The organism is Emticicia sp. TH156, assembly GCF_002855535.1.
GTDB lineage: Bacteria > Bacteroidota > Bacteroidia > Cytophagales > Spirosomataceae > Emticicia > Emticicia fluvialis.
In genome coordinates, this window is sequence record NZ_PKRS01000014.1 from 1 (window position 1) to 90,379 (window position 90,379).

The following is a 90,379-nucleotide window of genomic DNA, read 5'->3' on the forward strand; positions in this document are numbered from 1 at the left end:
CCCCGAAATTCCAAGAAATTGGCAGTTTTCGGGGTTGTTTTTTTATGTAATACGCTGATATTTAATTACTTATCTCTCATAAGGTTTCCCTAAATACAAACAAATCGGCGAAAGTCCAGTTTCCGTTTTCCTGTTTGCCTCGCTGAATCACCAATTGGTTAGGGCCACGTTTTTCATAGATAATTCTGATCGACCCATCTTGTTTTTCAAATAAGGCCCAGTCTTTTTTTGACTCAATGAACCGGTACCTGTCTGATACCTCTTTTTCTTCTATTGCTATCAGGCCGGGTTTAAAGTGCTTTACCAATACAACGGGACCGTTTTCGGTCTGTTCAAAAATGAGCATTTCATACATGGTCACTTTTTCATCTTTCATCATCCTGATAAAGCCAGTCAGATTGTCGCCCGCAGGCTTAGCCCAGAACGCTTCAATAGGGCCGCCGTTGAATACGCCCTGCCAATGCCCATGAATAAAGGCTACATCGTTCAGCGTGGCTTTGCTGGCTTGCGCTGTAGCAGCTTGATTCATAAACAGACCAAAGGCAAATAGTGTAAACACAAAAAATGCGTGCGTTGAGGTTTTCATAGGTTTGTTGGTAAACAGGTTGAATTTATCGATGCAAAAAAATAGGGCTTACACCTTGATAAGCCCTAACTGAAAGGGTTTGTATTATCTGAGGCTTTGGTTCAATGCCTCCAGTGCATCAGCACCGGGGCAGAGTACGTCTTCTTTCAGTTCGTTCAGTGGTTTTGTTGTAGTGCCTAATACTTCATGCAGGTTTTTGGTGTTGGGTTCAATATAAATCAGGCCTGTTAATATTTCGCCACTGGCTTTGGCATTTTGCAGGGCGGTCATGGCTGATAGTTTATCTTCCGGATTCCAGCCCTGGTGCAGCTTTTGCAGGTTTAGCACCGAGCCATCGTGCAGGGTTACTTCCTGGTTATCGCCTTCGTCATAAGTTGTGGTAATTTCTTCCATTGTTGGTACAAAGTCAATAGTAGAGGTGGCCTCAATATGCTCACGAACATAATCATAAGATTTAGTGGAACCGCTATTATTGTTAAAAGTAACACATGGAGAAATGACATCAATTAAAGCAAAGCCCGGGTGAGACATAGCCGCCTTTATTAAAGGTATCAGCTGCGTTTTATCTCCCGAAAAACTGCGGGCCACAAACGTTGCGCCCAGCTCAAGTCCTAAGCCCACCAGATCAATGGCATTGAACTGATTGGTAGAGCCTGCCTTGCTGATTGAGCCGGCATCTGCAGTGGCAGAGTCTTGCCCTTTAGTAAGGCCATAGCAACCGTTATTCATTACCACATATACCATATTCAGGTTACGGCGGATAGCATGCACAAATTGCCCCATGCCGATAGAGGCAGAGTCACCATCGCCAGATACACCAAAATAAACCAGGTCACGGTTAGCCAGGTATGCTCCGGTTGCTACAGAAGGCATACGGCCGTGTACCGAGTTAAAGCCATGAGAATTACCCAGAAAATAAGCAGGTGTTTTGGATGAACAACCAATACCCGATAGCTTGGCAATGCGATGCGGCTCAATGGCCAGCTCAAAGCAGGCCTGAATGATGGCACCGCTGATAGAGTCATGCCCGCAGCCTGCACAAAGGGTTGATAATGCTCCCTCGTAATCTTTTTTGGTATAATTTATTTTGTTTTTCGGCAGTTTTGGGTGCCGGAAGGCAGGTCTTACGTAGGTCATGAGTGTACAAGCGTTTGATTGATTTCATTAACAATTTTAGCGGCCGTAATAGGCATTCCATCATAATTAAGCACGCGAATCAGTTTTTTTGGATTTATTTCCAGTTCATTAATCAGTAGCGAACGTAACTGGGCATCGCGGTTCTGTTCAATTACATAAACTGTTTCGTGGTCTTCTATAAATCTTTCTACTTCTTCACTAAACGGAAATGCTTTGATGCGCATGGCATCGAGCACAACTTCCTGCTCGCGCAGCAGGTCTATGGCTTCTTCTGATGAGTAGGTTGATGTGCCAAAGAAAATAACACCCAGCGGGCTCATGTTTTTATCCTGATAGAAGTACGGAGCGGGAACCAGACTTTTGGCAGTTTCCCATTTTTTCTCCAGGCGTTCCATGTTTCGTACGTAGACGGCTCCGTCTTCTGTATAAACCGCGTATTCGTCGCGAGAGGTACCGCGGGTAAAGTAAGAACCTTTAGTAGGATGCGTTCCCGGATAAGTTCTGTAAGGGATACCGTCTCCGTCAACATCCAGATATCGGCCAAAGCGGCCCATATTCTCCAGGTCTTGGGCCTTCAGTACTTTTCCCCGATCATATTTTCGTTCATTGTTCCACTCAAAAGGTTCGGTCAGGTGGTCATTCATTCCCAGGTCAAGGTCTGTCAGTACCATTATAGGCGTTTGCAGGCGTTCGGCCAGGTCAAAGGCAGCCGCTGTCAGTTCAAAGCATTCCTTCGGATTACTCGGAAACAGCAATACGTGCTTAGTATCGCCGTGCGAGGCATAGGCCGCAATGGTAATGTCTGACTGTTGCGTGCGGGTAGGCATACCGGTTGAGGGGCCTGTGCGTTGCACGTCAATCAAAACGGCTGGTATTTCGGCAAAATAGCCTAAACCTAAGAACTCGTTCATTAAAGAAACGCCCGGCCCGCTGGTGGCTGTAAAAGACCTGGCGCCGTTCCAGTTAGCGCCTATCACCATGCCTATGGCTGCAAGCTCGTCTTCGGCTTGCACAATGGCATAATTTTTTTCGCCGGTTTCTTTATTGATTCTGAATTTTTTGGCGTATTTCTCAAATTTTTCAACAACAGAGGTAGAAGGCGTAATAGGATACCACGCCGCCACGGTTGCTCCGGCAAATACAGCGCCTAATCCGCAGGCACCATTGCCATCAACCATAATGCGGTTACCTACCTTATCGCGGCGTTCTACTCTTATGTCAAGCGGGTAACTGAAGTTTTCTTGCACATATTGCACGCCAAGCTGTAAGGCCTGAATGTTGGCAGGTATCAGTTTTTCTTTGCCTTTAAATTGCTCGGCCAGTAATTGCTCAAGCACACTAAATTCAATGTCAAGCAGGGCAGAAAGCGCGCCAACATAGATAATGTTCTTGAATAATTGCCTCTGACGAGGGTCTGTATATTGTTTCAGGCAGATATCCATTAATGGAATACCCAGATACGTAATGTCTTCTCTGATATATTCGCTATGAAGTGGCTTGGTGCTGTCATACATGAAGTAGCCGCCGGGGCGCACACTCTGCACGTCTTTCAACATGCTTTGCGGGTTTACGCATACCATCAGGTCTATGCCTTCACGGCGGCCCAGATATCCTTTTTCATTAATCCTGACTTCATACCAGGTGGGTAGCCCCTGAATATTAGATGGAAAAATATTCTTGGGTGTAACGGGGATTCCCATTCTAAAAATAGCCTTGGCAAACATACCGTTAGCACTGGCAGAGCCTGTGCCGTTTACGTTGGCAAAGCGTACTACAAAATCATTTATGAGCGCTGACATTTTGCTGGCCTGAGAAGAGTTTTGTCGTTAATAAATAATTGTCCGGGTTGGTGAGCTATCAAACAGCTGCCGTCTGGCAACCATGATGTGCTTTAGTGACGTTATAAAAGTACTTTTGCATATCCCAGGCTGAGGTGGGGCATCTCTCTGCACATAAACCACAATGCAGGCATACATCTTCGTCTTTTACCATTACCCTTCCGGTTGGCAGATTGCCCGAAACCAGTAGTTCCTGTTCCAGATTCAGTGCCGGAGCCATCAACCTTGTACGCAGGTCTTCTTCTTCACCGTTTACCGTAAAGGTAATGCAAGAGGTAGGGCAAATATCCATGCAGGCATCGCATTCTATGCATCGCGTTTCGGTAAATACTGTCTGCACATCGCAGTTCAGGCAGCGTTGTGCTTCTTTAAAACCTTCAATCGGGTTAAAGCCCAGTTCAACTTCTTTTTTACGGTCTTTCAGGGTTACAGATTTATCAGCCTGTGCTACCACAAAGCGGTGGTCTGTTACTACCAGGCTATCGTAACTCCATTCGTGGATTCCCATTTTTTGAGAAACCAGATTGGTATATGGGGCAGGGCGGTTGGTCAAGGCCTGTCCCTGACAGAACAAATCGATAGAGATAGCTCCCTGATGCCCTTGCGCCACGGCAGTAATTACGTTTTTAGGCCCCAGCGCGGCATCGCCGCCAAAGAAGACCTTCGGATTGGTTGATTGAAATGTATCCGGGTTTACCTTTGGCATTTCCCATTTGTCAAACTCAATGCCTAAATCCCGCTCTATCCAGGGGAAACTGTTTTCCTGCCCAATGGCTATCAGTACATCATCTGCCTCAATAAAAACATCAGGTTCGCCGGTTGATACCAGAGAGCGTTTGCCTTTGTCATCATAAACGGCGTGTACTTTTTCAAAGGTCATGCCTTTCAGGCGGCCATCTTCCACCACAAAAGATTTGGGTACATGGTTATCCAGAATCGGAATGTCTTCATGCATGGCATCTTCTTTCTCCCAGGGCGAAGCCTTCATTTCAGCAAAAGGGCTGCGCACAACTACCTTAACGTTTTCGCCGCCTAATCGGCGCGAAGTGCGGCAGCAGTCCATAGCTGTGTTACCACCGCCCAGTACAATTACATTTTTGCCTATTTTACTGGTATGCTCAAATGCAACACTGGCCAGCCATTGAATACCTATATGGATATTGGCTGCTCCTTCCTGCCGACCGGGCAAATCGAGGTCGCGGCCTTTTGGTGCGCCGGTACCAATAAAAACTGCATCATAACCCTTGTCTAGGACCTCTTTCAGGCTTGAAACATAGGTTTTGAAATGGGTATGGATCCCCATTTCCAGTATATTGTTTACTTCTTCGTCTAAAACAGCTTCCGGAAGCCGGAATGATGGAATCTGGCTGCGCATCATGCCCCCGCCTTTGATTTGCTCGTCAAAAACGTGGATTTCATAACCGATAGGGGCCAGGTCGCGGGCTACGGTGAGTGAAGCCGGCCCAGCACCGATGAGGGCCACTTTCTTGCCATTACCAACGGCGGGCGCTTTCGGTATCAGGTTTTTGATGTCTCCTTTATTATCTGCAGCTACTCTTTTCAAACGGCAGATAGCTACCGGTTCTTCTTCAACGCGGCCACGTCGGCAGGCAGGTTCGCAGGGCCTGTCGCAGGTTCGGCCCAGCACTCCCGGAAATACGTTCGATTCCCAGTTAACCATATAGGCTTCGGTATAACGCCCGGCGGCAATTAATCTGATGTACTCAGGAACAGGGGTATGTGCAGGACATGCGTACTGACAATCTACTACCTTATGGTAGTACTCGGGGTCATTTACGTTTGTAGGTTCCAACTGTTGAATATTTTATAATTAAATCGTAGGTAAATCTATTCAATTTAAAAAATCAATGCCAAATATTATTCTGAAATTTTGTAAAAGTGGCAATTATTATATGAATTTTTGTCAAGAAAATACAAATTTTACATCTGTTTCAGTTCACTTACCAGTTTGGTTAAAACCCCCTTGGCATCACCAAAAAGCATACTTGTTTTGGGTTGATAAAACAGCAGGTTGTCAATACCGGCGTAGCCGGCATTCATGCTGCGTTTGTTTACAATTACATTACGGGCGTTTTCTACATCCAGTATGGGCATGCCGAAAATTGGAGAGGACGGGTCCGTTTTAGCGGCCGGATTCACCACGTCATTGGCACCTACTACCAGCACTACGTCAGTTTTAGTAAATTCGGGGTTAATTTCTTCCATTTCTACCAGTTTATCATAAGATACGTTGCTTTCGGCCAGCAGCACGTTCATGTGGCCGGGCATACGGCCAGCCACCGGATGAATAGCGTATTTTACCTCAACGCCCCTCTCTTCCAGCAGGGTTTCCAACTCATGTATCACGTGCTGGGCTTGTGCCACTGCCAGCCCGTACCCCGGCACAATAACCACTTTCTGGGCGTAGTTCATCAGAATGGCAGTGTCTGAAATCGAAATATCTTTTATACTGCCCGTTACCTCAGCACCTGTTCCGGCTGTGCTTGGGCCAAAGGCGCCAAAAATTACATTGCTCAGGGGTCTGTTCATGGCTTTACACATGGCCAGTGTAAGAATGGTACCTGCCGAACCTACCAGGATACCCCCGGTGAGCATTACCTGATTCTGATACAAAAAGCCGCCAAATGCTGCAGCCAGACCCGTAAACGAATTAAGCAACGAAATTACCACAGGCATATCTGCACCACCGATAGGAATCACAAACAGCACACCGTAAATCAGCGCGGCTGCAAAAAGTAATACTGGGAGCAGCATGTGTTCGGGCCGGGCATAGACAATGTATGCGCCAAAGGCAACCAGTGCCACCATAACTACCGTATTAAGAATATTGTAAGAGGGTAGCCTTATTGGTTTCTTCATGGTTTCGTTCAGTTTCAGAAAAGCAATAATGCTGCCGCTGAACGAAACTGAGCCGATAACCAAACCAGCGATAATGGTAGCCATTGCCCCGGGATTCCCCAGATTATGCTCGTATTCCATAATACCTATCAAGGCCGCACAGGCGCCACCCATACCATTGAAGAGCGATACAAGCTCAGGCATTTTGGTCATTTGTACCTTGTTGGCTGTTAACCAACCTGCAATGGTACCTATACCAAAGGCCACCAGAATGAGCGTAATCTTAATTGGTTCTCTGGTTGTGTAGCCATCAGGATGCTGATAGAGTAGTATGGTGCCTGCAATTGCCAGGGTCATTCCAAAGGCTGCGTAAAGGTTTCCTTTTCGGGCGGTGTCGGGGTGGCTTAGCATCTTAAGCCCCATCACAAAGGTTATTGAGGCTATTAAATAGACAATATCAAGAATATATTTTGTTTCCATTAGGCAGGGTTGTCAGTATAAAGTATCACCTTATTTTTTCTTAAACATTTCCAGCATTCTGTCTGTTACTGCAAAACCACCAACCACGTTTAGCGTACCCAGCACTACAGCTATAAAGCCCAGCGCCAGCGCGGCAATGTTATCTGCCGGGGTATTCAGCATTACAATAATGGCCCCAACTATTACAACCCCGTGTATGGCATTTGCGCCGCTCATAAGTGGTGTATGTAAAACGGCCGGTACTTTACCAATTACCTCAACGCCTACGAATACAGACAAGATGATGATGTATATCATCTCTATATGCTGGCCAATGAAACTCAAAATATCGTTTATCATATCTTAAAAAAAGTTTTTGTTGATGTCTGATTGGGCAACTACACAAAGTCTACATAACTGAGGCATGCACCGCTTTGCCTTCGTGTACTATTAATGAGCCCTTGGTTATTTCTTCAGCCATTTCCCATTTGAAGCCGTCTTTGGTAGCCAGATGAAGCAGAAAAGTAGCCATGTTTTTGGCATATAGCTCACTGGCATTTAAAGGCAGTAGCGATGGTATATTGGGTTCGCCTACAATGGTTACACCATGTTTTACAACTGTCTGGCCATATTCACTACAGGCGCAGTTACCGCCTTGCTCAACTGCCATATCTACAATCACCGAGCCCAGTTTCATGCTTTTTACAACTTCTTCGGGTACAAGTAAAGGCGCTTTTTTACCGGGTATCAGCGCAGTTGTTATCACCAGGTCGGCTTCGCTTATGTGGCGGGCAATTACTTCCTGTTGCTTTTTCAGAAAATCTTCCGATACCCCCTTTACATACCCACCCTCTATTTTTATCGATTCATCACCTTTTACCTCAATGAATTTTCCTCCTAATGATTCCACTTGTTCTTTGGTTTCGGGGCGGATATCGCTTACCTCAACCACCGCTCCCAGTCTTTTGGCTGTGGCAATGGCTTGAAGCCCTGCCACACCTGCGCCCATAATTACTACCTTGGCCGGTTTAATGGTGCCGGCGGCTGTCATAAGTAAAGGAAATATTTTGCCCAGGTGATAAGCTCCGATGATGACTGATTTGTAACCTGCCAGATTGGCTTGAGAGCTGAGGGCGTCCATTTTCTGAGCTCTTGAAATGCGGGGGATGGCATCTACTGAAAAGGCTGAAATACCTTGTTTTACACTGGCGGCAATCAGTTCAGGATTTGCAGCTGCATACATGAAAGATAGAGAAACGGCTCCTTTTTTCATGAAAGATACTTCTTCGGTTGTGAGCGGATTTACCTTTACAACTGTGTCGGCGTCTGATAGCAAGACCGATTTATCTAAGGCAACCTGCGCGCCAACGGCCTCGTAAGAGGCATCTTCAAAAAAGGAGCTTATTCCGGCATTTTTCTCAATAGCACAGGTAAATCCGGCTTGAATCAGTTGCTTGCAAACTTCTGGACTTAGGGCTACGCGTCTTTCAAAGGGCTTGGTTTCTTTTAATATCGCTATTTTCACAGGGTCGTTACTTTTTTTGATTACAATATAGAAATAATTCAAATAATTGCAGATATAATGATAAAATAAATTTTATGTTCCTCAAAAAGCCAGGCCTGTACAAATTGTAGGTTGTTGATTTTGGGTTATAGTAAAACAGAAAAGGCAGATACTTCCGGTTTTTTTTTAACGTGAAGCATCTGCCTTTTTTTGGCGATTCTGTATAGGTTAATCTGATGTCTTAAGGTAATTCCGGCACATAATCAAGTGGTAATAGCTCTCCGATTTTTTCATTTCCCCAACGGCCTTCAAAAATAATGGAAAGCGGGTTAATTAAATGGCCGTTTTTTTCAACGAGTGCGGGGGGCTCAAGCATAGATAAAATAGATACCTGAGGTATGTTTTTTTGTCCGGCTGAAAGAAACTGTGGTTCTTCATACTCTTTGCTATAAACAACATAAATATGGTTACTGAAATCTATTTTATATATGTCTTCTGACGGGCTGATTACCTCTGATTCGTTCAGTGGTGTTTTTACCAGATACTGCACATGGCGGGCAAAACTGCTGGTGGGTAGTTTACTAAGCGCATGGTCGGCGCGAAGTTTAACATCGGCAGAGTCTACGATAATTTTTTCTTTTGATGCCTCTGTAACTATATTACCCAGGCTGTCTCTTTTTTCCGGAAACATCGGTACAAGAAATGTCTTCTTCTGCTCTCTAATCAGCTTGTGCATAGTATAGCCTTCTTCAACCAGGCGTTTATCAACCAGCGCTTTAAAAAAGTGTTGCGTAGAGCCATAATAGGCGCGGTTACGGTTTTCAATCCACTCTTTCTTCTTTTTATTGCTTTTGGTTTGCATTTCTTCAAAGAAAGGGTATCCATAAAATGAAACATATTGTTGCCTGAAATGATAGCTGAAGTCTTCCAGCTGGTATTTAATTACATACCCCAGTTCTTTGTTTTCTATAATCAGGGGTTCATCTGCTTTAATAATCAATTCAGAATCGTCATTGCTTAACCTGAACGACAACGCCTTTGGGTTTTTGAGTTTGCAGGCAGCCGAGAAAAGGGTTTTGCCCATAAAACCATCCTGAAACAAATGTATATACTTCTTGTAGCCGTCCTTAACTGTTTTTATGGTTACACCCTGTAACTCAATGGCATCTGGTTGTAACAGTATCAGTAAGGGTCTTTTCAGCGTATCGGCTTTAATTTGTAATGAAAATGTTCTAAAACCTACAAAACTGATTACGAGGTCAATAGTACCACCCGGCACATTGTATAACTTAAACCGGCCTTTGTCGTCTGTTTGCTGGCCTTTGGTAGTATTGCTGATAAACACATTGGCAAAGGGCAATGGCTTTTTGTCTGACTCATCAATAACCCGCCCTTCAATATTGAGCTGCCCCAGGCTTAACACAGGGACACTCATAATCAAAAAGAAAAAGGCCGCTATCCGGTTCTTCATTTGTACTTCGGTAAGATTAATTTGTAATAATACTGCAAAGGTAAAAACTAATTTCTTAGTTTCAGGTTAATTAAGGTTAAAATAGATTCAGGTAGATTTATGATAGGGCTTTATAGTTATACGTAAGATTTGAAATTTACCTGAGTTTTCTTAATATTGAGTTTAAATTTATGAACTCATGGAAGAACAAAAGAAAATAACCAAGCACTATTCCAATGAAGAATTAACGGTTGTCTGGCAGCCGCACATGTGTATTCATTCAGCGATATGTTTTAAAGGCTTGCCTCATGTGTTTGACCCCCGCAAGCGTCCATGGGTTACACCTGAGAAAGAAACCGGCCAGATAATTATGGAGCAGATAGACAAATGCCCTTCTGGCGCTTTGTCTTATTTTTTAAACGAGGTGGGAGAGAAAGAAAAACAGATTGACAGCGAAACCATTATTGAAACCACCAAAGATGGCCCCCTGCTGGTGTATGGTAATATATTGATTAAAGATACAGAAGGAAACCTGACCAAAAAGCATAAAGTAACGGCGTTGTGCCGCTGCGGGGCTTCGGAAAACAAACCTTTTTGCGATGGCACCCATACCAAGATAGGTTTTACAGCATAAACCTTTTAGGCATTTTTAAAAACCAAAAGCCACTTGTACAAACAGGCGGCTTTTGGTTTTTATAGCAGATATTTATCAATTATCGCTTTCTTTTTCAAGATCGGCTAAACGTCTTTTTTCTTCTCTGGCCGATATAATAATACTTACTTCATACAATATATATAAAGGGAATGCTACCAGTAACTGGCTGGTGATATCGGGCGATGGAGTAATAACCGCTGCCACAATCAGGATAACTACCACTGCATGGCGGCGATACGTTCTCATAAACTGAGGCCCTATGATACCAATCTTGGTCAAAACAAAAATGGCAATTGGTAGCTGGAAAGCCACACCGCAGGCCAGCGTAAGCGTAGCCAGCAATGAAATGTAAGAACTGATATCAAACTGGTTCTCAATGCTTTTGCTTATCTGAAAATTAACCAGAAAGTTAATAGCCAAAGGAGAAACAATAAAATACCCGAACATTACACCCGAAAAGAAAAGGAAGGTTACATAGAAAACCGCACCTCTCGCCGATTTCCGCTCGGTCATTTTCAGGCCGGGCTTAATGAAACGCCAGATTTCCCAGAAAACATAAGGAAACGCAAACACCAGACCAATAATAGCAGCCGAGGTAAAAGCCATTATAAACTGGCCGGATACCTCGCGGCTCATTAAACTAAACTGGAGTTTTTCTACACACAGGCCCGGGGCTCCTACAGCCTGCCCTAATTTACACATCATCCGGTAGGTCCAGAAATCAACTTTAGAAGGGCCCAGAATAACGGTATCGTAGATTTCCTCAATATAAACAAAAGCGAAAATCATAAAGAAAACAATAGCTGCAGCAGCGCGAATCAGGTGCCAGCGAAGTTCTTCGAGGTGGTCAAGAAACGACATCTCTTTCCCTTCTTCTTTCCCTTCGCTTTCGCTATCATTATCGTAATCGTAATAAGGGGTTTGATCTAACGGCATCTTATTCAATAATTTTCTTTGTGTACTTTTATAGAGCTGTTATTTTTTGGCGGTTGTGTCTTTTTCAACACTTATTTTGCCACTTTTTTTATCGTCAGCATATTTTTTATTCAGGCCTTCCAAAACCTGTTTGGTTATGTCAAGGTCTTCTTTGGCGTAAAGTACTCCGCCACCTTTCGAATAACCAATTACCATATCATATTTATCGCCGGCGTTAAATTCTTTCAGATATTCATGAATTTTGTTCAATATATCTTCGGTCTTTTTTCCTTCTTCCTGCGCCAGTTGTTGTGCATTTTTGTCACGGTAGGCCATCAGGTTTTGTTCTTCCTGTTGCAATTGCATTTGTGTTGTTTGCGCCTGCTCTTGTGTCATGTGGCCTTGTTGGGCTCTTTGCTGGAAAAACTGAACTTTGTTCTGGAACGACCGGGCCTTATTAGCTAAATCGTTTTCTAACTGGAATCTTTTATTTTCAGAAGCCTTCAAAATGTCTTTGTAATAATCATATTTGGTTAGCAGGGTGTCTGTATTTACATAAACAATACGGCCAGATGGCTGCTTGCCGCCAGATGTTGTTGAAGTAGAAGCAGACTTGTCGCATCCCCAGGCAATAACAGAAACTAAAAGAACGAAAACTGAAAGTTTTTTCATGAGAAAATTAATTTGATGCACCACCGCTTGAGGCGCCATTAAAAAAGGTATTTAGATAAATTTTATGCAAATAAAGGTTGCAAAGATAGAAAAACCAAACTATTTAAGACTGACTATAAAGGCTTTTATTTGATTAGCTGCCTGAGCTGATAACCTGCCAGAGCCGAGAAGCCGCCAACGAGACCGCCGATAAGCGCCATAATCAGAAAAAACGATACCGAAAATGGAATACTATTAAGGAATTTGAGGTTGTCGGCAAATAGATTGCCTATTCTGTCGAGCATAAGCCCCTCATGTGTAATGTTCAGATAGGCCGCATAGGCTATCCATAATGTGGCAATAGCCGCAGCGCCTGCCAGCCAGGCTCCTTTGCCAGAAGAGGTTTTGAACATACCCACTATAAATGCAATAGGGGCAATAACCCACCAGGGCAGAAACATCTGTGCTATTGCACTGATTACTAGAATTAGAATATATGCCATGTTTAATTTCGTTTAATAATAAGAATCAACGCTAAACGCGATATGGATTATTTTCCGGTTATTTTGGTGCTTGATACAATTCTGCTGCTCTTTTCAGTTTTGTTTTTCATAAAGAGCAGTTCGTTCAACTCGCCTTTAGCCCATTTGTCAATCATATTGTCATAATAAGGGCTACCGGGGTCACCAGATTGGCCACCGGGGTATAGCCCATAAGCTTTAGGCCATTCTTTATCTAGTTGCACCACCATTCTCCACGACGGCCCGTGGGTTTCTGATGTGGCATTTACAATACCCGGGCCTCCGCCATTTGGTATGTCTTGTCTGCCAAAGCCGGCTATTCTGCCCAGATGGTTAATGTCAGTACTTTTTACTTTGGTCCATGCCCAGGTTTGGGTATTAAACGGGCCTAGTTTAGCAGTTAAAGAGTCAATTGTTGCTTTAAAGCTACCTCTTACAATATCCTGCATGGTTTCTACTTTACCGGTAGTAGTTATGTTATCAAACCATTTGGCGTTGGGCTGGTTCTTTATCATGTCCCAGGTGCGGTCTCTGGTTGGTTGAGCCATAATTGCATCAGTATTTTTGGTCGGAAACTCATCTTCCCAAACCCAGGCTCTCAGTTCTTTTACCCATCTTTCAAAAATGGTCGGGCCAATTTCGTTAGCATCGTTTCTCATGTTCCATCTGGCAAGGGTTTCATAAGCTACATTGTTTTTGTTGGCGGGGTCCTCAGCCAGTATTTTTAGTATATCTGGCAATACCCGGCGTGCCTCCACATTGAAATTGTCGTTCTGTACCGAACGCAGACTATCTACTGTTGCCTGTTGCATGGCAGTAAGGCGTTCATTAATGCGCAGGCCTCTTTCTGCCGGAGCGAATTTCCAGCCTAAATAATATGGATAGGTAGGGTCGGTTGAAAACTGATTAGCCGAACTCACAAAACCCCGCGGCGGATTCTTAACCGTAGGGTTCTGCTCAGCCGGTATCCATCCCTGCCAGTCATGCGCCGGGTTAGAGCCGTCTAGTATAAACTTGCCCTGTTCTTTCCATTTTAAAGGAAGTTTCCCATTGGGAGTTATGGCAATATCATTGTGGTTGTCGGCAAAAATAAAGTTTTGTGCAGGCGCTTTATAGTAGGTTAGCGCTTTCCGGTAGTCGTCGTAGTTTTTGGCTTTATTCAGGTAATAGAACCCGAGCAGGTCGGTATTGTCTTCAATATGGCCAACCCATTTCATGGCGTGGCCTATGGGTACGTTTTTACTGAAACTGTTGTCTTCGGCATGGTTGTAGAGTATCGGGCCGTGATGCGTATAAACAAGGGTATCTTTTAAAGGCTCAGCCTTGCCTTTTATTTTAAACTCTTCAATAACTGTTTTTGTAGGCTTCCAGGCGCCGTTATACCAGTATTCTTTCATGGTTTTATCCCTGAATTTTATCTGGTAAAAATCCATAACATCAGAGCCCACATTGGTTACACCCCAGGCTATGTCTTTATTGAACCCGATAGTAACGCCGGGTGCGCCCGGCAAACAGGCACCGTAGACATTCATGGTTGGGGTTGAGAGTTGTATCTGGTACCAAATAGAAGGCAAAGTTAATTGCAAATGTGGGTCGTTGGCCAAAATGGGTAGCCCGCTGGCTGATTTACTGCCACCAACTGCCCAGTTGTTACTGCCTATTTCTGGTGCTGGTGACGCAATGTTGTAGGCTATCTTGCCTTCTTCTTCCGGTTTGGCAGCAATATCGGCAGGTACAGGCGGTACCGGAACGGGTGTAAACTCCCACTTGGTGCCTACCGGTATAATGGGCGATTCTATTACGGGGTAATTGGGAAACAGCTCTTTCACGACATCGGCACCATATTTGGCCAGCACATGGCTCATCCTGAAATCATCGCTTCCGCCGTTCAGTACATTGCGCATGTTCATCAACATCAGAACTGTTTTGTACGGAGCCCATTCTTCAGGCTTATACCCGATAATTTTGTATTCTACAGGCAAATCTTTGTAAGATAATTGCTTGATATATGCGTTTACCCCGGCGGCGTATGCTTCCAGAATTTTAAGTGCGGTATCGCCTTTCTTGTAGCTTGCGGTAATTTTCTTTGCGGTTTCTGCCATGCCCAGGCGTCTGTTGTAGCGGTCAAGTTGCAAGGCCCTGTCACCAACTACTTCGGTCAGTCTACCGGCAGCGGCCAACGTATAAAACTCCATTTGCCAGAGGCGGTCTTGTGCCACCATATAGCCTTGCGCAAAGTAGAGGTCATCTTCGTTCTGTGCAAATAGGTGAGGCACGCGGTTGTCGTCAAAAACAACGGTTACTTCGTCTTTAATACCTTCCAGTTTTAATTCGTCAGCCGTAGGTTTTGTGCCGCCATTTTGCCAGAATCCCTCAAAGGGGTTGAATAGTTTCCCCAGCGCCGGTAAAGCGCCTAAAGGATTGTTAAAGACGTAAGCCAAGCCAGCAGCCAGCAAAAGACTTACAATAAACCTGATGAATTTCATAGATGAATTAGTAATTGTATCGGTAGGAATATGGTTAATGGTTTGTTAAAGCCGGTTAGCTCATTTGAAAGCCTTTAGAAACTTATCTTTTTAAAGCTTAGGAGCTGGTTTTTTACGTTGCGAATGTAAAAAAAAGAATTGATGATTTTATTATTTGTTTAATTTTTAGGATTTTTTTAATAATGCCCAAGCCTCCTGATGCAAACAAAACAGGCTCAACCGATTATTATACCGATTGAGCCTGTAAAAAGGGCTATAGTACCTATTAGTTTTGCATTAGTTTCTCAAGAATCGTTTTCCAACCCTGATATACATCCTGATAAGCGGCAACATCTTGCGCTGTTGGCTCAATTACTTTCAGTTTTATCAGTTTACTCATGGCTTCTTTAGGGGTGCTGTAATACTGCACGCCATAACCGGCACCCAGTGCCGCGCCTTTGGCACCATCAGTATCATACAGCTCTATTGGTGTATTGGTTACATTTACCAATGCATTACTGAAAACATCACTTAAAAACATATTAGCCTTGCCAGCTCTGATAACCTTTGGCTCTACACCATTGGCCTGCATTATACCAAAGCCATAGTTTAATGAAAAGGCAATTCCTTCTTGCGATGCACGGAAAATGTGTGCCTGCGAATGTGTGTTAAAATCAAGATTATGGAATGAGGCACCCAGCATACGGTTGTTCAGCATGCGTTCGGCGCCGTTACCAAATGGCATTACCAGGAGCCCGTTACTGCCAATTGCTACCTGTGCCGCCTGGTTATTCATTTCGGGGTAGCTCAGGTTTTTGCCAAAATTGTCTTTTACCCAGCGGTTTAAAATACCTGTGCCATTTATACAAAGCAGAATACCCACTCTGTTTTCGCCGCCTATCTGGTGGTTTACGTGGGCAAACGAATTGATTCTCGACTGGCTGTCGAATGAAATCTGGTCGCTTACGGCATACACCACCCCTGAGGTGCCAGCGGTTGCTGCAATTTCGCCCGGATTCAAAACATCCAGTGAAAGCGCGTTATTCGGTTGGTCGCCTGCTTTGTAGGTTACCGGTACTCCGGCTTTAATGCCTAACAAATCGGCTATGTTGTTGGTTACTTTGCCATGCTCGCTGAAAACCGGTTTAATTTCTGGTATAATACTTTCGTCAAAACCATAGTAATTCAGTAAATCTTTTGAAACTGCATTGGTACGGAAATCCCAGAAGATACCTTCCGACAAGCCTGAGTTAGAAGATGTAATTTCATCAGTCAGTTTCATGGCTATGTAATCGCCCGGCAGCATAATTTTATCGCATTGCTCAAAAATGTGCGGTTCATTGGCTTTTACCCATGCCAGTTTTGATGCCGTAAAATTGCCCGGAGAATTCAGCAGTTGGTTCAGGCACTTTTCTTCGCCTATGTCACTAAATGCCTTTTCTCCAATCTGAACGGCACGGCTGTCGCACCAGATGATAGACGGTCTTAAAACATTTTTATTTTTATCAACCATTACCAGCCCGTGCATCTGGTAAGCAATTCCTATGGCGCCGATATCCTGCGGATTAAAACTACCTGACGCACTTACTCTTTTGATAGCCTCAACGGTGTTGTTCCACCACATTTCAGGGTCTTGCTCGGCCCATCCGGCTTGGGGCGACGATATTGGCGCCTCAATATCAGGGTACTGAGCAGATGCAATTACTTGTTGGGTGTCGGCGTCAACGACTGATGCCTTAATGGAAGAAGTACCGATGTCAATTCCGAGGAGTAGCATGTTAAATTTTAGATTGAATTTTAATTGTCAAAGTTACACTTTTAATGGTCTAAAACAAAAGGCAAAATTTATAGAAAGGCTATGCGCCAATACCAATATAGGTGCAGAAATGCATATATCGGTATTTTAAGCTACCTTTGCCTACTAAATACTGATTAATTGTGCAAAATAATTATTATTTCTTAAGGCAGCTTACCAGGCAGATTGAAACGAAAATCAGTGGATTGAAATTGATGGAGTGTTTCAGTCAGGAGAAAGACGAACTGGTTTTGGGCTTTGCTGCTGCCCGCGGAAAAAAGAAGAATTATAAAGAGTTTTATATAAAAGCAGTTGTCTTTCCCGATTTCTCTTGCCTTTATTTTACCGACCAGTTTGAGAGGGCCAGAAAAAACAGCATTGATTTGTTTAGCCAGCTTCTTGATTTAGAAGTACGGGGCGTGCGGCAGTTTTTGAACGAACGCTGCTTAGCTATTGATTTTGATCAGGGGTTTTCGTTGGTTTTCAAGATGTATGGTAACCGTTCAAATATAATTCTGTGCAGTAACGGCGAGGTAATAGACCTTTTTCATAGCCGTATTGTAGCCGACAAAAACCTGGACATTCATTCACTTGACCGTCCAATCGACCAGTCGTATGAGGCTTTCATAGCAAATAATCAGGATCACAGAAAGCTGTTTCCAACTTTTGGGAAACTGGTAAACGCCTATCTTGAACAGGAACCACTGACCTGGGAGAGCATACAAAAGATGGTGCATCAACTGGAGTATCCGAGTTTTTATCTCATACGCTGGCAGCATGAAATCCACCTCTCACTTTTACCAATGGGAGAGGTACTGCAGGAGTTTCAGGAACCCATGGAAGCCATCAATGCTTTTTATGTTCAATACAACAAAGTAAGTACGCTTGATAAAGAAAAGACTGATATACTCCGGAAACTGAATAAAGAGAAAAAGCAAACAGAGCTATATCTGAAAGATGCTTACCAGAGATTGGAGGCAATTGATTCGGAGATTAAGAATGAGGAAATAGGACATATATTAATGGCCAATCTGCATCAGATACCTGAACGGGCTGAGAAAGTGGAGCTGTTTGATTTCTACCGGAATCAGGATATTGCCATTAAACTGCGAGCCGACCTGACTCCGCAGAAAAACGCAGAGAACTTTTACCGCAAGGCCAAAAATGAGAAGATTGAGATTGAGAAAATAATGGAGAACATTGAAAACCGCGAGGAACTCCTGAAAAGTATCAACCTGCACATTGAAAAAATTGAAGAGGCCGAGCATCTGAAAGTCCTGCGTAATTATCTGAAAACCCATAAGCTCAGCCGTAATACTACAAAGGCTATATCTTACAAAGATTTATTCAAGCGGTTTGAGGTAGAAGGTTTTGAAATACTGGTGGGCCGCAACGCTAAAAACAACGATGTGCTTACCCAACAGTATGCCTATAAAGAAGACCTTTGGCTGCATGCACGAGATGCCCAGGGCTCACATGTGTTGGTGAAATACAAAGCAGGTAAGAAGATTCCAAATTCGGTGAAGGAAGCAGCGGCCTCTTTGGCTGCCTATTTTTCTAAAAGACGGAATGAAACACTGGCACCGGTGATACTTACCCAAAAGAAATTTGTACGCAAAACCAAAGATTTAGCCGAAGGGCAGGTGATTGTTGAAAAAGAAGAAGTAGTTATGGTAGAACCGAAATTGCCTGATAACTCATGACTTTCAGAAACAGGCTTCAATATCTGTTGGTTAAAAAATTACAGGTTTCTAACCGGCAGGCCTTGCAAATAATTCTTTCCGGCCATGTTTTGATAAATGGAAATGCCGTTAAAACCAATGTAGAGTTAAGCCGGACTGATGAGGTGATTTATAATAATGAAGTGCTGAGAAGAGGAAAAAGACTCGTTCACGTGGCTTTTTACAAACCCAGAGGTATAGAAACAACATTGAATGCCGCTATACCTCACAATCTGAAAAACATTCTGCCATTTGAAGAAGAGCTTTTCCCTGTTGGGAGGCTCGACAAAGAATCAGAAGGGTTATTACTACTCACCAACGACGGCACACTTTATGACAAAGTGTTGCGGAACGAAAACAAAACTGAAAAAGAATATATTGTAACAGTAGATAAAGAAATTGACGGTTATTTTCTGAAAACTATGGCAGGCGGGATTAAGATTATGGGAAAAACAACCTTGCCATGTACTATAGAAAAACTGGATGCTTTTACTTTCAGAATCACGTTAGTACAAGGCCTTAACCGACAAATACGGCGTATGTGTTATAAACTGCACTATGAAGTGTTGAAACTCATGCGGGTAAGAATTGGCACTCTGGAATTAGGAGATTTGCAACCAGGGGAGTATAAGGTGCTGGAAGGGTTTCAGCCATAATTCTTATTGCTTAACAATAAAAGAAGACCACCCTAAAGGGCGGTCTTCTTGGAAAATATAGTAATAGAAAAATACTATTCGTCGCTATCAACTATACCATCCTGATCACCCGGCTTAGTATCCATCAAGGCATCCGCATCACTGGCTACAGTAGCTTTGATTTTCTCTTCCAGTTCAGCTAATAGCTCAGGGTTATCTTTCAGCATATCTCTAACGCCATCACGACCTTGTCCGAGCTTGCTGCCATTATAAGAGAACCATGAACCTGCTTTTTTCACAATTTCAAGGTCTACTGCTAAATCAAGTATTTCACCGGCTTTAGAAACACCTTGCCCGTAAAGGATATCAAACTCAACTACTTTAAACGGTGGCGCCACTTTGTTTTTCACAACCTTCACTCTGGTGCGGTTACCTAACACTTCGTCACCGTCTTTAATAGCCCCGATACGACGAATATCAATTCTGACCGACGCATAGAATTTAAGGGCGTTACCACCTGTGGTTGTTTCAGGGTTACCGAACATGACACCGATTTTGTCACGCAACTGGTTGATGAATATACAACAACAGCCCGTTTTGTTGATAGTACCTGTCAGTTTACGCATGGCTTGAGACATCATACGTGCCTGCAGACCCATCTTGCTGTCGCCCATTTCTCCTTCCAACTCCGCTTTAGGCACCAAAGCTGCTACTGAGTCAATCACGCAAATATCAATTGCGCCTGAGCTAATCAGGTGTTCGGCAATTTCCAATGCCTGCTCGCCGTAATCTGGCTGAGAGATAAGCAGGTTTTTGGTATCAATGCCCAGTTTCTGAGCATAAACCCGGTCGAACGCATGCTCTGCATCAATAAAGGCTGCTATGCCACCGCTTTTTTGCGCTTCTGCAATTGCCTGCATGGCAAGAGTTGTTTTACCTGATGATTCAGGCCCATAAATTTCAATGATACGTCCTTTCGGAAAACCATTCACGCCCAAAGCAAGGTCAAGGCCGAGAGATCCTGTAGAAATAGATGGAATCTCTAAAACTTTAGTATCGCTCAGGCGCATAATCGTACCTTTACCAAAGGTTTTATCTATTTTCTCCATGGTAGTCTGGAGAATCTTCAATTTGTCGCTGTTGTTTTCTTTTTCTGCTGCCATTATTTATTGTTATTGAAAATTATAAACTAAGTTGTCAGATTGATAAATTATTTCATGGGTGCATTGAGGGTAGGAGGTATGCATTTTTCCTCAATTAACCGCTGAAAATTTGCTAATAAATCCGACACTATCAACACATCTTTGATTTTTTTGTCGGCATCCTGCTGACTAGCCATTTTCAGCAGGTCGAAACAGTAGAAACGGTTTTGTTTTTTGCTCAATGCAGTTTTCATAATTTTATTCACAAATTTGGGTTTTGCTATTAATATTCAGCTTGAACTTATTTCTCCAGTATGCCTTTCAGATTATTTAGTCCGGTTTCAAAATCTTTGCCAATCATCTGGTCCATACTCATAAAAACAAGCATCAGATTGGTTGGATACTCCATTTTTCCTGAGAAACCCCATTTTACTTTGGTATGGGTTGAATCTACGCTTTCGGTAGCCATATAGGCATTGGCGCTTGATTCAAACGGCTCAATAAAACGGAGCATATAATCTATTCTTTGGCCCTCTACTACATTTATAATGGTTTGTTCGCCAGTACCTACATCTTCGTTTTTACTTTGCCAGGCCGACACAAAACCTGTGGTTCCGTCTGTTCCCTTAAAGGTCTTCTTCATTTGTGGGTCCATACTTGCCCAGACACTGAAATTGTTCTGGTTTTTCAAATACTTTACATAGTCAAAGACCACAGCTTTGGGTTTGTTTATAATCACTTCTTTTTCTACTGCGTAGTCTTCTTTAACAAACATAGCCGCAACAAGTGCAAGAGCAATAATGCCGATTACAGCAAAAAGGATGATTTTAAGCGTTTTCATTTCAGGAATAATTTTAAGGTTAATATTTATCTGTAAACAATAGGTGCTAATGAATATTTTCCAACCTTTTCCCGCTTTACACAATCTATGCTCTTGTGTCTTGTTAAAAATTTAAAAACTAACCCGCTATGCCTGTTTTCCGTTTTTTTTCTTTACTTTCCTACCGTTAAGAAAGTAAATCTATAAGACTGATTAGTTTTTTAAAGGAACTTTATAAAAAAAATACAATCAGTATTTTTGCTGTTTTTTGCTTGTTTTAAAACTTTCTGTCATGCCGGATTTATTGATTTGTTATGCTTGATTACAATACAAAGATATAAAAAATATGAATATTATACACTTAAAAAATGATAAACGGTTTTTTTTAATGATGAACGGATTTTATAATTGGAAAATTTTTTGTATGACAATTTTGCTTGCCACCTCCTTGAAATTGCAGGCTCAGACCAATACAACATCGCTGGAGGATTCCTATTCTTATAATAGGTCTAAACTTGGAAAAGTTCAATTCAGGTTTTCGGCGTTAAGTTATGTGCGAAACAACGAATATTTTAATTATATAGCAGACGGCTACACGCTTTTTGGTACTTATATTAACCCCAGAATAAGCTATCAGCCACATGAAAAAGTACAGTTAGAATTGGGCGGATTTGCCCGTAAAGACTTTGGCGCGAAAGGACTTAAAGACCTTGAACCTACTTTTACTGTGCGTATTAAACAGAATAACTGGCAGTTTCTGATTGGTAATCTCGATGCCAACATTAACCACCGGATGATAGAACCCATGTTGAGTTTCGAGCGCCTGGTTACTAATCCGCTCGAACGTGGAATACAGGTTAAATACAATAAGACAGGTACCATTGGCAAAACAGACATAAAAGATGAAACATTTTTTGATTCCTGGATTGATATGCAACAAAGCACCAGCCCCGGACAAACCCGTCAGGAATATATCTGGGGAGGCACGTCTTTTATAAGCCCTGGCGTGATGGTAAAGAGCTTTAAACTGAAAGGCCTGGTTCAGGGGAGTATCTATCATATGGGCGGGCAGAATATTCAGTCAACTCAGCCGGTACGCACGCTTTTCAATAGTGCAGTAGGGGTTAGGGTACAGAAAGAACTAACCAAGACACAAACACTGACAGCCGACAATTATTATGTAAGCTATTATGAGTCGCCTTTTCAGGGAAGCGCCTATTATCTGAACAGCTATTGGCAGAATCCTAAATATCAGGTAGGGGTAAGTTATTGGTTCGGGCATTTTTTCAATTCGCCAATGGGTAATGATTTGTTCCAGTCGTACTCGCGTAAATTTGGGTATTCAGACTGGTACGAAGCCTACCGTAGCATTCTGGTTCTGAGATTGGTAAGAGACTGGAAAGTGATAGACGGGTTAAATGTTTCGTTGCGCGTTGAGCCTCATTACGATGTACAGAATGGCAAGTTTGAGCATTCTGAAGGCCTTTATGTTAAATATCAGTTGCCATGATAGCTTTTAAAGCCGGGAGTTAATTTTCCCGGCTTTATTGTACTAAAAACCTATTTTGAAGTTTCCTTACTACCCTTTGAATATACCGAAACACCATTTTTTACTACCATTTGTACGTTGAACAGGGCATTGGCAAAATCATTTTCAAGATCTCCGTTGAAGAAGACAATATCGGCTTTCATGCCTTTTTTTATCTTTCCGATGCTTTCAGATGCGCCGAGGGCTTTAGCGGCATTAACAGTGGCATATTGTAATACTTCAGTAACCGGAATACCCGCCTCATGATATGATAATATTACACCTACGGCGCCTTTGCCACGGGGTAAGGCATCAATGTTGAGGTAATAATCCGAGCCTGCTACAATGGTAACGCCCTTGCTCACCGCACGATTCAGCCTGTCATGTACGCTTTTCAGAAAACTATTAGCATAATTTTCGGCCTCTTTGCCTTTCATACCCACGCCATCTACCAGAATCATGGCCTGTTCTTTGGTTACATCTGTCGGTACCAGATAGGTGCCGCGTTTCGCCATCAATTCAAGCGTGCTGTCAGATAAGACATAGCCATGCTCAATGCCGTTGACACCCGCCAGAACGGCATCACGCGCCGATTCGTCATAAGTAGCATGTGCAGTTACAGGAATACCGTTTTCATGTGCAGTTTTTACAATAATTGCAATTTCGTCAGGAGATAAAACACGGTTATCGGTATTCATACAAACTTTTATCACATCTACACCCATTTTTATGTGTTCAAGCACAGCTGTCTTTGCATCAGCGGCACCTTTTACAACTCTGTATTCCTGTTTAATAACAAAACTGTCGGCAGGGGTCAGGTTACCAAACTGACCACCCGGAGGGCTAATAATAGGCCCCGATACATACAAAGTTGGAGCGGGTGTTCCGGTTAGTTGTTTTTTAAGTGCAAGGTCCAGATATTGCCCTGAATTACCCAGATCCCTTAGCGTTGTCAAGCCTGCCTCCAGATTTTGTCTCGCAAATTCTTGTCCCTGCTTCAGGCGTTCTGCCGCTGCCAGTTTTGAGCCTTCCACCATGCCATCAGCCGTTTGTTTCTGGTGTAGTAACAAATGGCTGTGCATATCAATTAGCCCCGGAGTGGCTGTGCAGTTACTTAAATTAATGATTTTTGTTCGTTTTTTTTGAGCCACCTGGGCGCCTACATCTTTAATAATGCCGTTTTCAATAAGTATTTTCTGATTGGTAACGAACTTCTTTTGTTCGGCATCATAGAGTTTCCCTACCTGAATGAGGTAATTGCCGGGCTTTTGTGCCGAGGAGACCAACGATATAAAAACGAGAATGAAGGATAGATACCGGCGCATTTTATTGTGGTTATGTTGATTGATAGATGTTCAAAATAAATAAATAGTTGCATTGGCAATCTGTACTGTAAACGAAAAAACGTTTTCCAGACCGGAAAGATATCCCTTCCCGTGGTCTTGAAAAACGTTTTTTTATTTTATTTAGTATTTTCCGGCTTGCCAGGTGGCAGCCGTTTTACAGTTTATTTCTTCAAAATAGCTTGAATAGGCTTACCTACACAACCGCTTGGCTCCTGGATTTTAAGCAAGGCGGCAAGCGTAGCGGCAATGTCTGATACATAGGTTTGTTCGGTAGTTTCTCCTGCCGGTATATTCCAGCCATACCATAGAAGTGGTACGTGGCGGTCATATTGCCACATAGTGCCATGGGTGGTGCCCTTTTTGCTTCCGCTATGGAACCAGCCCGGCTCAAGCAGAATCATAAAATCGCCACTGCGCTTAGGGTTATATACGTTTTCAACCAGTGTTTTATAAAACGGCGGGATAACCGTATTGGCCATATCATGAAAGTTAACCACCTGATAAACCGGCGAACCCAATGAAATCAGTTCTTCTTTTACCAGTTTGAACATATCGTTCATGCTCACATTATTTTTCTTCATCAGTTCACGGTTCATGGTCAACTGATAATTATCTGTAGACAATATCCATTTGCCTGGGCCGTATTTTTCTGTAATGCGGCCATTCAGATAGTTTACTTCTTTTGAGCCTTCCCAAACACCACCGGGCAATTTATTTTTACGTAAAAAAGCCGGTATATCAGCCGCAGCGTGGTCGGCGGTCAGAAAAACCGTGTAGGTACCTTTGCCTAATGTGGCATCCAGATAATTAAGAATTTCTTCAATGTCTTTATCAAGGCGCAGATAGGTATCTTCGGTTTCAATAGAATGAGTTCCGGTGGCATGGCCAACGTAGTCTGGTGAAGAGAAACTCACACAAAGGAAGTCGGTATATTGGCCCTGGCCCATTTTCTCGTTTTTCAATGCAGCCAAAGCTATTTCTTTGGTCATGTTATTGCCGAACGGAGAGGTAAGAATGGCATTATTATTATTGATAGCATGCGGAAAAACCGGCAGTTTCTCACCGCTCATTACGTTTTCATATTCCTGATTGTCTTCATCACTTTCAGTGTACTGCTCAATCGGGAATAACGTGTTCCATTTCTGGCTTTTGTAATAGTCTGGCAATTTTCTGGCGTTAAAGCTTTTTACCCATTCCGGTAGTTCTTTCATGTAGTAGGTGCTTGTAATCCAATTGCCCGATTTGCCATCAAACCAGTAAGCTGCATTGGCCGAATGCCCTGCCGGAAGAATACCTCCACGGTCTTTGGCGGCAATACCAATTACTTTAGATTTAAACTGCGTAGCCAGACGCAACTGGTCTGTAATGGTTGTGGTTTTCATATTCACCGGCGACCGCTTGCCTTCTGTGCCAGCTATGTCGGTTCCTACAGCTGTTACTGTTGTGTCTTCAGCCACATAAACTACTTTATTTAGAAAAGGGTCATACCAGTCATTGCCAATAATGCCATTCACGGCCGGCACTGAGCCCGTATATACTGCAGCGTGGCCCGGGCCTGTTATAGTGCTGGCATAATGGTAATGGTTATTGCGGCAGTTAAAGCCCTGGTTCATCAGTCGCTTAAAGCCACCGTTGCCATATTTGCTGTAATAACGCTCCAGGTAGTCATAGCGCATCTGGTCAACCATAATACCCAGCACCAGTTTAGGTTTGGCAGGTGTGGCTGCCTTCTGTGGTTTTTGTGCTAAGACAGGCAGGCTTAACAACAGTAGTAGATAGATAAGACGTTTCATTGTTTAAAATTTATTTATAGAATATTATTGGTGTTACGGATTGAACAGGGTTCAAAATTATAAATCTTCTGGATGCTTTTTCAAACAATCGACGCTAATTTTGTGTTAAGAAGACGATAACGAAAATTTTATAGATTTAAACCTAAAATAACCGCACTAAAATGTTTTTAATAAAAGTGGCAATTGTAGCAGGCACTTTCTGCTTTATGGAATTTATGGCCTGGTTCTCGCACAAATACATTATGCACGGCTTCGGCTGGAACTGGCACAAAGACCACCATAATCACCACAAGGGTTTTTTTGAAAAAAACGATTATTACGCTATTGTTTTTAGTATTGTGGCTGCTTCAACCATTATTTATGGCGATTTGAATCCTGACTTCTGGTACCTTACCTGGATAGGCGCAGGCGTTACCTGCTATGGCGTAGCTTATTTTGTTTTTCATGACATCATCGTGCACAGAAGAGTAAAAATAAAGTTTGTGGCCAAAAACAAGTATCTCAAAAGAATTATAAATGCGCATTATGTGCACCACAGGGTACATACCAAAGAGGGCGCCGAGGCATTCGGGTTTTTGTATGCTCCACCCAAATATGAACCCAAAAAACGTGATTAAGCTCTTTATTTCAGGCTTTCCCAGCATATCAGGGCTAAGTCACCTATAATTTTTTCTGCCTGGCTCATTTCATCAAAGCCTTCAACAAATACAGATAATATAAACGGGTTGCCGGTATAAACAATACCGGCATCTCCACGTACGTAGCTCAATTCTCCTGTCTTATGGGCTATGGCCACCTGCCTGGGCAGGTATCTTGGTATGGTGGTGGTATCGGCACAGTTTTTCAGTATTTCCAGCATTTCCTTACACAAAGCCGGTGTTGCTATATTGTTGTTGTAGATTTTACGAAGCAAATCGTTAATTTCTACTGCATTTACATAGTTTTCCCGGCCTTGTCTGGCAGCCAGTGTATCCATCATTATACGGTTCAGGCGAGTATGCGTACTACCCAGCCTTATTAAATTATCATTAATTGCTTTCATGCCTACTTCTCGTATCAGCACATTGGTAGCTGTGTTATCGCTTGAATGTATCATCTCCTGAGCCAGTTCTCTGAGTGTAAATTCCTTGCCATCAGGCATACCGGCTATAATGCCTGAACCTCCGGTTTTATCGGCCGCGGTTAGTTTATAAATTTTAGTCAGTTCTATTTTCTGCTTCCCTGCCTGGTCCATCAGTTCTATTAGAACAGGTATCTTAATCACACTTGCAGCCGGTACTATTGCTTCAGGTCTATAAGCAAAGTACCTGTGCCCTGTAACGCTCTCTGCTACCATAGATACTTTTATTGTTGCCGGAAGCTGCCGCAGGTAGTCATTCAGTTTATTTACGTCAATACTCTTTTGCATGGTTTGTTGCCCGTATGCAATGGCTGAAATAACGAACAGAAGCGGGAATAATAAATATATTTTCATTTTATTTTGAAAATAAAAAACATTCTGAAAATAACATATTGATTGAATGTGTTGAATTAATTGTAAAAATTAATTTTACGGTAAATTTAATCAATTTTGTTTTTATTGAAGATTTATGCCTTTTGATTGGAAAAGTTTACTTGGTACGTTCAATGGTAAACTGTATCAGGTCGTGTAATGACTGGCGGTAGACAGACTCAGGGAAAGTAAACAGTATTTCTTTGGCTTCTGCCACATAGCGTTTCATGACGTCGGTAGTGTAATGAATACCACCAGACTGCTTCACAAACGTAATTACCTCGTCTACCTTTTTGGGGTTTTCAGAATGGTTTTTTACCAGATTAATGATTCTGCGTTTTTCAGACCAACCGGCATTGTTCAGGGCATAAATGAGCGGAAGTGTCATCTTTTTCTCCTTGATATCTATACCGGTAGGTTTACCGATTTCGGCATCTCCGTAGTCAAACAAATCGTCTTTTATCTGAAACGCCATGCCAATTTTTTCTCCCAATAGTTTGGCCCTGGCAATTGTGGTTTCATCTGCACCCACAGAAGCAGCCCCAACAGCACAACAGGAAGCTATGAGAGAAGCAGTTTTTTGCCGGATAACGTCATAATAAAGGTCTTCGGTTATATCAAGCCTGCGGGCTTTTTCCATTTGCAACAGCTCGCCCTCGCTCATTTCTTTTACGGCCGTAGACATGATTTCGAGCAACTGAAAATCCTGATTTTTAACACTGAGCAGCAACCCCCGCGACAGCAGGTAGTCGCCCACAAGCACTGCTATTTTGTTTTTCCAGAGCGCATTGATAGAGAAGAATCCACGGCGGTAGTTTGAGTCGTCCACTACGTCGTCATGTACCAGGGTGGCTGTATGAAGCAATTCAATCATGGCTGCCCCACGGTGCGTAGATTCGCTGATAGAACCTAACGTACCTGCCGTCAGAAAAACAAACATAGGGCGTACCTGTTTGCCTTTACGGTGTACGATATAACTCATTATCTGGTCGAGCAGCATTACATCAGTTTTCATAGACTGACGGAATTTCTTCTCGAAAATTTTTAACTCCTGTTCAATCGGAGCCTGTATTTGCTTTATACTTAAAGACATTTAGACCTGAGCAAGTAGATAGCTTACTCTTAGAGTGCAATGTTACAACCTAAACCTGATTTTTAATGCAGAAATACTTAAATAATACTATAATTAGTGCTTTAATGCAAATAAATATGGTAATTGTTTTACTTTAATAAGATTTCTGAATCTGGTTTCAGCTCACAACAATTGGCGTATGTTATTGTAATCAAAATTTGCTCAAATATAAAACTGATAATAATGATAGCCAAATTTAATTTTGTACGGTATATTTGAATAATTAGTAAATATTTCCTAATTCGCTTATCTAAATTAACTTAACCACTATTCATGAAGGCATTAGTTTTGGGGGGAGGCTCGTTGAAAGGAGCATGGCAGGTAGGGGCCATTCAGGCAATTTTAGAAACCGGCTTTAAGCCTGAAATGATTTATGGCATTTCGGCTGGGGCGCTTAATGCCAGTTTTATGGTAAATGAAGCCGGGCGGCAACACGTTGAAACAGGTGAAATAAACTGGGACCTCGTCAATAAAAAACTACTTAAATTCTGGCTTGAAAACATAACCCGCCCAAGCGATATCGGTATCCTGAAATCAAGATTCTCATTGGGAATTGATACCATCATGAGCCGCTTTAATGGCCTGATTGATACTAATCCGTTGCATGATAAACTCAAAAAATACCTTGATGCCAACCTGTTGCGTAAGAGTCCGGTTTATCTGAAAGTAGGCGCCGTAAATATTAATACAGGAGCCATGAAATACGCCGACCCCATGGAACAATATTTTCTGGACTACCTGCGGGCCAGTAGCTCTTTGCCGTTTATTATGCCGGCTATACAAATTGGCGGCGACCACCGCGAGGCATATATGGACGGGGGCCTTAGAGAGGTAGTACCCGTAAAAAAAGCCATTGAAGACGGCGCCACTGAAATTTATTGCATAGCTACGCACCCCAAACATCGCCCGCTTGAGCATTTTAACTACCGTAATTTTCTGAGCCTGATAGAACGCGTAAAAGACATAACTGTGAACCAGTTTGAAAACAGTGATATTGAATGGGCCGAAAACTATGCCGAAAATTATATGACGATTGGTTCTTTTAAACTGGCCAGAAAAGTAAATCTGAATATTATCAGGCCTGACGAGCCGATTCATCTGGAATTGACAGATTTTAACTCAAACGATATCAGAGAGGTAATTAAACAAGGATATGAACACGCCTACAAAATGTTGTTTGAACGTGTGAAGTAGCTGTTAAATAACCAAAAAAGAGGGTCTCAGATTTAATTCTGCAGACCCTCTTTTTTGGTTCAGACAAGCACTCTTTCTAGTGTGCTACTTTCTGCATGGTTACTTTGGCAACCGCCAGGTCTTTCCGGATGTCGTAAAAAACAAAATAAGCGGTTACCAATGTAGATAATATAAAATAAGCAGAAATGGCATAAACCGCCCAGGGTATCTGCGTACTGATACCAAACCAGTTGCCGGTATAGTAAATAATAAACAGACCAGCCAGGTTTTTAAGGGTTTCGTACAGCAAGGCATAAGGGTTTCTGTCCATCAGCTCTGAATAGCTGAAAACAATCAGAAAAACGAAGCCACCATAAATAAAGATACCAGGGCTACCAATGGCAGACAGGTTAGCAAAGAAATAACTGATGAGCGCAAATGTGAAAATGAACTGCACCCAGATCCAGGTTTGCATCAGCAATGAAGACTTAGGCGCGTATTTTTCAAAATGATAAGGATCTTCAATTTTAAAAACCGGATACTTTTCTGATACGTCGGCGGGTCTCCAGCCGGTCGGCATAAACCATATTCGCAGTTTGTCGCGCCAGCTAGTAGTATGGTAAGCATCCTGCATCAGTAACCACAAATGCTGAAAATTAATCTTAATCGGGTTCCAGGTGCTTACCGGTCTGGTTATACCATAAACCGGGGGTATATCGGGTAGCTCTTCCTGAAATGTGCCAAAGAGTTTGTCCCAGATAATGAATATCTGCGCATGGTTTTTATCCAGATACTCAGGATTAATGGCATGATGTACCCGGTGGTGCGACGGGGTAACTATGATTTTTTCAAGAAAGCCCAGTTTGCCAATATAGACAGTATGATACCAGAACTGCGCAAATAAATGCAGCGGTGCCACAATGGCAATTACTTTGCTGTCGACCCCCAGCAATGCAGCCGGAAGCAGAAAAACGGTAAATAGATTAACGAACGAAGAAATACTTTGCCGTAACGCACATGCCAGGTTGAACTCTTCACTGCTATGATGGATGGCGTGTTTGTTCCAGAAGAAATTTATCTGGTGGCTCAGGCGGTGTATCCAGTAGCCAGAGAAGTCTAAGGCAACAAAAGCAATGATATAAACCCAGATGGTAGACTCAACTTTATAAATTGCCCAGTGTTTTACCATGTAGTCATAAGTGATAATAGAAACGCTTAGTCCTAATACATCTTTAATAATATTGGTAAAGCCCGAGCTCATGCTTGAGAGCATATCCATGGTTTTGAATGACTCTTTCCTGATAGCCCATCCATAGAGTTTTTCTAATAAAACCAATACCAGAAAGACCGGCATGGCTATGTTAAGAATTTTGCCGTAGGTTTCCATTTAAGTATGCTTGCATAATAATTTAAATCAAAGATAGTAATATTCAGAGAAAAAATAAAGTTTTTTGCAGAAAAGCAGGTTCGGTACGTAGAATGTACATGACCTGGCGGCGAGTCTTGAATGATGGTCTATCTGCCAGAATGGTAGTCTAATTGCCACCGGGTTACTTCTTTTTTCTTAGCGTGTACACACTGCGTTGCTCGTTGGTAACAATAAAATCAGTATTGTTACTATATACAATAGCCTCGGTTTGTTTACGGCCAACTTTAATGCATCCTTTGGGTTTAGAGAAATCAATCTTTCCATTCGCAATCTCAAAAGTAAAGATTTTGCCATAGGTAAGCAGTGCAAATTCTTTACCATCAGGGCTTACATCAGCGGCCGTAACCTGCGTTTTTATATAAATACTGTCTATGGGGCTTACTGTATAATCGCCGGGTTTGTCTGGCATTACATACAGTTTCGATACATGTTTTGTTGATTTATCCTTAGAAAACAAATAGAGGTTGTTATTAAACCAGAAAAAAGCCTCGCAATCAAACACCGGCTCCTTTGCCGGATAATCCGTCTGGTCTGCATACCGAAACGTTATTTTATCTGTCTGGCCATCTTTAAATCTGTAAATGCCCAGGTCTTTTCGTTTCTGGCTGTTATTGCCAAAATCGCCTATATAAATGTATCCGCGGGTATCGTGGGTAAGGTCTTCCCAGTCAACATTTTTACTATTGCTGATTTTCAGGGTGTCAGATACATTTCCATTTGTATCTACAAGGTATAATTCTGGTTTTCCGCCGCTGTCGTTATGGGTCCAGTACAACCCAGGTTTAGCAGAAGGTGTAAGCCCCGAACTCTCATTCACTACTCCCTTTAATTCTCCGGTTTTTGTTATTTTGTAATGGGCTTTGGCTCTATTAAATCCACTTTTATGAATTTCAGGATAGCAATTGCAAAGCGCCACTTTCATTGAAAACAAAAACATATAAAATTTAAACAACATCGATATGCGGATTTTTTTAATTCACTGTAAATGTTTGAATATCGCAATCAAGTTAGTTATTTTTGGATTGTTTCAGAAAGTTTCCTAATTATTAGTATCCAATTTATTTCTAACCTCTCTGTATGAAGGTCCGTCAGCAGCCATTTTATACCCGTCTAGCGTATGTGCTTATTTCGGTGGTCATTATCATTTACGGTATGTACATCCTGAAAGATTTGCTCATACCGCTCACGTTTTCGGGGCTTTTTGCGCTGCTTTTATTACCGGTATCGCAGTTTCTTGAAAAATACGGGGTACCGCGCTGGATGGCTATTTTTATATCTATTCTGATGGCCCTTTCGTTTTTCTGCCTGTTTTGCTATATGATATACGTACAGATAATAGATTTGGAAGAGGTACTGCCACAACTTACTGAAAAAGCCGAAAAATGGTACCGTAGTTTTCAGTTGTTGATTCGTGATACTTTTCATATCAGCCGAACCAAGCAGCGGATAGAAGGACAGAAATACCTGACTGAACTGCTGAAAAACAATAGTTCTATCATTACCAATACCTTATCAACAACCACCGGGCTGTTAGGTAACCTGACCCTGATTCCGCTTTATGTATTTTTATTGTTGCTCTATCGCGACTTCATCCGTGTGTTTTTTTATAAAGCGTTAAAGCCGGTAAGTAACCACCGGGTAGACGTAGTCTTGAAAAAAGTGAAAGATGTGATTGTCAATTACGTGGTAGGTCTCATTATAGTAATTGGTATTATTGGCATACTAAACACCCTGGGTTTGTTTATTATGGGTATTGAGCACGCCTTTTTCTTTGGTTTTTTTGCAGCCATACTTGTGCTAATACCCTACATTGGCGTGGCCATTGGCTCTTTACTGCCCATAGTTTTTGCTTTAATTACCAAAGATTCGGCCTGGTATGCATTTGGAGTAGCCGCATTATTTGGAGGGGTGCAGTTTCTTGAGGGTAATTTTATTACACCTTATGTGGTGGGCTCAAAGGTGAGTGTCAATTCAATGGCGGCTATTATAGCGCTTATTGTTTTTGGCAACTTATGGGGGTTGTCTGGCCTTGTGCTGGCATTACCTATAACGGCCATTATAAAAGTGTTATTCGATTCTATTGAAAGCCTGCGTCCTTACGGATTTCTGATTGGCGATGCCGACCATAACGATGTAAAGAAATGGCGTGTAGAAAGATAAAACCCGGTATAGGTGCCTCTGGCACAATTCAATACCGGGTTATGTTTAATCTGTTTGAAAGATGGTTGGGTAAAGTTGTATCAAATTTCGGCTCCAGCAAGTTTTCGTTGTAATGGTAAATCGGTTCGTTTTACAAAAGTAATAGGCACAAACGTTTCTGTGGGGGCGCCAATGTAATAGAGCGTCCAGTCCTGATCGTACCTAGCCAGCATGTTTCTGATGCACTCAGCGCGGTCAATTATCGGAAACTCGCACTCGTCCCAATAAAATAGCTCTACTCTGTAATGCAATTCTTGTTTTAAACCATTGATGGTTACTTCGATTTCGATATCCTGCTTACCCGGAAGCGACGGAATCGGTACAGCTATATGTGCCATTGTTTCATTTGGTTTAGTGCAGAAGACAACGGAGCAGGGGGGTAAGGGCAAAGGGCATAAGGTGAAAAACCCTTTGCCCCATGCTACATGCCATTTGCTTTTTTCTATTCAGATTTAAGAGATTTCATCGGATTCATCAAAGCTGCTTTGATTGACTGATAGCTGACAGTCAGCAAAGCAATTGCCACAGCTACTAAACCCGCCACCAAAAAGAACCACCACTGGATTTCAATACGATAGGCGTATTTTTGCAACCAGTTTTTCATCAGATACCACGCCAGCGGAAACGCAATCAAAGCGGCAATAAATACTAATTTCAGAAAATCTTTAGATAGCATAGCTGTAATACTAAATACACTTGCGCCCAGAACTTTTCTTACGCCAATTTCTTTAGTGCGTTGTTCAGCGGTAAACATGGCCAGGCCAAATAAACCCAGGCAAGAGATAAAAATGGCCAGAAATGCAAAGTAATTTGCCAGCTTGCTTACCACGTTTTCGCCTTTATACTGGTCGGCAAACTCCTGGTCGGTAAAATAATACTGAAACGGAAAGCGCGGATTAAATTTCTTGTAGGCTTTTTCCATACTTGCCAGGGCTTCGCGGGTTTTTCCTGCCTGCGCCCGCACAATTAGCTGACCCCAGTTTTCTTTACCTCTCTGAAAATTAAGAATCAGCGGTGGAATACTCTCATGCAACGAATTGATATGAAAACTTTTTACCAAACCAATAATAATGCCTTTTTTGCCCCACATGGTCATTTCTTTACCAACCGGGTCTTTCATGTCCATTTTTTTTGCTGCCTCTTCATTAATAATATAATTGGAGGTATCTGTGCTGAAAGACGGTGAGAAATCGCGCCCGTCTTTCAATTGTATGCCCATCGTTGCCAGATAATCAAAAGAAACCGGATTCTGCGAGAACAGGATTGTCTTGGTGGTATCTTTACCGGGCCAAGTCACCCCTTGCGTTGAGCTTCCAACCTGCAGTGGGTCCGCCTGCGAGCTGGTAACAGATTTAATGCCCTGCATATTGAGTAACTCCTGCTTGAAGGCCGTAAAATTGGCACCGAGGTCTCCTTCAATAGGCGAATAAATTAGATTTTCTTTGTCGAAACCCAGGTTTTTGGTTTGTATAAATTGTATTTGCCGGTACACTACCATCATGCCTACAATAAGCATGATAGAAAGTGAAAACTGAAATACAACCAGTCCTTTTCTGAAAAACGTAGCGCTGGGTTTAAATTTCAGGCTGCCTTTCAGTACCACTACAGGTTTGAGCGAAGACATAAACAAAGCCGGATAACTACCAGCTACCAAACCAGTAATGATGGTAAGGCCTAGCAGAATAAGCAGGAAAAGCGGGTCGGTAAAATTAAGGCTCAGGTGTTTGTCGGTAAGGGTGTTAAACGCGGGTAGTATCAGAAATACCAGTAAAATGGCGAAAATCAAACTTAAAAATGCGATAATTAGCGATTCTCCCAGAAACTGGCCTATCAGAGAGTATCTTACTGCGCCAACTACTTTACGTACACCCACCTCTTTAGCCCGTTTTACCGAACGCGCCGTGGCCAGGTTCATGAAATTGATGCAGGCAATTACAAGAATAAAAACAGCTATAATGCTGAACATCTTAACGTAGTCTATGCGGCCGCCATCTTGTAAACCAGCTTTGTAATTAGAGTATAGATAAACGTCTTCATAAGGTTGCAGAAACAACTCAACGTTACTGTCTTTATTTTTGGTTTTGATATAGCCCTTTATTTTGGCCTGAACCTTTTTGATATCGGCGTTTTTGTTGAGCATTACGTAGCATCTTGGCCCGTTATTACTCCATTCTTTGGCCCATTCGTTGGTTTTAAGCCAACGGTCATAGCTCATCAGGAAGTCGAACTTGAGAGAAGACTGCTCGGTAATTGGCTTAAGCACACCTGTTACCATTACGTCATCACGGTTATCAACCCGGATGATTTTGCCCATAGGGTCCTGATTAGGAAAGTACTTGTCTGCAATTCTTCTAGAAATAACCACCCCGTCGGGGCGTTTCAGTGCTGTGCGGGCATCTCCTGCTGCCAGTTCAAAACTGAACATATTCAAAAAATCGCCGTTTACATAACGGCCTTTTTCTTTTTCAAAGATATCGCCTACTGTAAAAAGCGGTGATTCTTCCCAGAGTATCTGGCTGGCCATTTCAATCTCAGGAATGTCTTTGGTAATATGCTGAGACAAAATGCCCGGAGTGGACGGGTAGGTAACTACTTCACCGGCGTAAAACTGGTTTTCCATAACCCGGTAAAGCCTGCTACCGTTTTTATGGAACTTGTCTTTTTGTAATTCATCCTGCAACCATAGCATAATAAGCAGGCTGCAGGTCATACCTAAAGCCAGACCCATAATGTTGAGCAGGCTGAATGTTTTGTTTTTCCATAAATTGCGCCAGGCAACTTTCAAGTAATTTCTTATCATAATTTTGTATTAAGGAACAGGTCTTTGAATAAAGCATCTGCAAACCCTATACCAATAAATATAAATGATTGATATGTAGTCTTTTATGTTGTTTTTGGCTGTAGTTAAATGTCCGAAAACGGACAGTTCTTTGTTCAAATATGGACAAACCAGCTTTGCTGCCTTTCAGCCGCAGCAACAGCTGCATTTTTAGAAGCGTTAAGGTGTTAAACAGGGTTGATGTTTTGTATATTTGTATAGATAAAATCTATTTAAGTTGAATATACAACAATTAGAATACATAGTGGCGGTTGATAAGCACCGTCATTTTATGAAAGCGGCCGAGGCGTGCTTTGTAACACAGGCTACCCTTAGCATGATGGTGAAAAAACTGGAAGAAGAGCTGGAGGTAATTATATTCGACCGCAGCAAGCAACCCGTGGTGCCTACCGATACCGGTAAAAAGATTATAGCCCAGGCGCAGGTGATATTAAGAGAAACCGGAATCTTGAAAGAAGTAGCCAGAGCAGTAAAAAAAGAAGTACAAGGCCAATTGAGAATTGGTATCATTCCTACCCTGGCGCCGTATCTGCTACCGCTGTTTTTATATGACCTCCTGAAAAAATATCCGCAGGTAAAGGTGCGTATCAGTGAGCTTAACACCGGGCAGATAATTGAACAGCTAAGCAATGACCTGATAGATGTTGGGATTCTGGCCACTCCCATTAATGCAGAGGGTATAAAGGAATATCCGTTGTTTTATGAAAAACTGGTGGCTTTTGTATCGGATAGCGAAGAAACGCTGAACAAAAAGTATATAATACCTGAGGATATTGATGTGAATCGCCTTTGGCTGCTGGAAGAGGGGCATTGTTTGCGCTCACAAATGATGAACCTGTGCGAGCTGCGAAAAAAGAATACCGACCTGGGGAATCTGGAATATGAGGCTGGGAGTATTGAGTCTTTGTTGAAAATTGTAGAAATCAACAAAGGCATAACAGTAATACCCGAACTGGCCATCATCAATTTTGACGACAAAAAGAAAAGCCAGATACGGGAGTTTATGTCACCCGTGCCTGTGCGTGAGATTAGCCTGGTTACCTACCGCCACTTTATAAAAACCCGGTTGCTGGAAGTACTGCAACAGGAAATAAAAGAGGCAGTAAATAAAGTACTGCCCGAAAAACCGGACGGCCAATTTGTGGTTGAAATTTAATCCATAAATTCCCAGGCGCTTTGATAGGTGTTCAGTTGCTCGGTATAGGCAATGAAATCGGCATAAAACGGAAACGAAGCCAGCGTGGCGCTGTCGCCTACAATTACCAGTTTTTTTCGGGCGCGTGTCATGGCTACATTCATCCGGCGGATGTCTGACAAGAAACCGATACTGCCTTCTGCATTGCTTCGGGTCATGCTGATGTACACAATGTCGCGTTCCTGCCCCTGAAAACTGTCTATGGTATTTACCGAAATCTTAGCCCGGTAATCCAGTAAATCGGGGCTGCTTTCTAACTGTGCCTGCAATAGATTAATCTGCTCTTTATAGGGCGATATAACTGCAACAGAAGGGAACTTCTCTGGTGTATAGCCTTGATTTTTTAACTCTGCCACAAGTGCATGCAGGTGTTTGAATACAAACGCGGCCTCGTCGGGATTGGTGGTACTCGTGCCTTCAAGTTTTTCATCAAAGCTGCACCCCGCGGTATCAATGAAAACAACAGGCAAATCATTTTTAAATAATAAATGATTTGCCACATTGCTATTGGCTTTCAGACGATTTTCATAAAATACTTTCGACGAAAAACCCATAATCTGCTCATTCATACGGTACTGTTCTTCCAGCAGCACCACAGCCTCCGGATGCAGGCTGACGAGCTTTTCGAGCAGGGTAGTGGCCAACCCGCCTCTGGCTGCTTCATTTGATTTGATAGTCGGCGGAAGCTGAAGATGGTCGCCGGCCAGAATTACTTTTTGCGCTTTCAGAATCGGTATCCAGCAGGCAGGTTCAAGGGCTTGTCCGGCTTCGTCAATCACCACGGTGTGGTACTTCAGATTTTTAACCGTGTAATTGTTTGCCCCTACTAAGGTGGCCGTAATTACCTGAGCCCTGGCAACAATGTCGTCAATCATGTACTGCTCTGAGTTACCCACTTCTTTCATTATTTTATGGGCTTCATCAAACAGTAGTTTACGCTGGTCACGCTCGGCTTTCCCGAAGTTACGTTTATACTTATGCGCCATATTTTTGTATTCCTGCGCTTGCTTTTTTAGTTTTTTGGCCTCTTTCATCAGGCTGTGGTCTGCCATTTTGCTGTCGAGCGTCAAGGCCATCAGTCTTTCGGTTACCCTGGCCGGGTTACCCACGCGCAGCACATTCAGGCCTTCCAGGTGCAGTTTCTCGCTTAGTAAATCTACCGCAGTGTTGCTGGGCGCTACTACCAGAATGGGTTTATGGTCTTTTTGCCATAAGGCCTTAATGGCCTGCACCAGGGTAGTGGTTTTACCTGTGCCGGGTGGGCCATGCACAATGGCCAGTTCGTTGGCCTGCCATATTTTTTCAACTGCCGATTGTTGCGATTCATTTAGTTTTCCACCCAAAAAAACAGGTTTTTCAGTCTGAAAAGTAGGCGGTTTTTCTCCAATCAGTATATCTATCAGCCTGCCCTCTTGTTTTTCACTGCTGGCAGATGCCTGTTTCAGTGCCTCCTGCATTTCGTCATAACTGTTGTCATCAAACAGCACATCAATGCCCAGCTTACCATCCCGGCTCCAGTCTGGCAGTTCATCTGTGCGGAGCGTTATTTTAAGCCTGTTATTTTGCTGAAAAGCAATGGTACCTTCAACCTTGTCATTTTTGGCATCATAGTTACTAAAAAGCACGGCCGGCATACCGGTTCTGAGTTGGTGGGCAATGTCCTGATGGGTGGTTCGCTCAACTTCAACGGTCAGGTAATCTCCCCGGCTCATTTCCATGCCTCTGATAGCAATTGGATACCAGCATAGTCCTTTAGCTCTACGGTCGGCAGCAGAGCTTTGTTCAGTTTGTTTTATGTATTGATTGTGGTCTTCTTCCCGCTCAATCCTGAGTAAGTCCAGTAGTTTTCTGAAATAATTCATACAGCAAAGGTAGCACTAAAATTGCAGTTATGGGTTATCTACTGTTGACAGGCCCTAATCCTGAAAAAAAGACCTCAAGAAAAGCAAAAAGCGGCTGTCTGTTACGCCAGACAACCGCTTTCAGATACAATGGCAGTAATCTTACACCCTTTCCAGTTTAATCGGATAAGTTTTTTTAGAACTCCACTGTGGTACGTAAATGTTGTCGTCAGAATCCATGTAAGCATCATGCGGGTGCATAAAAACATTAAACGGGTCTTGTTTAAACTGAGGTTCCAGCTTACCGTTGGTATAGATAGGTTCACTACCACCCGGCGTTGAAACCACTTTGTCGTTTTTATCTAAAATTGTTATGTATCCGGAGTTAACGTTGCCCTCTGTGGTTGACCGGAAAGCAGCTCCGAAAAGGGTTTCTCCTTTAATTACCGGCCGGCAAATGAATGTGCCCGGCAGAGCAATGGTTGATATATATTTGCCATCAAGGGTATATCGTTTCCAGCAGTTTTCTACCCGTGATGTTACCAGTAGGGTGGGTTTCTGTTTGTTGCGCGTGTCAACAATCACCCCGTGGTTACATTTAAACTCGTCTTTACCGCCCCAATGGCGTATCAGTTTCCCTTTGGTGTCATATTGCATTACGTAATTGAGGCCGTAGCCGTCAACAACGTAAATATCTCCGTTGGCATGATTTACCGCTGTTTCAGTTGGTTTAAACTGGGTAGGGTAGTCATAGACGCCGGTTTCTTTCGGATAATCTATTTTAAATAGTACTTTACCTTTCAGGTCTGTTTTTATTACCTGGTGGCGGTCAGTATCGCAAATGAGTAAAAACTGGTCGGCGCCTTCACCACCAATGGTCAGTCCATGCCCACCCGGATAGGAGTTGCCCCAGGTGTCCAGCAACTTACCCGATTTGTCGTAAATCAATACATTGTTTCTGGTTTCGTTGGTTAAAAGTATAAGACGCCCTTTGGCATCTTCTACCATTTCGTGGCAGTCGTTAACCGGATTCTGTGCTGCATCCAGCACACCCCAGCCTTTCCGGATACGGTATTTATGGGTATTATGGCCAATGATAATTTCATCATTTTTGCCGTAAGTAAGGCCTGGTAGTAAAGTTGCAGCAGTTGCCAGTCCGCCAAGCTTGAAAAAATCGCGTCGGTTCAGGTAATGATTCATGATAGGAGGTTGAATATATCAGTACTTTTGCGACTCAAGTTAATATAAATATTTTATTATCTGCGTTTTGCAGATTTTTTTGTCGTGCTTTTTCTTTTATCCGGCGAGTGTTTTTTTCTTGCCGATGTAGCCGGTTTGCTTTTTTTCATGACCGGGAATCTGACTTTCTTTTCATGGAAAGCCCCCTGAAATGTTGGGTCTTCTTTCTTGCGTTGGTCGTCAATTTCTCTGAGATAATTCTGGCGTTCATCAAAAGGCGTGGCGGGGGTTTCTACCTCCTCCGGTATCTGCACGCGTGGAATCTCCATGCGAATTATCTTCTCAATTTTTTTAATGTGGTAATCTTCCGGAGAGGTCAGGAAGGTTATAGCTTCACCAACATGATTGGCACGCCCGGTTCTGCCGATACGATGTACGTAATCTTCATAAATAATAGGCACATCGAAATTAATAACATGAGATACCTGCAGAATGTCAATTCCTCTTGCTGCCACGTCTGTGGACACTAAAACATTTACACTGCCCTCTCGGAAAGCATCCATAGAGTTAATACGGGTGTTTTGACCCTTATTGGCATGTATGACACGTATTTTATTGAAAGGTACAATCTTTTGCACCATGGAATTATAAACGTGGTCGGCCACTTCTTTTGAACGCGTAAAAATAATGGCTTTTTGTACTTCTTCTGTTTCAAAGATATATTTCAGCAGATTCAGCTTAGTCTGTGTATTGGGTACCTCATACATGCGCTGTTTTACTGTTTCTGCTGTGGTGGCCTGCGGGGTAACCTCTATCCGTAGCGGGAACTCAAGAAATTCTTCTGAAAGTTTCTCAACTTTATCAGCAAACGTGGCCGAAAACAAAAGATTCTGTCTTTTTCGCGGAATCACCTCCAGAATTTTGCGTATCTGTGGCATAAATCCCATGTCCATCATCTTATCGGCTTCGTCAAGCACCATTACTTTTATTTCTTTTACGCCTATTTCTTCGCGAAGGTACAAATCCATGAATCTGCCCGGTGTGGCTACAATTATATCTATGCCTTTCTTGATGGTCTCAATCTGTGTTTTGGGGCCAAGCCCACCATAAATGGCGGTGTGGCGTAAATCGGTATATTTGGCCAGTTCTGCCACTGCCTTATCTATCTGTATTACCAGTTCACGGGTGGGTGCAAAAATAATGCAGCGGGGCATGTGGCCCTGTGCGTATTTTATTTTCATTAGCACTGGCAAAAGATAAGCAGCTGTTTTGCCGGTGCCCGTCTGAGCAATACCCAGTACATCATGCCCTTTCATTATCAGCGGTATTGCCTTTTCCTGTATAGGTGTGGGCGTGGTATATCCGCTGTCTTCAATGGCGTTCAGCAACTGACGGTTCAGCTCAAATTTTTCAAAAGAATTTTCCATGTATTTCTGTTCAATCAAGCCAAAATTTAAGGCTTAACTCCTGATTATTAACTGCAAAAGTACATAATAAAAAAATCTTAGACTAATTAATACTGTTTTCCAACCTTTTACCGAAATACAAGTCAGGGTTTTTAAATACCATTAATTTATGCAAAAAGTAACCGTAGCTTTAATACTTCTGCTGGCTTTTATTGCCAGCGCTTGCGGGGAGAAAAATGAACCTTCGCCAGACGACAAGATTTCTAATATGGCGGTTTTGGCCAGAAACGTAAACGATGATGTGTTACTTACCATCACTGCTTATACATTTAAAAGCCTGAGTGGCCCGGTACCTACTGCCTTTGATACCGCCGAGGTCTGGCTTTCAGAAGGCTCTTCGGGGTTTAACAATATGCAATTGCTGAAAACCACCAGCGAGGAGACACTAAAACTGGAAAACTTAAAGCCAGACCAGACCTATTATGTTTCAGTAAAAGGCATAAAAAAAGGTTTAAAAACTGATTTTGCAAGGCAGATAATGTTTACTACCCATACACTAAAGCCTAAGGATACAATATTGGAGATGTCCAAAAGTGTTTATATGAATAGTTCTGCCACGAGCCCGTACATTGCCTATAACGATATAAATACAGGAGAGACTGTTTTACAGAATTGGGTAAATAAACAGAAGCAGGTGATTTTTAAGAATACGTCTGCCAAGAGTTATCTGGTAAAAGGTTTTAATGGGCGGGGTACCCAGTTGTTTCTGGAAACCACCCGAGATAAAGCGCGCGCTTTTGATTTATATGATATAGCTGCACAGAAGTTTGTAGAAATAAATTTACCCACTGGTGCAAGAATTTGGAACTATGACTTTTCGCCGGATGGCACGCAGCTGGCATATACCGACTATGATAAAACCGGATTATATATTTATAATCTGGTTACCAAAGAAAACAAGCAGTTTTCTGCAGACAGCTTTTATTCTTTCAAGTGGTCTAACGATGGAAGTAGCATTATTCAGTTAAGAAACAAATTGAACTCAGGCGGCGCATTGAAAGAATTAGTGAAGCTTTCTGTAAGCAAGGAAGGGCAAATACAGACAAAACAGATTTTTGAATGGGCATATAACCTTGAATGGGTAATGTTTTCACCTAAAGACGAATACATGCTATTTGCGAGTGATGCCGCCAATAATCCGGATTTATGGGTATATAACCTCAACACACATAAAACATGGCAGATATCTGACGTAGCTAATTTCGGGTGGTTGTCTGACAAAGAGTTTTTTGTTAATACCACCAAACAGGCTGGAGAAACAAGCTGGAAAACTTTACAGTATGCCTTGCCTTAAATTTGTTTGCAAATAAAAAAGCGAGACATATATCCATTGTAAGTCTCGCTTTTTTATTTCAGTTGTAAACTATTTCCCTGCTCTTTTCAACAAATCTTCTCGTTTCAATGTAATCAGGTGTCCTATTGCGGTTTTTTTCTTATAGGTAACAATTCTTAAGGTTACCTGTGCATCAGCGATTTCAATCGGCTCAGTGTATTTTTTAGAGAAATTGTCCGGCATGGTATCGTCAGTAGTGTAATAGATATCAATTTCCGGCATTTCAGAGGCCAGTTCAACCATTAGCTTGCCATCTTTAATGCTGGCATTTACAATTGCATCATAAACAGCTTTCGAATACCCCATTTCTGCCACATCCGCTCTGTCAAAATGGGCTTCCATGCGTTTTGTAAAGTTGGCCCAGTCTTTACTTCCTTTTGCCGACCAGTAGATATCAGACAACGCCCAGGCTCTCGGGTAGGTCATATATTCAGCATAACGGATCGTCGGAATCTGCTCTGTCCATAAATTACCTTGCCCGCCTAAAATGTATTTGGCATCAACTTCGTCTGGCACAGGCTCAAAACTATAGGTTTTGCTCAGGCGTAACGAAGCGTAGATGGGAGGTTCAATGCTGGCATCGCCCTGCATGTAATCAAGGTATGCAAAGGTAGTGGGGGTCATTACCACATTATGTTTCATTTTGGCGGCCTCAATACCACCTTTTACACCACGCCAGCTCATAACGGTAGCGGTTGGCGATATCCCACCTTCCAGAATTTCATCCCAACCCAATAGCTGTTTGCCTTGGGCGTTCAGTATTTTTTCTACCCGTTTCATAAAGTAGCCTTGTAATTCTTCTACGTGGGTCATACCCATTTTTTTCATAAGCGCCTGGCAACCGGGGTCTTTTTCCCAGAAACCCTTATAACATTCGTCGCCACCTACATGGATGTATTTGTTTGGAAACAAGGCGGCCATTTCGGTAAACACTTTATCCAGAAAATCATATACTTTTTCGTCTGAGGGGTTCAATGTGTTGTCTATAAACATTCTGAACTTACCATCGCCATACCATTCGGCAAAGTTGGTGCCCGGGTTTACTTTTGTTTTAGGGTTTTTAGAACACGAAAGCTCAGGATAAGCAGCTAATGCAGCCATGCTGTGGCCGGGTACGTCAACCTCGGGCAAAATGGTTACGCCACGGTCTGCCGCATATTTGATAATCTCTCGGATGTCATCCTGTGTATAAAAGCCCCCATAAGTGGCAGGTTCGCCTTCTTGCGGCTCTTTTCTGTCGCCAAATCTTCCGGCTCTTTCCACGCGCCATGCGCCTACTTCAGTTAGTTTTGGTAAAGATTTTATCTCAATTCTCCAGCCGTTGTCATCGGTCAGGTGCCAGTGCAGAGTATTGAATTTGTAGCGTACCATATCATCAATATAGCGTTTTACATCTTCTTTCGGAAAGAAGTGTCGGCTCACGTCAAGCATGAGTCCGCGCCATCCGAAACGCGGATAATCGGTGATTTTTACGCCCGGTATTGTCCATCTTACGTTTTTCACCACTGTTTTACTTTCAATCTCTTTAGGTAACAATTGTAATAAAGACTGCAGGCCGTAAAACAAACCGGCAGGCTTGTTGGCCGCAATTTTTACACCTGTGCTATGGGCCAGTAGTGTATAGCCTTCGTTACCAATTTTGTTATTTGGGGTAGTGTTAATACTAAACTGAATTGCCCCGGTTTTGTTTATGGCGGGTGCAAAACCGGCCGCATTTTTTAGTTTGGCTGCCAGCATGGCAGCAATTTTGCGGCTTTCTTCATCGCCGGCGCCTATGGTTGTGGCCTTGGTAATTTTAAATACCCCGGCTAGACTTTCAATTTCAACAGGCTTGGGAATAATATTTTGTGCAAAAGCATTACAGGTAAGTATGCTTAGCAGAAGCAGAACAATATTTCTTTTCATAAGAAAATTTAGGTTTTGAGTCGAAACAGGCCCCAAAGTAATCAAAAAAAGGCAGGGCAAACAAATATTTCTGTATGCAGGTAATGGGTGGCGTTACAATAGCCCTGCGCCGACTTTAGTAGGCACATAAGCCGATATAACAATTATTTAACCAGAGATGCAGGGGTATGTAACAATTATCACGGACTGGCGGTCGGGTAAAATCTAGTTTTGCAATCATTATTAAAATGTATGGCAAAATGAATATTACAGAAATCTTAGGATTTGCTTCTTCAGTATTAATTGGCATAAGCCTGGGCCTGATAGGGGGCGGCGGGAGCATCCTTACCCTGCCGGTTCTGGTTTATCTGCTGCATGTAAACCCTGTGTTGTCAACGGCGTATTCTCTTTTTGTAGTGGGTACTACGTCATTAATCGGGTCAGCCAATTACATGAAGCAAAAGTTGGTTAATTATCAGGCCGCTTTGGTTTTTGCTGTGCCTTCATTCATTACGGTTTTTCTTACCCGCAAATATTTGGTGCCTGCCATACCAGACCCTATTCTGGCAGTTGGTGGTTTTGAACTCTCAAAAAATTTAGGGGTAATGCTGTTTTTTGCCATTATAATGCTGGCTGCTGCCTATTCTATGATAAAAAATAAAGAAAAGCAGGCAGATGCGGAAGACGAGGCAATCAGATTTAATTATCTGATGATTGGGCTGGAAGGCGCCGTAGTAGGAACCCTGACAGGTGTAGTGGGCGCCGGAGGTGGTTTTTTGATTATTCCGGCACTGGTATTATTTGCCCACCTGCCCATGAAGTCGGCGGTAGGTACATCGTTGCTTATCATAGCGGCGAAATCATTGATTGGTTTTCTGGGCGACCTGTCAAATCTGGATGTAGACTGGCCATTTCTGCTCGAATTTACGGCCTTGTCTGTAGTAGGTATTTTTGCAGGCACGTATCTTTCAAAGTTTATTGCAGGCGAAAAACTAAAGAAAGGCTTTGGCTGGTTTGTGCTTCTGATGGGTACCTACATACTATTAAAAGAGCTGGTGCTTAAATAACAGACTTGCGTAATATAAGTCACAGACACGAAAAGCTTTCAACAATAAATTTGTAACAAAATTAAACTAATCCAAAGATGTTTTTTCAACATATATATGACAAATCGCTGGCGCAGGGAAGTTATTTTATTGGCTGCCAGAAAGCCGGTGTGGCAATGGTTATTGACCCCAAAAGAGATGTAGATACCTACCTTGAAATAGCCCGGCAGAACAGTATGCAAATTACGCATATTGCTGAAACACATATTCATGCCGATTTCCTTTCAGGTGCCAGAGAACTGGCTGCCATTACCGGTGCCGGTATGTACCTGTCTGATGAAGGCGGCCCCGACTGGCAATATGCTTTTGACCACATAGGGCTGAAAGACGGAAGCATCATTAAGGTAGGCAATCTGAAATTTGAGGTGCTGCATACACCCGGGCACACGCCAGAGAGCATCAGTTTTCTTCTGACAGATACGCCAGCCTCCAGCGCGCCTGTTATGCTGTTTACCGGAGATTTTGTTTTTGTAGGTGATATTGGCAGGCCAGACTTACTGGAAAAAGCCGCTGGATTAAAAGGTACTATGGATACCGGTGCCAGACAAATGTATCAGTCGTTGCAGAAGTTTGAGCAACTGCCTGATTACGTGCAGGTTTGGCCGGGGCATGGGGCTGGTTCGGCCTGTGGTAAGGCTTTGGGTGCTGTAGCCAGCACCACAGTAGGCTATGAGAAGATAAGAAACTGGGCGTTTCAATACCCTACAGACCCTGAAGGTTTTTCTGAGAGTCTGTTGGCTGACCAGCCTGAACCTCCTAAGTACTTTGCCATGATGAAAATGCTTAACAAGACAGACAGACCCTTGTTAACAACTGTACCCGAACAGAGGAAGTTAACCACCGAGCAGGTGCTGGAAGGATTGGCTGCAGGAATAAAGCTGATTGACACCCGCAATAAGGCTGATTTTGCAGCCGGGTATGTACCCGGGAGCCTGAATGTTCAGGGTAATAACTCTTTTGCTACCTGGATGGGTTGGTTTTTGAATTATCAGGAGCCATTTATGCTGGTGGCTGAAGATACGCAGATTGAAGACCTTACCCGCAAACTAATGCGCATAGGCCTTGATAACGTGCTGGGGTATATTAATGATGTAAATAACCTGGGTATTGAACTTGAAGTAAGCCATGTGCTGACTATTGATGAATTCAGGAATATGGCCAGCACTGATGACATTCAACTCATTGATTTAAGAGGTGCATCTGAATACAAAAGCGGACACATACCCGGTGCCGAAAATGTATTTATTGGCACACTGCCGCAAAATCTTGATAAGCTGAATAAAGACAAAGAGGTTGTGATTTACTGCCAGGGAGGAGACAGAGCCGCTATTGGATATTCTATACTGAAAAAAAATGGATTTGAGCGCATCAGCAATTACTCGGGTGGTATGAACGAATGGGTAAAAACAGGTAATACAGTGGCAATAGAAGAAACTATTGTTAACCCGGTTTAATTCGGTGTTTTCTCAGGTAGGATTTTAAAGGAAGAGAACAGAACCCAACCCCACAGACTTTTATATTTATTGTAAAGTTTGTGGGGTTACAGAAAAGTTTCCTCCGCCATATCAAGTACAGATTTATATCATTATTTTGCAGCAAAAAACACACAGCATGGATACCAGGCTTTTACAAAAACAAATCAGAAGGTTTTCACTGGTTCTGCGCTTATCGGTTCTGCTTGTTTTTATTTCTATTGCCGCATTAATTTATACGCTTTATTTTCCTCATTCAAACAGAGCTTTCACAAAAACAAAACAGCCTGTCAACGTGGCGGCAGATTCTAATTTTGTAAATGTGTGGAGCGCCCCTTCCGACTGGCGATTAAGCCGCCTTGCCGTTGACGAGCAGGAAAGCATTAAGTATGGCCGTGAACTGATAGCCCATACTTCGGCCTATCTGGGGCCTAAGGGCAGCGTGGAGGCTATATCAAATGGCATGAACTGCCAGAACTGCCATCTGGATGCCGGAACAAAACCCTGGGGGAATAATTATTTTGGAGTACAAGCCAATTATCCAAGATTCAGAGAACGTTCGGGTACTAAAGAGAACCAGATAAAGCGGGTTAACGATTGTTTTGAACGCAGCCTGAACGGACATCCGCTTGATTCCGTCAGTAAAGAGATGAAGGCAATTCTGGCTTATATTAAATGGTTAGGCTCTGATGTGCCACATAAAACCACACCCAAGGGTACAGGCATTTTTAAACTTAAATTGCTTGACCGCGCAGCAGACCCCATGAAAGGTAAGGTTGTGTATGAGCAAAAATGCGCCAGCTGCCACCAGAAAAACGGAGAGGGTATGCTGGCCGAAAGCGGTCGAGAGTATAGTTTTCCGCCGTTGTGGGGGCCACATAGTTACAATGTTGGTGCTGGGTTATTCAGGATATCAAACTTTGCAGGTTATGTAAAGTTAAATATGCCTTTGGGGGCTTCTTTTGATAAGCCGCAACTAACCGACGAAGAAGCATGGGATGTAGCCGCTTTTGTGAACACTATGCCCAGGCCAGCCAAAGAGTTAAGTCATGACTGGCCCAGAATTGCTTCAAAGCCTTTTGACCATCCTTTTGGGCCTTATGCCGACCCGTTCTCAGAGGTTCAGCATAAATACGGGCCTTTCAAGCCTATTAAAGACTGGAAGGCATCTCATCAATAACAATACAATAATTATAAATATTAGATAATTAATGAACAGTATCTCGCAGCCGGGGTACTGTTTTTATTTACTTTTCCTGTCAGAATGTAACATTTGTCACGGTACAGCCCAACCAGGCCATGTAGTTTTGTAATACTAATTACTGATACATGAGGCAAATAAGTGTGGTTTACCTGTTGTGCCTGTTTTTTATACCAGTACAATTGTTAAAAGGGCAGGAGCAGAAGGATGTGGTTAAAACGGATACTTCAATAATAGCTTACAAGCTGATTAAAAATGGCAGGATTTTTGGCAGAGCGCGGAATTATTTTTCTGCCACCGTTAATCAGGGGGCGCTGACCGATTATTTCGCCTGGGCAGCCGGTGCAGGTATCGGTTATGAGTCGCCCGTTTTTTTTAAACATTTCAGTATGGGCATCAGCGGTTTTACGCAGTTTAACCTGTGGGCATCAGACATGCTGAAACCAGACCCCACAACCAGGCAGGTAAACCGCTATGAAGTAGGGCTTTTTAATTTAGAAGACCCGAACTCCGGCAAGGACCAGACTCGCCTGGAAGAACTTTACTTTAGATTCAGAGCAGGCCGGGAACTGAGTATCACGGCAGGCAGGCAGTACCCGTCAAGCCCTTTTTTGAACGTGCAGGATGGCAGAATGCAACCTACCCTGATAGAAGCCGTGGTGACAGACTGGAAGCCCAACCAAAATCTGGCTATTCATGCCGAATACATCGGTAAAATTTCTCCTCGGTCAACTATTAAATGGTTTTCAGTAGGCAACAGTATGGGTGTTTATCCGATGGGTGTAAACCCTAACGGCTCGGTCTCTGCCTACAAAAATAACATCACAACCTACGGCATTGGTGTACTGGGTTTAACCTTTACCAGAAATAACTGGCAAATACAACTTTGGGATACTTATCTGGACCAGGTACTGAATACTTCCTTTGCTCAGGTTGAATGGAGGTCGGTACCCCAGGCAGGATTTAACTGGTTTGCAGGCGCGCAGGCTGTTTTTCAGCATACGCTGGCCAATGGCGGCAATCCCGACCCGGCAAAAACTTATGCCTTGCCCGGTGCTGGTGCGCAAGTGTATTCAGGTCGGTTCGGTCGGCAGGCGAAAAGTTTCAGCTGGTTCGTAAACCTGACCAGAATTACAGACAGAGGCAGATACCTGATGCCCAGAGAATGGGGCAAAGAACCCTTCTATACTTTTATGCCACGCGAGAGAAATGATGGTTTCGGCGATTTATCTGCCATTTCAATTAACACAGCCCTGCAGTTGCGGCCCGATTTGAATCTGGAAATAAGCGGAGGGTATTATCAATTGCCTGATGTAAAGAACTACAACCTCAACAAATACGGAATGCCATCGTACACCCAGTTGAATCTTTCAGTTACCCATAAGTTCGGCCAATACCTGCGTGGCCTTAGCACCCGCCTGTTATTGGTGAGGAAAGACGCCACGGGTGAAACCTACCAGAACATGAAATTTATATTCAACAAAGTGAATATGGCACACCTGAACTTAATTACAAATTACCAATTCTGAAAAAAATTCTTATGAGAGAAATCCTTGAACTAATTACCCAACCCTGGCCCTGGTATGTTGCTGGGCCGCTTATTGGTCTTACAGTACCTACACTGCTATTAATTGGCAACAAATCTTTTGGTATCTCTTCTTCTTTGCGGCATATATGTGCTGCCTGTTTTCCGGCAGATATTCCATTTTTTAAATACAACTGGAAAAACGAAATATGGAATCTGGTTTTTGTATTGGGGGTATTTTTTGGAGGAATGATAGCCACCCGTTTTCTTGAGAATCCGAATGCCTTTGTGTTGTCTGACAATACCATAGCAGACCTGAAAGCGCTCGGCATAAAAGATTTCGGAGGCTTAATGCCCGCCGATTTGTTTACAGTAGCAGAGTTGTTTACCTTAAAAGGTTTTGTGTTTTTTGTGGTGGGTGGTTTTATGGTTGGTTTTGGTACGCGTTATGCTGGCGGTTGTACTTCCGGCCATGCCATTATGGGCTTGTCTAATCTGCAATGGCCCAGTCTGGTGGCTACCTGTTGTTTTATGGCTGGAGGCATTTTTATGACGCACCTTGTTCTTCCACATATTTTAAAACTTGTTTAAGCATTAAAACCACTTTGTACTTCAATGAAAACCACTAAAGAGCAGATTGAAATAAGCGGGGAACCCTTTGTATGTGAAGCCCCTAACGATATGAAAAGAGTCGAAGGCCCTTTGGAAAACCTGAAATATCTGGTGGTAGGCATAGGCTTCGGTATTGTTTTTGTGAAGGCCGAAATCATTTCCTGGTTTCGTATTCAGGAGATGTTCAGGTTTCAGAGCTTCCACATGTATGGCGTAATAGGAAGCGCCATTCTGGTAGGTATGGTATCTGTCTATCTGATAAAAAAATACAACATTAAAACCATGAATGGTGAAGAGGTGATTTTTCACCCCAAGAAATTCCAGAAAGGCCAGATTTACGGTGGTTTGATTTTCGGGTTGGGTTGGGCGCTGACGGGCGCCTGTCCGGGCCCGCTTTTTGCTCAGATCGGGAGTGGCTTTGTTGTGGTACTTGTTACATTGGCCAGTGCGGTGGCAGGTACCTGGGTGTATGGTTTCTTGAAAGATAAGCTTCCGAACTGACCGAGGTTTAGATGGTTAAATGTTGAGATAACTCCGGATGGTTTTTCCGGAGTTATTTTCTTAGCTATGATTTTAACTGAATCAGATTTAGACAGGCATATCTGCCATTAATTCAGCCTTGGGTCGGTTGGGTAGTTTGATAATACCTTGTATTCGCCACCCATGTTTTTAAGCACCGAACGCCAGAAATGGTCTGCCGGGGTATCAAAAATAAAATGGGCATTGGTTTCTGTAACAATCCAAGAATCGCGCTTCATTTCGTCATCCAGTTGCCCGGCCGACCACCCCGAATATCCAACAAAAAGGCGAATGTCTTTTTCTGTAATTTTACCGATGTTAATCAGTGTTTTCACGCTTTCAAAATCTCCGGACCAGTAGATACCTCCACCCAGCGAAACAGCCCCTTCTATCTCATCACCAAGGCGATGAATAAAGTGCAAAGTGTTCTGTTCAACGGGGCCACCCAGAAACAAAGGCAGGTCTCCGTAAATATTCTCCATTACGTCGTCCAGTTTCAGGTTAGTGGTCTGGTTCAGTACCAGCCCGAAAGACCCCTGCGCGTTATGTTCACACAATAGCACAACGCTGCGTTCAAAATTGGGGTCACCTAAAAACGGCTCAGCAATTAATAATTTCCCTTTACCTACCGGCATATTCTTTGGCTTATGTGTAAAAAAAAATTTTTTGTATTCGGGCGGTATACCAAAACACCGCTTTAGCAACTGTTCTGAAAACATTCTCCAAAATAGAGGTTTTCAGACTAACGAAAAAACAATTTCCTTAAAAACTTGCTATTGTAAATTTAAAATTTATAAACTATATTGCCTTGCGAATTGAACTTTTAATCTTAATAGTTATATGGGCAGGAAAGTTTTAGTTTTGAATGCCGACTATAGTGCATTAAGTATCTGTACCGTTCCCAAAGCTTTTTCGTTAGTGTACCTCAACAAAGCTGAACTGGTATCAGACTCCCAGCGGGGCTACCTCCGGACCGTCAGTAGCACTTATCCGCTCCCCTCAGTTATCAGGCTTCACCGCTACGTAAGTTTACCGTTCAAAGGTGTGATGCTCAGCAGGCAGAATGTATTCAGGCGGGACGGTAACAAATGTGTGTACTGCGGAAGCCACGAAGACCTCACCCTCGACCACCTGACACCTAAATCAAAAGGCGGAAAAACAAACTGGGATAACCTGGTAACCGCCTGTCGCCGTTGCAACTCCCGAAAAGGCGACCTTTCCCCTGAAGAAGCAAACCTCTCTCTCTCCCGAAGACCCTACAAGCCCTCATTTATTATGTTCCTCCGCGATTTCGCAGGCTCCATAGAGGAGAACTGGGTTCCGTTTCTGGGTATCAGAGAGAAAACTTAAAGCTTTAAACACATTGTATTATCGTGCCGGTAGTTTATTAGCATAAACTAATCAATAAGTAGTCTATAATTGTAGTAGATTATTTTGTAGGTTTGTGTATAAAACTATTGTAATATGCTCGAACTTCTCAAACAGCCCTGGCATTGGTCGGTAGCCGGTGTCATTATAGGTCTTTTCGTCCCTTTGCTCTTAGTAGCCGGCAATAAGGCTTTCGGAATCTCGTCGTCTATGCGGCATATCTGTGCGGCTATTCTGCCCGCTAAAATTCCTTACTTTAATTATGACTGGAAGAAAGAAAGCTGGAATCTGGTTTTTGTAGCCGGTGTAATTATCGGTGGCTGGATAGCGGCGAATCTGCTTACTAACCCTGAACCTATAAAAATAGCCGACAGCACCCGTGCTTATATGCAATCTATTGGTATTCAGGAGTACGGCGCTCTGGTACCCACCGATTTGTTCAGCTGGGAAAATCTCTTTACCCTTCGCGGATTCATATTTATGGTAGTAGGGGGCTTTCTGGTAGGTTTTGGCACTCGCTATGCAGGTGGTTGTACTTCGGGGCATTCTATTATGGGTTTGTCTAATCTGCAATTGCCCTCGCTTATAGCCACTATCTGTTTTATGGCAGGTGGTTTTATAGTTACCTGGTTTGTAATACCTTATTTAAAATGAGCAACATGAAAGATATTAAAGATATAGACCAGTTAGATTTTGAAACACAGAATCTGACAGAAGAGGCTCCCAGGAAAATTACCCCTGCCAGTTTGCTGAAATACCTTGTGTTTGGTATGGGCTTTGGCATTGTACTGGTTAAGGCCGAGGTTATTTCGTGGTTCCGTATTCAGGAGATGTTCCGGCTTGAATCTTTTCACATGTACGGCGTAATAGGCACTGCTGTGGTGGTGGGTGCTATATCAGTACAGATTATTAAAAGATTAAATATAAAAAGCCTTAGCGGCGAAACCATTAAACTAGACCCGAAGCCTTTCAGCAAGGGACAGATATTCGGTGGACTGCTTTTTGGCTTCGGCTGGGCGTTAACAGGGGCTTGTCCGGGTCCTATTTATGCACAGATAGGCACGGGAGTAACGGTGTTTGTTGTTACTTTATTAAGCGCACTGGCCGGAACCTGGTTTTACGGTTTAGTCAGAGAAAAACTACCGCATTGAGCAGATAGCTTATTTAAAGTCAAAAAAATATAATAAAAAGCTAATATATGGGTAGAGACATTAGCAAATGCGTGCTTAATTTGCTCTATCATTATTTCAATCTGATATACTCATGAAAAAATTATTGTTGTTATTACTGTTGAGTCCGGCCATGCTTTTTGCTCAAACCAAAGAAGTGAAGCTGGTAAGAGACGATACAGGCAAGAAAGTAAATGTATTAATAGACGGTAAACCTTTTACTTCTTACTTTTATCCGGGGCCCGATGTACTTAAAAAGGCTGTTTTGTATCCGGTTTATACGTCAAAAGGAACATTGATTACCCGTGGCTGGCCGCTGGACCCTCGTCCGGGCGAAAGAGTAGACCACCCACACCATGTAGGTATCTGGTTGAACTACGAAGACGTAAACGGCCATGATTTCTGGAATAACTCTAACACACCGCCCAGCGCCAAGGGTACTTATGGCACTATTGTGCATACGGGTATCAAATCAGTAAAATCAGGTAAAAAAGGCACATTGGTAGTTACCGCCAACTGGTTAGACAAAGAAGGCAAAGTAATGCTGACAGAAGAAACGACTTATACTTTTCAGGGTACAGGTAACCAACGGATTATAGACAGAGCTACCACGCTTACAGCCGCTGATAAAGAAGTAGTATTTAAAGACGTGAAAGACGGCTTATTTGCGATTCGCGTAGCCAGAGAACTGGAACACCCATCAAACAAACCTGAGGTATTTACTGATGCCAGTGGTGTGGCTACTAAAGTGCCTGTGCTAGACAACAAGGGTATTGTAGGAAGCTATCGCAACAAAGAAGGTATTGAAGGAGAAGCGACCTGGGCAAAACGCTCGGAGTGGGTAAACCTGAGAGGCCAGATTGGCGACGAGAAAATATCGGTAGCCATTATTGACCACCCTAAAAACCCTGGATACCCTGCTTACTGGCATTCACGTGGGTACGGTCTTTTCTCGGTGAATCCATTGGGACAAAAAGTATTCTCAAACGGTAAAGAGACATTGAATCTGACTTTGGCACCGAAACAATCTACTACCTTCCGTTACAGAGTGGTAGTAACATCTGGCGAGGTTTCTGATACTGACTTAAATAAACTGGAAACAGATTTTGGTAAGTAAGTAATACAGTAAGATATTAAGAAAAGGGTGTCGTGATTGTTCATGGCACCCTTTCTTGTTTATTTTCGTAGTCTTACAACAACGCCCCCGTACCATTCACATCCGGGAAGACAGGCTTGCCTTTGTCAAGATATACACCCGTAGCCGGGTCGTTGGCAATCAGGATAGAGCCATCCATATCTACGTAGTCTAGTAACGGCAACAACTGCCCGATGGCCGAAATACCAATGCTGGTTTCGGTCATGCAGCCGCACATTACTTTCATGCCTAACTCACGGGCTTCGGCTATCATTCTTCTTGCGGGTGTTAAACCACCGCATTTAGCCAGTTTTACGTTTACGCCGTGGAAACGACCGAAGCATTTCTTTACATCTTCTTCCACAATGCAGCTTTCGTCGGCAATCAGTGGTAAAACAGAGTACTTCATTACTTCTTCCATAGGTGCATACTCACCTTTTGCCATCGGCTGCTCAATAAACTCTACATTCAGTTTGCTGAATTCAATAGAATTTTTGATGGTTTCTTCCACGCCCCAGGCACAATTGGCATCTACCCTGAAAACGGCATCGGTATGCTTGCGGAGTTCTTTTACAATCTCTAGGTCGTGGTCAGTACCCAGCTTGATTTTGTAAATCGGGAAATCAAATTCCTGCATTTTTGATACCATCTTTTCAATGGTATCAATACCGATTGTATAGTTTGAATACGGAACCTTATCTATCGATAATCCCCAGAGTTTATAGAGCGGCTGCCCCAGTTTTTTACCCCACAAATCCCACGCAGCCATGTCTAAGGCACAATGCGCAAAAGGATTATCTTTCAGGTAAGGGTACATGGTAGCCCAGAAATCTTCCGGATTCTGCAAATCGTAGTTTTCAATGAGCGACTGGTACTCAGCCAGATTATCTCTCATGCCCTCGGCTGTTACACCATAGTAGGGTATAGGTGTGGCTTCGCCATAGCCGCTGTATTCACCATCCTGCAGCTCTACAATAAACGCATCAATATCGTCGCGTGAACCATGTGCGATGGTAAAGGTATGCCGCATTTGCAGCTTTAAAATATGGAATTTCAGTTTCATGGGAGTGTCAATGAGCGAATTAGTGATTGAGCGATTAATTGTTCTTATCAATCAGATTTACAGATTTACCAGCTCATTGCCTCTTAAGATAGGTACTACGTCGTACAGGTCTTTTTGAAGACAATAGGCAATGTCTTTATGAATACCCAGGTTTTGCAGGCGACGGATATGTGATGAATTAGCGAGATATCCGATTAAATCGTCTTTGGCCTGATTGTACAAGCGAAGCGACATAATGGCGCTGTCTTCCGGTACAAAATACTCGTCTTCCAGTGCGGCAATTAATGCCCCGGCAAATAGGGTATCTTCTATGTTTACACGGCCTTTCCATCCGGCACAAAGTACCAGTACATCATACGGCTGCGTTTTCAGGTAAGTAACTATGGCATTCAGGTTAAGAAAAGACCCGGCCAGCACTTTTACTGCCGATGCCTTGGCTTTGGTGATAGAGTAAGTGCCGTTGGTGGTGGTCATGGCTATTTTTTCACCAATCAGTTTTTCGTTCATGTAGCTGAACGGCGAATTGTCAAGCTCAAAGCCTTCTACTTTCCGGGCATTGCGCTCGGCAGCGGCAATATAGCCTTTCTCCTGCAGGTTTTTGCACTCCTCTACGGTTTCTACCGGAATAATGCTCTTAACGCCATAAGCAAATGCAGTAACCATGCAGGAAGTAGCACGAAAGATATCTGCTATAATTACAATGGAGTTGTCGATGTTATGCAGGTGTAGTAAATCGGGCGTGAGGCAAACGTCAATATTTTTCATTCAGTAATTATAAAAAAACTCAGACCACAGGCTTGTTATCTGAATCGGCTTTAGTGACTAAAATTTCAGCAAATATGCCAAAAAATGCTGTAAAAGCCTATTAAAAACGCTAAATTGCAAGCATAAAAATTGAACGGATGATTTCGATAATAGTAGCCATTGCTGAAAACAGAGCCATAGGAAAAAACAACCAGTTGCTGTGGCGACTCTCAACCGATTTAAAGCATTTCAAGACCCTCACAAGCGGCCATGCCATCATTATGGGCCGGAAAACGTTTGAGTCAATCGGTAAGCCGTTGCCCAACCGCACCAATATTGTAATTACCCGTTCAGATAAAGTATCTGATGATGCTTCGGTTTTAGTAGCGGACTCTATTGATAAGGCCATTGAACTGGCAAAACAAGCGGAAGGTGCCAATGAAATTTTTATAGTAGGCGGTGGGAATATCTATGAACAAGCATTGAGCATTACCCATAAAATTTATCTAACCGAAGTGAAGGTTAGCATTGAGGGGGATACGTTCTTCCCGGAATTGAGCGCTGCTGAATGGCAGGAAGTTTCAAGAGTAGCGTATCAGAAAGATGAGAAGAACGAGTATGATTTTGATATTGTGGAGTTAGAAAGAAAATAATACAAAGAAGCCCGGCAAAACCGGGCTTACTGCTTATTATGCTTTCAACTGCGCAAATTCTTTAGCAAAGTAACTCAATATAATATTGGCCCCTGCACGTTTGATGCTCAGCAGTAATTCATACATGGCTTTCTGTCCGTCAATCCAGCCGTTTTGTGAGGCTGCTTTTATCATGGCATATTCGCCTGAAACGTTATAAGCAGCTATCGGTAAAGGGAAATTATCTGACAAGGTTTTGATAACATCCAGATACGAGAAAGCAGGTTTCACCATCAGGAAGTCTGCACCCTCTTCCATATCCAATTGGCCTTCTATCAAAGCCTCTCGTACATTGGCTGGGTTCATCTGGTAAGTTTTCTTATCTCCAAATTTCGGTGCAGAGTCCAGCGCATCACGGAAAGGTCCGTAAAAGGCACTGGCATATTTAGCTGAATATGACATAATGCTAACATCAGAAAAACCTTCATCTTCCAGCAACTCGCGGATATAACCCACGCGTCCATCCATCATGTCTGATGGCCCCAGTATATCGGCTCCTGCTCGTGCTTGAGCCAACGCCATTTTGCCCAGCACATCAAGCGTTTCGTCATTCAGAATTCTTCCGTTTTCAACAATACCATCGTGGCCGTCACTGCTGTAAGGGTCTAGTGCAATGTCGGTCATCAAAGCCAAATCAGGGAATTGAGTCTTAATCTCGCTCAATGCGCGTAGGTAAAGCGTATCAGGATTATAGCTTTCAGTAGCATATTTATCTTTCTTGGCCTCAGGATAATTAGGAAAGAGACAGATAGATTTAATACCCAGATCTGTTACTTCTTTCAATTCTTCCAATAATGTATCTAAAGAAAAACGATAGATACCCGGCATGGATTTAATTTCGCTTCTGATGTCTGCGCCTTCCATCACAAACATCGGAAATATAAAGTCGTTGACAGTAAGCGTGGTCTCCTGTACCAGGTCTCTGATAGCAGCACTTTTACGGTTTCTTCTGGGTCTATGAATAAGCATGTGTATATCTGATATTGTTTGAATACTTAAAAATTAAGGGTGTCCAGTTCTTTGAAATGGCCATTCATGGCAATGCGTTCTTTGGCCCGCTCTATTTCTGTTACAACGGGTATAATCCGTTCAAGATGAGAGATGAGTATTTTCTGCCTTTCGGTCTCGGTCGGAATCGTTAACAATTGATATTCTTCATTTACAGAAAGGCCTATCTTATGGGCAATGCGGTAGCTGAACGGCTGGTAGTCTGGCTTGTAGTAGTCAATATTTATTTTCAGCAGTTTGTATAGCCGGTCTACGAGGCTCAATAAAAACGGATTTACTTCTTCGCTTAAATCCTGATTTTGGTCAAACGCCACTTCGCCACCTGAATAGAGTTTTCCTTCAACCGGATTCTGGAAATCAACAATTCTGAAAACCCGCAGCCCTTTGGTTTTAATGTCCATCCGGCCGTCTTCATAGCGTTTCGAAAGCTGTGTGATATGCACTTCGGTGCCATAACCTGCAACTTTGTTGTTAATAAATGTGGGTATTCCGAACGTTACCTGATTCTCAAGGCACTCATTAATCAGTTCTTTATAACGTGGCTCAAAAATATGCAGGTTTAAATCTTCATGGGGAAAGACTACCAGATTTAGCGGAAAAAGCGGTAAGAAACTCATAGCAGCCTAATTTGTGGAACATCAGCTTTGAATGATAACACCATGCCTGCCGTTATGGTTTCGGTGGCAGCGGTTTTTCGATACTCACACCAACCGACATAATATAAGGCAGGGGATCCTGGCGCATGTATTGTTTCAGTTTGATGGTGTACTTGCCTTTTTTTGGAAATCTGAAACCCCGGCTGGAAATAATCTTGCTGTCGAAAATATCGCCCAAACCTTTACCAAGCGGCTTGCCCGTTTTAGGGTCAAACAAAATAACCTGCTCCAGCCGGTTGCTTATCAGCTTGTTATCCGGCCCGTAGATGTAGCGGGTCAGGTACAGGTTATTGTACGGATACTGTGAGGCATTTCTAATTAAAAGATAGATGTCATAAGTGATGGTTTCGTCAGATACCTCAAAGGTAAAAGACGGCACATCTTTGATATACCACTTCATATCCTTAAAATCTGTAAAAGACTTATAGATGGCGTTGCTATCACAGGATAACACCGCCATACATAGTATAAAGCCTAAAAAAAGGTTTTTCATCCAATCAATTGATTTTCAGTTCCGTAATTCTCAGCCGGGCTGATTCGGATTATTATTGTTTTTATTGCCGTTAGGCTGGGAATTGTTTTTTGGCTGATTTCTCTGCTGATTTTTGTTCCCGCCCTGGTTGTTCTGCTGTTTAGCCGGGTTATTTGCGTTTGCACCCTGATTATTGGGTTGGTTCGGCTGTTTTGGCTGGTTGCCGCCCTGTTTGCTCGGGTTGCCACCGGCGTTTGGCGTGGTCGGCTGCTGCTTATTGGGTTGGTTTTGTTGCTTAGGCTGGTTAGCCACCTGATGGCTCTGGTTGTTCTGTGGCCTGTTCTGGTTACCGCCCTGATTGCCGGGCTGTTGCTGTTTACTGGGATTACCACCCTGGTTTGGCTGATTACCCTTCTGGTTTGGCTGTTGCGCCCCTTTATTCCCCTGATTATTCTGCGGTTTATTCTGGTTTCCCGGCTGCCCGCCTTGTTTGGGTTGTTGCGGCTGGTTGCCTTGTTTTTGTGCAGGTGGTTGATTACCGGTTTTCTGGGTATTACCTTGCGGCCTTAGCTCATTTTTTTGCTCTTTAGAAGAAGAATGATGAGGCTTCTTACCCTTATCGGTATATTTTCTATCCAGACGGTCAAGATCCGAATTCCTCGGTGCGTTTCTGTCAGATACAGTGGTATCGAGCAGGTTCAAATCTTCCAATGACGAAGGTACCAGGCCTTGTTCATTCATTTTCATGATTTCAACTACCTTATGGATAGGAAGCGAGTGCCAGTTGATATCGTTATTATAACTGAACCACATAATACGCCGGAAGATATCCGTCTTTTGAAGAACGGCGATACCTTTCTCGGTTTTCAGTGGTTTTTCTACAGTAGGTATGTCGCTCAACGCATCCAGATAAGTCTCTAACTCGTAGTTAAGGCAGCATTTCAAACGCCCGCACTGGCCGCTAAGTTTGGCCGGATTCAAGGAAAGATTCTGATAACGTGCCGCTGAAGTAGGAATAGCCCTGAAGTCTGTCAGCCAGGTTGAACAGCACAATTCACGACCGCAGGAACCAATTCCGCCGACACGGGCGGCCTCCTGACGCAGGCTGATTTGCTTCATTTCAACCCGGATTTTGAATTCGGCAGCCAGTAATTTGATTAACTCGCGGAAATCGACACGGTCGTCGGCAGAATAATAGAACGTCGCCTTGGTGTTGTCTGACTGAAACTCAACGTCAGACACTTTCATGCCCAGTTTCAGGTCTTTGGCAATTTCGCGTACGCGGTACATAGTGGGCAGGTCGCGGGCAATGGCCTGCTGGTGCTTTTCTATGTCTTTATCCTGAGCAATTCTTAATATTTTTCTGATGTTTTCGTCGTCCTGAATACCCTTTTTTATCATTTGCAGGCGTACCAACTCGCCTTGCAACGACACGCTACCAATGTGGTAGCCGGTAGGCATTTCACAAATCACAAAGTCGCCGGTATATAACTCAAGGTTGTTTGTATTTCTGAAATACTCCTTTCGGCCGCCTTTGAATTTTATCTCAACAACATTATAGCGCATACTGGTTGGTACTTCCATGTTTGAAAGCCAGTCGTATGCATTCATTTTATTACATCCACCCGATGAGCAGCCGCCTGATGAGCAGCCTGCAACGGTTTTATGATTCGATTTTTCGGTTCTGTCTAAGGCCTTTACTGCTCCGCAGCCACCTGATGAACATTGTCCACAGCCCATATCCTCTTTATTGTAAATGAGTGAATTATTTGATTAATCAATAGCTGAAGTATAATGAGTGAATTAGTGATTGAGCGGCCACCGCCGCGGCGAATTAGTGAATTAACTAATTATATAAATTCAACCAAAAAATTATAATTTCATTTTCTACAGCCATTGTTTTGATATAGGCAGAGGTCAGTTTACGCTGTTTTATAAACAATAAGTGTATAGTTATGATGAATAAAATTCCACTAATCTTAAATGTTGTTTGCGTCTGAAACGATTCCGAGTACCTTAATTATCTGTTTTCAGATACTCCAAAAGGTCTTTGCCTATGTCTTTTCTATAGTATTTTCTGTCAAATATAATGTTTTTTGCTAATCTTTGCGATTTCTGACGGGCAGAATTTAAAGTGCGTGCCATACCTACCGAAACAATCACCCGGCCACCGTTGGTTAAAACACTGTTGTTTTCTGCCAGTTTTGTGCCTGCATGAAAAATAATGGTGTCTTTTTCAGCTTCTGGTATCTGCATCAAATCACCCTTGCGGTAGTCTTCCGGGTATCCTCCGGCCACAACCACGGTAGCAATAGCCGCTTTCGGATTAATGGTCAGTTTTATTTTATCCAGTTTACCTTCGGCAGTAGCTTTCATCAGTTTTACCATATCGGTTTTTATTCTTGGTAAAACCACTTCTGTCTCTGGGTCGCCCATGCGGGCGTTATATTCAATTACATAAGGTTCGCCGTTGACGTTCATCAATCCAACGAAAATAAACCCTACATATTTGATTCCCTCAGCCTGCAAGCCAATCAAGGTAGGTTTTACTACCTTTTCTTCTACTTTTTGCAAAAAGGCTTCATCAGCAAACGGTACCGGAGAAACCGCACCCATGCCACCGGTATTCAAGCCCTTGTCGCCTTCGCCAATGCGTTTATAGTCTTTGGCTTCGGGTAGTATTTTATAGTTTTTGCCATCAGTAAGCACAAATACCGACAGCTCAATGCCACTCAGAAACTGTTCTACCAGTACTTTGCTGCTGGCATCGCCAAACTTTGCCTCGGCCAGCATTTCATGCAAAGCCTGTTTGGCTTCTTTCATGCTCTCGGCAATAATTACTCCTTTGCCTGCTGCCAGGCCGTCGGCCTTTAATACAATTGGTAACGATTGGGTTTCAAGGTATGCTAAACCTTCTGCTAGGGTGTCTTTAGTAAAAGTTTTAGAAGCTGCCGCCGGTACGCCATATTTCTGCATAAAGGCTTTAGAGAAATCTTTGCTTCCTTCCAACTGTGCGCCTGTGGCATCGGGGCCAACAATTTTTATTTTTTTGAGGGCTTTGTCTTTCTTAAAGAAATCAACAATGCCTTTAACCAGTGGTTCTTCAGGCCCTACAATTACCATTTCTATATTATGCTCTTTTACTGCTGCAGCAATACCGGTAAAATCGCTCACTGCCAGAGGTAAGTTGGTAGCCACTTGTGCCGTACCTGCATTACCCGGTGCAACAAATAGTTGCGAACAGTTTTTAGATTGAGAAATCTTCCAGGCAAATGCATGCTCGCGACCACCAGAGCCAATAATCAAAATGTTCATTTAATCTAAAATTATAAGTTTCAAAGGGGCAAAGGTCGGAAGTTTTTCGGAAAAGAAAAAAACGGAAATTAAAATTGACGGTTTGAAGCGCTAAAATTCAAACTGGTTATGCTGTTTTACTTTTGCTACGGTGTGCATGATGGCTTTTCGGCCACCGTAAGCAATCTTGCCTGATACCGCCCCGGCGGCTGTCAGATAAGCCAGTTTGGTATGCAGTGCGCCTTGGCCAAAAAACTCTTTTTCTGTACTAAGGTTGTTGAGCGCAAGAGGTACCGGCGACAAAAAACCGAGTTCTGCCCGGTATGCTTTGTATCGCAGGACACTGTCGGTGGTGCTCACAAACCGGTTGTCTAGCATTAGTGCCACACCTTCGTCAAACCAGGTGGGTATGGTGGTTCTGGTTTTCCACCAGCCCAGGCGGGTCATCAGTTCATCGTGCGACATCTCATGCGCAATAACATCGGCATTCAGCCCGTCTTTATTCAATACAATCCAGGAACCCACCGGCGTGCCTATCGTGCAGCCTGCGCCCTCGGCAGTGCGGCAAAACTTCAAATACTGCTGTGGGTCATTACAAAAGATAATGGTTGCATGCCCAAGCCGGTTACCCCAGAAATCAGTTACTCTTTTTTTTGCAATGCCGATATACTTTAAGAGAGCGTCGCGCTGTTTTAATGTAGAGCTTCCTGAAACATACACCCGTGGCTGCAGTGATTGGAAATCATCATAAGCCACAACCGAACAGCGTAAAACCTGCGGAAAAACCGCCATAAAGAGTACAAAAACAACTAAAAGAAAGAAAAGTATGGGTTTGATAAATTTCATTAAAATGGTAACATTAGACTATTTGACGAAAGTTCGCTTCAGAACATTTATGTTATTAAAAGATTATGACGTAATTTTGACAAAAAAATTTATTAAACGGCTTAATTAAAAACTAGTATGTATCAGATTATCCAACCGATTCACTCATACCTTGCCTATCTGACACTCATTTTGCTGGCCTATGCCACCATTAATGGTATTTCTGGTGTTGGTAAAGAGAAAGCATTTGAAGAAAAACACCTGAAAGTAAATAAATTTGCCCTCATTGCAACCCACACCATGTTTTTATTGGGTATTCTTTTGTTGTTTACGTCGCCCATAGCCCAGTCGGCTTTTGCTGATATGAAAGCGGCCATGAAAGATAAAACCCTGCGCCTGTATGCGGTAGAGCACCCTACCATTAACCTGATTGCGGTTATTCTGGTAACAGTAGGCAATGCCCGTGTAAAACGTGCCGTGGGTAACGGAAAGAAATTCAAACAAACCATGATTTTCTTCGGATTGGCACTGGTATTGATTCTAAGCAGAATTCCGTGGTTTGCATGGTTTGATTGATTCAGGTAATAATGCCGTTTACGGCGGCTACCGGAAATCAATTTTCAAATTTAGTTTATCAATTTTATGTTAAGATCATATTTAGGAAGTATAGGGCATTTGTCCATTATTGTCGCGTTTGTTGCTGCCTTAGTTTCTACATATGCATATTGGCAGGCAAGCCGCCAGACTACACAGGGTACTAAAACTGTTATTGACGACTGGCTGAAATTTGCCCGCAGGGCATTTTATGTGCATACGGTGGCAGTAATAACGGTTTGCGCCACTTTGCTGGGTATTATTCTGAACCATTATTTTGAATATCATTACGCCTGGGACAACGCCTCGCTGAGCCTACCTGTTGACTACGCCATTTCTTGTTTCTGGCAAGACCAGGAGGGAAGTTTCCTGTTGTGGATGTTCTGGAATGTATTGGTAGGGGTAGTGCTTATAAACACAACCCTTAGAAAAAGTAAAGGACTGGAAGCCCCGACCATGACTATCTTTACACTGGTAGAGGCTTTTCTGGCATCAATGATTCTAGGGGTAGTTATTTTTGGTGAGTTTAAGGTAGGAAGTTCTCCTTTTCTTACACTGAAGGAGTCTATGCCTAATATTCCAATCTGGAAAACCAACCCGGATTTTGTGCCGAAAGACGGTAGCGGTCTGAATCCGCTTCTGCAAAACTACTGGATGGTTATACACCCACCCACTACTTTCCTGGGGTTTGCGCTGGCACTTGTACCTTTTGCTTTTTGTATGGCAGGCTTGTGGCGCAAGCAATTTACAGAGTGGGCCAAGCCTGCATTACCCTGGACACTCGTGGCTACGGTTGTACTTGGCACTGGTATAATGATGGGGGGTATATGGGCCTACGAAACCCTTAACTTTGAAGGTTACTGGAACTGGGACCCCGTAGAAAATGCGGTTTATGTTCCCTGGCTGATATTAGTGGCTAGTTTTCATACCATGATGTTGGCCCGCCGCAACAGTTCTGCATTGAAATACACCATTATACTGGTTATAGCTCAATATGTTTTGATACTGTATTCAACGTTTCTGGCCAGAAGCGGAGTGTTGGGTAATGCATCCGTACACTCTTTTACTGACCTGGGCTTGTCTGGCCAATTATTGTTATATCTGTTTACTTTTATTATTGCGGCCGTAGTTTTATCGGCTATCCGTTGGAAACACCTGCCGAAAGATGAAAAAGAGATTTCTACGTTCTCGCGTGAGTTCTGGATTTTCATGGGGGTGTTAATGATCGCCTTGTCGGCGTTTCAGGTAATTGTTACAACTTCTATTCCTGTATATAATAAAATCGGCGAGGCATTTGGTGTAAAACTCAATATGGCGCTGCCAACCAATCAGGTAGAGCATTACACGCGTTTCCAGATGTGGTTTTTTGTGGTAATAACCATTCTTACAGGTATAGCGCAGTTTTTCTGGTGGAAACGTGTAAAAAAAGAGAGCCTGTCAAAGCTGCTTAACCCGCTTATTATTACGCTGCTGCTGTCGGCACTGATTATTACTTTTGCCAAGGTTAATAACTGGCAGTATATCATCGTGCTTACGGCTGCACTTTTTAGTGTGGTAGCTAATATGAGTATCCTTACCGATATTCTGAAAGGTAAGTTTAGTGTAGCCGGTGGCGCCATAGCACACATAGGTATTGCCCTGATGCTGATAGGTATCCTGTTTTCGTCGGCCTATTCTAAAATTATTTCATTAAACTTTTCAGGTGCCGAGATTTTTCAGGGCAACGATAAAGAAAACAAAGAAAATGCTCTGCTTTGGCTGAATAGACCTACAGAGTTTAGCGATTTCTCGTTTACCTACAAAGGCCAGTTTGTTGATGTAAGGAAAGTGCCGGGTTATATTGAGAAGAAGTATATCTTACCTGTGCCGGGCAGTAATTTTAAAGGCATTGCCCGTGCCGACGTTGTGGATGGTGACAAGACTTTCTATCATCGTGGAGACACACTTGAATATGAAGCCGAGAATACGTATTATCAGGTAGAATATAAAAACAAAGACGGCAAAACGTTTAATCTGTATCCTCGTTTTCAGATTAATGAAAAAATGGGTAATGTGGCGTCTCCGGATATTAAAAAATTCTGGAATAAAGATATCTACACGCATGTACGCTTTGTAACTTTAGACGAAGATAGAGAGTGGAGCGTACCTGAGGAGTTCACCGTAGCAGTGGGCGATACTTTTTTTGTGAATGACTATGTGGCCATTCTTGAAAATGTTGAGGGTGTAAATGAGGTAGACGGCATGAAACTGAGCCAGGGCGATGCCGCCGCCAGAGCCATTGTAAAAGTGCTTGACAGAAACGTTGCTATAACTATGCGCCCGGTTTTTGCTATCCGAAACCGTGAGATATGGAGCAAGCCTGAAGTAAATACCGAAATGGGTTTGCGCATGCAACTAACCAAAATTGACCCGGCAACCGGGCAGTTTAGCTTTTCGGTAAGCAGGGGGCAGCGTGAGTTTATTGTTTTGAAAGCCCTGGAGAAACCTCATATCAACTTGTTGTGGTTTGGCTTCCTGCTGGTTATTGCAGGGGTTGTTCTTTCGGCAATCAGGCGATTCAGGCTCAAGGGCGCCGATGCGGCATCTGAAATTTGAATAAAACCTATGGCCTGAAAGTACGTAATCGGGCTACTGAATATTTGTGTATGACTACCTGTAAATTGCTATAGGTAGTCATTATTTTTTTATACCTTCGGTTATGTTTAATAACACTCGCAAAGTTAAATATGCTTAGATTTTTGTTTTGTTTATGGGCCTTTCAGACCTGGGCGCAGATTCCGACCAAAAGCTGGCGGACACACAACAACTATGTGAATCTGAAAGGGGTAGAAGTGGTAGAAAAGAAGGTGTTTGCTTTTTCGGGCAATGGCTTCTTTTACTACGATAAACTTAACAGGAAGGCCATTAAATTATCTAAAGCAGATGGTCTGGCAGAAGCAAATCCTACACAGATAAGATATAGCCCTACCCTTAAAACGCTATTGGTGGCGTATGAAAACGGCAACCTTGACTTAATAAAAATGGATGCCGACGGCTTGCCTGCTAAAATTGAAAACATAAACTTCATTAAAAACACCGGTACTATTCAGACCGCCAAACGTATTAATGCCATTGAGTTTAAGGGCGACTTTGCGTATCTGGCCACTGACTTTGGCCTGGTGGTTCTGGATGTTGGAAAGGCCGAAATAAAAGAAACTTACCAGAACCTGGGTAGCGGAGGAAAAGAATTGGGCATGGAACAAATCTTGTTTGCACGCGACAGCATTTTTGTACTTACTTCTGACGGTATTCTGGGAGCCAGATATGCCGCCGATGTGAATCTGCAATTTTATGGTAACTGGAGGCCAGTAACCAATAACCAGTTGTTTGTACCAAAAGCCTATCCTGCCGACCCTCTGATTGTTAATCCTGTTGAAATGGAAACAGATGCAGAGGGCATGCTCTGGATTGCTGACGCTGAAAACGGGCTGGTGAGTAATTGGGAGGGTAATTTCAGGCGTTATTCGCCCAACGGTATTACCGGGCAACTCAACGACGTTTTTTATTCAGGCTCAAAGATTTTTGCCCCTGCTGCCACGATTGGTAATGTATTTGATAACCAAACCTGGAATACACTGCCCCTGAATCAGTTACCTGTTTACACCGAAGATATAACAGATGCTTACGGGTTTAGGTGGTACATCGTACCAAACGGTGTAAGGGTAGCAGATAATGCCACCCAGCAAACACGCTTATATACAGTGGGCAGAAACGCGGGGAACCTGCCCAATAGCAAAGTTAATACGCTTGCTATTGACAGGGATGGCGTGGTCTGGATTGGTACGAACGACGGAATTGCAGCGGTAATAACAGCAAGAGATGTTTTTTCAAGACCGGTAGATGCCTATACTCCTTTTAATAGTGCGGGTAGAAGAATTTTACTGCAGGAAACCATAAACAAAATAGTAGTGGATGGTGGCAACAGAAAATGGATTGGTACTAATAACGGGCTCAGTTTATTTAACCCCTCGGTTGATGAGTTGATTCAGCATTTTACTGAAGAAAACAGCCCTTTACCGGCCAAAGAAATAACCGGTTTAAGTATCGACACCAAAACGGGAGAGGTTTTTGTTTTAACCGCAAAGGGTTTGCTTTCTTATCAGACCGATGCTACAGAACCTGAAGAAAATTTTAGTTCTGTGAGCATCTATCCTAATCCTATCCGGCCTGATTTTCAGGGCGTATTAACCATTTCAGGCCTTAAAGAAAACAGCGTGGTGAAAATTACCGATGCGGCTGGCCGTTTGCTTTACGAAACGAAATCAAATGGAGGTACGGCCTCATGGAATCTGACAGATTCGTCAGTCAGCCGTACTGTGTCCGGTGTATATATGGTTTTCAGCATCGCTGCCGATGGCTCTGAAAGTTATGTAGGTAAACTGGCTGTGGTGCGTTAGTTTACCTTGTTAATGGCAACATAAAAGTTATTGTCCAGCGCAATGTCGCTTACATTGCTTTTATCTAAGGTCTTCCAACTGGTGGCAGGATAAATAAAATCCATTGGTCCGTTATCAACAGACACTTTCACGGGCATATCAAAGCCTTCAATACAATTCCCCCATCTGTAAGATAACCTGCCGTTTTCAATTTTATATTCAAGCGCCGGAACCCGGATGTCTCGCAGGTATTGGTCAAAAACTTTACTGAAGTTTTTACCGCTGCTTTGGCTTACAAAATCTTCAATCTGTCTGGTAGTTACGGTCTGGTGATAGAACGTCTTGTTTAATCCACGCAGCACCTGTCTCCATTTTTCATCATCGTTTACTATCTGGCGCAAAGTATGCAGCATGTTTCCGCCTTTGTAGTACATATCGCCCGAGCCACCATTATTTACGCCATAAGTGCCTATAATGGGCGATTTGTTTTCGATGTTTTTACGGCAGCCAATCACATAAGCTGCGCCGGCTTCTTTGCCAAAGTAGTATTCGGTAAACAGGTTTTCTGAGTAGTTGGTAAAACTCTCATGAATCCACATATCGGCAATATCTTTGTAAGTAATATTATTGGCAAACCATTCATGGCCCGACTCATGCACTATAATAAAATCCCATTTTAACCCCCAGCCTGTGCCAGATAAGTCTCTGCCCAGATACCCGTTTTTATATTTATTACCATAGGTAACCGAGCTTTGATGCTCCATACCCAGATAAGGTACTTCAACCAGTTTATAGCCGTCTTCATAGAAAGGGTAAGGCCCAAACCAGTGCTCAAATGCCTTCAGCATCATGGGCACCTGTTTAAAATGTTCCTTTGCTTTCTCAAGGTTTTCGGGCAATACGTAATAGTCAAGGGTCAGTTCACCCTTTTCACCCTTAAATGTATCATTAAAATGAGTATAGTTACCGATATTCATGTTGATACCGTAGTTGTTAATAGGGTTTTTAACAAACCACTCAAACGTTTTGGTGCCATCGGTATTGTGAACTACCCTGCGGAGGCGGCCGTTAGAGATGTCTTTCAGTTTTTCAGGTACGGTTATGGCAATCAGCATACTGTCGCATTCGTCATACATGTGGTCTTTGTTCGGCCACCAAGCACTGGCACCCAGACCCTGGCAAGACGTAGCCACGTAGTCGTTGCCATCAGCATCTTTTACCCACTGCACGCCGCCATCCCAAGGTGGGCGTCTTGCTACAATAGGTTTGCCCGAATAATGTACTACAATAGATTCATTTTTGCCTTTTACCTGCTTTTTGGTCAGGTTAATCATGTAGGCATTATGGCCGTCTACCTTAAAAGTCAGCTCTTTGCCGTCTTGTGTTACTTTGTCAACCTTTAGCGGAGGTTGCAGGTCAATCTGTATTACCTTGTGCGGTTTTAGCACTTCATACATAACAGTAGTACTGCCCGACAAGTATTTTTCGGTGGGGTTCACACTGATTCTCAGTTCGTAGTATTTTAAATCCCACCAGCTGCGCTCTGGCGTAATGCTTCCACGGAGGGTGTCGTCACGGCTGAACTCTTTTTTCTGAAATTGCCCTTTGGCAGCAATAAATAACAGTAAGTTGATAGAGAGAAGTGTTGTTTTTAACAATTTCATATTCATAAATTTCGATTAGCCAAAGTTAGTCTAAAATATTTACTTTGAATAAAACGGGTTCATAAAATCAGCAATTGAGCGCCGTTTGGCTTAAAATCAAAAAAGTATTGGCTGATATCAAAACTGTTTCGGGCTAAAAATTGTAATAAAATAAGCGTAAATAATCAGCAATTTAAAAGGTCGAATACACCAATGGGTGTTATGCCTCATTTTAAATAAACATGAAACAAGCAAAGGACCCTTATGCCGCCCTCCGGTACCCGGAGTTCAGATACTTTATTACGGCTCAGTTTATATTTACAGTTGCCATTCTGGTACAGGAGGTGGTAGTAAGTTATTACCTGTATGAAATAACACACGACCCCCTTTCGCTTGGTTTGATTGGCCTTTTTGAGGCAATTCCGTATATATCGCTGGCTTTGTTTGGGGGTTACTTTGCCGACCGCAAAGATAAGCGAACCATCATTCAGGTTTGTTATACCATTATTATGATGTGCTCATTGCTTTTGCTATGGGTAACTCATCCTTCTACCGACCACGGATTCAGCCTGGCTCAGCAAAAAAACTTTATTTATCTTACGGTTTTCTTTCTGGGTGTAGCCCGAGGGTTTTACGGCCCGGCTTGGTCTTCATTGAAGCCGTTTCTGGTTCCGGCCGAACACTATTCAAACTCGGCCTCATGGAGCAGCCAGTTCTGGCAGACAGGCTCTATTCTGGGGCCGGCTTCAGCCGGGTTTTTGTATAGCTGGCTTGGGCTAACTAATGTTTTGATACTGGTATTACTTCTTTTTTTGACTGCTTTCATTTTTGTTTCGCGCATCTCAAAAAAGGGTATCCAGAATATAGAGAAGCAGGCTGATGTTTTCAAAAGCCTGAAAGAAGGCATCAGTTTTGTAACCCGGAACAGAATACTCTTTTACGCCATTATGCTGGATATGTTTTCGGTGCTGTTTGGGGGCGTGGTGGCTATTCTGCCGGTATTTGCCAAGGATATTCTGCACGTTGGTGCACAGGGTTTGGGCATTATGCGTGCCGCGCCCGGTTTAGGTGCGGTGCTTACTATGTTGGGTACGGCGTATTTTCCGCCCACACGCAAAGCCTGGCGCAATATGCTGATAGCTGTAACCGGTTTCGGGCTTGCCACATTGGTATTTGCGGTGTCAACCAGTTTCTGGTTATCAGTAGGGGCATTATTTCTTACTGGTGCTTTTGACAGCGTTAGTGTGGTTATAAGACAGACAATTCTGCAGGTTTTACCGCCAGACCACATGCGCGGGCGTGTTAATTCGGTAAGTGGTATATTTGTCAGTTGTTCTAATGAACTCGGGGCTTTTGAGTCGGGGCTATTGACCAAATTTATCGGGGCAGTGCCTACTGTTATATTTGGAGGAGTAATGACGCTGGTTGTAGTGGGTACTTTACTTACTCGCTCAAAAGAACTTTTTGCAGTGAAGCTGGAGAAAAGCGCTTGATGATGCCTTAAAATAGCGAAGGCCATCTATAAGAATGGCCTTTCACTAGTAAGCTATAAAGTAAAGATTTTTGTTCTATTGTCTGCTGATTTCCAGTACTTCAACCTCAACTAATCCGGCTGGCGCCTGAATCTGCGCCATTTCACCTACTTTTTTACCGAACAAACCTTTTCCGAAAGGTGAGTTTACTGAAATCTTACCTTGTTTCAAATCAGCTTCTTCTTCCGACACCAGCGTGTAGGTCATCAAAGCGCCATTTTTCTTATTTTTTATTTTTACTTTAGACAACAACGAAACTTTAGAGGTGTCGATAGTTGACTCATCAAGGATACGTGCATTGGCCATCAATTCTTCCAGCTTCGAAATCTCCATCTCCATCAGGCCCTGAGCGTCTTTTGCCGCGTCATATTCCGCATTTTCAGATAAGTCGCCTTTATCACGAGCCTCGGCAATCTGGCGTGCAATATCCGCTCTGCCTTTGGTTTTAAGATCCTGAAGTTTATTTTTAAGGTTATTGTACCCTTCTTCTGTGTAATACTGGATTTTTGACATATCGCTTATAAATTTAAAAACCCCTTTGTTCTGAGGGGTAGACAAAAAAAGAACGGCGAAAATTCGACCGTTCCTGATAAATTTTTGAATTTTATCAAAGAAACTACCTGAATTTTACTCGAAAAAATACTTTATTTGCTCGACTTTGGTTCATTTGTGTAATTTAGATAACAAAGGTACAAAGATTTTTTTAATTGATGTATTTTTGATACTACATATTTGATACCATGTAACTATACAACAGATAAAATATGAGAATAGTTTTTATGGGTACGCCAGATTTTGCAGTGGCGAGTTTAAGGAAGCTGATAGAGAACGGATGTGAAGTAGTAGCGGTGGTAACAGCCCCCGATAAGCCGTCGGGCAGGGGCTTGGAAATGAACGAAACACCTGTGAAAAAATATGCGGTGTCGCAGAATGTACCTGTTTTGCAACCTGAAAAGCTAAAGAATCCTGAGTTTCTGGAGCAGCTAAGAAATTTCAATGCAGATTTGCAGGTGGTGGTGGCTTTCAGAATGCTGCCAGAAGTGGTTTGGAATATGCCACCCAAGGGTACTTTTAATTTGCATGGTTCTATACTGCCGCAGTACAGAGGCGCTGCGCCGATTAACTGGGCAGTTATTAACGGCGATACCGTAACAGGCGTAACCACTTTCTTTATAAAACAGGAAATTGACACAGGTAATATTATTTTTGTAGACAAGGAACCGATTTATCCGCACGATAACGCCGGAACAGTTCATGACAGGCTGATGGAACGAGGCGCCGACCTGGTATTAAAAACAGTTAAAGCAATTGAGATTGGAGATTATCCGCAATTGCCGCAGCATTCAGATGATGAACTACGCCCCGCACCCAAAATATTTAAAGAAACCTGTGAGATTAACTGGAGCCAGCCAGCAGAGAAAGTACAGAATTTTATTCGTGGGTTATCGCCGTATCCGGCCGCATGGACAACCCTTGCAGGTAAAACCTGCAAAGTATATCTTTCTGAAATGACAGATACCGACGCGCCTGATTTGGAGGCCGGAGGAATGCAGACCGATAACAAGACTTTTCTGGCTTTTAAATGTGCCGATAAACTGTTGCGTATTAAAGAACTACAATTGGAAGGTAAAAAAAGAATGAACGTAGAAGACTTTCTGAGAGGTTTCAGGCTTTAAGTGGGTCTTATTTCTTACCGCATGGCAATTGTTTTCTTTTTTGTATCTACTTTTTAGCCTGATTTATTAATTTTTATATTTTTGCTTTCAGACAATTACCCAGACATACATGAACAAACTAAGATATACTATTTTATTAGTAGGGCTTGGCCTGGCCGCCCTGGGCCAGACACCGGAAAAAAAAGCTGACGAAAAACCGGCTGCTGCTCAGGTTGTGCCACCACCGGTTGAAACCAAAGGCCAGGTAGTTATTGGCGGGCAAACCATTAATTATACTGCGCGCACCGGCTACATGGTTGTAAAAGATGAAAACGGGAAGCCAAAAGCTAATGTGTTCTTTGTTGCCTACACTAAAGATGGGGTAACAGACTTGTCTAAACGTCCGGTTACTTATACTTTTAACGGAGGCCCCGGTTCAGCTTCGGTTTGGTTGCACATGGGTTGCATAGGCCCTAAAAGAATACCCATGAGCGACAAAGGAGAGTCTCTTGCTCCGCCATATTCGTATATCAATAATGAGTACAGCTGGTTAGATAAGACTGATTTGGTGTTTATTGACCCTGTAAACACAGGCTATAGCCGCGCCGCGCAGGGCGAAAACGAACGCCAATTTCTGGGTTATGTAGAAGACATAGAATCGGTAGGGGAGTTTATCCGGCTGCATGCTACTAAATATGGTCGTTGGGCTTCGCCCAAGTTTCTGGCCGGCGAGAGCTACGGCACTACCCGTGCAGCAGGTTTATCGGGGTATCTGCAAGACAAATACAATATGTATATCAATGGCGTAGCTTTGATATCGTCCATCCTCAATTTCCAGACTGCCCTTTTTGATAAGGGAAACGATTTGCCTTTCGAGCTTTTCTTACCAACGTATACCGCAATGGCTTGGTATCATAAGAAGATAGCGCCGGAGTATCAGGGCGACTTACAGAAGACCTTACGCGAGGTTGAGAAGTTTGTGCTGAACGATTACGCAACTGTATTAATGAAGGGCGATTTAGCCAGTGATGCCGAAAAAAATATGGTAACTGATAAACTGAGCAGGTTTACGGGGTTATCTGAAGAATTTATAAAAAATGCCAATAACAGGATTGACATCTTTCGTTTTGTAAAAGAGTTGCTGCGTGACGATGGTAAAACAGCCGGGCGACTGGATGGCCGCTTTACCGGAATTGATTATGATAACGCCGGAGAAAGATATGAGTTTGACCCCAGCCTTGATGCCACAATCTCGGGCCCTTATTCGGGTACCATTAATCAGTATTTACGGCAGGAACTGAAATACGAAAACGATATACCCTACCTGATTCTGACGGGCCGTGTTCAACCCTGGAACTACAATAACGTGCAGAACAAATACCTGAACGTAAGCGAAACGCTACGCCAGGCTATGGCCAAGAATCCGTACCTGAAGGTATGGGTAGCCGCCGGGTATTATGACCTGGCCACGCCCTATTTTGCTGCTGAATATACTTTTAACCACATGATGCTACGCCCCGAACAAAAGAAAAATGTAAGTTTTACGTATTTTGAGGCCGGACACATGATGTATATCCACAAAGAATCGTTAATAAAACTAAAAAAAGACGCAGACAAGTTTTACGAAACTGCATTGAAATAAATAGTAACCTATTAGATTCGTGATGATGATATTATGAATGGTGAATTGATTACCCGTTATTCGCTAATTTACCATTCACTAATTCATCATCTTAGAAAAATCCACTTTGAGTTGAATAGCTATGAAAATCAGACCGGCTGTTGTCATTCTAGAAGATGATAAGTTATTAACCATGCATTACCAGTATGGAGGACAGGACGTGTTTAATTTACCGGGGGGTAATCTGGAGTATGGAGAAATGCTCACCACTGCACTTGAGCGCGAGCTGGAAGAAGAGCTGGGCATTAAAGCACAGATAGGCGAGCTGCTAATGGTAGGAGAGGTGCATTTTTCAGAGCATCAGAAGCAATGTATCCATTTTATTTTTGAGGGAAAAATTACGGCAGGCACACCAGCGCTAAACCCCGAGCATACCTCGGCCATCGACATCAGGTGGGTTGATATTGCAGACCTGGGCACCCTGCATCTGTATCCCAACGTAAGTGCCAGCCTTCAAACGCATCTGGCAGGCAAACTTACCGATAAATACGTTGGTAAGCTTGAACAGACCTGGTTTTAGAATGCCTCCTTCATACGGCGTACCTTACCTGTAAACAAATAACCGAAAGCCAGAATGGCAAGCCCGCCCATGATAAGAAAAGCATAGGACATACGATAAAGCTGATTCTGGTAAATTTCGGCAGAAAGAAAAGCGCCCAGACCAATGCCTGCTTCCATACATATATACATGGTAGCAAGGGCGCGTCCGCGGTTGTGTTCATCGCACAAATCGATTGTCCATGCCTGCAAAATAGGAGACAGCACCCCCTGTGCCATACCAAAGAAAACAGCCGCAATTACAAACAGATAAATGTTATGCGCAAATGCCGTGAACCCCATGGCAATTATGAGTGCAAAACAGCCCCAGCGCAGCACTGGCACACGGCCGTTTTTATCAGATATTCTACCGGCCATAAAACGTATAAATAAAGAGGCCAGGGTATATACCAGAAAATACAGCCCTTTATTGTGCAGCCCGATACTTTTGCTGAGATCGGGCGATAGCGTGGCAATGGCTCCGAAGCTGAAAGACGTCAGAAATATAACAACAGCCGCCGGAAGCACCATCTCATCAAAAATATCACTTTGCGTAATTTTCAATGTTTTTAAACTGAGTTTTTCCTGCTGGTTTACAGGCAGGGTTTCTTTCATGTTGTATAAAATAGCAATGGATATAAGCGCAAACATAGACGATACATAAAACAAGACATTCATAGAAAAGGTATCGGCTATCCAGCTGCCAAGTGCGGGGCCAAAGGCCATCCCGAAACTGCTCATCAACCCGTGCATACCCATTGCTTCTCCTCTTCTTGATGCCGGTACAATATCTGCAATATAGGCAGCAGTGCCTGTTGGCTTAAAGCCGGTAGAGAACCCGTGCGCTAATCGTAAAAACAAAAAAGGCATAACAGATGTAACCAACGGATAAAAGAATCCGCATACGAAACAAACCAGCGAGCCAAAGGCCATTACAGGTACCCGGCCGATGCGGTCGGTAAGCCGGCCGCTGAAAGGCCTTGAAAACCCGGCCGTTAAGGTAAAAAGACTAATGATAAGACCCTTGTACTCTGCACCACCCAGTTTTGAGAGGTAATCGGGTAGCTCGGGAATAAGCATATTGAAGCTCGCAAAGAAGACCAGTGAACTGATACACAAAAGCCAGTATTGAAAAGAGAAGATACTTTCAGATTCAGATTGTTGTTCCATTCTACAAAAGTAAAGTATCGTTTCGGGCATTTGCAAACTAAACTTTGTTTCTAAATATCATTCAGTAATAAAGTGCAATTTTTTGCAATCAGTACCGAAATGGTTGATGGTCAGGCACTCACGAATTTTAATAAGGCGCGTGCAACCATTTTTAGTGGGGTGTTCGTCATTGCTTCAGAGACGAAAACTTTAACCTGGCTGAATAACTGATTATGGTAAAAAGTGTACACTTATCTGCATTTGTTCACTATTTAAATTTCACAGAAAACCGATGAAAAATTACTCTTTAAAATTGGGTGCAATTGCTTTGGCAATGGGCATGGTAGTTAGTTGTACCAAAGAGTCTGACACCAATTCACTTACACCGGATGCGCAGTCGGCAGTGATAGCCGATAATCAGACAATTCAGGACGAGTCGGAAGATGCTTATGATCTGATAGACGACATAACATTTTTGCCATTTGGTGGGCGCAATTTCCGTGAGACGGGTGGCCCGGATGGTGGTAAACCGGGTGGGGGGCATTTCCCGATATTGGGTATAGGCTGGGATAAGCCCTGGAAAGGCAAATTTGATAATTGCGCTGAAGTAACCAAAACTGTGGCCGACAATAAAATTACCATTGTGTTTGACTACACGGCGGAGGCCGGTGGCGTGTGCAAAGATAAAGAGGTAGGAGGTAAGTTAACGATTACCATGCCGGTAAAACCAGACTCCGGCTTTACGGGTACCCTAACCAGAACCGTAACTTATGAAAACCTGAAACGTGATACACTGGTATTGAATGGTACACATACCATTACTACCACTTTGGCCAGTGGAAAAGCCACTGCCGACGAGAAAATGGCCAATGTGTCTATCACCAATACCAATACAAGCAAGGTAATTACTTACACAAGCACTAAAAAACGCGTGGTTGATAACAAAGGAACCGCCAGCAAAGAAGATGACGAGTTTCAGACGACGGGTTCAACCACAGCCAAAGCCAGCGATGGTACCCAGTTTACGTCTACCATAACCAAAGCACTGGTTGTGAAACATTCGTGCAATAATGCCAAGGGATTCCCGGTTAGTGGAACCATCGAAATTAAACCGTTCTCGGGGGATACTAAAACCGTTGATTACGGAGACGGCACCTGTGATCTGAAATATACAGTAACCGTTAACGGAGTGACAGAGGAGAAAGAGAGAACAAAACCAACAAAGGGAAAAAAAGGTTAGTAATACGTTTAAATATGTCGGAAAGTGTTGCCTGATTTTGGCAACACTTTTTTTTATGCCACAAAAAAAGCACCTTTTTGAGGTGCTTTTTTTGAATTTTTGAGGTCCCGAGCGGATTCGAACCGCTGTAGAAGCTTTTGCAGAGCTCTGCCTAGCCACTCGGCCACAGGACCTTTTGGGAGTGCAAAAGTACAAGCATTGAACTAAACTCCCAAAGAAATCTGAAAAAAAACTTTATTTAATTAAACCGGCTGCGTTTATTACTAATCAGCAGGCGGTTCATTCGTCCATAAATAAGTTTGGAATGCTTTTGCCCAGTCTGTTGTTTTGCAAATACACAGCAGCAAAAAAATATTTTAGGCTTTGCAATATTTTTTTGTTCTGCACGCAACCCTTTCAATAGTTTTTTGCATCTTGCTTTTGAACGTATGATTTTATGACCAGAATTTTATCTTTATTCACTAACGAATACGACCTCGCAAAGGCGGTACAGCGGCAGGATCCGAAAGCACAGACTCGGCTATACGAGAAATTTGCTTCTAAGATGCTGGCAGTTTGTAATCGGTATGTCGGAGATAAAATGGAGGCTGAAGACGTAATGATTGAAGGGTTTATGAAAATTTTTGATAAGATAGACCAATTTACGTTTCAGGGAAGTTTTGAGGGTTGGGTTAGAAGAATCATGATTAACGAGGCGCTGATGTATGTGCGCAGCAAAAAAATGATTTCTGTTGAGCTTGAGTATGCCATAGAAGAACCCAGCGCGTCGGCGTTTAGCACAAACCTGGAGGCTGAAGATTTAATGCGGCTGATTGACCAGTTACCCGATGGCTATAAAATGGTTTTTAACCTCTATGCCATTGAGGGCTATAATCATCAGGAAATAGGCGAGCTGTTGGGTATTTCAGAAGGTACCTCCAAGTCGCAGCTAAGCCGGGCGAGAGCCATTTTGCAGAGTAAATTATTGAAAGTAGAAAAAAGTGTTGTTTAATATTTCCCCTTTCAGGGCGTGCCGACGAATCGGCCGGGGATATGAAAATATCAGTTATAAAAATGAAGAAACATCCAATTGACGAACTTTTTGCCAGAAAACTGGCCGAGCATCGCCAGGAACCCTCTCAGAAAGCATTTGAGAAATTTCAGGCGCGTTTGCAGGAAAAACAAACCAAACGTCGCGGTGGAGTTTTTGCAATCAACCGCAACTGGGCATACTATGCCGCAGCAGCTGGTGTGGTGGCAGTACTTACCATAGGTGTTCTATCACAAAACAATACCCCGGGCACCAACCTGGTGGCCAATAATACCAGTACTAAAAAAGTTGAGGCAATTAAGCAGCCAGCAGCGCCGGAAGTGAAGGAGAACGAGGCATTAATTGCCCGTGCAGAAAACAACACCCCTGAGCTTGGCAGACAGGCAACGGCCGGCAAAATTACCGTTGCACAGATCAAACCCGCCACAACCAATAAAGAAACGTTAAAACTGCCAGCCTCAGATGACAAAGTGATAATAGATACACCGCAGGCAGCGGATGCACTGGCTAGTAATGCTAAAGATGAACTGAAACCTTTGCCTTTAGAAACGCTCGCCGGTAAAAATACAATTGCTCTTAAAGAGAAACCTGCATCGGCTGCTTCAAAGTATCATCTGGGCGAATCTGTAACACTCATTGTTACACCTATTGAAGATAACTCGCTTGCCGCACGGAACGAAAGCAACAATGCACTGGCAGAAGAAAAGGCCGAAAAAGATAAATCTTTCCTTGCCAAATTGTATGGCGAATACAAAAACTTTAAATACGGTGAAAAAGTAGACTTAAAAAGAATAGGCGTAAAAGATGCGGTAGCTCGTGTAGATGAAGGTTTGTTTAAAGAAGAGCGGGAAGACGTAAGGGATTTTGTGCAACGCCGTATAGTAAGAATGCAGAAAAGAGAAGAAGATTTCAGATAATTAATAGAAACCCGTTTGAGCAGAAAAATTTAATTAGCAACAAAATAATGAAAAGAATTGGACTAATCCTCTTGATATTATTAGGAGGCCTCTCGGTAAAGGCAGCTTTTAAGCAAGATACCACCATAGTAGAGTTTACAGATAAGGGTGTAAAGAAACGGGTAACGGTTTATACCTCGGGCAATAAAGATTTTGAATTACCACGCAATCTTAATCTGGAGAATGTATTGAAAACCCTGGGGGTAGATTCAGCAGAAAGAAGAAGAACAATAGCGCTGCTTGAACAGAACAACGCTAAGCAGGATACTTTGGTAATTGCGGCAGCAGATGGCAGAAGCGTGAAAATTATAACCAGCGATGCCGGCGACTTGAGCAGAAAAGACAAAGAAGACAATGACCACTGGAGCAGGTCTGATAAAAGAGATAATGAAGAAGAAAAAAGTAACGAGACCAGAACCTGGTCTTCAAAGCCTGAAAAGAAAAGCAGCAATAGCAGGTTTTTTTCGAAGTCAGACTTTGGAATATATCTGGGCTTGAATAACTGGGCTAATGGGCCTTCAACGGTGCCTGATTTGCAAACCTGGGGGTCGCGCTTTGTGGCATTATCTTTCCAGAGAAATGCCACGCTTATTAATGGCAAGCAGGTAGATTTTGCTATCAGTTACGGCCCAGAGATTGCCTGGAACAATTTTATGTTTGAAGGTAACAACTATATTGATAACAGCACCGGGAAGATAGAATTTTTCAAATCGGCCAAAGACCTCAATAAAAGTAAATTGGTGGTAACCAGCCTTAATTTGCCCATTATGTTCAATTTCGGTTTTGAAGAGGCTAAATTTAAAATAGGCTTGGGTGGCTATGTCGGGTATAGAGTAGGTAGTTACCGTAAGTTGAAGTACAGCGACAGCAGCAAGAAAGAAATTGATAAAGATAACTATGGCCTGAACGATTTTAGGTATGGTCTGGTGGCAGAGATTGGCAAGCGCAGAGGTATTACCTTCTTTGGCCGATACGATATGGGTGAGTTGTTTAAGAGCAGCCAGGAAAATGCGTCAGGCCTACAGGCCTGGACAATCGGTATCAGACTGTAATTTTTTCAACAAAAAAAGGGTGAAAACGTGTGAGTTTTCGCCCTTTTTTGGGTTTTAAGTAATGGGTCGAAAAAAAAATAAAAAAGAATTGATTTTTTTTGGGGGTGAATATTTGACAATTAAAAAAAAGAATATAATTTTGCACTCCCATTCGGACAGAATGTTCTTTGTTAAGGGTTCCGGGTGGCAATAAAAATTATGGGGGTGTACCAGAGTGGCCAAATGGGGCAGACTGTAAATCTGCTAGCTTACGCTTACGGTGGTTCGAATCCATCCGCCCCCACCATAATTAATCGTGAATTCCGAATCACGAATTATTGAAATTAAGCGGGAGTAGCTCATTTGGTAGAGCGATAGCCTTCCAAGCTATAGGTGGCGGGTTCGAGACCCGTCTCCCGCTCGAAAGCGATAGACGATTCAAGTTTTAGGTGGCGGCGGTTCGGTCGTTAACGATTCGAGACCCGTCTCCCGCTCGATAACAAAAGCCTTCGTAGCTCAGTGGTAGAGCACTTCCTTGGTAAGGAAGAGGTCGGCAGTTCAATCCTGCTTGAAGGCTCTAACTTTGAAATGAGTGGTTCTTGGTAAGGAAGAGGTTGGCAGCGGCAGTCGTTACTGTTCAATCCTGCTTGAAGGCTCTAACTTTGAAAAGAGCATTTTTTGTTTAGGAAAAGTTTACACGAGTAAATTCTAGACTGTCTTATATTGAATGCTCGAATTCCAAAAGATAGTTCTTTCCTCAAGAAAAGTAAATCAGTAAAATCAGGATATGAGTTGCGGAAATCTGGTTTACAATTTAAAATAAGAGTTTTCTTCCATACGCGGGAAACTTGGCAAGTACAAAAACTGTTCTGCAAGAAGGCTCATCAAAGTGAAAATTAATTAATTTGTAATAAATCTAATATTTAGACTTCAATAATCATGGCAAAAGAGAATTTTGACCGTAGCAAGCCTCACGTAAACATTGGTACTATTGGTCACGTTGACCACGGTAAAACAACATTGACAGCTGCCATCACAAAGGTGCTTTCTGAGAAAGGATTGGCAGATAAAAGAGATTTCTCATCTATTGACAACGCCCCGGAAGAAAAAGAGCGTGGTATCACTATCAATACAGCGCACGTAGAATATCAAACAGTTAATCGTCACTATGCTCACGTTGACTGTCCTGGTCACGCTGACTACGTGAAAAACATGGTAACTGGTGCTGCTCAGATGGATGGTGCTATTCTTGTAGTAGCTGCAACTGATGGACCTATGCCACAAACCCGTGAGCACATCCTTCTTGCCCGTCAGGTAGGTGTACCTCAATTGGTTGTGTTCATGAACAAAGTTGACATGGTAGATGACCCTGAGTTATTGGAACTTGTTGAAATGGAGATCCGTGACTTGTTGTCATTCTATAAATACGATGGCGATAATATCCCAGTAATTCAAGGTTCAGCTCTTGGTGGTTTGAACGGAGAGCCTAAATGGGTTGCTACTATCGAACAATTGATGGAAGCAGTTGATACATTCATTCCACTTCCAGCTCGTGCAACTGACAAACCATTCTTGATGCCGGTTGAAGACGTGTTCTCAATCACTGGTCGTGGTACTGTTGCAACTGGTCGTATTGAAACTGGTGTAATCAACTCTGGTGAGCCTGTTGAAATTCTTGGTATGGGTGCAGAAGGCTTGAAATCAGTTGTAACTGGTGTAGAGATGTTCCGTAAAATCCTTGACCGTGGTGAAGCTGGTGATAACGTTGGTCTATTGCTTCGTGGTATTGAGAAAACCGATATCAAACGTGGTATGGTTATCTGTAAACCAGGTTCGGTTAAACCACATGCTCACTTCAAAGCTGAGGTTTATGTATTGAGCAAAGAAGAAGGTGGTCGTCACACGCCATTCTTTAACAAATACCGTCCACAGTTCTATTTCCGTACAACTGACGTAACAGGTGAAATTACTCTACCTGCAGGTGTGGAAATGGTTATGCCTGGCGATAACATCACTATCGAAGTGAAATTGATCAATGCCATTGCAATGGATAAAGGTCTTCGTTTCGCGATTCGTGAAGGTGGTCGTACAGTAGGTGCTGGTCAGGTAACTGAAATTATTTCTTGATTTTAATTAAGCAGAAATATAGAAGAGCGCTTCCGCAAGGGAGCGCTCTTTGTTTTTTAAAAACACTCCAAGCTGTATTGGCTATACCCCGGCAGTTTAGAAACATATTAAATTGTCTTAATATTGATATAAATTTCAGGTAGCAGAGCGGTTTTATCTTTGAAAATCAATTATTTTGCACAAAACTTACCAAACTGAACTATGTCTGTCAAAAGAAGTGCTGCCACCTCGTTTGTGCTCATTACTGTTTTAATTGATTCCATCGGATTTGGTGTAATTATCCCCGTTTTGCCAAGGTTGATTTCAGAATTGGCACATGTGGATATCAGCGGCGCTGCCCGATACGGCGGCTGGCTTTTTGCGGCTTATTCGGTTATGCAGTTTCTGTTTTCGCCGGTAATGGGGGGCTTAAGCGATCAATACGGGCGTCGGCCTGTGTTGCTGGCCTCTTTATTTGGCTTTGGGCTTGACTACCTGTTGCTGGTATTTGCCCCAAATATAGGGTGGTTGTTTGTAGGCAGAATCATTGCAGGCGTAATGGGTGCAAGTTTTACAACCGCAGCCGCCTACATGGCCGACATCAGTACGCCTGACAAACGTGCGCAGAATTTTGGTATGATTGGTGCCGCATTTGGTTTAGGATTTATTATAGGGCCGTCTATCGGGGGTTTTGTAAGTCACCTGGGTACACGCGCACCGTTCATGGTTGCAGGCGGGCTTACTATTCTGAACTGGCTGTATGGATATTTTGTATTGCCGGAGTCGCTCAGCATTGAAAACCGTAGGAAATTTAACTGGAAACGGGCTAACCCTATTGGCGCTTTAATGAGTATTCGCCGGTTTCCGATGATTACCGGATTGGTTGGCGCTTTATTCCTTGTGTATATATCTAATTTTTCAACGCAGGGAACCTGGACCTATTTTACCAAAGAAAAGTTTAACTGGACAGAGCAGGAAGTTGGGTTTTCTCTTACATTTATCGGGGTAATGATAGCTTTTGTACAGGGCTTTCTTACGCGCCTGGTAATTCCTAAACTGGGTACCAGAAATGCTATCTATGTAGGTTTTGCCTTTTCAATATTTGGTTCGGTAGCGTATTGTTTTGCCAATGAGGGCTGGATGGTTTATGCCATTATGGTGCCTTTTGCACTCGGGGGGCTGGCCGGGCCTGCTATGCAGGGAATTATTTCAGGCCAGGTGCCTCCAAATGAACAAGGTGAATTGCAGGGTTCACTCACCAGCCTCAACAGTGTGGCTTCTATTATTGGCCCTGTTTTAATGACGGGTCTGTTCTACAGGTTTACTGAAAAGGGCGCACCGGTGTATTTTCCGGGAGTGCCGTTTCTGGCCGCGGCAATTCTGACCACCATCAGTCTGATATTGATTATAAAAACGCTAAGAAAGCATACTACAAAAGTAGAACAGGCAGAGTCAATTAAACACTAAGGTATTTCATCAGCATATCGTAACGTTCCTGTTCAATGCTGTCTATGGGTTCATGCGCGTAGGCTCCTTCAACCATGTAGCCAAAACGCTCAAGTGTAGCAACAATTGAAGAAATATTCTTTCTGTTTATTTTCAGGGTAAGTTTTGACGCGTTTTCTTCGCCGAATTCGCTGCCGTTAAAATAACTGCTCAGGATTTTGGCATTGTCTGACTCCACCAGCCGGCTGATTTCTGCCAGAGAATAGTCTCTGTTTTTTATGGCAATTACCAGCACGGCTCCGGGTTCCTGAACGCCAAGTAATTCGCCGAAGCGGTTATATATTTCAGTTGCGGTAATTGCGCCGGTAAACACTTTGTCTTCATCTACCACGCCTAATATCTGCAACTGAAATTTTGAAATTAAACTCAGTGCTTCATAAAGATGTTGGTCATCAAAAATGTAAGCTTCGGTATATTGGGGCATTACTTCCGATATCGCCAGTTCTTCATCGTAGTTCAGTAAAATGTCTTCGCTTAAAATGCCCTGATATTGTTCATTATCAACAACCACCAGTTGGCTTATACGATTCTCCTCCATCCAGCTCAAAGCATCACCCACCGTGTCGGTAAGTTTTAGGATGGGTAATTCGTGGTTGATAATTTGAGCAGCCGTCATTCTTTTTAGTTTTTAGTATAATCCCGCGGGCGGTAAGATAACATCTTAAACTACTATGCCAGCACGGGTTCCTGAATTTTGTCGAGGAAAAGGCCCAGGTAATGATTAAATTCCTGAGGGCGTTCCATCATCGGGGCATGACAACATTTGTCAATAAAATATAACTCCGAGTTTTCTAGTAACTGGTTAAATTCAAAACCTACATGGGGTGGGGTTATGGTATCGTTCAATCCCCATATCAGGCAGGTTTGTACTTTAATGTTTGGTATTTCTTTAGCCATATTATGGCGCTGTGCTGACTTGGCAATCTGCACAATATTCATACATTTCGGAATACTTGATGTAATCTCAAAGCACTCGTCAATCAGTTCTTTAGTTGCAGTTTTAGGGTCATAGAATGTATAGGCTACGCGTTCACGAATGTAGTCATAGCTACCTCTCTTCGGGAAAGACCCGCCCATGGTGTTTTCAAAAAGACCCGAGCTTCCGGTCAATACCAGTGCTTTTACGGTTTCCTGATGTGCAAGGGTATATAAAAGACCCACATGGCCGCCTAACGAATTACCCAATAAAATGATATTATTCAGTTGCTTGAATGCGATAAACCTTTCAATGAATGCCTGCAAACCTTCCAGACTTGCCTCACGCATGGGCATATCATAGATAGGCATAACCGGTATTACTATTCTGCAACGATGTCTGAAACCCTCAATAACATCGTCAAAGTTACTCAATGCGCCAAACAAGCCATGTAAAATAAGCAGGGTATCTCCACTACCTTCATCAATATATTTAAACTCTCCCTCTTGTTGTACCTGATAATTCATCTTAATCGTTAATAATTCTTTAGTGAGATTTAACAAAGCCTTAATTACTGAAATACTTCTATATTTGTGCTTTCTAACAACAAATTAGTGCTTTAAAATTGAATTTTCAAAACTTTTATATCATTAACGAAAAACAATGCTTAAAAGTTTGGTAGTGGCATTTTCTGTATGCCTGCATACCATTAAACCCTGCTGCGCTTTAGAATACTGGCAGGGGTAAAGTAACCCGTTTATTGAAACATCTGAAACAGAATCTATTCAAAACCGATTAAGACCTATGAAAAAAGCAATCTTCTATCTTGTGCTATGCCTCAGTTTGTCGGCTCAGGCGCAGCAAAAGTTTTTTACAATCAGCAAAGAGCTACTGCAAGACAAAATTAAAGGTGGCTGGGCAGGCCAGACCATCGGCGTTACCTTTGGTGGCCCCATGGAGTTCAGATACAATGGTACTATTATTAATGAGTATCAGCCCATACCCTGGTATGATGGCTACCTGAGAAAAACCATGATTGAAAACCCGGGGCTTTATGATGACCTGTATATGGATTTAACCTTTGTGGATGTGCTTGAAAAAGAAGGGCTGGATGCTCCGGTTGAATCTCATGCCAAAGCCTATGCCAATGCAGGTTATGCTTTATGGCATGCCAATCAGGCCGGGCGCTACAATATATTACATCAGATTATGCCTCCGCGGTCTGGTCATTGGTTACATAATCCGCATGCCGATTGTATCGATTATCAGATAGAATGCGATTTCGCCGGGCTGATGTCACCCGGCATGCCCAATACAGCATCGAAAATCTCAGACAGAATAGGCCATATCATGAACTACGGCGACGGCTGGTATGGGGGCGTTTTTCTGGGTGCCTGTTATACTCTGGCTTTTACGTCTAATAACATTGAGTATATAATTAATGAGGCATTGAAAACAATTCCGAAGCAAAGCGAGTATTATAAATGTATAGCTGATGTAATAAAATACTACAAGTTGTATCCGAACGACTGGAAAAAAACCTGGTATGCCTTGCAGGAGCGGTGGTCTGACGATGTGGGGTGTCCTGATGGCGTTTATACACCTTTTAATATTGATGCCAAGTTGAATTCGGCCTATGTAGTACTGGGTTTACTTTATGGTAAAGGTGATTTTACCAAAACTATAGAAATAACCACCCGCTGCGGGCAAGATGCCGACTGTAATCCATCTTCTGCCTGTGGAATACTGGGAACCATGCTGGGGTATTCTAAAATACCGGCTTACTGGAAGTTGGGGCTGAAAGATGCAGAAGATATAGATTTTAAATATACCACCATATCGTTGAATGACGTTTACGGAATTGGCATGAAGCATGCCCTGCAGAATATAGAACGCAACGGCGGTAAGGTATCTGGCACGCAGGTAAGTATTCTTTTGCAAAAGCCTGAGGTAGTAAGGTTTGAACAGAGTTTTGAAAATACGTATCCGGTCGATAAAATATTTGTTTACCAAAGCCTGAAAGATGAATACAGTTTTGATTTTGAAGGTACGGGCGTAGTAATAAAAGGTGTTGCCGAGAAGAAAGATCAGACAACAAAAGACTTAGTATTAAACACAGAAATTTATATTGATGGCAAACTGATGGAAACGGTTGAGATGCCGACGGAATTCAGAACCCGCAGGCATGAGCTTTTCTGGAATTATGAGTTGCCTAAAGGTAAACATAAAGTGGTTGTAAAATTGCTGAACCCCTCTGTTCAGCATGATTTACGGGTGAATGACATCATTGTATATAATGATACGCCTGGCACTGAGGCGAACCAGAAAATTTACCGGTTTGGCCAACCCAAAAAATTTAAACCTTAATCAGTAATACAGGTCTATATATATAGATTAATATAAGTGAGACGTTCTATAGTAAATTAATTAATCAGACAACAAATGAAGAAAGCAGTAATCAGTATCATCGCATTTGCCGTTTCTACCAGCATAACTCTGGCGCAGACCGCCGAAGATGTTTTAGATAAGTACGTTGAAGCCACAGGGGGCAAGTCGCTCTGGGACGGCATAAGTACATATACACTTAAGCAAAGCTTTAAAAGTGGCACTGCTGCTGATTATGACATGGATGTGAAAGCCTCGCTGGCTGATGGTTCAATGTCAAAATCGAAAACTATTTTGCGACGCACATTTATATATGGTATAAAAGGAAACAGTGGTTGGTTTAAAGTGCCTTTGGGTACTGGCGATAAAGCCACCCAGTATGAAACCAAAGACCTGAATCAGAAAGAGCAGGATAACATGAAACGCGAAATTACAGAACTGATACTGCCTTTCTGGAATTATCAGAAAAAGGGCTATGTAGCTACGCTTGTTGGTACTGAAACAGTCAATGGTAAGAAGGTTAACCATGTAGAGCTAAATGGCAAGGGCGTAAAGTATAACCTTTATTTTGATCAGGCCAGTGGGTTGCTGGTAAGAAAAAAACTGACGCTTTCGCCAGCTGAAGTAATTACAGAAGATTACACCAATTACGCAACGTCGCCCTACGGTATCAAATATCCGTCTGAGGGAACATACAGCAACACCGCCGAAAAACGCTCGGTTAAGCTGACAACCAGTATTGTTTTCAACGACAACATCTCTGCTTCGGCATTTGCCCGTTAACAGCAAGTGCCAGAACAAGAAAAGCCCGCTGAATTTATCGGCGGGCTTTTCTTGTCTATATATATAGGTTTTAGTTTCGCTTTTTCTGCAGGTTCTTTTTCTCTTCGTGGGTTTCGGTGGCTTCTTCTATTGAGTGAGATATAAATGCGTCATCTTCCATCTGAGCCAGGTCGGCCAGCTTTCTGTAAAATCCTTTGGCTTTCTCAAGCTCGTCTTCTGTTAAATCCTCAATGTCTACCAGCCGGTTACTGGCCTTCTCGCTAGACGCTATCAATTCGTTAAGTTTAATCTGCAATGCAATAGTGTCTTTGTTCTGCGATTGCTGAATAATAAAAACCATCAGAAACGTGATGATGGTGGTTCCGGTGTTAATAACCAATTGCCAGGTATCAGAGAAATTGAACAGCGGGCCCGATACCGCCCAGACAATTATAATTAGCAATGCGAATAAAAAAGCATAGGGGCTTCCGGTTGCTTTGGTTACCTTTTTTGAGAACTGGCCAAACAGGCCCATTACTCCGTTATTGTTGTTGTTGTCCATGTGTTTTAAAAAGTTAATTGTAGATTTTTGAATGGAAAAAAGGAATATTTAAAAAACTGTACCACCATTTGGGTTGTAAAAAGTGCTTATAATCTTACCTGGAACTTTAATAAGGAGGTATTATTATTGCACAAAACGAAGAACTAATATAAACTTTAGGGATGGGGTAATTTATAAATAGCTGAGGATAAGGGGAGTAAGGAATAGGGATTAAAAAACTTTGGGGAAAGGCCTTGACAAAGGGTAAAAAGAGGCGTACCTTTGCAGTCCCAAAAATGGAAGAAACACTGAGCGTTACATAGCAGGAGCATAGTAAAAAGGTGGGAAACAAGGTCTTGGGGATTAGGTAAAAAAAAGAGTAAAATTAATTTGGAGATGTAGAAATAAAGTCAGACATTTGCACCCCGGTTAATTGAGAGAGAAAGAAGAGGAGGAGAGGAAAACGGGAGTTGAGAGCGAGGCGAAAAAAACTTCAAAAATAATTTGGGAATGTAAAAATAAATTCAGAATTTTGCACCCCGATTGATTGAAAAGGAGAGAAAGAAAAGGAAGAGGCGATAAGGAGAGTGAAAAAAAATATCAAAAAATATTTTTTTAATTCAAAAAAGAGCAGTAACTTTGCAGTCCGTTTCGCTTACTAAAAATTAGGAAAACGGAGAAACGAAAAGAAAAGTTCAGAGTGAAAATAAGAATTGATTAAGCGGTAGAGGAAGAAGAGAAGGAAGGGGGGGGTTAATTAGTTTAACAAGTCGGAAGGTAGTAATACTGGATGAATAAAGTTCATTAACTTGTTGAGAATGCAAATGCGAGACCTTAAGTAGTCAGGCAAACTTTGA

78 protein-coding genes and 4 tRNA genes are annotated in these 90,379 nt (G+C 42.8%); 38 read left to right on the forward strand and 44 right to left on the reverse strand.

Going from position 1 to position 90,379, the window contains the following annotated elements; translation table 11 throughout:
• Positions 1-76: 76 nt before the first annotated feature.
• The 8 genes from C0V77_RS21025 to C0V77_RS21060 form a co-directional block, all read right to left on the reverse strand.
• Positions 77-586, reverse strand: coding sequence for a DUF6265 family protein (locus tag C0V77_RS21025; protein WP_101728366.1), 510 nt, complete (start codon positions 584-586; stop codon positions 77-79).
• An 84-nt stretch (positions 587-670) separates the two neighbouring features.
• Positions 671-1,723 carry a 2-oxoacid:ferredoxin oxidoreductase subunit beta gene (locus C0V77_RS21030; RefSeq protein ID WP_101728367.1) on the reverse strand — a complete coding sequence of 351 codons (1,053 nt, stop codon included), beginning with the start codon at positions 1,721-1,723 and terminating at the stop codon, positions 671-673.
• Entirely contained in the window at positions 1,720-3,522 is a 1,803-nt protein-coding gene (locus C0V77_RS21035) for a 2-oxoacid:acceptor oxidoreductase subunit alpha (RefSeq protein ID WP_101728368.1), read from the reverse strand. Before C0V77_RS21035 ends, C0V77_RS21030 begins: the two co-directional genes overlap by 4 nt.
• A 58-nt stretch (positions 3,523-3,580) precedes the next feature.
• Complete coding sequence (locus tag C0V77_RS21040; protein WP_101728369.1) at positions 3,581-5,374, reverse strand: FAD-dependent oxidoreductase; 1,794 nt, start codon at positions 5,372-5,374, stop codon at positions 3,581-3,583.
• 128 nt (positions 5,375-5,502) lie between these two features.
• Positions 5,503-6,900, reverse strand: a complete 1,398-nt coding sequence (locus tag C0V77_RS21045; protein WP_101728370.1) for an NAD(P)(+) transhydrogenase (Re/Si-specific) subunit beta — start codon at positions 6,898-6,900, stop codon at positions 5,503-5,505.
• A 30-nt stretch (positions 6,901-6,930) separates the two neighbouring features.
• Positions 6,931-7,239, reverse strand: a complete 309-nt coding sequence (locus tag C0V77_RS21050; protein WP_409012806.1) for an NAD(P) transhydrogenase subunit alpha — start codon at positions 7,237-7,239, stop codon at positions 6,931-6,933.
• A gap of 49 nt (positions 7,240-7,288) precedes the next feature.
• On the reverse strand, positions 7,289-8,404 hold the full coding sequence (locus tag C0V77_RS21055) for a Re/Si-specific NAD(P)(+) transhydrogenase subunit alpha (RefSeq protein ID WP_101728435.1): 1,116 nt from the start codon (positions 8,402-8,404) through the stop codon (positions 7,289-7,291).
• Positions 8,405-8,624: 220 nt separating this feature from the next.
• Positions 8,625-9,854 (reverse strand): carboxypeptidase-like regulatory domain-containing protein, encoded by a 1,230-nt coding sequence (locus tag C0V77_RS21060; RefSeq protein WP_101728371.1) that lies wholly within the window; start codon positions 9,852-9,854, stop codon positions 8,625-8,627.
• Between the two features lie 178 nt (positions 9,855-10,032).
• Here C0V77_RS21060 and C0V77_RS21065 point away from each other — a divergent pair, with 178 nt between their 5' ends.
• Entirely contained in the window at positions 10,033-10,467 is a 435-nt protein-coding gene (locus C0V77_RS21065) for a (4Fe-4S)-binding protein (RefSeq protein WP_101728372.1), read from the forward strand.
• Between the two features lie 75 nt (positions 10,468-10,542).
• On the opposite strand, the gene tatC is transcribed toward C0V77_RS21065, so the two are convergent.
• The 5 genes from tatC to C0V77_RS21090 form a co-directional block, all read right to left on the reverse strand.
• On the reverse strand, positions 10,543-11,424 hold the full coding sequence (gene tatC, locus C0V77_RS21070) for a twin-arginine translocase subunit TatC (RefSeq protein WP_101728373.1): 882 nt from the start codon (positions 11,422-11,424) through the stop codon (positions 10,543-10,545).
• A gap of 39 nt (positions 11,425-11,463) precedes the next feature.
• On the reverse strand, positions 11,464-12,075 hold the full coding sequence (locus tag C0V77_RS21075; protein ID WP_101728436.1) for an OmpH family outer membrane protein: 612 nt from the start codon (positions 12,073-12,075) through the stop codon (positions 11,464-11,466).
• A gap of 125 nt (positions 12,076-12,200) precedes the next feature.
• Positions 12,201-12,557, reverse strand: a complete 357-nt coding sequence (locus C0V77_RS21080; protein WP_101728374.1) for a hypothetical protein — start codon at positions 12,555-12,557, stop codon at positions 12,201-12,203.
• Positions 12,558-12,604: 47 nt separating this feature from the next.
• Positions 12,605-15,061 carry a penicillin acylase family protein gene (locus C0V77_RS21085; protein WP_101728375.1) on the reverse strand — a complete coding sequence of 819 codons (2,457 nt, stop codon included), beginning with the start codon at positions 15,059-15,061 and terminating at the stop codon, positions 12,605-12,607.
• Between the two features lie 265 nt (positions 15,062-15,326).
• Positions 15,327-16,817 carry a xylulokinase gene (locus C0V77_RS21090; protein ID WP_101728376.1) on the reverse strand — a complete coding sequence of 497 codons (1,491 nt, stop codon included), beginning with the start codon at positions 16,815-16,817 and terminating at the stop codon, positions 15,327-15,329.
• Between the two features lie 161 nt (positions 16,818-16,978).
• Here C0V77_RS21090 and C0V77_RS21095 point away from each other — a divergent pair, with 161 nt between their 5' ends.
• The gene (locus C0V77_RS21095) at positions 16,979-18,538 is read left to right on the forward strand and encodes an NFACT RNA binding domain-containing protein (RefSeq protein ID WP_101728377.1); all 1,560 of its coding nucleotides are present in this window, start codon (positions 16,979-16,981) and stop codon (positions 18,536-18,538) included.
• Positions 18,535-19,212 (forward strand): pseudouridine synthase, encoded by a 678-nt coding sequence (locus C0V77_RS21100; RefSeq protein WP_101728378.1) that lies wholly within the window; start codon positions 18,535-18,537, stop codon positions 19,210-19,212. The genes C0V77_RS21095 and C0V77_RS21100 overlap by 4 nt, the downstream gene beginning before the upstream one ends.
• 74 nt (positions 19,213-19,286) lie before the next feature.
• Here the strand turns inward: C0V77_RS21100 and recA are convergent, their stop codons facing one another.
• Genes recA through C0V77_RS21115 form a run of 3 tightly spaced genes read right to left on the reverse strand, consistent with a single transcriptional unit; the run spans position 19,287 to position 21,174 of the window.
• Positions 19,287-20,354: a recombinase RecA gene (gene recA, locus C0V77_RS21105; protein WP_101728379.1), complete on the reverse strand. Its 1,068-nt coding sequence runs from the start codon at positions 20,352-20,354 to the stop codon at positions 19,287-19,289.
• A 47-nt stretch (positions 20,355-20,401) separates the two neighbouring features.
• Complete coding sequence (locus tag C0V77_RS21110) at positions 20,402-20,587, reverse strand: hypothetical protein (protein ID WP_101728380.1); 186 nt, start codon at positions 20,585-20,587, stop codon at positions 20,402-20,404.
• Positions 20,588-20,634: 47 nt separating this feature from the next.
• Positions 20,635-21,174, reverse strand: coding sequence for an SRPBCC family protein (locus C0V77_RS21115; RefSeq protein ID WP_101728437.1), 540 nt, complete (start codon positions 21,172-21,174; stop codon positions 20,635-20,637).
• A gap of 403 nt (positions 21,175-21,577) precedes the next feature.
• On the opposite strand from C0V77_RS21115, the gene C0V77_RS21120 reads away from it, so the two are divergent.
• On the forward strand, positions 21,578-22,663 hold the full coding sequence (locus C0V77_RS21120; protein ID WP_143706153.1) for a hypothetical protein: 1,086 nt from the start codon (positions 21,578-21,580) through the stop codon (positions 22,661-22,663).
• 50 nt (positions 22,664-22,713) lie between these two features.
• Here the strand turns inward: C0V77_RS21120 and C0V77_RS21125 are convergent, their stop codons facing one another.
• A complete protein-coding gene (locus C0V77_RS21125) occupies positions 22,714-24,006 on the reverse strand; it encodes an amidohydrolase family protein (protein WP_101728382.1) in 1,293 nt (430 codons plus the stop codon).
• A 182-nt stretch (positions 24,007-24,188) separates the two neighbouring features.
• Positions 24,189-25,820, reverse strand: coding sequence for an alkaline phosphatase PafA (gene pafA / locus C0V77_RS21130; protein WP_101728383.1), 1,632 nt, complete (start codon positions 25,818-25,820; stop codon positions 24,189-24,191).
• A gap of 161 nt (positions 25,821-25,981) precedes the next feature.
• On the opposite strand from pafA, the gene C0V77_RS21135 reads away from it, so the two are divergent.
• The gene (locus C0V77_RS21135) at positions 25,982-26,437 is read left to right on the forward strand and encodes a beta-carotene hydroxylase (protein WP_229236343.1); all 456 of its coding nucleotides are present in this window, start codon (positions 25,982-25,984) and stop codon (positions 26,435-26,437) included.
• A gap of 5 nt (positions 26,438-26,442) precedes the next feature.
• On the opposite strand, the gene C0V77_RS21140 is transcribed toward C0V77_RS21135, so the two are convergent.
• The gene (locus tag C0V77_RS21140) at positions 26,443-27,294 is read right to left on the reverse strand and encodes a serine hydrolase (RefSeq protein ID WP_101728384.1); all 852 of its coding nucleotides are present in this window, start codon (positions 27,292-27,294) and stop codon (positions 26,443-26,445) included.
• 136 nt (positions 27,295-27,430) lie between these two features.
• Entirely contained in the window at positions 27,431-28,405 is a 975-nt protein-coding gene (locus C0V77_RS21145; protein ID WP_101728385.1) for a polyprenyl synthetase family protein, read from the reverse strand.
• A gap of 312 nt (positions 28,406-28,717) precedes the next feature.
• Between C0V77_RS21145 and C0V77_RS21150 the strand changes: the two genes are divergently transcribed.
• Entirely contained in the window at positions 28,718-29,638 is a 921-nt protein-coding gene (locus C0V77_RS21150; protein WP_101728386.1) for a patatin-like phospholipase family protein, read from the forward strand.
• 76 nt (positions 29,639-29,714) lie between these two features.
• Here C0V77_RS21150 and C0V77_RS21155 read toward each other — a convergent pair whose 3' ends face one another.
• Together C0V77_RS21155 and C0V77_RS21160 are read right to left on the reverse strand one after the other, a co-directional pair.
• Entirely contained in the window at positions 29,715-31,004 is a 1,290-nt protein-coding gene (locus C0V77_RS21155; protein WP_101728387.1) for a sterol desaturase family protein, read from the reverse strand.
• Between the two features lie 163 nt (positions 31,005-31,167).
• Complete coding sequence (locus tag C0V77_RS21160; RefSeq protein ID WP_158237985.1) at positions 31,168-31,983, reverse strand: hypothetical protein; 816 nt, start codon at positions 31,981-31,983, stop codon at positions 31,168-31,170.
• Positions 31,984-32,123: 140 nt separating this feature from the next.
• On the opposite strand from C0V77_RS21160, the gene C0V77_RS21165 reads away from it, so the two are divergent.
• Entirely contained in the window at positions 32,124-33,206 is a 1,083-nt protein-coding gene (locus C0V77_RS21165) for an AI-2E family transporter (protein WP_101728389.1), read from the forward strand.
• An 80-nt stretch (positions 33,207-33,286) separates the two neighbouring features.
• Here the strand turns inward: C0V77_RS21165 and C0V77_RS21170 are convergent, their stop codons facing one another.
• A complete protein-coding gene (locus tag C0V77_RS21170; protein ID WP_101728390.1) occupies positions 33,287-33,583 on the reverse strand; it encodes a hypothetical protein in 297 nt (98 codons plus the stop codon).
• Positions 33,584-33,687: 104 nt separating this feature from the next.
• The gene (locus C0V77_RS21175; RefSeq protein ID WP_101728391.1) at positions 33,688-36,045 is read right to left on the reverse strand and encodes an ABC transporter permease; all 2,358 of its coding nucleotides are present in this window, start codon (positions 36,043-36,045) and stop codon (positions 33,688-33,690) included.
• Between the two features lie 256 nt (positions 36,046-36,301).
• Here C0V77_RS21175 and C0V77_RS21180 point away from each other — a divergent pair, with 256 nt between their 5' ends.
• Positions 36,302-37,240, forward strand: coding sequence for a LysR substrate-binding domain-containing protein (locus C0V77_RS21180; protein WP_101728392.1), 939 nt, complete (start codon positions 36,302-36,304; stop codon positions 37,238-37,240).
• Here C0V77_RS21180 and C0V77_RS21185 read toward each other — a convergent pair.
• The 3 genes from C0V77_RS21185 to C0V77_RS21195 all read right to left on the reverse strand — a co-directional run bounded on the left by C0V77_RS21185 (position 37,237) and on the right by C0V77_RS21195 (position 41,726).
• A complete protein-coding gene (locus C0V77_RS21185) occupies positions 37,237-39,141 on the reverse strand; it encodes an AAA domain-containing protein (RefSeq protein WP_101728393.1) in 1,905 nt (634 codons plus the stop codon). The two genes, C0V77_RS21180 and C0V77_RS21185, sit on opposite strands and share 4 nt — an antisense overlap.
• Before the next feature lie 141 nt (positions 39,142-39,282).
• Positions 39,283-40,320 (reverse strand): twin-arginine translocation signal domain-containing protein, encoded by a 1,038-nt coding sequence (locus C0V77_RS21190; protein ID WP_101728394.1) that lies wholly within the window; start codon positions 40,318-40,320, stop codon positions 39,283-39,285.
• Positions 40,321-40,376: 56 nt separating this feature from the next.
• Complete coding sequence (locus C0V77_RS21195) at positions 40,377-41,726, reverse strand: DEAD/DEAH box helicase (protein ID WP_101728439.1); 1,350 nt, start codon at positions 41,724-41,726, stop codon at positions 40,377-40,379.
• Between the two features lie 148 nt (positions 41,727-41,874).
• Here C0V77_RS21195 and C0V77_RS21200 point away from each other — a divergent pair, with 148 nt between their 5' ends.
• The gene (locus C0V77_RS21200) at positions 41,875-43,059 is read left to right on the forward strand and encodes a hypothetical protein (RefSeq protein ID WP_101728395.1); all 1,185 of its coding nucleotides are present in this window, start codon (positions 41,875-41,877) and stop codon (positions 43,057-43,059) included.
• A gap of 69 nt (positions 43,060-43,128) precedes the next feature.
• Here C0V77_RS21200 and C0V77_RS21205 read toward each other — a convergent pair whose 3' ends face one another.
• Positions 43,129-45,003, reverse strand: coding sequence for a beta-N-acetylhexosaminidase (locus C0V77_RS21205; protein WP_101728396.1), 1,875 nt, complete (start codon positions 45,001-45,003; stop codon positions 43,129-43,131).
• Between the two features lie 239 nt (positions 45,004-45,242).
• Between C0V77_RS21205 and C0V77_RS21210 the strand changes: the two genes are divergently transcribed.
• The 6 genes from C0V77_RS21210 to C0V77_RS21235 all read left to right on the forward strand — a co-directional run bounded on the left by C0V77_RS21210 (position 45,243) and on the right by C0V77_RS21235 (position 51,399).
• Positions 45,243-46,049: a sulfite exporter TauE/SafE family protein gene (locus C0V77_RS21210; RefSeq protein WP_101728440.1), complete on the forward strand. Its 807-nt coding sequence runs from the start codon at positions 45,243-45,245 to the stop codon at positions 46,047-46,049.
• A 77-nt stretch (positions 46,050-46,126) separates the two neighbouring features.
• Positions 46,127-47,542 (forward strand): rhodanese-like domain-containing protein, encoded by a 1,416-nt coding sequence (locus tag C0V77_RS21215; RefSeq protein WP_101728397.1) that lies wholly within the window; start codon positions 46,127-46,129, stop codon positions 47,540-47,542.
• A 157-nt stretch (positions 47,543-47,699) separates the two neighbouring features.
• The gene (locus C0V77_RS21220; protein ID WP_101728398.1) at positions 47,700-48,740 is read left to right on the forward strand and encodes a c-type cytochrome; all 1,041 of its coding nucleotides are present in this window, start codon (positions 47,700-47,702) and stop codon (positions 48,738-48,740) included.
• 149 nt (positions 48,741-48,889) lie between these two features.
• Complete coding sequence (locus tag C0V77_RS21225; protein WP_101728399.1) at positions 48,890-50,290, forward strand: hypothetical protein; 1,401 nt, start codon at positions 48,890-48,892, stop codon at positions 50,288-50,290.
• A gap of 11 nt (positions 50,291-50,301) precedes the next feature.
• Positions 50,302-50,877 (forward strand): YeeE/YedE family protein, encoded by a 576-nt coding sequence (locus C0V77_RS21230; protein ID WP_101728400.1) that lies wholly within the window; start codon positions 50,302-50,304, stop codon positions 50,875-50,877.
• A gap of 24 nt (positions 50,878-50,901) precedes the next feature.
• Positions 50,902-51,399 (forward strand): DUF6691 family protein, encoded by a 498-nt coding sequence (locus C0V77_RS21235; protein ID WP_101728401.1) that lies wholly within the window; start codon positions 50,902-50,904, stop codon positions 51,397-51,399.
• A gap of 107 nt (positions 51,400-51,506) precedes the next feature.
• Here C0V77_RS21235 and C0V77_RS21240 read toward each other — a convergent pair whose 3' ends face one another.
• Positions 51,507-52,052, reverse strand: coding sequence for a YqgE/AlgH family protein (locus C0V77_RS21240; protein WP_101728441.1), 546 nt, complete (start codon positions 52,050-52,052; stop codon positions 51,507-51,509).
• A gap of 205 nt (positions 52,053-52,257) precedes the next feature.
• Here C0V77_RS21240 and C0V77_RS21245 point away from each other — a divergent pair, with 205 nt between their 5' ends.
• The 4 genes from C0V77_RS21245 to C0V77_RS21260 all read left to right on the forward strand — a co-directional run bounded on the left by C0V77_RS21245 (position 52,258) and on the right by C0V77_RS21260 (position 55,071).
• The gene (locus C0V77_RS21245; protein ID WP_101728402.1) at positions 52,258-52,767 is read left to right on the forward strand and encodes an HNH endonuclease; all 510 of its coding nucleotides are present in this window, start codon (positions 52,258-52,260) and stop codon (positions 52,765-52,767) included.
• Positions 52,768-52,881: 114 nt separating this feature from the next.
• Positions 52,882-53,439: a YeeE/YedE family protein gene (locus tag C0V77_RS21250; RefSeq protein WP_101728403.1), complete on the forward strand. Its 558-nt coding sequence runs from the start codon at positions 52,882-52,884 to the stop codon at positions 53,437-53,439.
• A gap of 5 nt (positions 53,440-53,444) precedes the next feature.
• Complete coding sequence (locus C0V77_RS21255; RefSeq protein ID WP_409012808.1) at positions 53,445-53,936, forward strand: DUF6691 family protein; 492 nt, start codon at positions 53,445-53,447, stop codon at positions 53,934-53,936.
• A gap of 112 nt (positions 53,937-54,048) precedes the next feature.
• Entirely contained in the window at positions 54,049-55,071 is a 1,023-nt protein-coding gene (locus C0V77_RS21260; protein WP_101728405.1) for a PmoA family protein, read from the forward strand.
• 73 nt (positions 55,072-55,144) lie between these two features.
• Here the strand turns inward: C0V77_RS21260 and C0V77_RS21265 are convergent, their stop codons facing one another.
• Positions 55,145-56,152 carry a dipeptide epimerase gene (locus C0V77_RS21265; protein ID WP_101728406.1) on the reverse strand — a complete coding sequence of 336 codons (1,008 nt, stop codon included), beginning with the start codon at positions 56,150-56,152 and terminating at the stop codon, positions 55,145-55,147.
• A 57-nt stretch (positions 56,153-56,209) separates the two neighbouring features.
• Positions 56,210-56,917: a 2-phosphosulfolactate phosphatase gene (locus C0V77_RS21270; protein WP_101728407.1), complete on the reverse strand. Its 708-nt coding sequence runs from the start codon at positions 56,915-56,917 to the stop codon at positions 56,210-56,212.
• A gap of 137 nt (positions 56,918-57,054) precedes the next feature.
• On the opposite strand from C0V77_RS21270, the gene C0V77_RS21275 reads away from it, so the two are divergent.
• Complete coding sequence (locus C0V77_RS21275) at positions 57,055-57,549, forward strand: dihydrofolate reductase (RefSeq protein ID WP_101728408.1); 495 nt, start codon at positions 57,055-57,057, stop codon at positions 57,547-57,549.
• Between the two features lie 36 nt (positions 57,550-57,585).
• Here the strand turns inward: C0V77_RS21275 and hemB are convergent, their stop codons facing one another.
• The 6 genes from hemB to C0V77_RS21305 all read right to left on the reverse strand — a co-directional run bounded on the left by hemB (position 57,586) and on the right by C0V77_RS21305 (position 63,864).
• Entirely contained in the window at positions 57,586-58,557 is a 972-nt protein-coding gene (gene hemB / locus C0V77_RS21280; protein ID WP_101728409.1) for a porphobilinogen synthase, read from the reverse strand.
• Positions 58,558-58,583: 26 nt separating this feature from the next.
• Complete coding sequence (locus C0V77_RS21285) at positions 58,584-59,213, reverse strand: LON peptidase substrate-binding domain-containing protein (RefSeq protein ID WP_101728410.1); 630 nt, start codon at positions 59,211-59,213, stop codon at positions 58,584-58,586.
• 52 nt (positions 59,214-59,265) lie between these two features.
• Positions 59,266-59,745: a gliding motility lipoprotein GldH gene (locus C0V77_RS21290; RefSeq protein WP_101728411.1), complete on the reverse strand. Its 480-nt coding sequence runs from the start codon at positions 59,743-59,745 to the stop codon at positions 59,266-59,268.
• A 30-nt stretch (positions 59,746-59,775) separates the two neighbouring features.
• Positions 59,776-61,464, reverse strand: a complete 1,689-nt coding sequence (gene ricT / locus C0V77_RS21295) for a regulatory iron-sulfur-containing complex subunit RicT (protein WP_101728412.1) — start codon at positions 61,462-61,464, stop codon at positions 59,776-59,778.
• A gap of 276 nt (positions 61,465-61,740) precedes the next feature.
• Entirely contained in the window at positions 61,741-63,039 is a 1,299-nt protein-coding gene (gene purD / locus C0V77_RS21300; RefSeq protein WP_101728413.1) for a phosphoribosylamine--glycine ligase, read from the reverse strand.
• A 90-nt stretch (positions 63,040-63,129) separates the two neighbouring features.
• The gene (locus C0V77_RS21305; RefSeq protein WP_101728414.1) at positions 63,130-63,864 is read right to left on the reverse strand and encodes a hypothetical protein; all 735 of its coding nucleotides are present in this window, start codon (positions 63,862-63,864) and stop codon (positions 63,130-63,132) included.
• 117 nt (positions 63,865-63,981) lie between these two features.
• Between C0V77_RS21305 and C0V77_RS21310 the strand changes: the two genes are divergently transcribed.
• From C0V77_RS21310 to C0V77_RS21320, 3 genes are all read left to right on the forward strand, one after another.
• The gene (locus tag C0V77_RS21310; RefSeq protein ID WP_101728415.1) at positions 63,982-64,419 is read left to right on the forward strand and encodes a hypothetical protein; all 438 of its coding nucleotides are present in this window, start codon (positions 63,982-63,984) and stop codon (positions 64,417-64,419) included.
• A 66-nt stretch (positions 64,420-64,485) separates the two neighbouring features.
• The gene (ccsA, locus tag C0V77_RS21315; protein ID WP_101728416.1) at positions 64,486-67,032 is read left to right on the forward strand and encodes a cytochrome c biogenesis protein CcsA; all 2,547 of its coding nucleotides are present in this window, start codon (positions 64,486-64,488) and stop codon (positions 67,030-67,032) included.
• A 131-nt stretch (positions 67,033-67,163) separates the two neighbouring features.
• A complete protein-coding gene (locus C0V77_RS21320; protein ID WP_101728417.1) occupies positions 67,164-68,873 on the forward strand; it encodes a T9SS type A sorting domain-containing protein in 1,710 nt (569 codons plus the stop codon).
• Here C0V77_RS21320 and C0V77_RS21325 read toward each other — a convergent pair.
• Positions 68,870-70,516 (reverse strand): M1 family metallopeptidase, encoded by a 1,647-nt coding sequence (locus C0V77_RS21325; RefSeq protein ID WP_101728442.1) that lies wholly within the window; start codon positions 70,514-70,516, stop codon positions 68,870-68,872. The two genes, C0V77_RS21320 and C0V77_RS21325, sit on opposite strands and share 4 nt — an antisense overlap.
• Before the next feature lie 221 nt (positions 70,517-70,737).
• Here C0V77_RS21325 and C0V77_RS21330 point away from each other — a divergent pair, with 221 nt between their 5' ends.
• Complete coding sequence (locus C0V77_RS21330; RefSeq protein ID WP_101728418.1) at positions 70,738-71,988, forward strand: MFS transporter; 1,251 nt, start codon at positions 70,738-70,740, stop codon at positions 71,986-71,988.
• Between the two features lie 75 nt (positions 71,989-72,063).
• Here the strand turns inward: C0V77_RS21330 and greA are convergent, their stop codons facing one another.
• The gene (greA, locus tag C0V77_RS21335) at positions 72,064-72,540 is read right to left on the reverse strand and encodes a transcription elongation factor GreA (protein WP_101728419.1); all 477 of its coding nucleotides are present in this window, start codon (positions 72,538-72,540) and stop codon (positions 72,064-72,066) included.
• 251 nt (positions 72,541-72,791) lie between these two features.
• Here greA and fmt point away from each other — a divergent pair, with 251 nt between their 5' ends.
• From fmt to C0V77_RS21350, 3 genes are all read left to right on the forward strand, one after another.
• The gene (gene fmt, locus C0V77_RS21340) at positions 72,792-73,703 is read left to right on the forward strand and encodes a methionyl-tRNA formyltransferase (RefSeq protein WP_229236344.1); all 912 of its coding nucleotides are present in this window, start codon (positions 72,792-72,794) and stop codon (positions 73,701-73,703) included.
• A gap of 109 nt (positions 73,704-73,812) precedes the next feature.
• Complete coding sequence (locus tag C0V77_RS21345) at positions 73,813-75,324, forward strand: S10 family peptidase (protein ID WP_101728420.1); 1,512 nt, start codon at positions 73,813-73,815, stop codon at positions 75,322-75,324.
• Positions 75,325-75,445: 121 nt separating this feature from the next.
• Positions 75,446-75,883, forward strand: coding sequence for an NUDIX domain-containing protein (locus C0V77_RS21350; protein ID WP_101728421.1), 438 nt, complete (start codon positions 75,446-75,448; stop codon positions 75,881-75,883).
• On the opposite strand, the gene C0V77_RS21355 is transcribed toward C0V77_RS21350, so the two are convergent.
• Positions 75,880-77,070: an MFS transporter gene (locus tag C0V77_RS21355; RefSeq protein ID WP_101728422.1), complete on the reverse strand. Its 1,191-nt coding sequence runs from the start codon at positions 77,068-77,070 to the stop codon at positions 75,880-75,882. The genes C0V77_RS21350 and C0V77_RS21355 overlap by 4 nt on opposite strands.
• Positions 77,071-77,341: 271 nt before the next feature.
• Here C0V77_RS21355 and C0V77_RS21360 point away from each other — a divergent pair, with 271 nt between their 5' ends.
• Positions 77,342-78,289 carry a hypothetical protein gene (locus C0V77_RS21360; protein WP_101728423.1) on the forward strand — a complete coding sequence of 316 codons (948 nt, stop codon included), beginning with the start codon at positions 77,342-77,344 and terminating at the stop codon, positions 78,287-78,289.
• 102 nt (positions 78,290-78,391) lie between these two features.
• Here the strand turns inward: C0V77_RS21360 and C0V77_RS21365 are convergent.
• Positions 78,392-78,462, reverse strand: a tRNA-Cys gene (locus C0V77_RS21365).
• 263 nt (positions 78,463-78,725) lie between these two features.
• Here C0V77_RS21365 and C0V77_RS21370 point away from each other — a divergent pair.
• The 8 genes from C0V77_RS21370 (at position 78,726) to C0V77_RS21405 (ending at position 84,879) form a co-directional block, all read left to right on the forward strand.
• Complete coding sequence (locus C0V77_RS21370) at positions 78,726-79,280, forward strand: RNA polymerase sigma factor (protein ID WP_101728424.1); 555 nt, start codon at positions 78,726-78,728, stop codon at positions 79,278-79,280.
• Between the two features lie 62 nt (positions 79,281-79,342).
• Positions 79,343-80,236, forward strand: coding sequence for a hypothetical protein (locus tag C0V77_RS21375; protein WP_143706154.1), 894 nt, complete (start codon positions 79,343-79,345; stop codon positions 80,234-80,236).
• Positions 80,237-80,283: 47 nt separating this feature from the next.
• Positions 80,284-81,327 carry an outer membrane beta-barrel protein gene (locus C0V77_RS21380; protein ID WP_101728426.1) on the forward strand — a complete coding sequence of 348 codons (1,044 nt, stop codon included), beginning with the start codon at positions 80,284-80,286 and terminating at the stop codon, positions 81,325-81,327.
• 200 nt (positions 81,328-81,527) lie between these two features.
• Positions 81,528-81,613 (forward strand) — tRNA-Tyr (locus tag C0V77_RS21385).
• Between the two features lie 41 nt (positions 81,614-81,654).
• A tRNA-Gly gene (locus C0V77_RS21390) sits at positions 81,655-81,727 on the forward strand.
• 84 nt (positions 81,728-81,811) lie between these two features.
• Positions 81,812-81,883 (forward strand) — tRNA-Thr (locus tag C0V77_RS21395).
• Between the two features lie 362 nt (positions 81,884-82,245).
• Positions 82,246-83,433, forward strand: a complete 1,188-nt coding sequence (gene tuf, locus C0V77_RS21400) for an elongation factor Tu (RefSeq protein ID WP_101728427.1) — start codon at positions 82,246-82,248, stop codon at positions 83,431-83,433.
• 201 nt (positions 83,434-83,634) lie between these two features.
• A complete protein-coding gene (locus C0V77_RS21405) occupies positions 83,635-84,879 on the forward strand; it encodes a TCR/Tet family MFS transporter (RefSeq protein ID WP_101728428.1) in 1,245 nt (414 codons plus the stop codon).
• On the opposite strand, the gene C0V77_RS21410 is transcribed toward C0V77_RS21405, so the two are convergent.
• Complete coding sequence (locus C0V77_RS21410; protein WP_101728429.1) at positions 84,869-85,534, reverse strand: CBS domain-containing protein; 666 nt, start codon at positions 85,532-85,534, stop codon at positions 84,869-84,871. The two genes, C0V77_RS21405 and C0V77_RS21410, sit on opposite strands and share 11 nt — an antisense overlap.
• A 53-nt stretch (positions 85,535-85,587) precedes the next feature.
• Positions 85,588-86,361: an alpha/beta fold hydrolase gene (locus C0V77_RS21415; protein ID WP_101728430.1), complete on the reverse strand. Its 774-nt coding sequence runs from the start codon at positions 86,359-86,361 to the stop codon at positions 85,588-85,590.
• A 277-nt stretch (positions 86,362-86,638) separates the two neighbouring features.
• On the opposite strand from C0V77_RS21415, the gene C0V77_RS21420 reads away from it, so the two are divergent.
• Entirely contained in the window at positions 86,639-88,201 is a 1,563-nt protein-coding gene (locus C0V77_RS21420) for an ADP-ribosylglycohydrolase family protein (protein ID WP_101728431.1), read from the forward strand.
• A 75-nt stretch (positions 88,202-88,276) separates the two neighbouring features.
• On the forward strand, positions 88,277-89,002 hold the full coding sequence (locus tag C0V77_RS21425) for a hypothetical protein (RefSeq protein ID WP_101728432.1): 726 nt from the start codon (positions 88,277-88,279) through the stop codon (positions 89,000-89,002).
• Between the two features lie 70 nt (positions 89,003-89,072).
• Here the strand turns inward: C0V77_RS21425 and C0V77_RS21430 are convergent, their stop codons facing one another.
• Positions 89,073-89,543 carry a low affinity iron permease family protein gene (locus C0V77_RS21430; protein WP_101728433.1) on the reverse strand — a complete coding sequence of 157 codons (471 nt, stop codon included), beginning with the start codon at positions 89,541-89,543 and terminating at the stop codon, positions 89,073-89,075.
• Positions 89,544-90,379: the final 836 nt, after the last annotated feature.

Excerpts from the sequence above, each read along its gene's own strand:
- C0V77_RS21370 (WP_101728424.1), top strand. The coding sequence starts at position 78,726 with ATGACCAGAATTTTATCTTTATTCACTAACGAATACGACCTCGCAAAG.
- C0V77_RS21200 (WP_101728395.1), top strand. The coding sequence starts at position 41,875 with ATGCAAAAAGTAACCGTAGCTTTAATACTTCTGCTGGCTTTTATTGCC.
- C0V77_RS21140 (WP_101728384.1), bottom strand. The coding sequence starts at position 27,294 with ATGAAAATATATTTATTATTCCCGCTTCTGTTCGTTATTTCAGCCATT.
- C0V77_RS21275 (WP_101728408.1), top strand. The coding sequence starts at position 57,055 with ATGATTTCGATAATAGTAGCCATTGCTGAAAACAGAGCCATAGGAAAA.
- ccsA (WP_101728416.1), top strand. The coding sequence starts at position 64,486 with ATGTTAAGATCATATTTAGGAAGTATAGGGCATTTGTCCATTATTGTC.
- C0V77_RS21175 (WP_101728391.1), bottom strand. The coding sequence starts at position 36,045 with ATGATAAGAAATTACTTGAAAGTTGCCTGGCGCAATTTATGGAAAAAC.
- C0V77_RS21345 (WP_101728420.1), top strand. The coding sequence starts at position 73,813 with ATGAACAAACTAAGATATACTATTTTATTAGTAGGGCTTGGCCTGGCC.
- C0V77_RS21170 (WP_101728390.1), bottom strand. The coding sequence starts at position 33,583 with ATGGCACATATAGCTGTACCGATTCCGTCGCTTCCGGGTAAGCAGGAT.
- C0V77_RS21330 (WP_101728418.1), top strand. The coding sequence starts at position 70,738 with ATGAAACAAGCAAAGGACCCTTATGCCGCCCTCCGGTACCCGGAGTTC.
- C0V77_RS21045 (WP_101728370.1), bottom strand. The coding sequence starts at position 6,900 with ATGGAAACAAAATATATTCTTGATATTGTCTATTTAATAGCCTCAATA.
- C0V77_RS21325 (WP_101728442.1), bottom strand. The coding sequence starts at position 70,516 with ATGAAATTGTTAAAAACAACACTTCTCTCTATCAACTTACTGTTATTT.
- C0V77_RS21025 (WP_101728366.1), bottom strand. The coding sequence starts at position 586 with ATGAAAACCTCAACGCACGCATTTTTTGTGTTTACACTATTTGCCTTT.
- C0V77_RS21190 (WP_101728394.1), bottom strand. The coding sequence starts at position 40,320 with ATGAATCATTACCTGAACCGACGCGATTTTTTCAAGCTTGGCGGACTG.
- C0V77_RS21255 (WP_409012808.1), top strand. The coding sequence starts at position 53,445 with ATGAAAGATATTAAAGATATAGACCAGTTAGATTTTGAAACACAGAAT.
- C0V77_RS21240 (WP_101728441.1), bottom strand. The coding sequence starts at position 52,052 with ATGCCGGTAGGTAAAGGGAAATTATTAATTGCTGAGCCGTTTTTAGGT.
- C0V77_RS21210 (WP_101728440.1), top strand. The coding sequence starts at position 45,243 with ATGAATATTACAGAAATCTTAGGATTTGCTTCTTCAGTATTAATTGGC.
- C0V77_RS21270 (WP_101728407.1), bottom strand. The coding sequence starts at position 56,917 with ATGAAAAATATTGACGTTTGCCTCACGCCCGATTTACTACACCTGCAT.
- C0V77_RS21405 (WP_101728428.1), top strand. The coding sequence starts at position 83,635 with ATGTCTGTCAAAAGAAGTGCTGCCACCTCGTTTGTGCTCATTACTGTT.
- C0V77_RS21410 (WP_101728429.1), bottom strand. The coding sequence starts at position 85,534 with ATGACGGCTGCTCAAATTATCAACCACGAATTACCCATCCTAAAACTT.
- C0V77_RS21260 (WP_101728405.1), top strand. The coding sequence starts at position 54,049 with ATGAAAAAATTATTGTTGTTATTACTGTTGAGTCCGGCCATGCTTTTT.
- C0V77_RS21060 (WP_101728371.1), bottom strand. The coding sequence starts at position 9,854 with ATGAAGAACCGGATAGCGGCCTTTTTCTTTTTGATTATGAGTGTCCCT.
- recA (WP_101728379.1), bottom strand. The coding sequence starts at position 20,354 with ATGGCAGCAGAAAAAGAAAACAACAGCGACAAATTGAAGATTCTCCAG.
- C0V77_RS21230 (WP_101728400.1), top strand. The coding sequence starts at position 50,302 with ATGAGAGAAATCCTTGAACTAATTACCCAACCCTGGCCCTGGTATGTT.
- C0V77_RS21135 (WP_229236343.1), top strand. The coding sequence starts at position 25,982 with ATGTTTTTAATAAAAGTGGCAATTGTAGCAGGCACTTTCTGCTTTATG.
- C0V77_RS21425 (WP_101728432.1), top strand. The coding sequence starts at position 88,277 with ATGAAGAAAGCAGTAATCAGTATCATCGCATTTGCCGTTTCTACCAGC.
- C0V77_RS21215 (WP_101728397.1), top strand. The coding sequence starts at position 46,127 with ATGTTTTTTCAACATATATATGACAAATCGCTGGCGCAGGGAAGTTAT.
- C0V77_RS21360 (WP_101728423.1), top strand. The coding sequence starts at position 77,342 with ATGAAAAATTACTCTTTAAAATTGGGTGCAATTGCTTTGGCAATGGGC.
- C0V77_RS21185 (WP_101728393.1), bottom strand. The coding sequence starts at position 39,141 with ATGAATTATTTCAGAAAACTACTGGACTTACTCAGGATTGAGCGGGAA.
- C0V77_RS21355 (WP_101728422.1), bottom strand. The coding sequence starts at position 77,070 with ATGGAACAACAATCTGAATCTGAAAGTATCTTCTCTTTTCAATACTGG.
- C0V77_RS21125 (WP_101728382.1), bottom strand. The coding sequence starts at position 24,006 with ATGCGCCGGTATCTATCCTTCATTCTCGTTTTTATATCGTTGGTCTCC.
- ricT (WP_101728412.1), bottom strand. The coding sequence starts at position 61,464 with ATGGGCTGTGGACAATGTTCATCAGGTGGCTGCGGAGCAGTAAAGGCC.
- fmt (WP_229236344.1), top strand. The coding sequence starts at position 72,792 with ATGAGAATAGTTTTTATGGGTACGCCAGATTTTGCAGTGGCGAGTTTA.
- C0V77_RS21375 (WP_143706154.1), top strand. The coding sequence starts at position 79,343 with ATGAAGAAACATCCAATTGACGAACTTTTTGCCAGAAAACTGGCCGAG.
- C0V77_RS21265 (WP_101728406.1), bottom strand. The coding sequence starts at position 56,152 with ATGAAACTGAAATTCCATATTTTAAAGCTGCAAATGCGGCATACCTTT.
- C0V77_RS21250 (WP_101728403.1), top strand. The coding sequence starts at position 52,882 with ATGCTCGAACTTCTCAAACAGCCCTGGCATTGGTCGGTAGCCGGTGTC.
- C0V77_RS21310 (WP_101728415.1), top strand. The coding sequence starts at position 63,982 with ATGTATCAGATTATCCAACCGATTCACTCATACCTTGCCTATCTGACA.
- C0V77_RS21290 (WP_101728411.1), bottom strand. The coding sequence starts at position 59,745 with ATGAAAAACCTTTTTTTAGGCTTTATACTATGTATGGCGGTGTTATCC.
- C0V77_RS21225 (WP_101728399.1), top strand. The coding sequence starts at position 48,890 with ATGAGGCAAATAAGTGTGGTTTACCTGTTGTGCCTGTTTTTTATACCA.
- tuf (WP_101728427.1), top strand. The coding sequence starts at position 82,246 with ATGGCAAAAGAGAATTTTGACCGTAGCAAGCCTCACGTAAACATTGGT.
- C0V77_RS21165 (WP_101728389.1), top strand. The coding sequence starts at position 32,124 with ATGAAGGTCCGTCAGCAGCCATTTTATACCCGTCTAGCGTATGTGCTT.
- C0V77_RS21090 (WP_101728376.1), bottom strand. The coding sequence starts at position 16,817 with ATGCTACTCCTCGGAATTGACATCGGTACTTCTTCCATTAAGGCATCA.
- hemB (WP_101728409.1), bottom strand. The coding sequence starts at position 58,557 with ATGCTTATTCATAGACCCAGAAGAAACCGTAAAAGTGCTGCTATCAGA.
- C0V77_RS21030 (WP_101728367.1), bottom strand. The coding sequence starts at position 1,723 with ATGACCTACGTAAGACCTGCCTTCCGGCACCCAAAACTGCCGAAAAAC.
- C0V77_RS21195 (WP_101728439.1), bottom strand. The coding sequence starts at position 41,726 with ATGGAAAATTCTTTTGAAAAATTTGAGCTGAACCGTCAGTTGCTGAAC.
- C0V77_RS21160 (WP_158237985.1), bottom strand. The coding sequence starts at position 31,983 with ATGTTTTTGTTTTCAATGAAAGTGGCGCTTTGCAATTGCTATCCTGAA.
- C0V77_RS21035 (WP_101728368.1), bottom strand. The coding sequence starts at position 3,522 with ATGTCAGCGCTCATAAATGATTTTGTAGTACGCTTTGCCAACGTAAAC.
- C0V77_RS21420 (WP_101728431.1), top strand. The coding sequence starts at position 86,639 with ATGAAAAAAGCAATCTTCTATCTTGTGCTATGCCTCAGTTTGTCGGCT.
- C0V77_RS21110 (WP_101728380.1), bottom strand. The coding sequence starts at position 20,587 with ATGAAAACTGCATTGAGCAAAAAACAAAACCGTTTCTACTGTTTCGAC.
- C0V77_RS21115 (WP_101728437.1), bottom strand. The coding sequence starts at position 21,174 with ATGAAAACGCTTAAAATCATCCTTTTTGCTGTAATCGGCATTATTGCT.
- C0V77_RS21150 (WP_101728386.1), top strand. The coding sequence starts at position 28,718 with ATGAAGGCATTAGTTTTGGGGGGAGGCTCGTTGAAAGGAGCATGGCAG.
- C0V77_RS21235 (WP_101728401.1), top strand. The coding sequence starts at position 50,902 with ATGAAAACCACTAAAGAGCAGATTGAAATAAGCGGGGAACCCTTTGTA.
- C0V77_RS21245 (WP_101728402.1), top strand. The coding sequence starts at position 52,258 with ATGGGCAGGAAAGTTTTAGTTTTGAATGCCGACTATAGTGCATTAAGT.
- purD (WP_101728413.1), bottom strand. The coding sequence starts at position 63,039 with ATGAACATTTTGATTATTGGCTCTGGTGGTCGCGAGCATGCATTTGCC.
- C0V77_RS21380 (WP_101728426.1), top strand. The coding sequence starts at position 80,284 with ATGAAAAGAATTGGACTAATCCTCTTGATATTATTAGGAGGCCTCTCG.
- C0V77_RS21430 (WP_101728433.1), bottom strand. The coding sequence starts at position 89,543 with ATGGACAACAACAACAATAACGGAGTAATGGGCCTGTTTGGCCAGTTC.
- C0V77_RS21320 (WP_101728417.1), top strand. The coding sequence starts at position 67,164 with ATGCTTAGATTTTTGTTTTGTTTATGGGCCTTTCAGACCTGGGCGCAG.
- C0V77_RS21305 (WP_101728414.1), bottom strand. The coding sequence starts at position 63,864 with ATGAAATTTATCAAACCCATACTTTTCTTTCTTTTAGTTGTTTTTGTA.
- C0V77_RS21065 (WP_101728372.1), top strand. The coding sequence starts at position 10,033 with ATGGAAGAACAAAAGAAAATAACCAAGCACTATTCCAATGAAGAATTA.
- C0V77_RS21080 (WP_101728374.1), bottom strand. The coding sequence starts at position 12,557 with ATGGCATATATTCTAATTCTAGTAATCAGTGCAATAGCACAGATGTTT.
- C0V77_RS21120 (WP_143706153.1), top strand. The coding sequence starts at position 21,578 with ATGACAATTTTGCTTGCCACCTCCTTGAAATTGCAGGCTCAGACCAAT.
- C0V77_RS21285 (WP_101728410.1), bottom strand. The coding sequence starts at position 59,213 with ATGAGTTTCTTACCGCTTTTTCCGCTAAATCTGGTAGTCTTTCCCCAT.
- C0V77_RS21155 (WP_101728387.1), bottom strand. The coding sequence starts at position 31,004 with ATGGAAACCTACGGCAAAATTCTTAACATAGCCATGCCGGTCTTTCTG.
- C0V77_RS21075 (WP_101728436.1), bottom strand. The coding sequence starts at position 12,075 with ATGAAAAAACTTTCAGTTTTCGTTCTTTTAGTTTCTGTTATTGCCTGG.
- C0V77_RS21415 (WP_101728430.1), bottom strand. The coding sequence starts at position 86,361 with ATGAATTATCAGGTACAACAAGAGGGAGAGTTTAAATATATTGATGAA.
- C0V77_RS21350 (WP_101728421.1), top strand. The coding sequence starts at position 75,446 with ATGAAAATCAGACCGGCTGTTGTCATTCTAGAAGATGATAAGTTATTA.
- C0V77_RS21205 (WP_101728396.1), bottom strand. The coding sequence starts at position 45,003 with ATGAAAAGAAATATTGTTCTGCTTCTGCTAAGCATACTTACCTGTAAT.
- C0V77_RS21085 (WP_101728375.1), bottom strand. The coding sequence starts at position 15,061 with ATGAAATTCATCAGGTTTATTGTAAGTCTTTTGCTGGCTGCTGGCTTG.
- C0V77_RS21220 (WP_101728398.1), top strand. The coding sequence starts at position 47,700 with ATGGATACCAGGCTTTTACAAAAACAAATCAGAAGGTTTTCACTGGTT.
- C0V77_RS21100 (WP_101728378.1), top strand. The coding sequence starts at position 18,535 with ATGACTTTCAGAAACAGGCTTCAATATCTGTTGGTTAAAAAATTACAG.
- C0V77_RS21145 (WP_101728385.1), bottom strand. The coding sequence starts at position 28,405 with ATGTCTTTAAGTATAAAGCAAATACAGGCTCCGATTGAACAGGAGTTA.
- greA (WP_101728419.1), bottom strand. The coding sequence starts at position 72,540 with ATGTCAAAAATCCAGTATTACACAGAAGAAGGGTACAATAACCTTAAA.
- pafA (WP_101728383.1), bottom strand. The coding sequence starts at position 25,820 with ATGAAACGTCTTATCTATCTACTACTGTTGTTAAGCCTGCCTGTCTTA.
- C0V77_RS21050 (WP_409012806.1), bottom strand. The coding sequence starts at position 7,239 with ATGATAAACGATATTTTGAGTTTCATTGGCCAGCATATAGAGATGATA.
- tatC (WP_101728373.1), bottom strand. The coding sequence starts at position 11,424 with ATGCCGTTAGATCAAACCCCTTATTACGATTACGATAATGATAGCGAA.